At 45.9% G+C, this 115,343-nt stretch carries 106 protein-coding genes, 1 tRNA gene, 1 pseudogene and 2 riboswitches (2 of these 110 running past the window's edge); of the genes and pseudogenes, 37 read left to right on the forward strand and 71 right to left on the reverse strand.

Going from position 1 to position 115,343, the window contains the following annotated elements:
• The 8 genes from EEX84_RS07470 to EEX84_RS07505 all read right to left on the reverse strand — a co-directional run.
• On the reverse strand, window positions 1-385 hold the beginning of the coding sequence (locus EEX84_RS07470; RefSeq protein WP_123164993.1) for an acetate--CoA ligase family protein. 1,754 nt of this gene lie to the left of the window's left edge; only the first 385 of its 2,139 coding nucleotides appear in the window; its start codon is at window positions 383-385; the stop codon falls past the left edge of the window.
• A gap of 506 nt (window positions 386-891) precedes the next feature.
• The gene (locus tag EEX84_RS07475; protein WP_158599085.1) at window positions 892-2,829 is read right to left on the reverse strand and encodes a sigma 54-interacting transcriptional regulator; all 1,938 of its coding nucleotides are present in this window, start codon (window positions 2,827-2,829) and stop codon (window positions 892-894) included.
• A gap of 143 nt (window positions 2,830-2,972) precedes the next feature.
• The gene (locus EEX84_RS07480; RefSeq protein WP_123164995.1) at window positions 2,973-3,917 is read right to left on the reverse strand and encodes a phosphotriesterase family protein; all 945 of its coding nucleotides are present in this window, start codon (window positions 3,915-3,917) and stop codon (window positions 2,973-2,975) included.
• Between the two features lie 131 nt (window positions 3,918-4,048).
• A complete protein-coding gene (locus tag EEX84_RS07485; RefSeq protein ID WP_123164996.1) occupies window positions 4,049-4,798 on the reverse strand; it encodes an SDR family NAD(P)-dependent oxidoreductase in 750 nt (249 codons plus the stop codon).
• Window positions 4,799-4,840: 42 nt separating this feature from the next.
• Window positions 4,841-6,148 carry a TRAP transporter large permease gene (locus tag EEX84_RS07490; RefSeq protein WP_123164997.1) on the reverse strand — a complete coding sequence of 436 codons (1,308 nt, stop codon included), beginning with the start codon at window positions 6,146-6,148 and terminating at the stop codon, window positions 4,841-4,843.
• Window positions 6,149-6,163: 15 nt separating this feature from the next.
• Window positions 6,164-6,640 carry a TRAP transporter small permease subunit gene (locus EEX84_RS07495; protein ID WP_123164998.1) on the reverse strand — a complete coding sequence of 159 codons (477 nt, stop codon included), beginning with the start codon at window positions 6,638-6,640 and terminating at the stop codon, window positions 6,164-6,166.
• A gap of 77 nt (window positions 6,641-6,717) precedes the next feature.
• Entirely contained in the window at window positions 6,718-7,803 is a 1,086-nt protein-coding gene (locus EEX84_RS07500) for a TRAP transporter substrate-binding protein (protein ID WP_123164999.1), read from the reverse strand.
• Between the two features lie 194 nt (window positions 7,804-7,997).
• Window positions 7,998-9,062: an LLM class flavin-dependent oxidoreductase gene (locus EEX84_RS07505; protein ID WP_123165000.1), complete on the reverse strand. Its 1,065-nt coding sequence runs from the start codon at window positions 9,060-9,062 to the stop codon at window positions 7,998-8,000.
• Between the two features lie 541 nt (window positions 9,063-9,603).
• On the opposite strand from EEX84_RS07505, the gene rpoN reads away from it, so the two are divergent.
• Window positions 9,604-10,965, forward strand: a complete 1,362-nt coding sequence (rpoN, locus tag EEX84_RS07510) for an RNA polymerase factor sigma-54 (RefSeq protein ID WP_123165001.1) — start codon at window positions 9,604-9,606, stop codon at window positions 10,963-10,965.
• A gap of 182 nt (window positions 10,966-11,147) precedes the next feature.
• Here the strand turns inward: rpoN and EEX84_RS07515 are convergent, their stop codons facing one another.
• The 4 genes from EEX84_RS07515 to EEX84_RS07530 all read right to left on the reverse strand — a co-directional run bounded on the left by EEX84_RS07515 (window position 11,148) and on the right by EEX84_RS07530 (window position 15,343).
• On the reverse strand, window positions 11,148-11,849 hold the full coding sequence (locus EEX84_RS07515; RefSeq protein ID WP_158599087.1) for a carboxymuconolactone decarboxylase family protein: 702 nt from the start codon (window positions 11,847-11,849) through the stop codon (window positions 11,148-11,150).
• Window positions 11,842-12,549, reverse strand: a complete 708-nt coding sequence (locus EEX84_RS07520; protein ID WP_123165003.1) for a cyclase family protein — start codon at window positions 12,547-12,549, stop codon at window positions 11,842-11,844. The genes EEX84_RS07515 and EEX84_RS07520 overlap by 8 nt, the downstream gene beginning before the upstream one ends.
• 32 nt (window positions 12,550-12,581) lie before the next feature.
• The gene (locus EEX84_RS07525) at window positions 12,582-13,919 is read right to left on the reverse strand and encodes a short-chain fatty acid transporter (protein WP_123165004.1); all 1,338 of its coding nucleotides are present in this window, start codon (window positions 13,917-13,919) and stop codon (window positions 12,582-12,584) included.
• A gap of 353 nt (window positions 13,920-14,272) precedes the next feature.
• Window positions 14,273-15,343 carry a M42 family metallopeptidase gene (locus EEX84_RS07530; RefSeq protein ID WP_123165005.1) on the reverse strand — a complete coding sequence of 357 codons (1,071 nt, stop codon included), beginning with the start codon at window positions 15,341-15,343 and terminating at the stop codon, window positions 14,273-14,275.
• Window positions 15,344-15,599: 256 nt separating this feature from the next.
• On the opposite strand from EEX84_RS07530, the gene EEX84_RS07535 reads away from it, so the two are divergent.
• On the forward strand, window positions 15,600-16,496 hold the full coding sequence (locus EEX84_RS07535) for a cation diffusion facilitator family transporter (RefSeq protein ID WP_123165006.1): 897 nt from the start codon (window positions 15,600-15,602) through the stop codon (window positions 16,494-16,496).
• A gap of 58 nt (window positions 16,497-16,554) precedes the next feature.
• On the opposite strand, the gene EEX84_RS07540 is transcribed toward EEX84_RS07535, so the two are convergent.
• From EEX84_RS07540 to EEX84_RS07610, 15 genes are all read right to left on the reverse strand, one after another.
• On the reverse strand, window positions 16,555-17,769 hold the full coding sequence (locus EEX84_RS07540; RefSeq protein WP_123165007.1) for an amidohydrolase: 1,215 nt from the start codon (window positions 17,767-17,769) through the stop codon (window positions 16,555-16,557).
• Between the two features lie 178 nt (window positions 17,770-17,947).
• Window positions 17,948-18,883, reverse strand: a complete 936-nt coding sequence (locus tag EEX84_RS07545; RefSeq protein ID WP_123165008.1) for a glycine betaine ABC transporter substrate-binding protein — start codon at window positions 18,881-18,883, stop codon at window positions 17,948-17,950.
• A 71-nt stretch (window positions 18,884-18,954) separates the two neighbouring features.
• Complete coding sequence (locus EEX84_RS07550; RefSeq protein WP_123165009.1) at window positions 18,955-19,815, reverse strand: ABC transporter permease; 861 nt, start codon at window positions 19,813-19,815, stop codon at window positions 18,955-18,957.
• On the reverse strand, window positions 19,808-21,007 hold the full coding sequence (locus EEX84_RS07555; protein WP_123165010.1) for a quaternary amine ABC transporter ATP-binding protein: 1,200 nt from the start codon (window positions 21,005-21,007) through the stop codon (window positions 19,808-19,810). The genes EEX84_RS07550 and EEX84_RS07555 overlap by 8 nt, the downstream gene beginning before the upstream one ends.
• Before the next feature lie 674 nt (window positions 21,008-21,681).
• Window positions 21,682-23,187, reverse strand: a complete 1,506-nt coding sequence (locus EEX84_RS07560) for a sodium:solute symporter family protein (RefSeq protein ID WP_123165011.1) — start codon at window positions 23,185-23,187, stop codon at window positions 21,682-21,684.
• 111 nt (window positions 23,188-23,298) lie between these two features.
• The gene (locus tag EEX84_RS07565; RefSeq protein ID WP_123165012.1) at window positions 23,299-24,693 is read right to left on the reverse strand and encodes an LLM class flavin-dependent oxidoreductase; all 1,395 of its coding nucleotides are present in this window, start codon (window positions 24,691-24,693) and stop codon (window positions 23,299-23,301) included.
• A 122-nt stretch (window positions 24,694-24,815) separates the two neighbouring features.
• Window positions 24,816-24,923: riboswitch (SAM riboswitch) on the reverse strand.
• 234 nt (window positions 24,924-25,157) lie between these two features.
• Window positions 25,158-25,856, reverse strand: coding sequence for an aspartate/glutamate racemase family protein (locus tag EEX84_RS07570; RefSeq protein ID WP_123165013.1), 699 nt, complete (start codon window positions 25,854-25,856; stop codon window positions 25,158-25,160).
• A gap of 108 nt (window positions 25,857-25,964) precedes the next feature.
• Window positions 25,965-26,354, reverse strand: a complete 390-nt coding sequence (locus EEX84_RS07575) for a hypothetical protein (protein WP_123165014.1) — start codon at window positions 26,352-26,354, stop codon at window positions 25,965-25,967.
• Window positions 26,355-26,560: 206 nt separating this feature from the next.
• Window positions 26,561-26,758: a hypothetical protein gene (locus EEX84_RS07580; RefSeq protein WP_123165015.1), complete on the reverse strand. Its 198-nt coding sequence runs from the start codon at window positions 26,756-26,758 to the stop codon at window positions 26,561-26,563.
• A gap of 48 nt (window positions 26,759-26,806) precedes the next feature.
• Complete coding sequence (locus EEX84_RS07585) at window positions 26,807-27,067, reverse strand: hypothetical protein (RefSeq protein WP_123165016.1); 261 nt, start codon at window positions 27,065-27,067, stop codon at window positions 26,807-26,809.
• A 141-nt stretch (window positions 27,068-27,208) separates the two neighbouring features.
• Entirely contained in the window at window positions 27,209-28,378 is a 1,170-nt protein-coding gene (locus EEX84_RS07590; RefSeq protein WP_123165017.1) for a DUF2812 domain-containing protein, read from the reverse strand.
• Window positions 28,375-28,704 carry a PadR family transcriptional regulator gene (locus tag EEX84_RS07595; protein ID WP_192892931.1) on the reverse strand — a complete coding sequence of 110 codons (330 nt, stop codon included), beginning with the start codon at window positions 28,702-28,704 and terminating at the stop codon, window positions 28,375-28,377. The genes EEX84_RS07590 and EEX84_RS07595 overlap by 4 nt, the downstream gene beginning before the upstream one ends.
• A gap of 155 nt (window positions 28,705-28,859) precedes the next feature.
• Window positions 28,860-29,216 (reverse strand): GNAT family N-acetyltransferase, encoded by a 357-nt coding sequence (locus EEX84_RS07600; protein ID WP_123165018.1) that lies wholly within the window; start codon window positions 29,214-29,216, stop codon window positions 28,860-28,862.
• Window positions 29,200-29,667 carry a hypothetical protein gene (locus tag EEX84_RS07605; protein WP_123165019.1) on the reverse strand — a complete coding sequence of 156 codons (468 nt, stop codon included), beginning with the start codon at window positions 29,665-29,667 and terminating at the stop codon, window positions 29,200-29,202. Before EEX84_RS07605 ends, EEX84_RS07600 begins: the two co-directional genes overlap by 17 nt.
• A 425-nt stretch (window positions 29,668-30,092) precedes the next feature.
• Window positions 30,093-30,896 carry an IclR family transcriptional regulator gene (locus tag EEX84_RS07610; protein ID WP_123165020.1) on the reverse strand — a complete coding sequence of 268 codons (804 nt, stop codon included), beginning with the start codon at window positions 30,894-30,896 and terminating at the stop codon, window positions 30,093-30,095.
• Window positions 30,897-31,092: 196 nt separating this feature from the next.
• Between EEX84_RS07610 and EEX84_RS07615 the strand changes: the two genes are divergently transcribed.
• The 8 genes from EEX84_RS07615 to EEX84_RS07650 all read left to right on the forward strand — a co-directional run bounded on the left by EEX84_RS07615 (window position 31,093) and on the right by EEX84_RS07650 (window position 39,258).
• Complete coding sequence (locus EEX84_RS07615) at window positions 31,093-31,860, forward strand: dioxygenase family protein (RefSeq protein WP_123165021.1); 768 nt, start codon at window positions 31,093-31,095, stop codon at window positions 31,858-31,860.
• A gap of 87 nt (window positions 31,861-31,947) precedes the next feature.
• Window positions 31,948-32,781, forward strand: coding sequence for an alpha/beta fold hydrolase (locus EEX84_RS07620; protein ID WP_123165022.1), 834 nt, complete (start codon window positions 31,948-31,950; stop codon window positions 32,779-32,781).
• A gap of 366 nt (window positions 32,782-33,147) precedes the next feature.
• Window positions 33,148-34,815: an SLC13 family permease gene (locus EEX84_RS07625; RefSeq protein ID WP_123165023.1), complete on the forward strand. Its 1,668-nt coding sequence runs from the start codon at window positions 33,148-33,150 to the stop codon at window positions 34,813-34,815.
• 22 nt (window positions 34,816-34,837) lie between these two features.
• Window positions 34,838-35,557: a carboxymuconolactone decarboxylase family protein gene (locus EEX84_RS07630; RefSeq protein ID WP_123165024.1), complete on the forward strand. Its 720-nt coding sequence runs from the start codon at window positions 34,838-34,840 to the stop codon at window positions 35,555-35,557.
• Window positions 35,558-35,578: 21 nt separating this feature from the next.
• A complete protein-coding gene (locus EEX84_RS07635) occupies window positions 35,579-36,265 on the forward strand; it encodes a CoA transferase subunit A (RefSeq protein WP_123165025.1) in 687 nt (228 codons plus the stop codon).
• On the forward strand, window positions 36,262-36,903 hold the full coding sequence (locus EEX84_RS07640; RefSeq protein ID WP_123165026.1) for a 3-oxoacid CoA-transferase subunit B: 642 nt from the start codon (window positions 36,262-36,264) through the stop codon (window positions 36,901-36,903). The genes EEX84_RS07635 and EEX84_RS07640 overlap by 4 nt, the downstream gene beginning before the upstream one ends.
• Window positions 36,904-36,927: 24 nt before the next feature.
• Window positions 36,928-38,043 carry a muconate cycloisomerase family protein gene (locus EEX84_RS07645; protein WP_123165027.1) on the forward strand — a complete coding sequence of 372 codons (1,116 nt, stop codon included), beginning with the start codon at window positions 36,928-36,930 and terminating at the stop codon, window positions 38,041-38,043.
• 21 nt (window positions 38,044-38,064) lie between these two features.
• Complete coding sequence (locus EEX84_RS07650) at window positions 38,065-39,258, forward strand: thiolase family protein (protein ID WP_123165028.1); 1,194 nt, start codon at window positions 38,065-38,067, stop codon at window positions 39,256-39,258.
• 295 nt (window positions 39,259-39,553) lie between these two features.
• Here EEX84_RS07650 and EEX84_RS07655 read toward each other — a convergent pair whose 3' ends face one another.
• The 5 genes from EEX84_RS07655 to EEX84_RS07675 form a co-directional block, all read right to left on the reverse strand.
• Window positions 39,554-40,036, reverse strand: coding sequence for a flavodoxin domain-containing protein (locus EEX84_RS07655; RefSeq protein ID WP_123165029.1), 483 nt, complete (start codon window positions 40,034-40,036; stop codon window positions 39,554-39,556).
• On the reverse strand, window positions 40,017-41,066 hold the full coding sequence (locus EEX84_RS07660) for a ribonucleotide-diphosphate reductase subunit beta (protein ID WP_123165030.1): 1,050 nt from the start codon (window positions 41,064-41,066) through the stop codon (window positions 40,017-40,019). The genes EEX84_RS07655 and EEX84_RS07660 overlap by 20 nt, the downstream gene beginning before the upstream one ends.
• Before the next feature lie 13 nt (window positions 41,067-41,079).
• Entirely contained in the window at window positions 41,080-43,362 is a 2,283-nt protein-coding gene (locus EEX84_RS07665; RefSeq protein WP_123165031.1) for a ribonucleoside-diphosphate reductase subunit alpha, read from the reverse strand.
• 1 nt (window position 43,363) lies between these two features.
• Window positions 43,364-43,849 carry an acyl-CoA thioesterase gene (locus EEX84_RS07670; protein WP_123165032.1) on the reverse strand — a complete coding sequence of 162 codons (486 nt, stop codon included), beginning with the start codon at window positions 43,847-43,849 and terminating at the stop codon, window positions 43,364-43,366.
• Between the two features lie 160 nt (window positions 43,850-44,009).
• Window positions 44,010-44,187: riboswitch (cobalamin riboswitch) on the reverse strand.
• Between the two features lie 93 nt (window positions 44,188-44,280).
• A complete protein-coding gene (locus tag EEX84_RS07675) occupies window positions 44,281-45,042 on the reverse strand; it encodes a PAS domain S-box protein (RefSeq protein WP_123165033.1) in 762 nt (253 codons plus the stop codon).
• Window positions 45,043-45,249: 207 nt separating this feature from the next.
• Here EEX84_RS07675 and EEX84_RS07680 point away from each other — a divergent pair, with 207 nt between their 5' ends.
• Window positions 45,250-46,578, forward strand: coding sequence for an MFS transporter (locus EEX84_RS07680; RefSeq protein ID WP_240033939.1), 1,329 nt, complete (start codon window positions 45,250-45,252; stop codon window positions 46,576-46,578).
• Window positions 46,579-46,774: 196 nt separating this feature from the next.
• Window positions 46,775-47,950 (forward strand): M20 metallopeptidase family protein, encoded by a 1,176-nt coding sequence (locus EEX84_RS07685; protein WP_123165035.1) that lies wholly within the window; start codon window positions 46,775-46,777, stop codon window positions 47,948-47,950.
• Between the two features lie 54 nt (window positions 47,951-48,004).
• Here the strand turns inward: EEX84_RS07685 and EEX84_RS07690 are convergent, their stop codons facing one another.
• The 16 genes from EEX84_RS07690 to EEX84_RS07765 form a co-directional block, all read right to left on the reverse strand.
• Window positions 48,005-49,129 carry an aminotransferase gene (locus tag EEX84_RS07690; RefSeq protein WP_123165036.1) on the reverse strand — a complete coding sequence of 375 codons (1,125 nt, stop codon included), beginning with the start codon at window positions 49,127-49,129 and terminating at the stop codon, window positions 48,005-48,007.
• Between the two features lie 14 nt (window positions 49,130-49,143).
• Window positions 49,144-50,247 carry a mandelate racemase/muconate lactonizing enzyme family protein gene (locus EEX84_RS07695; protein ID WP_123165037.1) on the reverse strand — a complete coding sequence of 368 codons (1,104 nt, stop codon included), beginning with the start codon at window positions 50,245-50,247 and terminating at the stop codon, window positions 49,144-49,146.
• Window positions 50,248-50,289: 42 nt separating this feature from the next.
• On the reverse strand, window positions 50,290-51,267 hold the full coding sequence (locus EEX84_RS07700; protein ID WP_240033940.1) for a threonine ammonia-lyase: 978 nt from the start codon (window positions 51,265-51,267) through the stop codon (window positions 50,290-50,292).
• 27 nt (window positions 51,268-51,294) lie between these two features.
• Window positions 51,295-52,455, reverse strand: a complete 1,161-nt coding sequence (locus EEX84_RS07705) for a M20 metallopeptidase family protein (protein ID WP_123165039.1) — start codon at window positions 52,453-52,455, stop codon at window positions 51,295-51,297.
• Window positions 52,456-52,466: 11 nt separating this feature from the next.
• Window positions 52,467-53,876 (reverse strand): YfcC family protein, encoded by a 1,410-nt coding sequence (locus tag EEX84_RS07710; RefSeq protein WP_123165040.1) that lies wholly within the window; start codon window positions 53,874-53,876, stop codon window positions 52,467-52,469.
• Between the two features lie 321 nt (window positions 53,877-54,197).
• Window positions 54,198-55,565, reverse strand: coding sequence for a YjiH family protein (locus EEX84_RS07715; RefSeq protein WP_123165041.1), 1,368 nt, complete (start codon window positions 55,563-55,565; stop codon window positions 54,198-54,200).
• Between the two features lie 12 nt (window positions 55,566-55,577).
• Window positions 55,578-56,888: an aspartate aminotransferase family protein gene (locus EEX84_RS07720; RefSeq protein WP_123165042.1), complete on the reverse strand. Its 1,311-nt coding sequence runs from the start codon at window positions 56,886-56,888 to the stop codon at window positions 55,578-55,580.
• The gene (locus tag EEX84_RS07725) at window positions 56,885-58,225 is read right to left on the reverse strand and encodes a sigma 54-interacting transcriptional regulator (RefSeq protein ID WP_123165043.1); all 1,341 of its coding nucleotides are present in this window, start codon (window positions 58,223-58,225) and stop codon (window positions 56,885-56,887) included. The genes EEX84_RS07720 and EEX84_RS07725 overlap by 4 nt, the downstream gene beginning before the upstream one ends.
• Before the next feature lie 240 nt (window positions 58,226-58,465).
• Entirely contained in the window at window positions 58,466-59,575 is a 1,110-nt protein-coding gene (locus EEX84_RS07730) for an acyltransferase family protein (RefSeq protein ID WP_123165044.1), read from the reverse strand.
• A gap of 28 nt (window positions 59,576-59,603) precedes the next feature.
• Window positions 59,604-60,317, reverse strand: coding sequence for a glycerophosphodiester phosphodiesterase (locus tag EEX84_RS07735; protein WP_123165045.1), 714 nt, complete (start codon window positions 60,315-60,317; stop codon window positions 59,604-59,606).
• A gap of 14 nt (window positions 60,318-60,331) precedes the next feature.
• Window positions 60,332-61,156, reverse strand: coding sequence for a carbohydrate ABC transporter permease (locus EEX84_RS07740; RefSeq protein WP_123165046.1), 825 nt, complete (start codon window positions 61,154-61,156; stop codon window positions 60,332-60,334).
• A gap of 202 nt (window positions 61,157-61,358) precedes the next feature.
• Entirely contained in the window at window positions 61,359-62,288 is a 930-nt protein-coding gene (locus tag EEX84_RS07745) for a carbohydrate ABC transporter permease (RefSeq protein ID WP_240033941.1), read from the reverse strand.
• The gene (locus EEX84_RS07750) at window positions 62,275-63,354 is read right to left on the reverse strand and encodes an ABC transporter ATP-binding protein (RefSeq protein WP_123165047.1); all 1,080 of its coding nucleotides are present in this window, start codon (window positions 63,352-63,354) and stop codon (window positions 62,275-62,277) included. Before EEX84_RS07750 ends, EEX84_RS07745 begins: the two co-directional genes overlap by 14 nt.
• Window positions 63,347-64,195 carry an HAD family hydrolase gene (locus tag EEX84_RS07755; RefSeq protein ID WP_123165048.1) on the reverse strand — a complete coding sequence of 283 codons (849 nt, stop codon included), beginning with the start codon at window positions 64,193-64,195 and terminating at the stop codon, window positions 63,347-63,349. Before EEX84_RS07755 ends, EEX84_RS07750 begins: the two co-directional genes overlap by 8 nt.
• Window positions 64,196-64,260: 65 nt before the next feature.
• Window positions 64,261-65,562: an ABC transporter substrate-binding protein gene (locus EEX84_RS07760; protein ID WP_123165049.1), complete on the reverse strand. Its 1,302-nt coding sequence runs from the start codon at window positions 65,560-65,562 to the stop codon at window positions 64,261-64,263.
• Window positions 65,563-65,749: 187 nt separating this feature from the next.
• On the reverse strand, window positions 65,750-66,364 hold the full coding sequence (locus EEX84_RS07765) for a glycerol-3-phosphate responsive antiterminator (protein ID WP_123165050.1): 615 nt from the start codon (window positions 66,362-66,364) through the stop codon (window positions 65,750-65,752).
• Window positions 66,365-66,506: 142 nt separating this feature from the next.
• Between EEX84_RS07765 and EEX84_RS07770 the strand changes: the two genes are divergently transcribed.
• Window positions 66,507-67,373, forward strand: a complete 867-nt coding sequence (locus tag EEX84_RS07770; RefSeq protein ID WP_123165051.1) for a metallophosphoesterase family protein — start codon at window positions 66,507-66,509, stop codon at window positions 67,371-67,373.
• Between the two features lie 74 nt (window positions 67,374-67,447).
• Here EEX84_RS07770 and selA read toward each other — a convergent pair whose 3' ends face one another.
• From selA to selB, 3 genes and pseudogenes are all read right to left on the reverse strand, one after another.
• Window positions 67,448-68,878 carry an L-seryl-tRNA(Sec) selenium transferase gene (gene selA, locus EEX84_RS07775; RefSeq protein WP_123165052.1) on the reverse strand — a complete coding sequence of 477 codons (1,431 nt, stop codon included), beginning with the start codon at window positions 68,876-68,878 and terminating at the stop codon, window positions 67,448-67,450.
• 36 nt (window positions 68,879-68,914) lie between these two features.
• Window positions 68,915-69,103: pseudogene (locus EEX84_RS16765) on the reverse strand (Rdx family protein); the annotation flags it as partial.
• Between the two features lie 47 nt (window positions 69,104-69,150).
• A complete protein-coding gene (selB, locus tag EEX84_RS07785) occupies window positions 69,151-71,061 on the reverse strand; it encodes a selenocysteine-specific translation elongation factor (protein WP_123165053.1) in 1,911 nt (636 codons plus the stop codon).
• A 168-nt stretch (window positions 71,062-71,229) separates the two neighbouring features.
• Here selB and EEX84_RS16505 point away from each other — a divergent pair.
• From EEX84_RS16505 to EEX84_RS07815, 7 genes are all read left to right on the forward strand, one after another.
• A tRNA-Sec gene (locus EEX84_RS16505) sits at window positions 71,230-71,326 on the forward strand.
• Between the two features lie 228 nt (window positions 71,327-71,554).
• Window positions 71,555-72,547 carry a glycosyltransferase gene (locus tag EEX84_RS07790; RefSeq protein ID WP_192892932.1) on the forward strand — a complete coding sequence of 331 codons (993 nt, stop codon included), beginning with the start codon at window positions 71,555-71,557 and terminating at the stop codon, window positions 72,545-72,547.
• 58 nt (window positions 72,548-72,605) lie between these two features.
• A complete protein-coding gene (selD, locus tag EEX84_RS07795; protein WP_123165054.1) occupies window positions 72,606-73,655 on the forward strand; it encodes a selenide, water dikinase SelD in 1,050 nt (349 codons plus the stop codon).
• Between the two features lie 74 nt (window positions 73,656-73,729).
• On the forward strand, window positions 73,730-74,632 hold the full coding sequence (gene phnD, locus EEX84_RS07800; RefSeq protein WP_123165055.1) for a phosphate/phosphite/phosphonate ABC transporter substrate-binding protein: 903 nt from the start codon (window positions 73,730-73,732) through the stop codon (window positions 74,630-74,632).
• Window positions 74,633-74,643: 11 nt separating this feature from the next.
• Window positions 74,644-75,399 carry a phosphonate ABC transporter, permease protein PhnE gene (phnE, locus tag EEX84_RS07805; protein ID WP_123165155.1) on the forward strand — a complete coding sequence of 252 codons (756 nt, stop codon included), beginning with the start codon at window positions 74,644-74,646 and terminating at the stop codon, window positions 75,397-75,399.
• 12 nt (window positions 75,400-75,411) lie between these two features.
• Window positions 75,412-76,182 (forward strand): phosphonate ABC transporter ATP-binding protein, encoded by a 771-nt coding sequence (gene phnC / locus EEX84_RS07810; RefSeq protein ID WP_123165056.1) that lies wholly within the window; start codon window positions 75,412-75,414, stop codon window positions 76,180-76,182.
• A 60-nt stretch (window positions 76,183-76,242) separates the two neighbouring features.
• Window positions 76,243-76,833, forward strand: coding sequence for a polysaccharide deacetylase family protein (locus tag EEX84_RS07815; RefSeq protein WP_123165057.1), 591 nt, complete (start codon window positions 76,243-76,245; stop codon window positions 76,831-76,833).
• Window positions 76,834-77,056: 223 nt separating this feature from the next.
• Here the strand turns inward: EEX84_RS07815 and EEX84_RS07820 are convergent, their stop codons facing one another.
• The 3 genes from EEX84_RS07820 to EEX84_RS07830 form a co-directional block, all read right to left on the reverse strand.
• On the reverse strand, window positions 77,057-77,260 hold the full coding sequence (locus EEX84_RS07820) for a thioredoxin family protein (RefSeq protein WP_123165058.1): 204 nt from the start codon (window positions 77,258-77,260) through the stop codon (window positions 77,057-77,059).
• Between the two features lie 293 nt (window positions 77,261-77,553).
• Complete coding sequence (locus tag EEX84_RS07825; protein ID WP_123165059.1) at window positions 77,554-77,736, reverse strand: DUF3934 domain-containing protein; 183 nt, start codon at window positions 77,734-77,736, stop codon at window positions 77,554-77,556.
• 76 nt (window positions 77,737-77,812) lie between these two features.
• Entirely contained in the window at window positions 77,813-78,706 is an 894-nt protein-coding gene (locus tag EEX84_RS07830; RefSeq protein ID WP_123165060.1) for a DMT family transporter, read from the reverse strand.
• 163 nt (window positions 78,707-78,869) lie between these two features.
• Between EEX84_RS07830 and EEX84_RS07835 the strand changes: the two genes are divergently transcribed.
• Together EEX84_RS07835 and EEX84_RS07840 are read left to right on the forward strand one after the other, a co-directional pair.
• Window positions 78,870-79,070: a hypothetical protein gene (locus tag EEX84_RS07835; RefSeq protein ID WP_123165061.1), complete on the forward strand. Its 201-nt coding sequence runs from the start codon at window positions 78,870-78,872 to the stop codon at window positions 79,068-79,070.
• Window positions 79,071-79,340, forward strand: coding sequence for an OsmC family protein (locus EEX84_RS07840; RefSeq protein ID WP_123165062.1), 270 nt, complete (start codon window positions 79,071-79,073; stop codon window positions 79,338-79,340).
• A gap of 96 nt (window positions 79,341-79,436) precedes the next feature.
• Here EEX84_RS07840 and panB read toward each other — a convergent pair whose 3' ends face one another.
• Entirely contained in the window at window positions 79,437-80,273 is an 837-nt protein-coding gene (panB, locus tag EEX84_RS07845; protein ID WP_123165063.1) for a 3-methyl-2-oxobutanoate hydroxymethyltransferase, read from the reverse strand.
• Between the two features lie 647 nt (window positions 80,274-80,920).
• On the opposite strand from panB, the gene EEX84_RS07850 reads away from it, so the two are divergent.
• Both EEX84_RS07850 and EEX84_RS07855 read left to right on the forward strand, forming a co-directional pair.
• Entirely contained in the window at window positions 80,921-82,213 is a 1,293-nt protein-coding gene (locus EEX84_RS07850) for a murein hydrolase activator EnvC family protein (protein WP_420812565.1), read from the forward strand.
• Between the two features lie 141 nt (window positions 82,214-82,354).
• Complete coding sequence (locus EEX84_RS07855; protein ID WP_123165065.1) at window positions 82,355-82,810, forward strand: universal stress protein; 456 nt, start codon at window positions 82,355-82,357, stop codon at window positions 82,808-82,810.
• A gap of 63 nt (window positions 82,811-82,873) precedes the next feature.
• On the opposite strand, the gene EEX84_RS07860 is transcribed toward EEX84_RS07855, so the two are convergent.
• A complete protein-coding gene (locus EEX84_RS07860; protein WP_123165066.1) occupies window positions 82,874-83,938 on the reverse strand; it encodes an SDR family oxidoreductase in 1,065 nt (354 codons plus the stop codon).
• 211 nt (window positions 83,939-84,149) lie between these two features.
• Here EEX84_RS07860 and EEX84_RS16580 point away from each other — a divergent pair, with 211 nt between their 5' ends.
• Window positions 84,150-84,827 carry a hypothetical protein gene (locus tag EEX84_RS16580; protein ID WP_192892934.1) on the forward strand — a complete coding sequence of 226 codons (678 nt, stop codon included), beginning with the start codon at window positions 84,150-84,152 and terminating at the stop codon, window positions 84,825-84,827.
• Complete coding sequence (locus EEX84_RS07870; protein WP_123165067.1) at window positions 84,824-85,348, forward strand: peroxiredoxin family protein; 525 nt, start codon at window positions 84,824-84,826, stop codon at window positions 85,346-85,348. The genes EEX84_RS16580 and EEX84_RS07870 overlap by 4 nt, the downstream gene beginning before the upstream one ends.
• Window positions 85,349-85,588: 240 nt before the next feature.
• Here the strand turns inward: EEX84_RS07870 and EEX84_RS07875 are convergent, their stop codons facing one another.
• From EEX84_RS07875 to gnd, 4 genes are all read right to left on the reverse strand, one after another.
• Window positions 85,589-86,110, reverse strand: coding sequence for a GNAT family N-acetyltransferase (locus EEX84_RS07875; protein WP_123165156.1), 522 nt, complete (start codon window positions 86,108-86,110; stop codon window positions 85,589-85,591).
• Between the two features lie 439 nt (window positions 86,111-86,549).
• On the reverse strand, window positions 86,550-88,094 hold the full coding sequence (gene gntK / locus EEX84_RS07880) for a gluconokinase (RefSeq protein WP_123165068.1): 1,545 nt from the start codon (window positions 88,092-88,094) through the stop codon (window positions 86,550-86,552).
• A 65-nt stretch (window positions 88,095-88,159) separates the two neighbouring features.
• Complete coding sequence (locus EEX84_RS07885; RefSeq protein ID WP_123165069.1) at window positions 88,160-89,500, reverse strand: GntT/GntP/DsdX family permease; 1,341 nt, start codon at window positions 89,498-89,500, stop codon at window positions 88,160-88,162.
• Between the two features lie 36 nt (window positions 89,501-89,536).
• Entirely contained in the window at window positions 89,537-90,421 is an 885-nt protein-coding gene (gene gnd / locus EEX84_RS07890; RefSeq protein ID WP_123165070.1) for a phosphogluconate dehydrogenase (NAD(+)-dependent, decarboxylating), read from the reverse strand.
• Between the two features lie 154 nt (window positions 90,422-90,575).
• On the opposite strand from gnd, the gene EEX84_RS07895 reads away from it, so the two are divergent.
• The 5 genes from EEX84_RS07895 (at window position 90,576) to EEX84_RS07915 (ending at window position 95,584) form a co-directional block, all read left to right on the forward strand.
• The gene (locus EEX84_RS07895) at window positions 90,576-91,427 is read left to right on the forward strand and encodes a MurR/RpiR family transcriptional regulator (protein WP_123165071.1); all 852 of its coding nucleotides are present in this window, start codon (window positions 90,576-90,578) and stop codon (window positions 91,425-91,427) included.
• Between the two features lie 136 nt (window positions 91,428-91,563).
• A complete protein-coding gene (locus EEX84_RS07900; protein ID WP_123165072.1) occupies window positions 91,564-92,796 on the forward strand; it encodes a dicarboxylate/amino acid:cation symporter in 1,233 nt (410 codons plus the stop codon).
• 170 nt (window positions 92,797-92,966) lie between these two features.
• The gene (locus EEX84_RS07905) at window positions 92,967-93,809 is read left to right on the forward strand and encodes an aldo/keto reductase (RefSeq protein WP_158599089.1); all 843 of its coding nucleotides are present in this window, start codon (window positions 92,967-92,969) and stop codon (window positions 93,807-93,809) included.
• Window positions 93,810-93,980: 171 nt separating this feature from the next.
• Entirely contained in the window at window positions 93,981-94,379 is a 399-nt protein-coding gene (locus EEX84_RS07910; RefSeq protein WP_192892935.1) for a MarR family winged helix-turn-helix transcriptional regulator, read from the forward strand.
• On the forward strand, window positions 94,376-95,584 hold the full coding sequence (locus EEX84_RS07915; RefSeq protein ID WP_123165074.1) for an MFS transporter: 1,209 nt from the start codon (window positions 94,376-94,378) through the stop codon (window positions 95,582-95,584). The genes EEX84_RS07910 and EEX84_RS07915 overlap by 4 nt, the downstream gene beginning before the upstream one ends.
• A 56-nt stretch (window positions 95,585-95,640) precedes the next feature.
• On the opposite strand, the gene EEX84_RS07920 is transcribed toward EEX84_RS07915, so the two are convergent.
• On the reverse strand, window positions 95,641-96,234 hold the full coding sequence (locus EEX84_RS07920) for a flavin reductase family protein (protein WP_123165075.1): 594 nt from the start codon (window positions 96,232-96,234) through the stop codon (window positions 95,641-95,643).
• Window positions 96,235-96,275: 41 nt separating this feature from the next.
• Window positions 96,276-97,286: an EAL domain-containing protein gene (locus EEX84_RS07925; protein ID WP_123165076.1), complete on the reverse strand. Its 1,011-nt coding sequence runs from the start codon at window positions 97,284-97,286 to the stop codon at window positions 96,276-96,278.
• A gap of 212 nt (window positions 97,287-97,498) precedes the next feature.
• Between EEX84_RS07925 and EEX84_RS07930 the strand changes: the two genes are divergently transcribed.
• Both EEX84_RS07930 and EEX84_RS07935 read left to right on the forward strand, forming a co-directional pair.
• The gene (locus EEX84_RS07930) at window positions 97,499-98,608 is read left to right on the forward strand and encodes an RNA-guided endonuclease TnpB family protein (protein ID WP_123165077.1); all 1,110 of its coding nucleotides are present in this window, start codon (window positions 97,499-97,501) and stop codon (window positions 98,606-98,608) included.
• Between the two features lie 243 nt (window positions 98,609-98,851).
• Window positions 98,852-99,385: a dihydrofolate reductase family protein gene (locus EEX84_RS07935; protein WP_123165078.1), complete on the forward strand. Its 534-nt coding sequence runs from the start codon at window positions 98,852-98,854 to the stop codon at window positions 99,383-99,385.
• 90 nt (window positions 99,386-99,475) lie between these two features.
• Here the strand turns inward: EEX84_RS07935 and EEX84_RS07940 are convergent, their stop codons facing one another.
• The 3 genes from EEX84_RS07940 to EEX84_RS07950 all read right to left on the reverse strand — a co-directional run bounded on the left by EEX84_RS07940 (window position 99,476) and on the right by EEX84_RS07950 (window position 104,310).
• Window positions 99,476-100,747 (reverse strand): glutamate-5-semialdehyde dehydrogenase, encoded by a 1,272-nt coding sequence (locus EEX84_RS07940; RefSeq protein WP_123165079.1) that lies wholly within the window; start codon window positions 100,745-100,747, stop codon window positions 99,476-99,478.
• Complete coding sequence (gene proB, locus EEX84_RS07945; protein WP_123165080.1) at window positions 100,716-101,864, reverse strand: glutamate 5-kinase; 1,149 nt, start codon at window positions 101,862-101,864, stop codon at window positions 100,716-100,718. The genes EEX84_RS07940 and proB overlap by 32 nt, the downstream gene beginning before the upstream one ends.
• A gap of 1,009 nt (window positions 101,865-102,873) precedes the next feature.
• Window positions 102,874-104,310 carry a carbon starvation CstA family protein gene (locus tag EEX84_RS07950; protein ID WP_123165081.1) on the reverse strand — a complete coding sequence of 479 codons (1,437 nt, stop codon included), beginning with the start codon at window positions 104,308-104,310 and terminating at the stop codon, window positions 102,874-102,876.
• Window positions 104,311-105,025: 715 nt separating this feature from the next.
• Here EEX84_RS07950 and EEX84_RS07955 point away from each other — a divergent pair.
• The 3 genes from EEX84_RS07955 (at window position 105,026) to EEX84_RS07965 (ending at window position 108,135) form a co-directional block, all read left to right on the forward strand.
• Window positions 105,026-105,997 (forward strand): Bug family tripartite tricarboxylate transporter substrate binding protein, encoded by a 972-nt coding sequence (locus EEX84_RS07955; protein ID WP_158599091.1) that lies wholly within the window; start codon window positions 105,026-105,028, stop codon window positions 105,995-105,997.
• A 98-nt stretch (window positions 105,998-106,095) separates the two neighbouring features.
• Entirely contained in the window at window positions 106,096-106,578 is a 483-nt protein-coding gene (locus EEX84_RS07960; RefSeq protein ID WP_123165083.1) for a tripartite tricarboxylate transporter TctB family protein, read from the forward strand.
• A 24-nt stretch (window positions 106,579-106,602) separates the two neighbouring features.
• Window positions 106,603-108,135, forward strand: a complete 1,533-nt coding sequence (locus tag EEX84_RS07965; RefSeq protein ID WP_240033943.1) for a tripartite tricarboxylate transporter permease — start codon at window positions 106,603-106,605, stop codon at window positions 108,133-108,135.
• Window positions 108,136-108,288: 153 nt separating this feature from the next.
• Here EEX84_RS07965 and EEX84_RS07970 read toward each other — a convergent pair whose 3' ends face one another.
• The 6 genes from EEX84_RS07970 to EEX84_RS16735 all read right to left on the reverse strand — a co-directional run bounded on the left by EEX84_RS07970 (window position 108,289) and on the right by EEX84_RS16735 (window position 115,000).
• Window positions 108,289-109,368, reverse strand: a complete 1,080-nt coding sequence (locus tag EEX84_RS07970; protein ID WP_123165084.1) for a branched-chain amino acid aminotransferase — start codon at window positions 109,366-109,368, stop codon at window positions 108,289-108,291.
• A 150-nt stretch (window positions 109,369-109,518) separates the two neighbouring features.
• Window positions 109,519-110,133, reverse strand: coding sequence for an NUDIX hydrolase (locus EEX84_RS07975; protein ID WP_123165085.1), 615 nt, complete (start codon window positions 110,131-110,133; stop codon window positions 109,519-109,521).
• 116 nt (window positions 110,134-110,249) lie between these two features.
• Window positions 110,250-110,813 (reverse strand): class I SAM-dependent methyltransferase, encoded by a 564-nt coding sequence (locus tag EEX84_RS07980; RefSeq protein WP_158599092.1) that lies wholly within the window; start codon window positions 110,811-110,813, stop codon window positions 110,250-110,252.
• Between the two features lie 399 nt (window positions 110,814-111,212).
• Window positions 111,213-113,474 (reverse strand): EAL domain-containing protein, encoded by a 2,262-nt coding sequence (locus EEX84_RS07985; protein WP_240033944.1) that lies wholly within the window; start codon window positions 113,472-113,474, stop codon window positions 111,213-111,215.
• A 284-nt stretch (window positions 113,475-113,758) separates the two neighbouring features.
• Window positions 113,759-114,721 carry a bile acid:sodium symporter family protein gene (locus EEX84_RS07990; protein WP_123165087.1) on the reverse strand — a complete coding sequence of 321 codons (963 nt, stop codon included), beginning with the start codon at window positions 114,719-114,721 and terminating at the stop codon, window positions 113,759-113,761.
• 150 nt (window positions 114,722-114,871) lie between these two features.
• Window positions 114,872-115,000 (reverse strand): hypothetical protein, encoded by a 129-nt coding sequence (locus EEX84_RS16735; RefSeq protein WP_275669730.1) that lies wholly within the window; start codon window positions 114,998-115,000, stop codon window positions 114,872-114,874.
• Window positions 115,001-115,057: 57 nt separating this feature from the next.
• Here EEX84_RS16735 and EEX84_RS07995 point away from each other — a divergent pair, with 57 nt between their 5' ends.
• Window positions 115,058-115,343 carry the 5' portion of a DL-endopeptidase inhibitor IseA family protein gene (locus EEX84_RS07995; RefSeq protein WP_123165088.1) on the forward strand. It continues 629 nt past the right edge of the window, so 286 of the gene's 915 nt are visible here — the first part of the coding sequence; its start codon is at window positions 115,058-115,060; its stop codon lies off the right edge, out of view.

Raw genomic sequence — 115,343 nt, forward strand, 5'->3', positions numbered from 1 at the left:
CCCGGATACCATGTTTTTCAGCAAGTGCCGTTATTTCTTCCTGCTCTTTTGCACCTTGTTCGTCGAGTTCTCCAAATCCAGCACTGAAAATGATTACCGATCGAACGTTTTTCTCGATGCATTTTTTGAATGTTTCAACCACTGCTTGACTCGGCAAAGCGATGATTGCCAGGTCGACCTCCCCTTCAGCGGAAAGAATATCGGGGTAACACGTGAGATTATTGATGTCATCATATTTAGGATTTATCGGAAGGATTCTCCCTTCATAACCGTACTTTTGAAGGTAATCCAGCGGCCGTCCCCCAATTTTTTTCTTGTCAGGAGAAGCTCCGATAATAGCGATGCTTTCCGGGTTGAACAGTTTTTGCAAATTATCATTTTTCAAACATAATCAAACTCCTTTCATCTTAATTGCCTGTGTTATAAAAACTTCTCGGATAAATGAAGAGAGCTATGGGTTTAGTACTTATAAAGAAGGATTTTAATTATTCGCTCTTCATATTCATATATAAAGCAATTACCGTGCCACTTAATTATGAAAATTTAAATTTTTAGATTTTTTAATTTTTGTGCGGCAAGCAAAAGCTTTTTTCTTTTCAAACAGGTTGAAAACCTCGTAAAACAAGGGGTGCTGCCATAGAATCAAAAAAAAAGATAATGGATAGGCAACCTCTTTTTTTATTTAGATTTTCTATTAATGAAAAAGTCGAAGAGAATCACCTTTTAGTGTTTCAGCTTGGGATAGTATGTCTTATTTTTGAAACAAACGTGAACGCTTGTCAGATTCGGCCAGACACCAAAAACCGCCTACTCGCAATCGAGAGTTCGATTGCGGGCAGGCGGTTCAGTAAGCTTCGCTTTTCCGATGTTTCGTAGAGTTTGTCTTTTCTCTCAAGCTTCTGCTTCTTCACTCAGTCTTCTCCAAAGGGTGCTTCTGCTGATTCCTAAAATCTTTGCAGCTTCCTTTTTGTTGCCATTGGTTTGTTCCAGCACTTCTTTGATTTTGCTTAATTTCACTTCCTGGACAACTTCATGATAAGACACTTTATCAACATGGCTGTCGTCCAGCAAAAAGTAATTTTCTTCAATCGCTTCTTTTAAATAAGCCACCACTTTGGATTTTGTAGCATTTTGCGGAGATTCTATATATGCAAATAGACGTTCCATTGTATTTTCAAATTCACGGATATTTCCTGTCCACTGATGCTCTTCAAGAAGTGGCAGCATATCACCTAAAAAATGTTCAATCACTTCCTGAAAATGAGGGTATTTTCTTTGAGTGAATGACTCTACCAACAACCCGAGATCGTCGGTTCGATTGCTCAATTTCGGCAAAAATAAATTCAATACACCAATACGATAATACAGGTCCATTCTGAATGTGCGCTTTTTGATTTCCTCGATCAGATTGACGTTCGTTGCTGATATCACTCGTACATTGATGGGAATGCCCGTTGAGCTGCCCACTCTTCTCACGACGTTTTCCTGCAGGACCCTCAATAACTTGGCTTGCATACTCAAAGGGATTTCCCCGATTTCGTCCAAAAAGATGGTGCCGTTATGCGCCAGTTCGAACAGTCCCGGATTCCCGCCTTTTTTCGCTCCTGTAAAAGCGCCTTCGTTATAACCAAAAAATTCGCTTTCCAACAGATTTTCCGGAATGGCCGCACAGTTGATCGCCACAAACGGCTGTTTCGCACGCAAACTCTCATTGTGTATGCTTTGTGCAAAAAGCTCCTTCCCCGTGCCGGATTCACCGAGAATCAGAATATTCGAATCCGAGCGCGCAAATTTTTTCGCTTTGCTGATCGCTTTTTTCGTTTGTTCGCTGCGGCCGACAATGTCGGAGAAGTGGTATTTGGCAATATCCGCTTTGTTGTTCATCTTCCGTCGGATTTTGTTTTCCTGGAGCTCCAATGTTTTTGTATCGGAGAAAAGCGCCAGCATGCCGTCAAAATTATCATTGACCCGAATCGGCAATGTGTTTAAAAAGAAAGTTTTGTTTTTATAAGAAACGACCATGTCTTTTACCACTTCGTTGGATGACAGGATTTCCAAAAACTCACTTTGAGGCAGAATGTCGTTAATAGGCTTAGTCGTAACCTCTTCCTCGCCTTCCAAGTCAAGCAGTTTCAGGGCTTCATGATTAATGTTGATGATCCGGCCAATTACATTTAAGCTGATAACGCCTTCATTGAAGTTTTCCAGAATGTAATTCTGCCTTTTCTGGTTGCTCTGTTCCAGCACTTTCGCTTCGAGAACGTTAAAAGCAATATCCACTAAAAGATTTACACTTTCACTGCCATACCAAAGAACGCCTCTCATTCCCAGATCACGGGCCAATTTAACGACCAACCCCGATCCAACCACCACTTTCTGTCCTTCTTCCTTCAATTTATAGACGAGTTCTTCTGCGTCTTCTGCAGTTATGTACGTATGCTGGTTTATTTTAATCTTGAATATATTTTCCAATTGCTTCTCGTCGAACTTTAAATCATCCTTTGAACTTCGAATGTATTCCTCACGATAATTAATGAGATTCACTTCACAATCCGTCTCGGAAGCCTTGGCTAATGCATTCAGAAAATCCGCAGTTTGGATTCTCAAAGGGATGAGATGACCTCTGACGCCCAGTCTTTTAAACTCTTCGTAGAGCATCGCTCCGCAAAGAAGAATATCGTCATTTTTAATATAGGTTGGATTTTTCAAGATATATTTTGATTCCATGGATTGAAGCGTCAAATTTTTCATAGTGCCTTTTCGTTCGTCGATGGCTTTTTTTACATAATCGTCCAACGGGGCAGAACCCGTCACCAACAGCTTTAACATGCAAACTCCTCCATTCTTTTCACAAAGAATGCAGACTTTCCTGGCTAAACGGAACATCCACATAATAGTAGTTATTCTTCAGTTATTCCATAAGAAAAATATGAAATATTCCGTTAATTATAACATTATATTATGTCTCCTGCTCAATTATTTCGCACCCACTCTTTTACATTCAACCGCATCATTTGATTGATCTGCTTTTCGGTGATGCCATTCTCCTTTAACGTGGGAATCACCTCATCCAGCAGAAACGTCATCGACCAGTCCGGATGTGCAGCTTTCTTCAATGCTTCTGGCTTGTAACGGTCAGTGGTGCAGCAATAATCCTGTGACAAAAACATCCGGTTGGCGTAGCCTTTTTTCGCAAGTTCCAATACGGTTTCATTTCTTTTTTCGGTAGGCAGCGCAGTGGATAATCCATAACGGTCCATGCCTACGAAAGCCCCGCTGTCCAATACTCTTTCGATATAGTCAATATTATCTGTATCCCCGCAATGGCCGATCAAAACATTTTCCATATTCACGCCTTCTTCCTGGAAAATCGCAACTTGTTGGAGCCCTGTCCCTGACGCAGGGTGAGAGTGTGTCATAATGGGTACACCAGTTTTATGATGAGCCCTGGCTACAGCCCGGATAATTTTTTCAACATCTTCAGTCATCCCCGGTAAATCAGTTGCGCATTTTAGAAAACCGGCTTTAATCGAAGTGTTTTGGACGCCCACTTCAATGTCTCTGACAAATTGTTCTGCCATAAATTCAATGTCATTTGATAAAAACCGTGTAGGCAGATAGTGAAAAGAAAAAATCCCTGTAGCTGAAATGATATCCACATCCGTTTCCTCAGCCACCCGTTTGATGAACCGGACATCCCTGTCCAGTCCCATGACAGTCGGATCAAAGATGGTTTGAACCCCCTGCTCTTTCACTGCTTTTACTTGTTTTACAGCCAGTTCAACTTCTTCTTCCAGATCATATAAATGAGGAAATTGGACCGCTACACTTTCAGCCCGCGTTCTCATATGTTCATGCACTAATGTTAATCCCAGGTTTTCAATATCACGTTCGCCTCTTACGGAGTTGATGATCATATGAAACCTCCTTCTGTGTTTTATAAATTTCTGAGCGGTATCGCTCCTTCTCCTTGGCCAGTAAACGCATACAATTCGCGAAAACCTTCCAGGCTCTTCGCGAATTCGCAAGGTTCGGCAGGGAAGCAGCATTACCCTGCGGTATATCCGCCGTCAATCGGCAACGCCACGCCGGTAATATAGGAAGACTCATCAGCAGCCAAAAACAGTACAGCATGTGCCACTTCGTCTGGTGTTCCAGGCCTTTTAAGTGGTGTATTGTCGATCAAGAGCTGACCTCTTCCGCTTTCAATCGAATCTTTCACCATTGGAGTCAAAATAATCCCTGGATGTATAGAGTTCACTCGAATATTATACTTTGAAAACTCAATGGCAGCCGTTTTCGTCAAAAGAGTCACGGCCCCTTTTGCGCCCTGATATCCAGCAGATCGGCCGCTTCCTACTAGTCCCCAAATTGATGAATTGTTGATGATCGAACCGCCGCCCGAATTCCGCTTCATCAGATTAACTGCTGTTTTCATTCCCAAAAAGACGCTTTTCGCATTCACATCGATGATGGTCTGCCATTCATCTTCCAGCAGTGTTTCAATATTTTGGGCTCCTGGTATTCCCGCATTGTTCACAAGAATATCCAGCCTGTTGTAGTTGTCGTCAATGAAGTCGATGATGGACGTCCATTGATCACTTTTTGAAACATCTAATGGGATAAAATGAGCCTTACCCCCATTATTGTTAATTTGATTTGATATTTCTTCTCCTTCTTCCGAAATATCAGAAATAATTACAGTTGCCCCTTCTTTTGCAAAAATCTTTGAAATCGCTTCTCCTTGTCCTTTGGCGCCGCCGGTTACTAATGCCACTTTCCCTTCCAATCTACCCAATATACTTCCCTCCAATTTAAAGACTAACAGTTTTTCGTATGCTCAACCTACTTCGTTTGGTAAAAATAAAGCGATTTCAGGGAAGGCATACAATAACCCGATTAACACTACGATTGGCACACAGAAGATTAATGCACCTTTGAAAATACTTCCTAAATCCAGTTTTTCCACTACGCCTTTTAATACAAAGCAGTTCATACCAATCGGCGGTGTGATTAATGCCATTTCCACCAGCAACACCATGATGACTCCAAACCAGATCAGATCAAACTGGTGCATTTCCAGAATCGGTAAAATAATGGGCAATGTGACTACGATCATAGCCATTGTATCCATAACAGCTCCCAATATGATAAACAGGACGATGATCAATGCAAAAATGGCTAAAGCTGAAAGATTTTGTTCAAATAAGAATTGTGCCAATTGCTGGGGCAGCCGTGTAATCGTCAACACATAATTCAAGATGAACGCTGCGATGATGATCGCAAAAATAAAACCTGTCGTTTTTATGGTGTTCAGAACCGCTTCAGTAAAAGTTTTTACAGTTAATTTTCTGCGTATCAGCCCAATAATACAGGCCCCAAATGCGCCAACTCCAGCTGCTTCAGTAGCTGTGAAATAACCTGCATAAATCCCTCCGATCACAACACTAAAAAGTACAATGATTGAGATACTGGATTTTAATGACAGAAACCGTTCCTTCCATGTAGTCTCGAAGTTTTCAGACACTGGTACCAGGCTTGGCTTTATCCATGCACTGATGTTGATCGCCAGCATAAAGAAAATGGTCAACAAAACCCCGGGGATAATTCCCGCAATCAACAGCTTTCCGATTGATTGTTCTGTTATGACACCGTATAAAATCATCATTGTACTGGGCGGAATCAATATGCCAAGCGTCCCCCCTGCAGCAATGGAGCCCCCGGTCATCACTTTGCTGTAATTCGATGCCAGCATTTCCTTTGACGCAATGACACCAATCGTTCCAGTGGTCGCCAAACTGGAACCCGATGAAGCAGCAAACATTGCGGACGATCCGATTGTCGCCATAGCCAATCCGCCTCTCAACTTGCCCATCCATTTTTGAAACATTGTAAACAAGTCTTCACTGAACCCGCATGTATAAAGAAATTGTCCCATTAAAACGAATAACGGGATGGTGGTCAGTGTATATGAAAAACTATGTTCCCACACGATTGAATTGACAGTCGCCAGCATCGTATCCCAACCTCTTAAATAAATAATTCCCAGAATGGAAGGAATGGCCATGGCGGCTGCAATATGTACCCGTGAAAACATTAATATAAAAGAAAAGACAATGACCAGAATTCCGACAATTGTAACGCTCAAAATGATCACCCCTTATTAGCTATCTGTCTTCGATTGCCCGAATGTGTAGATGAGTTTTCGTATGCCTTCAAGTCCCCAGGTAGAAAAGCCGATAATAATCAGTATTTTGAAAGGATAATATGGGATTCGCAACAAATCGGATGCCTGATTAAAATCCAGGTTGAGAAATGTGCTCCATACAATCACTGCACAAAAAATGAAAAGAAATGCGTAAGCGATCAAATCCAATACTTTTTGGATGAAGGGAGAAAAGTTGTCGACGATGATCCCGATCTTAATATGCGAACCTTCCTTTTCAGTAAATGCCAGTGCGCCAACAATCAAAACCACCATCAGCAATTGGACAATTTCAATGTTTCCGACCATCGGAAACCCAGCTGCCCGTGTTATGGAAAACAATGTAACAGCCAGCATCATGACTACAATTGATACAAAAGCGATAATTTTGTTTGCAGTAATGATTAAATCTACAAATTTAGTGAAAATTTTCATCAGATTCCCACTTCCTTAAAATATTTTCAAAGACACCAGGGAGATTTACTCCCTGGTGACCAATTTTAAAGCTAGTATTATTGAAATGGGCTTTCAACACCAGCATCTTCCAATAAGGTGCTGTAATACTCGAGCATTTCTTCTCCGTCATAGCCTCTGTCATTCGCTTTTTCCACCCACTCTTTTGCTATATCAGCAGTTGGGGCTCTGAATGCTTCCATGGCTTCTTCACTTGGAATAATGACTTCTCCCCCGTCTTCCTTCACCAGCTCTTCAAAATTAGCTATCGATTCTTCCGCTTTTGAAGTATAGGAATCGATGCCTAATCTTACAAATTCATCTGCCAGCTCACCAGTCATCAATTCCTGCAGGTCTTCAGGAAGTGAATTCAGGAAATCTGTGTTGACCAATAACAATTGGGTGGTGCCACCAATATCAAGCTTGGTCATATATGGCGCCACTTCGTGTAAGTTAAATCCTCCAGCACCCACAGAGGTATAAATAGCTGAGTCAATTGTTCCACGTTCCAGCCCCTCATATAACTCGGTGTTGTTTAAACTTACTGGAGAGCCTCCCCATTCCTGGATAAGTTCCAATCGTTCTGCTACAGAATCACTGATATTCTTGCCTTTAACATCTTCTACCGTTTCAATCGGTTCTTTGCTGTAGAGGTTCCACGCATCAGTAGCGTAAATGGTCATGTAGGTTCCGTTTCCGAAAGAACCTTCCTCTTTCATATACTTATCTATATATTGAGTCAAAACCGTATTTGCCACTTGAGGTGTCGTGAGGGCAAAAGGCAGATCCCCGATGGTCAGCGGGAACACTTCGCTGTCCATGTGGCGGCCGGGACTTACCATGCCCAGCTCATAGACGCCATTTTGAATATCTTCAAATCCTGTAGCCAAAGATCCTAAGGCTGCACTTGTAAAGACATTCACTTTCAACCGGCCATCTGACTTTTCTTCCACAATGTCCACCCACGGTTCAACCAGATCTGTTGTAAAAGAACTGGTAGGCGAAGCCGAGATATTAAAATTTATTTCGTGGACTTTATCTCCATCTCCCGAACTGGCTGTTCCACTTGATTCGTCGCCACATGCAGCAAGCATGGCAAGGGTGGTCATTGCAGCAAAAGCTTTTAAGAATGTAGTTTTTTTCATTAAAACTCCCCCTGATTCTCAATTAATATTAACGAGCCTGTCCTCTTGAGTCTTGCAATAAAGCGCTTCCAAATTACCTTGTCCATATTACTTCTTACTTTCATTTCTGCATAGATGCGGGGCAAGTGAAATAAGACCTTTTCGATTCCATTGAAATTTCCCTTTCAAAGGTGCTATTTCGCTTGGTGAGAGATTTAGTTATTAGACGTGACAGACTGTTTAGTGAAATGAGGCATTACCTGCTCAGAGAAAAGTTTCATCGATTTCAGTACTTGTTCCTGCGGCTGCCCACCGATATTCATCCATAAGATGATGTTGTTTAGCCCAGTCTCTTCTTTGTACCTTTCGATGTCTGCAATTACTTTTTCAGGAGAGCCGACTAACGTGTTTTCTGATTTCAGGAAACTGTCGTAATCGATTCCTCGTTCTCTGCTGATGACACCGAAAGTCGGCCGGTTGTCCCTTTCGCTCATATACCATTCCAGACCATGTTTGTATTCTGCCTGGGCCTGTTCTGTTGTTTCAGCAACATGACAGAATAATAGTTTCCCTGATCTTGCAACGGCATCATCGACATATTCCTGTGATAACCCTGACTCTAAAGCTGATGATTTGTACAAAGCAATTTTATGTTTTGTATCATCATTTTTGATTCCGCCCAGCATAAAGGAGTGTCCTTGTTTTGCCGCATTGATGATTGAATTGTCATTTCCGGAAACCATTACGAAAATGGGTGGTCCTGATTCCTGGACCGGACGCGGGTAAACTTTGATATCTTGAATGTCATAGAACTTCCCTGAGTAAGTAACCACATCATTTTGCAAAGCTGTTGTCACAATATCCAACGATTCCAGGTATTTGTCATGCCGCTCATCAAAATCTTCGTTATACGCGTCGTATTCCAGTTTGTCGTAGCCTTTGCCTACTCCCAGGTAAAGCCGTCCGTCACTTATGACGTCAACCAATGCCATATCTTCTGCCAGCTTTAACGGGTGATGAAGAGGCAAGCGGCTAACTGCGGAGCCAAGTTTGATGTTTTTCGTCATAGCTGCAGCTGCTGATAAGTAAACTGCTGTAGAGCTGACTACTCCATAAGCCCGTGCATTATGTTCAGCAATCCAAGCTGCGTGATAACCCAACTCGTCGGCTAATTTAATCTGATCCAATCCGTTGCGAAGTTCTTCCGCATCTGTTTTCCATGGAGCCACTGAATTCAAATAAAACAATCCGAATGTCATATCTTTTCCTAGTTCTGTCATACGATCATCTCCTAATTTTAGTTTGGGTATTTTCTTTTATAGTGAGATGAGGCCTTCGAGCGCTCATTCAACTACTATACGTCGCGGCTTTTATGAATGGGAGCCTCGCCCAGCGGAAAACCGTGCCTTGCACCTCCTTGAAAATAATTGATATATCCTACTAGGAGCAAAACCCATACCAAGCTGAACAAATTCCCGAAAAATATTTTATCTTTTCAAAAAATAATACACTTGTTTGACAAATCTCTATGATATATATGAAGAATCTACAGCTGCAGCAACTGAAAAATTGAGAGTCAATGATATATTTTGTTTTTGTAAATTGTTCTTATTTTTCTTTGCGTTTCTTTTTTTCAACAAACGTTTCAGAAAAGACACGATACTTCCTCATTTTCAGTTTATATGCGCTTATTGACTAATTAACCTGCTCCCACAATTCAGATTATTAAAAAAACGGATTTGACTTAATATATTATTGTAAATATAATTGGGGCAATAAAGAGAGTAGAAGTAATCTTTTCAGCGAAAGGATGTCATCCATATGAATGCAGCCCCCAGTCTTCAACAGAATATGTCATTAAAAATAAATATGACACCTGATTTGCAGCAATCTCTAGTGATTCTGAAGTACTCCACCGATGAACTCATGGAATATGTGGAAAGCCAGCTTCATGAAAATCCTTTATTGGATATTTCGGACAACACTTCTTCTATGGAACAGTTTTACAAAACACATTCAACTTCCATCCTGAAAAATCAAGACAAATATACTTCCTCTTTTTCTTCAAAAGATAAAGAAGAAAACGATCAGCAGGATTATTTGCAGAATTATAATAATAATATAGTTAATATCGAAGAATATTTATGGGAACAAGTTATTTCCCTAAAGCAATTATCCTGCAAAGAAAAATCTGTATTAAAGTACTTAATCCGGAATTTAGATGAAAATGGTTTTCTTACGCTTGGTTCTTCTGACCTTTCCCGTTATTCAGGGGTACCTGTAGAACAAGTCGAGGAAATGATCGGCATATTGCAAAAGCTTGAACCTGCAGGAATTGGCGCTAAAGACTTCCAGGAATGCCTGCTTCTTCAGTTAAAAGAGACGAACAAAGAAAATACTTTGGTATGGAACCTAATTCAAAATAACTTAAAGGACATTGCAGAAAGACGTTATCGAAATCTCGCCAAACAATACAAAGTCTCCCTGGAAGCTATTCAAAAAGCAGTAGATCAGATCAAATTGTTAAATCCACGTCCCATAAATTCTTTCAATACCGAGCTGACGCAGTATGTCGTCCCTGATATTATTGTAGAAAAATTTCATAAAGAGTATGTAGCGGTGGTAAACGATAAGTTCTTTTCTGACGTGTCTCTCAATTCTTATTACGAAAACTTAATTTGCGAAGATCAAGACGAAAGCCAGCGTTACTTAAAAGACAAATACAAAAATGCTGTTTTATTATTGAAGGGGCTCGAGCATCGCCATATTACGCTGTATCGGGTTGCTGTGGCGATCATCGAATTCCAAATCGACTTTTTTGAAAACGGTTACACACATCTGAAACCGATGAAGCTGGAAGATATTGCGACCAAACTGGGGCTTCATGAATCTACAGTCAGCCGTGCAACAAGCAACAAATATATCCAAACGCCTCACGGACTGTTCCGGATGAAAGAATTGTTCACACGTGGCATCGAATCAGAGAACCAAGTCGATTCGAATGCTTCCATTAAAGAGAAACTTAAAAAGCTGATTGCACAAGAAGACAAAAAAAATCCATTCAGCGATCAAAAACTGCTGGAATTACTGGCGGCCGACCAAATAAAAGTCGCCAGAAGGACAATTGCGAAGTACCGGGAAGAGCTGGGCATTTTGTGTTCTTCGAAAAGGGTTCGTTACTAAGAATCTTTACAGCAAATAAAAACTTACTGTCTTATGCTCATTCATTTTTCATAAGACTCCCTTTTTCAAAGAGAACAACCGCTCCTAACCCAATCAGGGTTAGAAGCGGTTGTTATGTTTTCAGGCTTATGAATTGATTAGTAAAGCTTCAATTCATCCTGATCAATTTCATTGTTCCTACTTCAACCCAACTCCCCACTAACCTCAAACCAGGCCGGAATCCCTGCCGTCAGCACACTGATCAGACCGACTTCCGCAATCTCCTGTTCGGTGGCCCCTTCTTTTCTGGCGCCGTTGATATGAAGCTGGACTCCTTTATCATAGCGTTCAGCCAGATTGATTCCGACCAGTACCAGCTCTTTCAGCTTTCTGGAGACGGCAGCGTCCGTCAGTTCGCTTTGGCGAAGCGCGGCGTAACGGGCAAGGCTAACCGGTGAGTAATCGTTCATGATACGTGCCCATTCCGGCAGGAGGCCGTTGTTTTCCTGCTTGAAATAAGCGACGGCTTCCTGCGGCTCAGTTTTTTCCTGAGGAGACGCATTTGTTTCATCACTGTGTTCGATGGCATATTCAATGGCTTTGATGCCTTCCAGCCATGCCGGAATCCCTCTCGATAAGATGCATACGGACAAAACCTCCACGAATTCCTGGACCGTGGCGCCTTCCTTCAACGCATTTTCCGCATGTTGCAGCATACCGCTTTCGTAACGGCGTGCTGCATTGATGCCGACAAGAATCAGTTCTTTGTCTTTTCTCGATAACGCACCTGCTGCCAAAACTTCATCCTGAAGGGCCCTGTAATGTTCCCAAGCTTTTGGACTGTACGCATTCATTTTCTGCGCCCAATCCGACAGGGGATTTTGAGTCGTTTTTTCATCAGCCATTTTGATCACCCGCTGGTTCTTCATCCACCAAAGCGATGGCCCGCACAGGGGAAGCCGTGGAGTTGCTGAGCTTCAGCGGCAAAGCCAGAAACTGAAAACGTTTGTTTCTCGGCAGCTGCTCCAGATTCACCAGATTTTCCACGATGTAGATATTAGCACCCAGCACATCCATATGTACTTCCCTTGTCATATTGTGGTTGATGTCGATGTTCGGCAAATCCAGTCCGATCAGTTTGATGCCTCTGGAGACAAGCCATTCACCGGCACTTTTTTCAAAAGCATATTCTTCAAAAAAACCGTCGTCTCCCCACTGCCCTTTGCGTGTACGGACCAGCACGATATCTCCTGTGGTCACCTGCAAGCCTTGTTCCGCCTCCGCTTTTTCCAGCATGGCCGCCGTTACGGCTTCCTGAGGGCCTTTGAAATCAGAAATGTCCAGCACCAGCGCCGGTCCCATCGTTTTCTCGAGCTCCATTTCAGCTGTGGATTGGCCTCCCCTGATAAAATGAAGCGGCGCGTCGATATGTGTGCCACTGTGATCTGAAAATTTCAGCATGCGGGATTCAAACCCTTCGCTTGGAGCCTGATAGCGATGTTTTGAATTTTCAAAGGTGGATTGCTCCTTGATTTCAATCGGTGGATGAGAAGCGAACGACAACAAACCATCCCGCAAGGTTAATGTTAAATCAATTGTTTTCATGAATGCAGCCTCCTTTTGTGGTTACCAAATGTTTAGCCAAAATATCCCCATAGCAGGAATGCGCTACTGAATACAATTCCGAGCCAGAACATGATCAATACCATATAGCCCATGACGTCTTTCAATTTCAAACCGGATAAAGCAAGCACCGGAAGGATCCAGAAAGGCTGCACCATATTGTTCCACGCATCTCCGACCATCACGGCCATTGATGTTTGCTGGATGGAAGAACCGATCGTTTTGGCGGCTTCCACCATGATTGGTCCCTGAATGGCCCATTGCCCTCCTCCTGAAGGGGCCAGGATGTTAATGAAGTACGCGCTGACCATACTCCAGAAAGGCAGGTTCGCGGCTGATGAGAAACTGACGAACCAGCCGGAGAAAGTGACAACCAGTCCTGACCCGACCAGGATGCCCATGATACCAGCATAGAACGGATACTGCAGAATGATGCCCGAAACCGTCTTGACCCCTTCATGCAAAATCTTCACATAATAGATGGGCGCGCCCAACAGCAGGATGCCCAGGAAAATCAGCGCGAAATTGACGATGTTCAAATCGATCGAGCCACCGTTTACAAAATGCATGATTATGTACAATAATCCCAATACACCGATGACATAGCCGACAATTTTGCTGTGATTCAACTTGGAAGCGAGCGTGCCTTTTTCGTCTTCACCCGGCTCTAAACTGATCGTTTCTTCCACGTGAAGCTCTTTGTTGATTTCGATGATGTCTTCTTTCTTTTTAGGGTGCAATAACGAGTTAAAAAGCGGCAATGTGACGAGCACCGTCAATGTAGTCAGCAGCATTGGCAAGGAAAAAATAGTTTCCGATAAAGGAACAAGACCGATGGATTCTTCAAGGAAATGACCAGATGTCGAAATCAACACCGGCACAGTACCCGATAAGCCCAAGCCGTAAAGTGAAAAGCCGCTGTAGCCTGCTGCGATGATCAATGGATAATGGACGCCCTTGACCTGACGCGCCAATTTCCCTGCGACAATCCCTCCGACAACCAGTCCAAAGCCCCAGTTCAACAAGCTGCCGATTCCGCCCGCCAGTGTTGCCACAATAATGGCGGTTCTCGGACGGTTCACTTTTGCCACCATGCGGTTCAGCGTCCGGTCAACCACCGGCGTCTTCGCCAATACATAGCCCGCTGCCAGAATCACCACCATCTGCATCGTGAAGGCCAAGAGATCCCAGAACCCGGAACCCCAGTATTCCGTCGTTTCCATAAAGCCGGTTCCTTCAATGGTCATCGCCAATAAACCTGCGAGGAATGTCAGCAAAATGGCGATGGTGAACGAATCCGCCAGGTATTTATTCATCAAGTTCGTGAAAAAAGATGTTGTTGCGTTTAACATGTGTACTCCCCCTTTGTGTTGCTTTACGTGATGTGATTGTTTTAAAATTTGCTCCGCCGTCTGTGCAGCGCATAGAATAAGAAACCGTTTTCAATTTATAGAAAACTCACCTTTGAAAACCTTTTTAACTTTAATTTTTACGGGCTGGCCAGCCTAGCATACGGATTGTACGAATTGCGTACAAAACTGTATTATTCGTACAATTTATTATAGAGGAACAAGGGAGGGGCGTGTCAATAGAAAATTCTAATAATTTTGTTTACCGAGAACAGTTTAAAATTAAAACTCTTCAATCTTACATATCAAAAAACCGCCGCTCAATTTTGAGCAGCGGTTTCCTGAAATTACTTTTATTATACAAACTCCATACTCCCCCAATTCCCACTGTCCCGCAGCATCGCTTCAAGCAGCACAAAGCCGTCCTCGAAATCCTGCAGGTTCGCCATTTCAACCGGCGAGTGGGAATAACGGCGCGGGAACGTGATGGCGGCGCCGAGGATGCCTTCTTTCACCAGGTGGATGGCGGAAAGGTCGGTGGTTCCTTTGGACATGACCGACAGCTGGTACGGGACATTTACTTTGTCAGCGTAAGAAATGACCAGGTCTTTCATCTGCACTGACATGATATTGCCTCTTGCTCCTCCTCCGGACAATAGCGGCAGCACTGGCCCTTTCCCGATCTTGATTGGGTAATAATTGCCGTCCGGCGTGTCGGCGCAGGCAATGGTGTCGATGACGATGGCGAAATCCGGGTCGATTTTGTATCCGGCGATTTGTGCGCCACGGAGTCCGATTTCTTCCTGAACAGTGATTGCGCCGACCAGTGTTCCGCTGAAGTTTTTATCCTGCAGCTTTTTGAACAACTCCACAATCAGTACGCAGCAGCTCCGATTGTCGATTGCTTTGCCGCAGATCAAATCAGGGTTGGTGAAACGGTCCAGGTCACTGATATAAGTTACAGCGTCGCCGATATTGACACCCATTTCGAGCACTTCTTGTTTTGAATCCGCTCCGATGTCAACATACAACTCTTCCACCGGCAGCACTTTCGACTTTTCCGATGCCGTCTGCAGATGACCCGCTTTGACACCGATGACGCCGAAATGGCCATTGACTTCCACTTTACGGCCGACCAGCAAAGAATCCATCATACCGCCTGTGCGTTCCATGCGCAGGAACCCTTTATCGTCTATGGCGCTGACCATGCAGCCGATTTCATCGGAGTGGGCGGAAACCATGACGGTGGGTCCGGGTTTTCCACTTTCCAGCACTGCGTAGACATTGCCCATATGATCCACTTCCACGTTATCTGCAATTTCTTTCAGCTGCTCGACGATGTGCTTAACCACTTGGTGTTCCCGGCCGGGGCCTCCGGAAATAGCGGCCAGTTCTTTTAAACTTGAGTAAAATGTTTCTTTAAACATAATTTCCTCCTAATGGATAATTTCTTTCTATTTGAATATTACCATATTATAGAATAGAAAATAAATTTCAGTTTCAGGTTCTCGTCTTCACGTGTTAATTGGGACCGAAGTTTCTTTTGCACATCTTTCTTTCCTTAACATAATTTCATTTCCATAAGGTGATAATACTGCGGTTCCGCAACAAAATTTCTATAGACCCACTGCAGTTCTTCGTGTTAAGGTAGTCTTTGTCTAAAAAACAGGGAGGGAATGGGCTATGAGCAATTTCAGACAAGCGATTCTTGCTACATGGATCGGCATTGCAGTCAATGTGTTTCTGACGCTGCTGAAAGGAACTGTCGGATTTATCACAGACAGCCGCGCATTAATGGCGGACGCGGCCCATTCCGCGTCTGACATCGTCAGTTCCATCGCCGTTCTGGCCGGCCTGAAGATAGCTCAGCGTCCCCCTGACTCAGAACATCCGTATGGACACGGAAAAGCCGAAAACATCGCCACTATCATCGTGGGTTTGCTGCTGATTATCGTAGGAGTTGAAATCGCCATTTCCTCCATCGAAGTTTTCTGGCAGGACCGGCAGCCACCGGGAAGCTTTTTGGCACTTTCAGTTGTCCTGTTTTCGATTGTTTGCAAAGAACTTCTCTATCAATACAAAATTCGTTTAGGGAAAAAGATCAACAGCCCTTCTCTCGTGGCAGAAGCCTGGCATCACCGTTCGGACGCTTTGTCTTCATTGATTGCGCTGATTGGCATCGGACTGGCTTTGCTGGGAACTTATTTCGGCATCAGCCAGCTCACTTACTTTGACCCCATTGCCGGTTTGATCATTTCCATTTTCGTCATTAAAACAGGAATCAGCCTCGGTTATAATGCAGCTCAGATCATGCTCGAGAAAGTGCTCAGTCCCGAAGAAACAAAGCCATACCTGGATTCCGCCCTTGAGGTGCCGGGCATCAAACGCATCGATACATTGCATGCGCGGAATCACGGCTCATATCTTGTGATTGACATCAAAATAAGCGTCGAACCGTCGATTACGGTCGAAGAAGGCCACCGCATCGGCAAAGCCACCAAACACAAGCTGCTTGAGGAATTTAAAGAAGTGAATGCCGTCTTGGTTCACGTCAATCCCTACAGCCCTGAAGAAGAATAACGCAGGAATCAAAAACAGCACCCGAACCGCAATGGTTCAGGTGCTGTTCTTTCGATAATTATTTGTTTTGGCCGTAATCGCAAACAACATGGGCGACCGCTTTTGCCGCAATGAGTAACGCATCTTCATCGATATCAAATTTTGGATGGTGATTTAAGTAGACTTTTCCGTCTGTTTTCGGACGGCAGCCGATATTGAAAAACAAACCGGGTGTTTTTTCCAAGTAGTAGGCAAAGTCCTCGGACCCTGACATTACCGGAAACTCACTGACTTCCGTGATCAGCGGCTCATTGGCAGCTTTCAGGATCTCGACCACTTCCGCCGTCACTTTCTCATCGTTGCGTAGCGGCGGATAGTCAGCGGTGTACGTAAAGTCGCACGTAACGTCGAACTCGAGTTCAACACCACGGACGATGCGATGCATTTCCTTCTCGATCACTTGCTGCGTTTTTTCATTCATGTAACGCACATCGCCTTCGATTTCGATGCTGTCTTTGATGATATTGAAAGAGCCTTTGCCGTCAAACGAACCGACGGTGACAACTCCCATCTCAAATGGGTTCAAGCGGCGGCTGACGATTGTCTGGATCGCGGTGATGAAATGCGCTCCTGCAACAATCGGGTCATTGGCATTCTGCGGAGAAGAACCATGGCCACCTTTCCCCTGGATATGCAATTTGAAATACGTCCGCCCCGCCATTGCATTACCGCTCCGGTAGCCGACAGCACCGGTGGCATATGCAGGAAACAAGTGTATGCCGAATACAGCGTCCAAATCATCGAGTACGCCCGATTCGACGATGCTCTTTGCTCCGCCCGGTGGCGTTTCTTCTGCGTGCTGATGAATGATTTTAACGGTTCCCGACAATTCCGATTTCAACTGAATCAGGCAATCGGCAAGCACAAGCAGATAAGCCGTATGGCCATCGTGGCCACAGGCGTGCATGGCGCCTTCGTTCTGTGACCTGAACGGCACATCCGTCTCTTCATGGATTGGCAGTGCATCAAAATCGGCACGCAAGCCAATCGTTTTTCCGGGCTTGCCTCCTTTGATCGTGACAATGATGCCAAAGCCGTTTCCAACGTTGGTCTGAACCTCCACATCTTTGCCTTTGTAAAAATCAGCAATGTACTGCGCTGTTTTTTCTTCCAGGAAAGAAAGTTCCGGATGCTGGTGAAGGTGGCGCCGGATATCAATCATCTCGTCTTTCCGGCCCTCAAGCATATCGAGCAGCCGCTGTTTTGTGTCATTAGTTGTGGTCTGTTGTACCATTTTTTCATCTCCTTATTTAACTTTCTTCTTCATTTAAAATTTCGATATATTCTGAAACTCATTTTAACTATATACTTTTCCTTTCTTTTCTTCAATCTGCTCCGTATTTTTACCAAAGAAAAAACCGGAACAGCAAGAGCATCAAGCTCTTCCATTCCGGTTCCTTCATTATATACTGTTACTCTGCAGGTGTCAGATCTTCAATTGACTCGATGTCCATATAAGCTGGAACTACAAGTCCGATTTTAGCGCCTTCAAGGTTTGGACCAAGGTCCTCTACATCTTCTCCGTAAGTTTCAAACTGAGAAGCGTGTGTTCCCGGCAACCATGCTGCTACCATTGCGTCAGCCTGGCCTTCAGCCACTGCCTGCCACATTACTGCATTATCAAGCGGTGTGATTGTTACATCAAAGCCTTGTGCTTCCAGCACTTGGCCGATTACGTTTGTTGAAGCAAGTTCTGTATCCCACTCCACGTAAGCCAATTCGATTTCTGTTCCGTCGACTGCTTCTGTTCCGTCTGTCCATTCAGCAACTTTGTCGCTGTTTTCTTCAATCCAAGCTGCCGCGGCTTCTTCTACAGCCGTGCCGTTTGAAACTTCCAGCATGACACTTTCGATGTCAGCTGATTCCCATTGGAACTGATCCAAAATTTTGTATGCTTCCGGTTTTTCATCCTGCAACCCTTGACGGACCATTGTGTTGATCGTTTCTGCTTCTCCGAATACACCTTCTGGATCTTCAAGGTATTTCAAATCATATTTCTGGAATTTCCAGTGCGGGCTCCAGCCTGTCACGATAATCGGTTCTTCGTTATCAATTGCTTCACCCAACGCTGTTGCCATCGCGCCACTTGAAGACGTCACAACTTCCCAGCCTTCCAGGTTTTCATAAGTTTCCGTTGTTTCTTCAGCTGCAGCAACTACGCCTGCACCTGGCTCGATGCCCGTGATTTCATAACCCAGCTCTTCGCCGTAATTCACTTCTTCAGATCCTTCATCGTTTCCTTCTGCTGATGAAGACGAACCTTCTTCTTCCGAACCACATGCTGCGATAAGCAAGGTCAGCATAAGAGCCAAAGCCAGACCTAAGTGTTTCCATTGTAATTTAAACATAAAATGATCATTCTCCTTTTTCTTTTAATTTGTATATGGCACTTTCCTCTAGAGGAAAGATTCCAGCTAAATCAGATACTCGTGCCTTTTTTCAGTGAAAAACTTTGTGTAAAGCGGTCGATGATGATGGCCAAAATGACAATTCCAAGACCTGCCACAAAACCGGTCCCTACATCAGCGCGTTGCAGCGAAGAAAGAACTTCCCTGCCGAGGCCCGGCGCCCCAATCATCGAAGCGATGACGACCATCGACAAGGCCAGCATAACTGTCTGGTTGATGCCTGCCATGATGGTGGTCTTGGCCATCGGCAGTTCCACTTTGAACAGCTTCTGGGCGCCTGTGCTGCCGAATGCTTCAGCCGCTTCCACCAGCTCTTCCGAGACCTGCCGGATGCCCAGATTCGTAAACCGGACAGTTGGCGGTGTCGCGAAGATCAGGGAAGCGAAAATCCCGGGTACCATCCCGATGCTGAAAAATGCAACCGCAGGAATCAAGTAAACGAATGCGGGCATCGTCTGCATGAAATCGAGAACCGGCGTAATGATGCTTTCCGCCGTCTTGCTTTTCGACATCAGAATACCGATCGGCACACCAATAATCACTGACAAGAGACTGGCTACAAGCACAAGGGAGAAGGACAGCATCAGCTCTTCCCAAAGTCCCTGGTTCCAGACCAGCAGTAACCCTACGATTGAAAACGCAGCCAGACCGAAACGTTTACCGCTGAGGAAAAACGCCAGCACAGCAACGATTAGGATAACGATTACGGGCGGCACTGCCGCCAGCATGTCGGCGAAATCTTCCAAACCATCACCAAACTGATTCTTGATCGGGTCAAACAGGAATGCAAAGCTGTCGGAAATCCAACCTGTGAAATCAGATACCCAGGAAGCCAACGGCAATTCTTCGATGTTTTCCATAAAATTAAGCATGTGTCAAATTCACCTCGCTTTGTCCTGCAAGTGCCGAAATAACGGCGCCGCGCACAATGATTCCAAGCAGTTTGCCGTCTTCCACGACCGGAATCGGAACCGGCGAATTATGACTGATTTCAAAGATTGCATTCATTAATGTATCCTGCGTAACCGTCGGTGCATCGGTTTTCATGATGGACATCAGGCTTGTGACATCATTGCGCAGAGCAGTCGATGCATCATCTGCTGTTACATAGCCTTTCAGATTCCGCTTGCTGTCAGTAACATAAATGCTCGAAATGCCTTCTTTTTGCATCCGCTCCAACGCGACACGCGGGCCGTGTTTGTCAATATTGACCGTTTCAGGCCGTTTCATGATATTGTAAGCCGTCAATACTTTTGAACGGTCAACATCTTCAACGAATTTCTCGACATAATCGTTTGCCGGGTTCATCAGAATTTCTTCCGGTGAGCCGACTTGTACAATGGATCCGTCTTTCATCAAGGCAATTTTATCGCCAATCCGCAACGCTTCGTCCAAATCGTGCGTGATGAAAATAATCGTTTTCTTCATCGTTTCCTGCAAATCCAACAATTCATCCTGCATTTCTTTCCGGATCAGCGGATCAAGTGCTGAAAAAGCTTCATCCATCAGCATGACTTCCGGATCATTGGCTAAAGCTCTCGCCAAACCGACTCGCTGCTGCATACCGCCGGACAGTTGCGAAGGGTATTGCTCTAGGTAATTGCCCAGTCCGACAAGTTCCAGAGAAGCTTTTGCTTTTTTGCTTCTTTCCTCTTTGGCGATCCCCTGGATTTCGAGGCCATACTCGGCATTTTCCAGTATGGAGCGGTATGGGAACAGAGCGAACTTCTGGAAAACCATACTCATTTTCGTACGGCGCACCCTGCGTAAATCTTTTTTGTCCATTGTTGCCAAGTCTTCATTGTCTATGTATACATGGCCTTCTGTCGGATCGATCAAACGATTCAACAAGCGGACCAGCGTTGATTTGCCACTGCCGGACAATCCCATAATAACGAAAATTTCGCCTGCTTCCACTTCAAAGGAAGCCCGGTTGACTCCGACAGTGCTGCCTGTCTGTTTCAATACTTCTTCTTTGGTCTTGCCTTCTCCCAGTAGCTTCAAAGCTTGTTTGACATTTTTGCCGAATACTTTCGACAAGCCTTCTACTTTTATGACCGGCATAAATCTTCCACCTCTTTTACCATTTTTTGCTCGTCATGGTCTGAAGAGTTTCTCATATCTCCATTGCTTACTTTTTCAGCCTGATTTCTTTACTCAAAATGTCTCTGCTTTTGAGCGATATTCGGCTGAAAAAATAAGCAAGTCACTTTTTGTAATGTCCATGAACCAAAAGCACATGGTCTTTACTATACGCTTAATTACCTACATTTTCAAACGCACCTCTTAAATTCCTGCTCGAAAAAAGCCTCATTTTTTTTGCTTGGCCTCTTGGCACGCTTCAATTTTCGTCATAAAACATCAGTTAAAAGCCTTTGTGACGGTTACCCAAAAAGTTGATAGAAAAGTCTGATACTAATTAACTACTTAGTATAAAACTTTTTAAAAAACTTTTTATTTTGCTTTATTTTTCAGTTTTATTTCTTGGGAAAACCAAAAAACTCATCACATCATCGTCTTTTTTCTTTCTGTTTTTTTTCGGTAAGAATCGCACGATATTGTCTTTCATTGAACTCTTTATATTTCAATTCAGCGTTCTGTTAATTTCAGAAAATCGCATACTTTACGGTAACGTCATTTTGTTGTACCACTTTTATCAATGACCTGATCAGCTGGTTTATAACTTTACCCCAAAAAGCAGTCTCCCTCAAAGGAAGACCGCTTTTTAAGTCATGCTATTAAGTTGCCTGCTGCGTCACTTTCGCCCGCTTGACAGCCAGCTCCGCCAGCAGACTGCCCGTAATCATGGAAACGAATCCGACCATCGAGCTCAGGAACATCGCCTGAAACAAATTCTCGAACACTTCAAAACTCGTCAGCAGGATGTAGCAGCCAGAACCAAAGACAACGGATGCAATCGCTCCGGTTTTGCGGGCATGTTTCCAGAAATAGCCCAGACTGATTGGTGCGACGATGCCGCTGATGATGGCAGAAGTGCCAAAGTTAGTCAACAGCGCCAGAGATTCCGGCCGATTGAATGACATGTAGAGAGATAGAAGACCGATGAACACCAGCGAGAGTTTCGAGGCTTTCAGCACTTTCCGATCCAGCTGTTCGGCCGATAAGTTTTTATTTTTGTAGAGAAGAGGAACTGCCAGCACTTTGAATAAATCGTTGCCGATGCTGTTGGTAATCCCCAGATACAGCGAATCGGTCGTCGACAGAATGGCTGAAATGATGCCAATCACCATTATTGCGATGATGATCGTCGGAAATGCTTCCATGATATATGCCGGAATGGCACTGTCCGCTGAAGAGAGACCCGGCTTGATGACACGTGCAGCCAGGCCGGCAAATACGGAAAAGGCCGACAAAGTGAACAGGGAAACACCGGCTGATAAAGTAAACGTACGCAAATCTTCTTCTTTTTCGACGGTCAATACCTTGCTTAGAAGGTGTGGCAGCAGTACAAACGAGAACAGCAGCCACTGGATGCTCAGTATGGCAAACCCACTGTAGAACGGGCCGCCATTGGAAGTGGCGGATACCAGATCCGGATTGATGGCGTTCAAATCCGTATGCAGTGTACCGAGCACATTCCAGCCGCCACCGATCGTCCATAGTAGTGAAGCGAACAGCAGGATCGCCACAATGGACATGGAGATGCCCTGGATGCCATCACTAGTAATCTGGGCGAAAGCACCGCCCAGGCTGACATAAAGAATGGTGATGCCGACACCGATGGCGATTCCCCACATATAGGGGATTCCGATGATTGTTTCAAACATTGTGGCAAGGCCGACATTCTGTCCGACAATATAATAGATATTGAATAATACCAGCAGCGCCACCAGGACCTGCAGTGTTTTGCTCTTGTAGCGGTCACCGAGCCATTGCGGCAAAGTCAGGCTGCCGCCGTTTTTTTGCCCATACCGCCAGAACTTACGAGTGAACAGCAGCAGGCCGAACCAGCTGACGCCAAAGCAGCCGAGTGTATACCACAAGGTTGAGATGCCGTATGTATACGCCCACCCCGGCACCCCAAGAAACAAATTGGCGCTCGCATAGGAGGCACCGAAGCTGACACCGACAACCCACGGCTTTACCTTGCCTTTTGCAATGGCAAACCCTTTCATCGTGCCACTGTGGGCAACGCCTTTTTTGCCAAGCCATGTAGTCAAAGCAAAATAGCCAATCAGCATAACAATAATGATCCATACCAGAGAACTCGAACTATCATCCATCGTTAATGTCCCCCTTTTGTTTTGGATAGAGTTTGTTCCATATTGTCAGTCCGACACCCCAGAAAACGGCGATGCCAATCCAGTAAGCAGTGAACATGTCCATTCCTCCTTTTAAATGCCGACGGGTGTCTGCACCTTCTTTTTGTAACCTGCTCCAGGGTGATCCTGTTTCAAATGATTTTGCCCTTTGCCGTATACTTTTTCCCGGTAAGTGCCTTCCCCGTATTCTTTTTGCACACGCCCGCGCTGTTGAAGGACCGGTACGACCAGTTCCACAAAATCTTTAAAGCTTTCCAGTGACTCTGTATATGCCAGGTTGAATCCGTCAACGCCTGTATCTTCCACCCATTCTTCAATCTGGTCTGCGACTTGTTCAGGAGAGCCGACTGCGACAGGTCCTCTTCCGCCGATTCCGACAAAAGCGGCCAGTTCGCGGATGGTCCATTTGCGGTCAGGGTCAGCGCGTGTGAACACTTCAACTGCCGACTGCATCGCATTGCTGTCGATGTATTCAAGCGTCTGCTCCGGATCGTAAGCGGAGAAATCAATGCCCGTCCAGCCACTGAGCAAGGTCAATGCCCCTTCATAGCTGATGGAATCCTTCAGCTTCTGGTATTTTTCCTGTGCTTCTTCCTCCGTTTTTCCGACAATTGCAGTGAAAGTGGTGTAGACCAATACGTCTTCCGGATCGCGTCCGTTTGCTTTGATGCTGTCACGGAGAGCCGACACACTTTTTTTCACAACTTGTTTGGTCGGCCCTGCCAGGAACACTGATTCAGCATGCTGTGCAGCAAAATCTCTGCCGCGAGGCGAAGCTCCCGCCTGGAATAAAACCGGCGTGCGCTGCGGGGACGGTTCAGATAAATGAGCTCCCGGCACTTTGAAATACTCACCTTCATGGTTGATGTCATGGACTTTTGATGGGTCTGTATAAACTTTTGCATTTTTGTCGCGGACGACAGCGCCGTCTTCCCAGCTGCCTTCCCACAGCTTATAGCAGACTTCCAGGTATTCAGCAGCGTAATCATAGCGCTGGTCGTGATTCATCTGGTCTTCTTTTCCGATATTGCGTGCGGCGCTCTTCAAGTAAGAAGTGACGATATTCCAGCCGATCCGTCCTTGCGTCAAATGATCCAGTGTCGACATGCGCCGTGCAAATGTATAAGGATGCTCGTGGCTGACAGAAGAAGTGACGCCGAAACTCAAGTGCTTTGTGACCGAACTCATCAGTGGCACCACCAAAAGCGGATCGTTGACGGGTGTCTGGACTGCATTGCGGAGCGCTGCATCCCGTGAACCGCCGTAAACGTCGTAAGTTCCCAGTACGTCTGCCAAAAACACAGCATCAAATTTCCCTTTCTCCAAAAGCTTGGCCAATCCGATCCAATACTCACTGTCTTTGTATGTAGGCGTTCCCTCGGCTTCGTTCACCCATAACCCCGGTGATTGATGTCCTCCTGCACTTGCCATTTCAAAAGCATTTAAGTAAATTCGTTTTTTTGTCATTTTTTCTTCCTCCTTTGAATTGGCTTATCCAGCTTGTAAAGCAGACTTTATAGGAAAACAAAAAAGCCTCCTTTTCCCGGTGAAAGAGAAAAGAAGGCTCCATTATTTTTATGGATTCAGTCCTCTTATCTCCCAAGATAAAATCTTGCTGGAGTTAGCACCTTTCTGACAAACTGTCAGAGGTTGCTGAAGCGTCAACGGGCCAGTCCCTCGGCTTCTCTGGATAAGATTTATTAAATTAATCCCTATCCTAATAGCAGGGGTTCAATCTGTCAATACCGCTTTTCAATTATTCCGATTTTTTCGGCAACTGAAAATCGTCTTAAATAAAGCTGTAAAAGCAATGAAAACGGTTACTGTTTTTTTGAAATTTTTTTTGAAAACAGTAAGACGGAACAATGAAAAGATCAGCATAAATCGGTCGTCAACTGTCAGGAATACAGTGCAGAGCCGTGTCCTGACAGTCACTCATCGAAGATGGTTTCAACGATTTTGTCGACATGAATTTCCGTCGTATTCAGCTGAGGAATGGATAAATCTTCGGGTTTGAAAATCATCGGAAATTCGGTGCAGCCGAGAATAATCCCCTCTATTCCATGGCGGTCGATCATGCGAGAAACAATAGCCAGATACTCTTTCTTTGTGTCGGGATTGACGATGCCATTTTCCAGCTCTTCGACAATCTTTTCATGGATATAGGCTTGTTCGGAATCCGTTGGCACGAAAACATCCTTTTGCTTCTCGGTAAAAGGTATTTTGAAAAAGTCATTTTCCATCGTGAACTTCGTCCCTAAAAGACCGATTTTTTCCAGTCCGGCTTCGTGCGCTTTACTGACCGTTTCTTCAATGATGCTGATCATGGGAATTTTCACTTTCTGCTGGATTTCTTCAAATACAATATGAGGCGTGTTGGCCGCTATGACAGCGAACTCAGCTCCTGCCCGTTCCAAGCTGTTCACCGCTTCAGCCAGATAATCCACCAGTTCTTCTGTCCGGTCGTTTTCGAGCAGTTCGAAAATCCGGTACATATTGATGCTGTTGATGAGCAGTTCAGGCAACTCTTCTTTCGTTCCTCTTTTTTCCTGATACTTTGCAATGATGGATTGATAGTAATCGATGGTCGATTCCGGTCCTGTGCCACCGACTATCCCAAGCTTTTTCATATATTCCCTCCTCTTCTTTTCCATCTTGATTTCTTTGTTCCTTTACTTTATAACTTGTTAATCACTGTTTCAAGTGCAGAAAAAAAAGACCGCTCGGGCGGCCTTTTTTCATGAATCATCTGAGTCTGTATCAGAATCGGTATCCGTGTCAGAACTTGGCTGTGAGTCTCCGCTTGTTCCAGCATCCGTTTCTGTATCGGTGTCTGTGTCTGTGTCGGTATCAGTTTCTGAATCTGAATCGGAGTCTGAGTCCGAGCTGGAATCAGAATCAGCGTCAGTTTCTGATTCACTGTCGGTATCGACGTTAACATCCGTATCTCCACTGTCGCCATCACTGCCGCCGTCACCCGGCACTACATCGACATCTCCTTCTCCATCTTCTTCATCTTCCACGTTAATATCCTGCTCGACTTCCGGCTCGTCATCTCCGCAGGCAGCGAGCATCCCTACTGACAGAAAAGTAGCTGCTCCTAGTTTTAACCATTTTGATTGGGGCATAATTTTCCTCCTTGGCTGATTGTAAGTGTGTATCGTTATATTCTTTACATACCCAGGCAGGCACTAGGAAAACCGATTTATAAAATTTTACTTATTATTTTTATAAAAGTAATTTTTTTACTTTGCTGAAATCTTTCTTTTCAGTATTTCCCGGGAAATAGTCGTTCCTGGCCATCAAAAAAAGAGCCGCCAAGGCAGCTCTTTCCTTAGTTGTCATTTTCTTCTTCATCCATGTCCATATCCAAATCTGAATCACCGTTTTCTTCACCCGGCACCACATCCCGTTCCAGTTCCGCGTCTTCCTCCTGCTCCATTTGAGGTTCGTTGTCATCGCCGCATCCAGCGAGCATTGCCAGTGAGAGGAAACCCGCCGCTCCGGCTTTCATCCATTTGGACTGCAACATGTCTGTTCCTCCTTAGTTAAGTGCTCGGTGCACTTTTCATTCGGTGGATCAGTCGCTCGAATCATCTTCGGAATCCAGATCTTGTTCTTCCCCGTCCGTTTCAGCATCAATTTCAGCTTCGGTGTCACTTTCTTCGTCACTGGCAGGCTCATTATCTTCTGAATCCTGATTTCGTTCCACATTTTCCTCTTGTTCCGTGTCACCTGGCACTACTTCGTTTTCTTCCGGTTCTTCGTTGCCGCAAGCTGACAGCATGCTGACAGATAAAATAGCCGCAGCTCCGATCTTAAACCACTTTGCTTGAGTCAATGGAAAACCTCCTTATTTGCGCAATTTCTTGCATTCACAATCTTACTTTACCTATACCCGATGTAATTTTGTGAAAACCATTTCCACTCGTTTAACAAAATGCAAGGTTGCTTTTAAGAAATTTCTTTCCCTATTTATTTATCAGGCGCTGAAAGATTTGCGAAGTCTTCCATAATAGCTCCACATCCGGAAAATGAAAGAGCTGAATAGAACAAATGCCACTACAAATAAAATCCTATGCCATGAAAATGTCGTCCCTTCAGCCGTGAGCATCGGAATGATATTGCTTACATAAACCAAAATCAGGGGGAGAAAAAGAATAGTATACGTAATGGAAATACGTCTGGCGTGTTTTAAGTGAGTCGTCGGGTCGCTGTATAACTGCGGACGCTCTTCTCCTTCTTTGTACTCCTGTCTCCATATTACCCACTTCTCAAGGCCTGAAATGGATTGGAAGGCAGTTTCCCAGCCTGCTTCCCGGTGCAGGTCGTAATAGCTTTTATGAACAACATTTTGATAATCAGCGCGGTATGCCATTGTCCGTGGGCGTCCTTTGGTGAAATAGAAAATGGTTCCGATTTTGCTGACACGGTAAAGATTGAAGCCTTGCCTTTCCATTTTTTCGAGCCAGTGTTCAAACTTATCCGGAGCGTACATCCACCCCATCTTCACTTTTACCACCATCCGGCCCGAACGCTTCCACTTTTTTTCTTCCTGTTTGCCTAATGCCTTGTTCGGTACGACCTCTCCTTCAAGACTCCTATTACTGAAGGCTTTCCTCGTTCCGGTGATTTTTACGATGGAATAAACAGCCAGCACAACAGTCAAAACTGCAAGCACCAGCAGCGAGTAGGTCAATGCCCACCAGGGACTCGGTTCCACTTGAATTTCTTCTCCATTCATCCACGATGAAACGAACATGGCCCCCGGAAGCAGCAGTACACCGGCCAAATAACACAGAAGGCCGATAAACCCATACATGACCCACTGGTTATGCCTAAAGATTCCTTCCTGGACAGGTTCAGCTTTTATTTCACTGGCAGGCTTGTTATTTTCCACTACGCTCCAATTTCCGCTTTTGGAAGCGATTCGCCAACCTTCCTCCATTAACACCCCTGGTAAATGACCTTTTTGTGCCTTATCAAAAGAAATTCGATACGTCATTGTCTCAGGAGCACTTTTCTGGAAATAAAAGCAACGCATCCATCTATTAAGTTTGGTAAAGCGGTAGCCTTTTGCTGCATTGTCTTCAAGCCATCGTTCCACCCTTTCTGTGTCGTAACTCCAAAATGGTCTGTACTTTTTGATCATAAAAAATCCTCCTCGTATGTCAACGCATTTTGGTGCAGTTCTTTCAATCGGTCAATTTCACTCAAGATCAGCTTTTTTCCGGTTTCAGTGATTTCGTAAACCGTTTTCCGTTCTTCATCCGCAAAGACAGTGATAATACCATCTTTCTGCATTTTCGTTAATGTTCCATAAACAGTCCCCGAACCAAGACGCAAGCGCGATCCTGAAATTTCTTCTACGTGCTTGACAATGCCATACCCATGGCGGGGCCGCCCCAGTGAGAGGAGAATGTAAAACGCAGTTTCCGTCATAGGAATGTATTTTTTCAGCACTTTGTCATTGTCCAAAGAAATCTCCCTCTTTTAATATGTCATACTACGACTATATCACAACGCGACATATCAACCAAGTTTTTCCGCCTATTTGCACAAGCAAAAAAGACGCTCCGCCTTCTCGGGAACGTCTTTTGCTGAATCGGTTATTTTCTTAATCAGGAGTGCTTTCAAGCCCCCATTTTTTCCCGGCATCTTGCCATGAAGGATTTGGTTTCTTTTGTCGCTCTCATTTTCCGGTGCTGCATAAATCGCTGCAGTTCTTCTGTCATGGCATGGCCGATTCCTTCTCCCCTATGCGATGGAAGAACAGAGATATGATGGACAGTGAAATGATTTTCGTCCACTTTTGCCCCGATGAGCCCTGTGTAATCTTCCTTGTCTTTCCATAGAAACAATTGCCAGTCCTGATTTTCTTCATATAAATGCAGCGTTTGCTGGAGTGTTTTCAGGTTTCGCTCAGTGGGCATAAAAGATAATAAGCCCATGGCGATTTTTCCGTGCGACTTTTTATATCTGACCAACATTCCGAGCCCCTCTTTTCTTTTTGTTTTCCGTTTGATTCAGAAACTTTTCCGTGACTTCTGACTGTTCGACTATTTTCAATGCCGCCGACAAGCGTCGCGCGAAGTTCTCCGGCGCTTCTATCGTTTTGACGGTAAAACAGACCACATGCTGGTCTGAGCTGATCCGCAATTTATGATGTGGCGGTAACGGAAGCTCGTAATTTTTCAGCGTATAGCTGAAAAATGGAAATTCTTCCGGGAGCAGATAAATTTCCGCTTTATTTAACGCAGTTCCATCCGCTTTATAATTTTTGAACGTAATATCAAAAGCCAGAGAATACGTGTAACGTGTACCCGATGCATTGATCGTAATCGCCCTTTTTTTCTGAACGATGCATTTGCCTGCTTTTAATACGGGTTTTGCCATGAGGACGCCGCCAACTCTTTCTGCTACCCTTTCAACTTTTTCCACTTTTCCGCCTCCTAGCGTTACCGTCCATTCAAGCCTGTGTATTGAAAAGCCAGCATTGCAACGGCTGGAACTGCTTGCTTAACCGATATTCTATTTATAGTCAACAGGACAACTCCTTTATACAAAAACGCCGAAAAGAATAAACTCATTCTTTCCGGCGTTGTATACAGCGCAATTGTCTGTCACATTCAACCATTTTATCTTATTGCCATGGAGAGCGAACACTTATTCACCAACCGATTTCAGCTTGGAAAACGCCGTTGTTTTTTGATTAGCTATAGATTACTCGCTCAGCATTTGGATGTAAACCACTTCAGGTGAAATATAATCGATAATTCTAAAAACAGTTACATCTGCTCATCCTGCTCTTTTTAAAGGAACCCTTATCACACTGCCATGTGGAAAGAATTAGATATCTTCACTTATTAGTAAGTGGGACGGTTTCCTGACTCAAGAGCTTCACCCACCTGCTCGGCTGTTGTTCTGAGAAGCGGCAGGAACTCTTCACGAAGCTTCTTTTTGGAGATGCGTCCGGCATGTGCGGAACAATTGATGGCGGCGATCACTTTTCCTGTCCTGTCGCGAATCGGAACAGCGATGGAACGCAACCCTTCCTCAAATTGCTGGTCTACTCCTCCCCAGTCTCTGTCACGGACTTCCTGCAACTTTTCCCTCATTTCCTCTTTGTTGGTAATGGTTTTATCCGTAAAGCGCTGAAAATCCATAGTGTCCAGATAAGTTTCGAGTTCCGGTTCAGGCAAATTGGCCAAGAGGACATGTCCCATCGATGTAGCATAAGCAGGAAGCTTAGATCCCACGTCCAGATTGATCGACATGATCCTTTTTGTAAAAACGCGCGCGACATACAGAATATCCTTGCCGTCTAAAATGGAAATGGAGCAGGATTCTTCCGTCTGCCTTACAAATTCTGTCATGATGGGTTGAGCAATGCTCCATTTGTTATTGGATGACAAATAAGAATAGCCTAACGACAATACCTTCGCCGTCAAACTGTACACTCCATTTTGCGATTCGGCAAAACCAAGATGTTCAAGCGTCAGCAGGATTCTTCTGGCTGCCGGTCTGCTGAGACCACTCAAATTGGCGGCTTCCGTGACAGTCAGCGATTTGTGACGCTGTGAAAAAGCTTGAATCACTTGCAAACCTCTTTCAAGTGATTGGATATAGTCCCCCGACTCTTTAAAATTATCTAAATTTTTCGTTGACAACTTTATTCCTCCTCATATAAGATGGCAATGTACGAATAGCGATGTATTGTACGTATATCGTACAATAATTTCTTCGCTTTTTCAAGTGCTTTAGCCACTTCCATTATTTTTTTCAGCCGTTTGAATGCGTTTACATTCAGTTTTCCCTATACGCTTCTTACGCAAAAATCGCCTATATTTTGAGGAGGAATCGAACATGACAGAAACAACTGTAAAAAATGAACGCGTGCTTCAGGCATATGAAGGATTTAAAAAACATTTAAAAAACTTCCTGGATGAACAGCAATTTAACCACGAGGAATACACGAATTTTGTAGAATGGGCAGACCGCCTCGGCCGCAGCGGCGAAATCCCGTTGTTCCTCGATGTTTTTGTTGAAACTTACGTCCTGGAAGCCAAATACAAAAACTCACCTGGAACTGAACCTTCTCTTCTTGGGCCATATTACGAAGAAGGCTCACCATTGATCGAAGAGTCTCCGGTTGTGATTCCGCAAAGACCTGATGAACCTGGTGACAAGCTGGTGTTCCATGGCAATGTAAGCTCTGTCAACGGACCGCTTGCCCATACGAAAGTAGAGTGGTGGCAGGACGATGCCGACGGTTTGTACTCGAATTATGATTCCACTGCGCCGGATTTCAATTTGCGCGGACAGTTCTATACCGATGAAAACGGCGATTTCGAAGTCCATGCCATCGTGCCGATTCCTTACCAGATCCCGACAAACGGACCGACCGGCGAATTTACTTTTGCAGCTGGCTATCATGCTTACCGCCCGGCTCACATTCATATCAAATTCGAACACGAAGGTCATGAAACCTTAATTACACAAGTCTTCTTCGAAGGTGACAAATGGCTGGAAACAGATGTGGCTGGCGGTGTGCGCTCTTCCTTGATGACGAAACTGGAAGACAAAGGCGATCACAAGGAAGCTTCATTGAACTTCGTAATGCGCACCGAGTAGTAAAAAATTTTCAGCTGCCGAGAAATTCCTGGCAGCTGATTTGTTTTTAAAGCGACAACTTACAAAATAAGACTGAGGTGGATTTAAATGGAGCTTTACAAAGTAAACGTTAATGGAAACGATATTCAAGTAGCAGACTACCCCGGCGAAAAAGGTCCCATTATTGCCATTCACGGATTGACTGGCACTTATAAGAACATGCATTATTACGCGGAAAAGTTCGGCGGTGAGTACCGGGTTATTGCGGTGGATCTCCGCGGTCGTGGCAACAGCGACAGCGCAGATGCGGAGACGTCCATTTTCAAACACACGGAAGATATCCTGGCTTTAATCAAAGAATTAAAGATCGAAAATCCGATTCTTCTCGGCTTTTCAATGGGCGCTTTCATCTCGGCACTTGTAGCGAGCCGGCTGGAGTCGGTACAGAGCGTAATTTTGCTGGACGGTGCCGCAAAATCTTCCGATCATCAGCGCGGAATTGTCAAACCTTCGCTAGGCAGAATCAGCCGTGAGTTTACTTCGAAAGAGCATTATGCGGAAGAAACCCGAAAAATCTATTCGAATCTGGGAATCGAATGGAATGATGTATTGCAGGAAATTGTCGAGTATGAAGTCGGCCCGGTTGATGGCCATTGGGAAAACAAATCGACAGAATCACGCATCCTGTCAGACTTTGAAAGTTTTTATTCGTTCGATCCAAAAGAAACCGGTTCAAAAATCGAATGCCCTGTCCTGCTCGTTTATGCGGAAGGCAGCATCGGTTCAATGGGGCCTTTGTTTTACTTGAAGGATTACGAAGAAACGCAGGCATCCATCAAAAATATTGAGACGGTAATAACAGACGCTAACCATTACCAAATGGTATTTGAAGAGCGCCAAGATATTCAGCAGGCGATTAAAAATTTTTTGGAAAGAATCTAAATAAGTTGAACTTAATAACCTCTACTTGTCGATATTCCGCAAAACAGCTCCGCTTTCCTGCGAACTTGCGCCGAACTAACTCAGGCTTGACGCCAGAGTGGATTTCGGCACTTCGCTATCCCGCGGGAGTCTCCGCTGTTTTGCTCCATATCTTCTGGTTTAACAGCAGAAAAACAGAAGCTTATCTATTATTTAATAGGTTTCTTAGCGCCGGCGCGTCCATGGGCTGGGCGGAACAATAAGACGGGTGCTCTTTCCGGCTTATTGTGGGAGCCTTGCCCTAAGCGACCGAAGCGGTGTATAAAAGGTAGTTTCTTTAGTTCAACTTATATAGTTACATCAAAGGGGTAAACGGGAGGAAAAATTATGAAATTATCATTTAAGAGCTTAAACCAAAGTATGTGGAAATCACACAAACAAACGAAAGACCTGGTGACCATGGCGGAACTTCGCAGCCACAGCAACAGCAGCTCAGGGGCAGCTGCAGTTGAATTGCCGCGTGGGAAATCAACAGCTGCCTACGGAAATGAAGACACGAAAAACAATAATTCATACAGCACATCACAAATTGTCGGCCTCATTTTAGGGCCATTGCTGTTTCTTCTGATGCTCTATGTCCTGCCGCTTCCCGGCCTCAGCTTTGAAGGGCGCGCGGTGCTGGCGACAACTGCATGGATGGCGGTCTGGTGGGTGACGGAAGCAATTCCGCTCGGCATCACTTCTTTGATGCCTTTGATTTTGTTGCCATTGATGGGGGCTGTTGACGGCAACACCGCAGCTTCGAGTTACGGCGCATCACTGATTTTCCTGTTTATCGGAGGATTTGCTCTCGCTTTGGCACTGGAGCGCTGGAACCTTCATGAACGCATCGCGATTACGATCATCAGTGCGGTAGGCGCCAGCACGTCGGGACTTGTTCTCGGATTTATGCTTGCCACCGGCTTCCTGTCAATGTGGGTGTCCAATATGGCGACCGTCATGCTGATGATTCCGATCGGTCTGGCGATCATCGCCAAAGTGGTGACATTGATGAAAGAAGACGATGTCTATACAAAAGAAGAAGAAACGAAATTCACAAAATCAATTATTTTTGCCATCGGCTTCGGTGGTACGATCGGCGGAAGCGCCACTTTGATCGGTACACCGACGAACCTCCTGCTGGCAGGCCTGGCGGGCGAATTGCTGGGCATTGATATCTCCTTCGGACACTTTTTCATATTCGCCTTTCCATTAATCGTCGTATTGATGCTGTTTGCGATTTTCTACATTACAAAAATCGCTTATCCTGTGAACGTTAAAAAAATCACAAACGGCAAACAATTTGTTGTGGACCGGAAAAAACAGCTTGGCAAGATGTCTTATGAAGAAAAGATCGTATTGGCTATTTTCTCCATCACCGCCTTCATGTGGGTGACGAGAACCTTTATCTGGTCGGATATCATCCCGGGATTGAGTGATACAATGATTGCCATGGTTGCAGCGGTTCTGCTGCATGCGATTCCTTCTAAAGGCAAACCGGGCGAACGAATTTTAACCGCTGATTCGCTGAAGCATATGCCTTGGGGCGTCCTGCTGCTGGTCGGCGGCGGCCTGGCACTTGCTTCCGGATTCAACGGCACGGATCTGGCGAGCTGGATCGGCAATCAATTGCTGCTGCTTGAAGGCACTTCTTATATCCTGGTTCTGGTTGTTACGGTACTTTTGGGTATTGCGATGACCCAGGTGACTTCGAATACAGCAACTGTAACCATTCTTATTCCGATTACAGCAGCGCTCGCGATGGCCATTAACGTCCACCCGCTTCCGCTGATGACCGCTGTTGCAATGGGTGCGGGTTTTGCGTTTATCCTGCCGATCGGCACGCCTTCAAATGCCATCATCTTTGCCACAGGCAAAATCACGATGATGGATATGCTGAGAAAAGGCGCATGGCTGACGGTTCTTGCTTTCGCTTTGATTGTGGTGTTCGTTTACTTTATACTGCCGGTTGTTTTCGGCATCAACCAATTTGAATACCCCGAAGCATTGAAATAAATCATCATTCAGGAGTGAAATTATGAGTAAAGCATTGGATTATTTTAAAGAAGTCTATGACGAAGTCCCAGGCTGGGTTCAAAAAATGCACGATTACAGCCCGGAAGTGCTCGATAAATACACAGGCATCCGTGGGGAAATCATGCAGGACGGCTCGCTGTCCCGCAAAGAAAAAGATGCGTTGATCGCCAGCATGAATGCCGCTCGCCTTTACAAGCGCAGCATGCTGTTCCACACGAAAGGCGCCATCGATTTCGGTTATTCCGTCACGGAACTGGTGGAATTTTTCCTTACCGCTTATTTCTACAAAGGCGACAAAGCGCTGATCCTGTCGCTTGAAGCCATTCAATATGCACTTGAATTGAAAGGGACATCCGTCAGCATGCCGGATCAGAAACCCAAGACAGCGGTGGAAGCCATGGAAACCATCATTGCCTGGCTGGACGGGGAAGATACGAAATACCTGAAGGACACTTTGGACGTTATCCAAAACGGAGACGCTGATTCCATACAGGCAAAAGTTCTCGGAGCTGGACAAGTTTCTTCGACGCTAAAGCATTTGAATATGGCCGGCAATTACATTGTTGAGCTGCAGGGCAAGGAAGCCGCACCATGGATGGAAAAAGCACGGACTGAAGGAGCATCGGAAGCCGATTTGGCGGATGTCGGCTATATCTGTATTTTGACTGCCGGCATTCCGGCCTGGTTCGAATTGAGCGATTCACTGCAGACAGCAGAGTAAGCACATATTGGAGGATAAAACATGTCTAAAATACTGAACAATTTAAACGAAGCCTTATCAGCTGTCAAAACAGGAGATACGGTACTGGTCGGCGGTTTCGGTTTGGTTGGAGCCCCTCTTACATTGATTGACGGACTGACTGAAAAAGACGTTAAAGATTTGACCATTGTCAGCAACAACCTGGGCGAATCCGGGAAAGGGCTGGGGATTTTATTGAACCAGAACAAAATCAAAAAAGGCATCGGCTCCTATTTTACGAGTAACCGTGATGTCGGGGACAAATACCAGAAAGGCGAAATCGAGCTTGAGCTGCTGCCACAGGGCACGCTTGCTGAATCGATGCGCGCTGGAGGTGCCGGGCTCGGCGGTTATTACACCACCACAGGCGTCGGCACAGATCTCGCCAAAGGCAAGGAAGAGCGGGAAATTGACGGCGTGAAATACATTTTTGAAAAAGCGATCCGCGCAGATGTTGCATTGATCCGCGCCTATAAAGCGGATACGCTGGGGAACCTCGTCTATTACAAAACAGCACGCAATTTTAATCCACTGATGGCCATGGCGGCAAAAACAGTCATCGTCGAAGTGGATGAAATCGTCGAAGCCGGTGAATTGGATCCGGAAGCCATCGTCACACCGTTCATCTATGTAGACGGCATCATCAAAGCGCAGCAAGTGCTGACGAAGAAAGGAGTCGTAAACGTATGACTGGCACAATGAATAAAACAGATATGCAGCATTTGATCGCTGAGCGGGTTGCCCAGGAATTGAAGGGGCCTTGTGCCGTCAACCTGGGAATCGGCATCCCGACGCTTGTTGCCGAGTATATGAAGGAAGACAATATTTATCTCCATACGGAAAACGGTCTGCTCGGCGTCACCGATGTGGAAGAGGAAGATATCGATCCGAACCTGGTGAATGCGGGGAAACTGCCGGTCGGCGAAGCAGTGGGTGCTTCTTTTTTCAACAGCTCCGACTCGTTCGCCATGATCCGCGGGGGTCACGTCGATGTTGCCATCCTTGGCGCTCTTCAAGTTGATGAAACAGGATTGATCGCCAACTGGGCGGTTCCCGGAAAGAACATTATGGGTGTCGGCGGTGCAATGGATTTATTGGTCGGTGCCAAAAAGGTATTTGTGACGATGAGCCATACCTCCAAAGACGGCAGTCCGAAACTGCTGAAGGAATGCACGTACCCGATTACTTCAACGCGTCAAGTGGATATGATTTTTACTGAACTTGCCGTTTTTGAAGTGGTGGACAGCCAGTTGAAACTGGTTGATCTGATGCCAGGCGCCACCATTGAAGAAGTCCGCGAGAAAACCGAGGCAGCTTTTACGGAGTAATGGAAAGAAAGTGGGAATGACAACATGAAAATTCGCTCGTTTGAAGTTTATATACTGGATTTACCGACGATCCGCCCCCACCAACTGGCTATGCATACCATTGTTGAACAGTCGATTGTCGTGGGTTGCGTGACCGATGAAGAAGGACGGGAAGGCTGGTCGGAAGTGGCAACCATTGGCGGCGCTTCTTACGGGGAATCCACACCCGAAGCGATCAAAGCTAATATTGACACCTATATCACACCGCTCATTCTTGGGCAGGATCCCATTCATTTTGATAAAATTATGAATGACGTATCCAAAATGGTCCGTGGCAATTATTTTGCGAAAACGGTTGTGGAGAATGCGATTATTGACTTGGCAGCCAAAAGCAAAGGAATCCCGGCATTCGAATTATTCGGTGGTCAAATCCACCAATCACTGCCGATTGCCTGGACATTGGCCAGCGGCAATACCGATAAAGACATCGAAGAAGCCCAGCAGCTGCTGGAACAGAAACGCCATAACATTTTCAAGCTGAAGATCGGCAAAGGCGATCCGTATAAAAATGTCGAGCATGTACGCCAGATCAAGCATGCGCTCGGCGATCAGGCCCGTGTGACGGTTGATATCAATCAGGCATGGGACGAAGATACCTCGAATTACTGCATCGCCGCCCTGCAGGATGCAGGGGTTTCCATGGTCGAGCAGCCGTTGCAGGCATGGGATTTCGAAGGAATGTCCCGGTTGACCGCCAAATTCAACGTACCGATTATGGCCGACGAAGCGGCGACCAGCATCCAGGACGTCTTCCGTATCGCCAAATATCGTGCCGGCAACAGCATCGCCTTGAAACCGTGCAAACACGGTGGCATGACGCAGACCAAAAAAGTGGCCGGTATTGCTGAAGCGGCGGGACTCGGCTTATATGGCGGCACCATGATTGAATCGAGCCTGGGAACAGCCGCCTGCGCCCAGTTGTACGCCACACTGCCGGAAATGAAATTCGGCACTGAGATTTTCGGACCGCTTTTGTTTAAAGACAATGTTACCGTCAATGAAATCCGTTTCGAGAATTTTGAAGTGATCGTTCCCGATGGCCCTGGATTCGGTATGGAAATCGATAAGGAAAAAGTGAAGCATTATACACGGAATCTGTAAGCAGAATAAGGAGATGGAGAAATGAAAAACGTAGTTATCGTTGACACGGTCCGCACAGCCATCGGCAAACTCGGTGGCAGCATCGGCAATGAAACAGTGGATTTACTCGGAGCGCACGTTATCGAAGAACTGATCCGCCGGACAGAGCTGGATAAGTCAGCGGTGGAAGAAGTGATTCTGGGACAGGCCAAACAAAGCGCAGACGTTTCGAACGTGGCACGGGTGGCCATGCTGCGCGCCGGCATTCCTGAAGAAGTACCCGGTTACACGTTGCACCGCCAATGCGGCTCAGGGGTTCAGGCACTGAATTCCGCCGCCCAGCAAATCAATGCCGGCTTGAGTGACATCATCATCGCAGGTGGAGCCGAGTCGATGAGCACCGCTCCTTATTACGTCAATAATGTCCGTTTCGGCACCAAATCCGGCGATGTTCTGCTGAAAGACCCGAATACGGCAAGCCAACCCGGCTCTCAGCCAACAGAGAAATACGGCGACTTGAATATGGGCATCACCGCTGAAAACGTGGCTGAGAAATACGGAATCTCCCGTGAGCAGCAGGATGAATTCGCTATGCTCAGCCAGGAAAAAGCGGCAAATGCCATTTCAAAAGGCTATTTCGAATCACAGATTGCCCCTTATCCGGTGAAGACACGGAAAGGTACCGTTGAATTCAAAACGGATGAACATCCACGCCAGACTTCATTGGAAAAACTGGCATCGCTGAAGCCGGTCTTTAAAGAAGGCGGCACCGTGACGGCCGGAAACGCCAGTGGGCGCAACGATGGCGCCGCAGCTCTGCTCGTCATGTCCGAAGACGAAGCATTGAAGCGAGGCTACCAGCCAAAAGTACGTGTGCTGGCGCAGGCATCAGTCGGCTGTTCGCCCGAACTTATGGGCATGGGCCCCGTTCACGCGACGTTCAAGGCGTTGAAGCAGACTGATCTGTCAATTGAAGACATTGATATCGTTGAAATGAATGAAGCCTTTGCTTCCCAGTCGGTGGCCTGCATCAACGAACTCGGTCTCGACATCGACAAAGTCAATCCGAACGGCGGCGCCATTGCGATGGGGCATCCCATCGGTGCAACCGGCGCAATCCTGTTGACTAAATTGGTCCATGAACTGGAGCGGACAGGCAAGAAATACGGTTTGGTCACATTGTGCATCGCCGGCGGCATGGGCATTGCGACAATTGTGGAGAATTTGCAAGTTTAACGAACAGCAGGACCCGCTGAAATTAATCAGCGGGTCCTTTTTGATGGTTTTATAGGGGCTTGTGGCTTTTCGTAAGCGAAAAGCTTGCATATCGGGCTTGAGGGCGTCGATTATTTCCAATTATTTGGATATACTAGCCGAAATCGATAAAATACTTTCCGTTCTGGTCCAAATACTTTCCATTTTGCCCGAAATACTTTCCAAACAAGCCAAAATACTTTCCAAGCGCTATTTTCAGAAAAAAAGCGCAATGGGGACTTTATTTAAGTCCCATTGCACTCGTTCATTTCAAATTTCATTCAACTCGCGCGCCTGTTTTCTGAAGTGCCAGGCGCTTCAGAACCACTTCCATCAGCCTCTCGCATCTGGCATGGTCCTTTTCCTGTGGCGACAGTTCAACCTTTAAGGTCGCCGCCAACTCTGTGTGGACGTACAGCATGTCCCGGAAGCGGTCGACGGCTCCGCAAAAGTCGGCAAAAAAACGGTCGCCGCTGCCGAACACAGCCGTCACCAGCTTTTTGCTTCCCGCGTGTTCAAACGCTTCGTATAAATGCTTCATTTCTTTTGGAATTTCCCCGCTTCCCCATGTGTACGTCCCGACCAGTACTGCATCGTAACGGCAGAGTTCGGCTTCCGGAAATTCTTCTACCTGATAGATGCCAACAGTGCTGAAACGCTTTGCCGCCACTTGGTGCAGCATAGTTGCCAGCTGTTCGGTATTTCCGGTAACGGAAGTATAGACAATAGCGATTTGCGGCTTATAATTCGTCAAATCCATTGGACTGTGACACCTTGGAATAAGTTCTCGATTTCTGTTCGAAAAAATCCGATTTGGTGTCGTTCATCATGTCATCACCGAAGACCTGAATCCACGGCATCGGGTTGCTGCGCTCTTCGTAAAGGTTCTCCAGCCCCAACTGGCGCAGCCGTTTATTGGCCAGGTATTCCACGTAGCCTTCAAATTCCTCCAAATCCAACCCCTCGATCCCAAGCAATATGTAATGAGCCCATTCTTTCTCAAGCTGCACAGCTTTATCGATGGATTGGTGGATATAGGCCATGTTTTCTTCTGTGTTCAGTTCCGGATTCTCGGCCAATAAAATCCGGACAAACTGGCTGATGAAATAAGCATGCTGCATTTCGTCACGTTGGATATAACTGATCATCGTGCTGGTCTTCAGCATTTTCTGCTGGCGCGCCAGATGATAAAAGAACGCAAAGCCTGCATAGAAGTAAATGCCTTCCAGGTTAATCGAATTGATGCTCAGCTGAAACAAGGTCTGCGGCGTCGGATTCTGCCGGAACTCTTCATAGGCTTCCAAAATCAATTCGTTCCGCTTCCGCACCACCGGATCGCTTTTCGCCTGGTTAAAGCGCTCGTTCTGTTCACTGGTGGAAACAAGCGAGCTCAATGTATATGAATATGATTCGTTGTGCACCGCTTCCTGCTGTGAAATGACAGCAAAAATCGCCTTGAAGCTGGAATCCGTCACATAATCCATGACCATGCTCATTGTCGGCGTCTGCAAACTGTCGAGTGATGCAAGTTGTGTGTTCAAGCGCAAAAACACATCTTTTTCAATCTCACTCAAATGGTCCCATTGCTTGATATCGTCCTGCATGTTGATTTCCTGGGCTTTCCAGAAGTTCGACAGCAAGGTTTGATACAAATCGTACATTTGCGGGTAGGCGATGTCATTCCAGTTCAATAACCCGGAGGATTGTCCGTTCAGGATGCCTGTGGATTTATTTGGCTGTCTGGGATTCAGCAGTTTTATTTTCGTCAATGGTGTATCAGCCGTTGTCATAAGAATTCCTCCTTCAGCTTTGGCACGCTTCACATTCTTCGATTTCTGCCTGCGAGGTGCTGCGCACGTAATAAGTCGTCTTCAAACCTTGCTGCCATGCTTCTAAATGCAGGTCCAACAGGTCTTTTGCTTTGATGGTGTGTGGAACATACAGGTTGAAACTCACTGCCTGATCGATATGGCGCTGGCGTGCGGCATTTTGACGGATGCTCCATTTCTGGTCCAGTGTATGCCGTGCACGGCGGTAGTACTCATAAGTCCTGTGGTTCAAGTCCGGCGCTGTCACTTTGAACTTGAAGTTTTTCTTTTCTTCCGCGTATTCCACTGCATACAGCGGGTCAATGCCGTCCGTCGACCCACCGATTTTGGCAGTGGACGAATTCGGCGCGACGGCCATCATCCAGCCGTTGCGAACCCCCGTTGCCGCCACTTTCTTCCGCAATTGCTCCCATCGTTCACTGCTGTAATTCCGACGCTTGAAATACTCACCCGTCTGCCATTCCGAATCACTGAATTCCCGGTAGGCCCCTTTTTCTTTGGCCAATTCCATCGAGGAATGAATGGTATGGTAGGCAATTTCTTCGTACAGTTTATCTGCAAAGTCCACTGCCTCTTTTGTTTCCCAGTGAATGCCTTCAAGTGCCAGCAGGTGTGCCCATCCAAAAGTTCCTAAACCTATCGCTCGGTATTTTTTATTTGTCGCTTCCGCCTGTCCCACGGAAATCGTGTTCAAATCGATGACGTTATCCAGCATGCGTACCTGAATCGGAATCAGCCGCTCCAACACATCCGCTTTCACGGCTCTCGGCAAGTTCACCGATGACAAATTGCAGACGACGAAATCGCCGGGCTTACGGACCATCACCAAGTTGCCTTCTTCATCGGTGTATTCTTTTGTAATGGTAGTAGCTGACATATTTTGAGTGATTTCCGTACACAAATTGCTGCAGTAAATCGATGTGCGTCCTTGCCCACGCAGATGTTTGTTCGGGTTCTGCCGGTTGACTTCATCGCGGTAGAACATATACGGCGTGCCGGTTTCCAATTGCGACACCATGATGCGCGCCATAATGTCCATCGCCCGGTACGTCTTTCTTGGCAATAAAGGATGCTGGACCGCTTCTTCATACTTTTCCGCAAAAAATTTCGTTTCCGTTTCATCGTAAAAATCCTCCAAGCCTAACGCTTCGCCAGTGTCGCTTTTCCAGCCCATCACCTGCTTGACCTGATGAGGACAGAAAGTGTGCCATTCACCGATGCTGCGGCCACTGCTGTCCGTTTCCTGCAGTTTCTGCATAAACAGGTCCGGAATCGCCACGCCGGTGAAGATGTCATGGGCTTTTCGGCGTTCGTCTCCGTTATTGGTCTTCAAGTCCAGAAAGCCGTTCATGATGTCTTTGTGGAACACATCCAGATACACCGCAACAGCCCCTTGCCGCTGGCCGAGCTGATCGACGCTGACAGCCGTATCGTTGACGAGCCGGATCCATGGCACGACACCGGACGAATTGCCTTTGAATTTCTTGATGTCGGATCCAAGAGCCCGGACTTTACCGTAATAAATACCGAGCCCTCCGCCGTCTTTGCTGAGCCGCGCAATGTCCCAATTGTTCAGATAAATGCCGTCGAGCGAGTCTTCCACCGTATCGATAAAGCAGGACGACAACTGACCGAAGCTTTTTCCGGCGTTCGACAAAGTCGGCGTCGCAACGGTCATATACAAATTGCTCATTGCCCAGTAAGCTTCCTTCACCAAATCCATGCGCTGTTTTTTCGGTTCATTCTGCATCAAAGTCATGGCGATGACGAGAAAACGCTCCTGCGGCAACTCGTGTAGATTTCCTTCGTGGTCTTTGGCTAAATAACGGTCGGCCAATAAAAACAAGCCGATGTAATTAAACAACAGATCCCGCTCCGGTTTGATGTGGACACCCAGTTCCTCGATTTCTTCTTTTGAATAGGCCGATATCAGTTCATCTGAATAGATGCCGGTGCGTGAGAGTTTTTCGACGAGTTCGTAAAAACTGCCGTACTGCCTCTCTGGATCATACCCACGGTTCTGTGCCGCTTTCCTGTATAATTCCGCAGTATGGATTTCAGCTGCCAGAAACGTCCACTCCGGTTCATCCATCGAAATGCGGTTCAATGCGTAAAGCATCGATTGCTCCGAGCTTTTTTCTTCGTCCAAAGCCCTGATTTTTTCCTTCAATGTCCGGGTATCCAACCCATGGATTTCTTCCGCCCGCTTGATCGCTTGTTCCACCGTACTCATTTCCGTTGACGTTTTTAGATTCATCTCATACCAGCTCCTTTGCGAATTCGTTGATTTTCATACGGCGGTCTTTTCTCGCCTGTGCGCTTTTGAACAGTTGCTTCTCCGCATCCGTTTCCGGGGATACTCCGGCAACAGGTGTCGGTTTGCCATTTCCATCCACAGCGACCAGGGTCAAAATGGCTGTAGTCGTCAAGGTTTTGGCACCCGTTTCGATGCTTTGGCATTCCGCTTTTACGTACACTTCCATCGACGTCCTGCCGGTCGAAATCACTACACCTTCCAAAATGAGGACATTTCCCACTTTGGCGGAAGACAGGAAGTTCACTGTGTCGATCGAAGCGGTAACGACTGCCCCTTTGCTGTGCTTCATCGCTGCAATTGCCGCAATTTCATCGATATAAGCGAGAACTGTCCCGCCAAAAATGGTTCCAAGGTGGTTGGTGTCCGGCGGCAACACCAAACGGGACTGAACCGTCCGTGAAACGCTCGCTGCTAATTGCTGGTTCATAAATTTCCTCACTCCTCAGATCATTTTTCGGCATTAAAAAAACCCATCCTCTCAGTGGGAGGATGGGTTTCATAAACGCAGAATAATCCAGGCACAAGCAGGACTGGTCCACTGCACGCCAAAGAACACCTTCGTTATACCTCCCAACTCCCGGAGAAGGTCATAAACTATAACAAAGGCAGGTCTCCTGGCTTGTGCGTCATCCTTGCTATGTCCTTCCCGTCTTTTTGACAGTGGATTCCCATAGTTCGTCAGCACTTACAGTTGCGGGGACAGCTCCGGTGTTTCACCGGATTCCCTTTGAAGCCTTTTCAGGCACCTTTGTTATCGGTTTCACTATATATAGTGTTTTATCTAAATTTAAAACTAAATATTGTATTGTTCAACTATAAACTACTTTAAATCTCCTGACAAGGGGTGATTTTTTCCTGTCAGGAAGTCAGCCGCTTAATTGCTTCCTTTACATTGGACATGGTCGTCAACTGAGCGAAATCGATGCGCGACTCCACCGCCTTTTGTGCCAGCTCCGGCCGGATTCCTGTAAAAACCAACTGAATACCCAGCAATTGCATGATGGAAGTGATTTTGTACAGAAATTCGGCTACCACCTCATCGATGTTATAAATACCAGAGACGTCGACAATTAACCATTCAAGCTGATGACCTTGGACTTTTTTTGGAATGATCTCCAACAGCTGGTTGGTCCGGTCGCCGTCAACAGAGCCAACAAGCGGCAATACGGCAATGCCGTCTGCAATTGGCACAATCGGCGTAGCAATTTCATTTTTCAGCTTCGTTAATTTCCGCTCGGTCTCTTTCAAATTTGTGATGTCCCGGACAATCGACTGAATGGCTTCCGTCTCGCCGAATTGCACGGGATGGCAGTACAAATCAACTTCAGCGGTCGTGCCGTCAAAACGGTGGACGGTTGTTTCCATTAATTCGCCGACTTGCCTTTCTTCCGTGCCCAGGCGGATACGCTCAAGTATCATTTCCCGGTAATCCTCCGTAAAGATATCCACCACATTGGCTCCCACTACCGCCTCCTGCTGCGTCTTAAAGAAATCGGCCGCGGCTTTGTTAATGTAGAGAATTTTTTGTTGGGAATGGACAATAGTCGGTTCGAAAGAATATTCGGCAATTTGCCGGTACATTTCCTCTTTGTCCCTGCTGCTTAACTTATTTTGTAACATTCGTATTCCTCCGTCTTCCCTGTCAATGAATACTCTCCATTATACAGGTTTTCGCCAAAACTTTCAGATGCCAGAAGATTATTCAACTATACTAATTCTCTGAAACATTTCATTTTCATTACGTTAGGTCTTTAGAATTTAAAAAAATTTTTATTATGCTATGATAAGAAATTGTGTTTTTAATAATTAACGGAGATGGAATATATCATGAAACAACTTACAGGCTTTTCATTCCATTATGGATGGGTGATTGTAGCTCTTGCCGCTCTGTCCCAGTTTTTTTCAGGACCTGGCCAAACTTATTCCAATTCGATTTTCATCAATTACTATATAGATGATTTTGGCTGGAGCCGCTCCACGGTTTCCGGCATTTACTCAGCCGCCACATTGTTGGCAGGTTTTCTGCTGTTTTTTATCGGCCGCTTGATTGACCGCAATGGGTCACGAAAAATGGCTGTCATCGTTTCAATAGCGTTGGCTGTGGCTTGTCTGTTTAATAGTTTTGTTACCAGCCTGGTGATGCTGTTTATCGGGTTCTTTTTTATCCGCTTACTTGGACAAGGCTCTATGGCGCTCATTTCGAATGCATTAATCCCTCAGTGGTTCATCAAAAAGAGAGGCCGCGCCTTGAGCATCGCGGCAGTCGGCGGATTGATCAGTTCAGCCGCCTTTCCGCTATTGAATGTCTGGTTGATTGAAACCTTCGGCTGGCGCATGTCCTGGCTTCTGCTGGGTATCTTAATCATTGCACTTTTTACGCCGCTCGCCTTTTTTCTGATCAGAAATTCACCCGAAGACATCGGACTCAAGCCGGACAACGGCGATGGGGGCAAGCAGGAAGAAAAGAGCCCGGGCACTGAAGAAGTCAGCTGGACCGTCAAGGAAGCAGCCAAAACACGCTCTTTCTGGTTGCTGCTGCTGTGTGCGGGGATTCCGGGCATCGTTAACACCGGTCTGACTTTTCACCTTGTGTCAATCTTTGCTGAAAAATCCTTGTCCCTTGAAGCTGCAGCCAGTATTTTAAGCCTGACTGCACTGATTGGCCTGCCGGTGACATTTGCAGCCGGTATGCTGCTTGAAAAAGTCAAAGTACAATACATGCTGATTCTGGTCTTCGCAGGCGAACTCCTGTCGTTGTTCCTGCTGCAAAAAGCCGATTTCCTGGCAGCTGCCCTCGTATTTGGCGTTGTCTGGGGCATCAGTATGGGGATGGAACGCATCGTCATGGCCGTGGTCTGGCCGAATTATTTTGGCAGAAAACACATCGGCAGCATCAGTGGCATTTCGATGGCCATGATTGTCACCGGTTCTGCCCTCGGGCCATTGCCCCTCGGCATCGCTTTCGATGTATTCGGTGGCTATCAGGAAATCCTATGGGTGCTGATGAGCTTCCCTGTAGTGGGTATAATCAGCGCGAAACTGGCGCACCCACCCGTCAAGAAGGTGGATGCTGCCAACTCAGAAGAAACGAGCGACAGTGTCTTTCCCGAAGTTCCGACTATTAATACAGACCAGGCTCCTTCAGCCACTTCATGAGTTGTTTTGGCGAAAAAATCACCCGGCAAAGGAACCTGCAAGTACTGCGGCTCCAGGTAAAATCGGTTATTGAAAACCGGGAACATGTTACAATTAAACTGCCGAAGTCACAGCAACTCTCTTTTTGTTAGGTGATTTTTTTCAATACAATAAAGACTGCCGTGATGATACTTTAAATAATGAAGGAGATTTCTGCATGATAAAAGACGCTATCTTTGCGAATATATCAAAAAACAACGAAGAAATGATCAGAGTCAGACGCCACTTGCATATGCATCCGGAACTGTCCCACCAGGAAGTCGAAACACCTGAATTTATCGCGTCCTACCTGGAAGAACTCGGGATTGAAGTCCAGCGCAACGTTGGAGGCAGAGGGGTTGTCGGAAAGATTCACGGAGGAAAGCCCGGGAAGACCATTGCATTCAGGGCGGATTTTGACGCCTTGCCGATTCAAGATGCCAAAGACGTGCCTTATAAATCGACGGTGCCGGGTGTCATGCATGCTTGCGGACACGATGGCCATACGGCGGCGTTGCTTGGTTTTGCGAAAGCGATGAATGAAGTGAAAGAGGAACTTGAAGGGACAATTGTGCTGATCCATCAATTTGGTGAAGAGCTGTCACCCGGAGGGGCAAAAGGAATGATCGCGGACGGTTGCCTGGATGGTGTCGACGCAATTTACGGAGCCCATCTTCAGTCACAAATGACAGCCGGCTATGTCTACGGCCGTGAAGGTTATTTACAGGCTGCAGAAGACGCCATTAAAATCACCGTGAAAGGGTCTGGCACTCATGGTGCAGAACCGCATACCGGCGTAGACCCGATTTTAGGCGCCAGCCATATCATGGTCGCCCTGCAATCCATTGTCAGCCGAAATGCAGATCCATTGAAAGAGCTTGTTGTATCCATCGGCAAATTCCATGCCGGAGATGCCGACAACGTCATTCCTGAAAAGGCGGTCATGGAAGGAACAATCCGTGTGTTTGATGAAAACCTGCGGGAGCTTGCAAACCGGCGGGTGAAAGAACTGGCTGAAGCTGTCGGACAAGGGTTCGGCTGCAAGGTGGAAGTTGCTGTTGACAAAGGATATGACTCTTTATGGAATCATGCCGAGGAAACGGACATCGTGCGGCAAGCTGTAAAAGCCTCGTTTGGAGAAGAAGCATTCGTCGATATGGACCCGGTTATGCCTGTAGAAGATTTTTCTTATTACCTGCAACAAGTACCAGGATCCTTTTTCTTTGTGGGAGCAAAGCAGGAGAATGTGGAGAACACTTATCCTCATCACCATGAAAAGTTCGATTTTGACGAATCAGCCATGGAATTGACAGCTAAGGTATTTGCAGCCACTTATCTCGAAGCACAGAAATAAAAGCAGTATGGGCGATTGTCGCCCATACTGCTTTTTCTTTTTCTATGCAACGCTTTATTCCACAGTCTTCAAATACTCCGAGAATTTCTCCAGCCCGTTTTTAAGCACTTCGGTTGAGCAGGCATAGCCGATTCGCACGGTTCCTTCTAAGTCGAAACAGCTGCCCGGGGCTAAAAAAGCGCCGTTTGTTTTGAACAAGTCGATGCAAAACTGTTCTGAAGGAACGTCCGATTCGTATTTCAGAATGGCTGTTGTTCCACCCTGCGGCTTGAAATACGTGATCTTTTCTTCTTTTTCCACCCAATCATCCAGTATCTGCAGGTTGTCACGGATGATTTTCAAGTTGCGTTTCATAATTTCATCGTAGTTTTCCAAGGCATGAACCGCCAATAGATCGTCAATGCGGCCGTTGCTGATGGTGGTGTAATCGCGGCGGACCAAACATCTCTCAATCAGTTCTTCGGGCCCTGCTATCCAGCCAAGGCGTAACCCCGCCAGCGAAAGGGATTTGGACATGCTGCCTGTGCTGATGCCCTTGTCGTATAAATCAGCCATCGCTGGTATTTCCGCGTCAGGATCCTGCCACAACCCCCGGTATACTTCATCGCATAAAAGATAAGCATCCTGCTTGCGTGCGATGTCCACTATTTTCTTCAAATAATCAGCATCCATCACGGAACCTGAAGGGTTATTCGGATTGTTGATGATGATCAGCTTCGTCTTGGAATTGACCAGTGATTCCAGCTCCTCCAGGTCCGGCAAATAGTCATTTTCCTGCGTGAGACGCAATCGTTTCACCTGCGCTCCGAACGATTCCGGAACCGAATGCAACTGCTGATAAGTAGGATCTACACAAACAACTTCATCTCCCGGCTCGATCAATGTATACAACACCAGAAAGTTTGCGCCGATGGCACCGTTCATGGACAGAATATTTTCAGGTTTCATCGTTTTGTATAGACTCGCTACGTTATTCTTGAATTTCGGCGAACCTGTAATATGACCATACGTCAGTTTTTTATCGCCAATGGAGCGGAAGAATTCGTCATAATCGCTTCCCCCAGTCGTTACCAGTTCTTTTATGCTTAACGAATCTACACACGTTTCTGCCAGATTATAAACGGCGTCATTCTCGTATTCATTCATCCACTCTTCGATTGCAAATGGTTTTATTTTCATCGAAACGCTCCTTTTTAAACTGTGATATGGACTTCCATTAACTCTTTCACAATCTCTTCGTTTACTTCAACACCCAAACCGGGCAGTTCAGGGAACCGCAGGACATCTCCATCGAATGAAACAGATGCGACGTCTTTGGAAAACATGAAAGGACCGACAAGTTCGTTGGATTGGATAATGTCTCTCGCGATGGACAAGTGCGCACCAGCCATGGTCCCTACTGCTGACTCCACCATCGATCCCACCTGGCAAGGCAAGCCGGCTGCTTCTGCCATGCTCGCCATCGCCAATGCAGGATAAATGCCTCCTGTTTTCATCAGTTTGATGTTCACCATATCAGCCGAACGGTTTTGTATGACGTTCAATAAATCCCCCGTACCGTGGATGCCTTCGTCGATCATAACTTTCGCATGGGAAACCCGGCGAATTTCCTGCATGCTCAGGATATCTGCAGCCAATACAGGCTGTTCATACCAATCCACCAGACAGTCCTTCGTTTTTTCAATAACTGTCACTGCGCTGATGCGGTCCCATCCCTGGTTCGCATCCACCCGTAAATTCACTTCTTTCGGAATGGCGTTTCGAACAGCCCGGATCCGCTCAATATCAGTCTCTGCATCCGTCCCTACTTTTATCTTGACGTTACGGAAGCCTTCACCGACAATCCGGCGGGCATCTTCTGCCATTTCACCCGGAGATTTTATGCTGATTACTTGAGGCATAACGAGAAAGTCATGCGCTTTGCCCCCAATAAGCTGGTAAACCGGCTGACCTGTGATCTTCCCCATCAGATCATATAATGCACAATCTATAGCCGCTTTGGCAGTGGGATTTCCAAGTATCTTCTTATTCATTTTTTTATGGATTAATTCAATTTGAAAAGGGCTTAAACCTTTCAGCAGAGGCGCCAGTTCATGCTCCAGAATCTGCATGACAGAATGATGGGTTTCACCGGTCACATGCTGATCCGGCACTGCTTCCCCCCATCCGACTGTGCCATCAGCCAACTCAATTTTTACGAGAATCACGGGCATATCGTCGTATCGATCATAAGAGACAATGAACGGCTCATGCAACGGCAGTCGTATTCCGTATATATCGACTTTGGCGATTTTCATAACGCATCTCCCTCCAATAAAATCCTGAAAGTACTACCTTCGTTATTTCCCAGTTTCTTCAAACTCATTGTAGAATTGTGCCAGTCTTCCGAGATCCACGTTGCTTCCGGTGGCAATCGTAATGATTTTTTTGCCTTTTACATCTGGAACGAGCCCTTTCTGTAATGCCGCAATCCCGACGACTGCAGAACCTTCCAGCATGTAATGATGCTGCTTCGCCATCCAGTACATGGCTCTTGCCACATCTTTTTCTGTAACCAAGACAAAGTCATCCACGATTTCTTTCGCCAGATCAAAGTTGCCGGCTGTAATTCCACCATGCAACCCTTCGGCATAAGACGGACGATATTCAACATCCACCAATTTTCCCGCTTTAAAAGAGTAATACCACGGCGGAGAAGTGTCTGTCTGGATTCCGATCACTTTGATGGCAGGGTTTATCGCTTTTGCCACAAGAGCTGCGCCGCATAATAATCCACCGCCTCCAGCGGGAATCAGCAAGATATCGGCATCAGGCTGTTCGAGAAGCGCCTCCAGGCCAGCTGTCCCTTGTCCTGCCACTACCAGGTCGTCTTCAAATGCATTCACAAAAACCCGTCCGGTCTCTTCTGCAAGCTGAAGTGCATGGTCTTCAGCTTCATCGTACAAATCTCCGTGAATAATCAATTCTCCGCCGTAGCGCTTGATGCCTTCCAACTTTGTCTGAGGTGTTGACGAAGGCACGACAATTTGCGCTGAGATCCCTTTCAGTGTGGAAGCGTAGGCAACTGCCTGGGCATGATTGCCGGCAGAAGCAGTTACGACGCCCCGTTTCTGCTCTTCCTGCGTTAAAGCATCCATCTTATTCAATGCGCCCCGCACTTTAAAAGACCCCGTTTTTTGCAAAGCTTCCATTTTTATATAGACTTCCGCTCCTGTTTCGGTTGAAAGCTGGTCTGAGTACACCAAAGGCGTTTTGTTGATCCTTCCTTCTAATCGTTTGGCTGCGATTAATACGTCTTGGAATGTCGCTTTTAACAAATGACAACCTCCTCTTTTGGACATTGGTTAACTTGAGGGATAATCCTGAACAATCTTGATGAACAGCTGGATAGCCGATTCAAACACATCTTCGTCAAGATCGAACTTGGCATGATGGTGAGGATACCTGCTTTTTTCTCCTTTCATCCCGACAAAGACAAATGCTCCCTGCTTTTTCTGCAGATAAAACGAAAAATCCTCAGCGGCCATGGTACTGTCTAAAAGGGAAAAAACATCTTCTCCCAGATGCTCTTTAATGACAGTTTCTACAAAAGCACTTTCTTTTGGATCATTAACAAGCGGCGGTGTGCCTTCAATAAATTCAATTTTATGGTCCGCTGAAAAAGTGGAACAGATTCCAGCAGTTTGCTGGGCGATCCTCTCTTTCATAAATGCCTGTGTTTCAGGGGTTACCGCACGCATTGTTCCGTACAATTCCACCTTTGAAGGGATAATACTGTAACTAGACCCTCCATCAACTTTCCCAATAGAAATGACGGCAGGCTCAATAGGATTGGTCTGCCTGCTTGTTATCGCTTGGAACGACTGGATTAAGTGTGTAGCGATGTAAATAGGATCTGTCGTTTCATGCGGCATTGAGCCATGTCCCCCGCTCGCGTCAATTGTTACATGAAAATCATCGACCGATGCCATCATCGGTCCAGGCTTCAAACCTATTTTTCCTTTTTCCAGCCCCTGCCACAAGTGGATGCCGAAAATGGCGTCCACGTCATCCAATATTCCCGCCTGAACGAGTCCTTCTGCTCCGCTTGGCGTGATTTCTTCGGCAGACTGGAAGATGAACTTCACATTATGTTCAATCGAATTTCTGTTTTCCGCCATCCATTTCGCAACAGCAAGCAGGATAGCTGTATGTCCGTCATGGCCGCAAGCATGCGATACGCCTGGATTCATCGATTTATACCCTTCTTTGCCCCCTTCTTCCTGAACGGGAAGAGCGTCTATATCTGCACGCAAAGCAATCGTCTTTTTTCCCACCGTTCCCGGAAGATAGGCGATTAAATTGGGGGACGGGTAATCTGCCAGTTGCAGACCAAGCTCTGTAACGATGTCTTTAATGTAATTGTAGGTGTTGAATTCTTTTCCGGATAGCTCCGGGTGTTTATGGAGAAACCGTCTATGGACGATACTCCATTCTGCCAGTGAGCGGAGTTGATCAGTATTCATCTTCTCTCTCCTTAAAATGGTCCGTAATTAATAAAGTGGGCAATGAGCAAAAATACGACAGCAATTCCGACCTGCAGCAAAGCAAAAGGAAAAACCCATTTTATCCACTTGCCCCACGGTATACCTGCCAAAGCTAAGCCGGCCATAAAGAACCCGACTGTCGGGAACAGTATGTTCGATATGCCATCACCCAGCTGATAAGCCAATACGGCTGTTTGTCTTGTCACGCCGATCAAATCTCCTAATGGAGCCATAATCGGCATCGTCAAAGCGGCCTGTCCGCTTCCGGAAGGAATCAGGAAGTTAAAGAACAACTGGAACACAAACATCCCAACAGCGCTCAAGGCTGCCGGCAAATTTTCCAAAACGCCTGAAGCGTAATAGAGGATGGTGTCCATCAGCATTCCACTTTGGAATATAACCAGGATGGCTTGCGCGAACCCGATAACCAAAGCTCCCGGCACCAGAAGTTTGGCCCCGTCAATAAAGCTGTCGGCAATCCCCCCAGGCGTTAATTTCCCGATCAGCCCCATCAAAATTCCAAAAAGCAAAAATAATCCAGCTATCTCCGTTATGTACCAGCCATAATTCAATACACCGAAAATCAAAACAATGAAGTTAATCAGGAAAACAATCAATACCAGTTTATGCCGTCTTTCCATCTTGAAGTTCTGATCAAGCTCGACCGTGGTATTGGGATCCTGGTCACCATAAAAGCCCAGCTTCGGGTTATTTTTGACTTTCTTCGCATGGCGCCATACATACCATACAGCCGCAATATACAAAGTGGCCAAAAGTGCCAGCCGCAAACCGATGCCGGAAAACGTCGGCAATTCGGCCACTCCCTGTGCGACCCCGACTGTAAATGGATTCATGACAGCTGCTGAAAATCCAACCGATGCTCCAAGAGAGACAATTGCGAATCCTGTGATGGCATCAAACCGTAAGGCTATTGCCAGCGGCACTAAAATGCCGATATAAACCAATGTTTCTTCCGCCATCCCCATCAATGTACCGGCAGCAGCGAAAAAGAGCATAAGTACAGGAATCAGGAGAGTACCCCGATCAGCCAGTTTCACTGTCAAAAATGTAACCAGGGCATCCAGCGCCCCGGTCGCTTTCAAAATTCCAAAAGCTCCCCCTACCATAAACACAAAGAAAATGATGGACGCGCCTTCAATCATACCCAGATGAACACTATTGAATACGTCCATAAAACCGACAGGCGACGATTCAGTAAAGCTGAAAGACGTCGGATCCACTACAGTCCGTCCATCGACTTCCGATCTTTCGTAGCTTCCTGCGGGCATGATGTAGGTCAAAATCGCAGATATTACGATGACGATAAAAATAAGAACAAACGCATTAATTCCTTTTGACTCTGTAACTTCTTCTGTATTCGGTGCTGGCTTATTGCTCATGTTTTTCCCTCCAATTTGTGATATTTCTCAAAACAGCTCCGAAATGCTCGTGCTCCTGCATCGACTTTTTCATCCGTTAATGTATACACTATACATTATTGAATAATAAAATGACAAGGCAATTTGAATTTTTTAAAAAAATCACTGTAGCGCCCAGTCAATCAGTTAAAAATTCAATATAAAAATTGAAAAGGCTTACATTAATAAATATGAATATTTATGTATGATGAGTTCTTAAATGATTTTTCGCCGGCTCATAAATACAAAAAACAAGCTCCTGACCGGAAGAGCCGGCTGCGAGCTTGCTTTTTGGCGCCTGTGTTACCCGACAAACAAATGGGCAAACAATACGAGCACAGGCAGTGTAATGATCGTACGCAGAATGAAAATCACGACCAGCTCCCAGAACTTGACCGGGATGTTGGAGCGCAGGATCAGAATGCCGATTTCCGACATGTAAATCAATTGTGTCAGAGAGATACCGGCGATGACGAATCGTGTCATTTCACTGTCAACACCACTGCCCAGTACGGCCGGCAGGAACATATCCGCGAAACCGACGAGGAACGTCGGAGCCGCTTCCGCCGCTTCAGGCAACCCAAGTAAGGTCAACACGGGAATCAATGGGTATGAAATGATGCGGAAAATCGGCGTATATTCCGCTACCATCAACGCCACCGTTCCAAGTGCCATCACCAGTGGAATCAGCCCAAGCCAGATATCCAGTACTGTCTGGACACCGGATTTCACCAGAGTTTTTGGCCCGGCAGCTGTATTCGCTTTCAGACGGGCTTCCTGATAACCCCATTTCAGCAAAGATACGCCTTCCGGTACCGTATCATCAATTTGTTTGCCGACGGGTTCAAAATACGTGTCTTCCTTTCGGGACAAAGGCGGAATCCGCGGCATAATGACAGCAGCCACCAGACAAGCCACAGATACTGCGACATAAAAAGGGACAAACAAGTGGCCGATGCCGATGACGTTTGCCACTACCAGGCTGAAAGCGATGGACGCAATTGAGAAAGTTGTGGCGATGACCGAAGCTTCCCGCTTCGTATAATAACCTTCGTCGTATTGCTTCATCGTCACCAGGACGCCCACTGGTGCTGCTCCCATCCAGGAAGCCATCGTATCAATAGACGAACGGCCCGGCAACGTGAACAGCGGACGCATGACCTTGTTCAACAATGTTCCCACGAACTCCATTAACCCGAACTCCACCAGCAAAGGCAGTAAAATTCCGGCAAACAAAAACCAGGTTAACAAAACAGGAGCCAAATCATACAGCACCACTCCTCCGGTGGCGCGCGAAGCAATCGGTTCAGGACCAATTTCATAAAACGCCATGATCCCAAAAACCAAAGCGCCCGCGCGGACAATCAAACCAATTGGGCCGGTGATAAACAAACCGCGCAGAAACGGGGACTCCCGCACAAATGCCGGCTTCGAAACAGTCGCTCCAAGGCTTCCAAGTGCCGACACACCCAGCAGAAATAAAATGAACGCTGGAATCCACTCGCCAAATGTGGTTTGCAGGTAAGAAGCCAGTATCCCGACTCCAATCGTCACTTCGTCATTGTAAGAAACAGGAACCAAAAATAATAATGCACCAATCAGTGATGGAATCAGGAATTTCCACGTGGCAGTGCGGGAGATTTTCTCTTCCCGTTTTTGAACGATTGTCATAACAAATCCCCCTTATTTATTGCAGGCGTTGAAAGCCTGGTCCAGCACATCAATGCCGATATCAATTTGCTCTTTGGAAACAGTCAGCGGCGGAATCATCCGGATAACTTCCCCTGAGTTGCCGCAGAGATAAAATAGCACGCCTTTTTCCAGGCAGGCATTCAATACATCCATGACGGCTTCCCCGTTCGGTTTCCCGGTTTCCGGCACATGCAATTCGATGCCGATCATCAATCCAACTCCTCGGACATTTTTGATCACGTCATGCTTTTGTTTCAAGTGTTCCAGCTGTTCCAGCGCGTACGCACCCATTTGGTTGGCGTTTTCCATCAGCTTTTCTTCCTTCATCACTTCGATTGAAGCCAGCGCCGCTGAACATGCCATCGGATTGCCTCCGAACGTGGTCCCGTGGGTGCCAAGCGGCCATTGCTCCATCAGCTCTTTCGACGCCACGGTAGCGCTGAGCGGAAGACCCGCTGCGATGCCCTTTGCGACTGCCATGATGTCCGGCGCGACACCGAATGTCTGGGCGGCAAACCAATTGCCGGTGCGGCCGAAGCCGGTCTGTACTTCATCGTAGATCAGCAGAATGCCGTGACGGTCGCAAATTTCACGTACTTTTGCGAGCCACTCTTTCGGCGGAATGATATAGCCGCCTTCTCCCAATACCGGTTCCAGAATGATGCACGCGACTTCTTCCGGTGTCACTTGATGATTGAACAGTTTTTCCACATCACGCTCCAGCTTTTCAGGAAAGAAGACCGCCGGGTCCGCTCCTTCCGGCAATTCATCCGGATGCGCATACGGCAATTGATACGTCAGCCAGGACGGCTGCATAAACTTACGGTATTTGCTCTTCGATGTAGAAACGCTGAGCGCACCCATGGAACGTCCATGGAAGCAGCCTGTGAATGACACGACATATGGACGTTTTGTCACATACTTCGCCAGTTTGATGCCTCCTTCAATCGCTTCTGTTCCACTGTTGGCGAAAAAGAAATTGTCCAATTTCGGCGGCATGATCTGTTGCAGTTCATGAGCCAGTTTTAAAATCGATTCATAGATGATGACTCCCGATGGGCCATGAATCAGATGATCTGCACTGTCTTTGATGGCCTGTACCACTTTTGGATGGCGGTGACCGACATTTTCCACTGCGATGCCGGAAGTGAAGTCCAAATATTCTTTTCCGTCAGCACCGTAATAATAGCAGCCTTCCGCTTTTACGACAGGCAGATTGGGGTGATCTTTTGCCATGCTTGGTGCGAGCAGATTTCCGATTGAGCCGACAAGTTCCTGCCAGTCTGGTTGAGTTGTAGTCATTCCTCTTCATCTCCTATAGAATTATTGGTGTATTTTTGAAGTTTGCGGACAACTGAAGGCTGGCTGATACCCAGTGCTTTCGCCATTTCAGTCGTGGTTTTGTATCGTTCCTGTGCATTCAGCAGCACTTTCTTTTCGACAACATCCATAATGTGCGGCAGGGTCTGTCCATCGATTTCAATGCCGAGGCGTTCCGCTTCATCCGGCCGGTAATTCGCCGGCAAGTCCTGCCAGCTGATTACAGCTGTCTCACTTTCCACAAAACTGCGCTCCAACACATTTTTCAACTCGCGGAAATTTCCGGGCCACCGCTGTTGCATCAGATGAAGATGGACGTCTTCTTCCAACACTTTTTTGTCATTATGCTTTTCGTTCAGCTCTTCAAGGAACTGGACGATTGCCCTGTCCAAATCTTCCGTCCGTTCCCTCAGCGGCTTTAAGTGAATAGCGGCCACATGCAGGAAATAAAACAGATCTTCCCGGAACAAACTTTGTTCAGTCAGCTTTTCGAGCGGTTCTTCGCTGAGGGCAACCACACAAGTATCCGGCCGCTCGGATAACAGCTCATATAATGTAGCCTGAGAGGCCAAAGAAAGCTGATCGACTTCTTTTAATACGAGCGTCCCGTTCTCGGCCAGGGGCAAGTAGCCTTGCATTTTCGGCTCTCCCTGGCCGGTAAAGGCTTGCCGGAACACACCTTCCGGGATTGTGCCGCAGTTCACTTCGATAAAAGGGCCATCGCTGCGCTGGCTCTGTTTATGGATCATCTTGGCGAGCGACGTCTTTCCGACGCCCGGCTCTCCCTGGATAACAGCAGGCACATCAAATTGAGCCATCTTCAAAGCAGTTTTGACGGCGCGAACCGATGACGCACTCTCTGCAATAAAATTACCAGTTTCCATTTGTTGTCCGCGCCAATAAGCGAGCTCTTCTTTAACCAAAGACATCTCGGTTTCCAAATCCCGCAGATAATCTTTGATGACAATCAGCTCGGACAACTCATAAGAATAACTGATAACATATTCCACTTCCCGCTCCTTATTAAAGAGAGGAATGCCAGTGATCAAAACCTTCCTTCCCGAAGGAGTCATTTGTACAGTCACGACTTTCTTTTTCTGCTCCACCACTGCCGGTGTAATCGGCGGCGTAAAGATTCCCTGGGATTCCAGGTCGAAGATGGACTTTCCCAGAAGTTCCTCCGGGTCAACACCGTAATGTTCGCCACTGATTTGTGTAACTTTCAAAATAATGCCTTCACGCGTCGTAATCATAATGTCTTCGTCGTAGCTGTCCATGATTTCTTCCCGGTTATTCGAAAGCATAAAAATAGGATTCATCACCGGCCTCCTGTTATTCATTATTGTATAGACTATACATTATTGAATAATCTAATTACAAGCTTTTTTTGATTTAATTCAAATATACAAGTGAATCCAACGATACCAACTACTAATGGAAAATTCCTTTCTTGAAAAGGCTTACATAAATTTCATGGTATTTTTATGTATTGATCTCTTTAAACCTGCTGAAAACCAACAAAAAAAGACTGCCTGTAACAGACAGTCCTTACTGTTTCTTTAAAAAATATTTTTCTGCCCCGACCAGCTGTGGGAGTGAAACGTTTTTCTGTTCCGCGGGAGTTTCAGTAAAAAAGGGACAGCCGCCTTTCCCTCTATAAGCGGTTTTGTAAAAAAGACAACAAAATTGGAACTTGTGAAGAAGACAATGGCCAACCAGATTACCGGCACAGCAAGTAAAAATCGAGTTTCCGCTTCCTGAGGGAAAATCTCCAATTGATAAAAGATCTTGATAAAGAATAGGTGAAGGATATAGATATAAGCTGTTCTCATGCCGAGAGGAGTGAAAATCAGTTTCTTTTTTGGCACCCACGGCAAGAAGGCAAATATGCCGAGAATCATGATGAAATAGAAGACAAGCCTCAACCAAGTTCCTTCCAGCGCAGAGTCTGCAATTTCAGCATAGGGATGCCTCGCCAAAAGAGCGTTGCGGGCTTCTTCCAAAGAAAAGACGGACAACATCAGCAAACTGCCCACCAGGCTCAAAACACCCAGCATTTTGGCTTTTCCCGTCTTGAACCATTCCAGCTGATCTTTCCTCACATAGTGGCCGACCAAAAACAGCGGGAAAAAGACAAAGGTTCTGGAAATGCTTAGAAATTCTCCTGCCTGATCAACCCACCCGATTCCCAGCGCAATGAGAACAGCAGTAAAAATCGGGTGCTTCAATTTGGCAAAAGGAAAGAGAAGCAGGTTCCAAGTGAATAAGCTCAGCAAAAACCACATGCCAAAAGTTGGCGCAAACAAATTGCCCAAAACTTCCGGCAAGCTTCCGGCGAGCCCTTCCATCCATAGGTAAAAAATTTGAAACATAAGATAAGGTATGAAAATATTTACTGAAATCTGTTTCAAAAACTTGCCTTTGTCCTGATGGAACCGCTTGGTGAAATATCCGGTAATCAGAATCAGCGCCGGCATCCGGAAAGAAGCAAGGAAATTATTGGCGAAAAACAGGATGTCGCTTCCCTCACGAACCGGGCTGACCAAATGGCCCAGAACAACCAACGCCACCAAAATAAACCGTGCGTTATCAAAAAAAGGATCTCTTTTCTTTATTTTTGTACTCCGATGACTGGACGTCAGCAAACCAGCTGGTTTTCGATTTTTCACGAAATATTCCCATCCGTTCTGACGACTATTAAACCCACAGCCGCTCCGGGTGGTTCGTCGTCAAAGCGATGGCTCCATCGAGTTCAAGAACTCTTTCTGCTTCCGCTTTTTGATCGACTGTCCAGACCACAATTCCAATTCCATTGCTGTTCAGGCTGGCCACCATTTCCTGGTCCACAAAATGATGATTCATCGATACCGCAGAAGCTCCGATTTCATTTACCTGATCGATCAGCAGCAGTGGTGAACCCGATATCACCAGCGTCCGTTTTACAATCGGACTGAATTTCATGCAGGCCAGCAGGCTTTTATGGTCAAAAGAAATAAGACTGCATTGTGCTTCCACACCAAATTTTCGGATCAGCTCAATTACTCTTTCCTCCAGCCCCTCATACATACCGGCTGCTTGTTTCAATTCGATTAAGAGCTTTTTCCTGCCACCTGTCAGCGCCAGCACTTCCTCCAGCAGTGGCACCTTTTCGCCCGTAAAAGCCGGCTTGAACCAGCTTCCCGCATCAAGTGCTTTGATGTCGGCTGCTGTCATGTCTTTCACATAGCCTGAACCATCAGTGGTCCGATCCACTTTGTAATCGTGGATGACGACAGGAATTCCATCTCTTGTCAGGTGTACATCGATTTCAATGCAATCGATGTTCGGTTCTTCCAACGCCAGTTTGATGGCGCTCAATGTATTTTCGGGGGCTTTTCCTGACCATCCCCGGTGAGCGATCAGCTCTCTCATAAATTTTCTCCTCCTTATTTCACTCCTGTATAAACAAAAGCCCGAATGATATGTCGCTGGGCGAAAAAGAAAATAATTAAAATCGGCACCACCAGGAGCAGGTTCCCTGCCATGATGGTATTCCACGCAGCTCCTCCTTCAACCTGGCGGAGCATCGCAATGCCGAGCGGCAACGTGCGGGCATTATCCGTGGTCGTCATGACCAACGGCCAGAAATAATCGTTCCAGTGTGCGATGAAACTGAATAACGCAAGTGTGATCAGGACCGGCTTGGCCAGAGGCAGCATGATTTTGCGGATAATCTGCCATTCAGTGGCGTCGTCCAGACGGGCAGCCTCGAGCAACTCTTCCGGAACTTGCATAAATGACTGGCGCAACAGGAAAATCCCGAATGCACTTGTAGCAAAAGGAAGAATCAGTCCCCAAATAGAATCAAGAAGTCCCCACGAACTCAAGTTCAGGTAGACCGGCAAAAAGATCAGCTGGCTCGGGATCATTAAGCAAATCATCGTCAGCGCGAAGAAAAAGTTCTTTAATGGAAATTGATAACGCGCAAATGCATAGGCAGCCGGAATGATTGTGGCAAATTGCAGGATCAGGATAAACAATGTCACAATCACGCTGTTGAAGAAATACTTCAGAAAAGGGCCTGAATTCCATGCTTGGGCAAAATTTGCCCATTGCAGGCTTTCCGGAATCCAGACCGGCGGAAACGTCAAGGTTTCGCCGAGCGTTTTGAAAGCGGTGCTTGCCATCCAAACGAATGGCATTGCGAAAATGATGAACAGCAGGACCAGTCCCAGTCCGTTGATCACTTTTAAAATCAATGGAGTTTTCATTTTTTTCCCCTCACTTCTCTATCCCGCTTTAACGGGCAGTAAGACTCCCACTTGTACAAGTGGGAGATCCACTGACCGTAAAAGTCCGATTGGATCGGGGCGACAGGATGTCGGTCACATAGGCGTTGCCGCAGGATGCGGCGCCCCTAGCCTATGTTCTGCTTTTCCTCAGCGGGGATACCCCACTGAGTGAAGTTTCTCTTTATCTGTAATGCACTTTCTTGCTCAATACTTTGAAGTAGATGACCGTCAGAACACTCAATATCACCAGAAGAATCACGCCGGCAGCGGAAGCATAGCCGATTTTGAAAAACTGGAAACCATATTGATAAATATAGTAAACAAATGTGTTCGTGGAATTGATCGGACCACCCTCTGTCATCAAATTGATGGTTTCAAATACCTGAAACGAATTGATGATGCCGATGATGGTCAGGAAAAACAGTGTCGGTGACAGCATCGGAACGGTGATTCGCAAAAACCTTCTCCATGGCGGTGTATGATCGAGCTCCGCAGCTTCATACAAGTCTTTCGGGATGCTTTGCAGTCCTGCGATAAAAACCAGCGTATTAAAGCCGATTCCTTTCCAAACCGCCACCATGATCAAAGAAGTCAACGCATAGTCCGGACTTGTCAGCCATGGAATAGATTCAATGCCGATCAGGTTCAGCGCCCAGTTCAACAAGCCATAATCCGCATCCATGATCCACATCCAGAGCATGGAAACAGAAACCAGAGAAGTGATGTGCGGGCTGAAAATCGACGCCTGCAAAAATGAATAGATGGCGCCTCCCCGGTTCAGCCAAAGCGCCAACAGCAGGGAAATGCCAATCGTCAGGAAAACAGTAAAAAATGTATAAATGAATGAATTGACGATGACTTCCCTGAATTCCAGGTTGCTCAAGAGGTAAGTGAAATTCGCTGTCCCGATAAATTCTTTTGTCGGGCTGACAAAATTCCAGTCATGGAAACTCAAATAGACCATATAGCCGATCGGATAGATGAAGAACAGGCAGAAAACGAGTATGGCGGGGGAAATCATGGCGTAAGGCCGCAGCCTGGTCCAGGAAACCAGGCTTTGCGAGGTTGATCTTCTTTCTCCCATGCCCATCGAATCTTTAACCAATGCCATTTAATACTGCCTCCTTTTTCATCGATAAATCCAATTCCGGCTTGGCTATTTTATCGGCACCAAAAGGATAGAACTTTTCCAAAGGAATCGAAACGAAACAACAGCCGTCCTTGGCTACTGGAGCGGAAAAACTTCTGATATTCATGACACCGATGCGGTTCTTTACTTTGTAAATTGTTTCTGCCCCTAAAGTTTCAAGCGTCAAAATCTCGCTTTCCAACTCGATGGTATGCGGTATAGAAGCAGCCGTTCTGGAAACGCTGGCATGTTCCGGACGGAATCCTATATAACGCACGCCTTCCGGTACCGGCTCCACGATTCCTTCATAGGCCGTCCGGTCAAAGACGTTCATCGGCGGCTGCCCGATAAATTCCGCAGCGAACAAATTTCTCGGATTCTGATAGACGTCGATCGGTGCTGCTTTCTGCTGCACCATACCTTTGTTCAGAATAATGATTTCATCACCCATCGACATGGCTTCGACCTGATCATGCGTGACATAGACAAATGTGGTTCCCAATTTTTTATGCAACTGAATCAGTTCTGTGCGCATCTGTGTACGCAGTTTCGCATCAAGGTTGGACAAAGGTTCATCCAGGATAAAAACTTTCGGCTTCTTGACCATGGCCCGCGCCAAGGCGACCCGTTGCCGCTGACCTCCCGACAGCTTATCCGGTTTTTTGTTCAAATGATCACTTAACCCGACGATTTCGGCGATTTCCTCCACCAGTTGCCGTCTTTCTTTTTTCGGTATTTTACGGTTCGCTAAACCAAACTCGATATTGCCTTTCACGGTCATGGTGGGATACAGTGCGTAGTTCTGGAATACCATCGCAATATCCCGTTTGCTCGGAGCCAAGTCGTTGACGAGTTTGTCATCAATCCAGATGTCCCCTTCCGTCTGTTTCTCAAAGCCGGCAAGCATCCGCAAAATCGTCGATTTCCCGCAACCTGAAGGTCCGACCAGCACGGTGAACGAACCATCCTTGATGGTCAATGAAATATTTTTAACAACACGGTCTTCATTGAAAGTTTTTGAGATATTGTCAAGTCTGATTTCAGCCATATGATTCTTCCTTTCCGTTTGCAATCACCGCTTTACCGTTCAGTTGCTCAACTAAACCGACCAATTCGTCAACAGTCTCGACTGAAACCGACCAATTTGTCGTGTCCTGATGTTCGTACTGGCTGATCAGACAAGTATGTCCGCCCGACTTATGGATGGGGTACAAATCATTCCACGGATTATCGCCGATGGACAATATTTCGTACGGCTGATAGCCTTCCGCCAGGAATTTATCCATCAAATTCTGAATGCCTCCCGGCTTTTTTCCATCTATATATATTTCGTCAAAGACATCTCCGAGTTCGAGAAAATCCACAAACTCCTGTCCAGTAGGCAGTGGTGAGTTGGTCATCAAAATGGTCCGGTGTCCGGTGAGTTTTTTGATCTCCTCAAACAAATCGGTCCGTTTGGCGATGCAATATGCTTCCGTCAGCATTTCCTTCCGGACGTTAGTGAAGGCCCTTCTCACTGTTCCCGCCGCTATGTTCTTTTTGACAGCCATCAATTCAACAATCCCCCACGGATCCCCGATATAAGACAGTGGATTTTCTTCACTGTGGACCATCTCCGTTTCAATTCCGTCCCAGTCATAGGAAACGGACGGCTTCAGGTTTTGATGGCTGTAAAAAGCCAGCTGCTCCCGATCATACAGAAACCCCAGTCTGATTTGTTTCTTGCCTTCGAGAATATCGTATGCCTTATCCACCGTTTCCTGGATTTCAGTTTCCGGAAATCCGCCTTCCATCATCTTTTGGATGTAACGCTCCATAAATGTGTAGTCCTGATACAGTGTTCCGTCCATATCAAAAATCACGATGCTGATATCTTTTAACCAATGCATCCAAATTCCTCCTCATTCATTTAAAAGGAAGCACTGTTTCAGCACTTCCTCTTTTGTTTAAATCCTTATTTAAGCAGTGCGTCGGCTTTTTCAGCCGCTGCATTCAAGACATCTTCGGTCGGAATACTTTCGTCCAAGGCGCCGCGTGTCATTTCATCGACCAGGATTTTTGCGATTTCCGGATATTCCTCAGCCATTGGGCGTGCATTTCCGTTTTGAAGCTGATCAACCGCTACTTTGAATTGCGGTTTTTCTTCATATAGCGCCTGCATTTCCTCAGATTCCGCGGCAGATACACGGCTGGGCAGGTAGCCTGTAAATTCAGAAGCATAAACTGTTTGTTCGGTAGCTGTCATGAATTTGATGAATTCCCATGCCGCCTGCTGTTTTTCTTCTTCCAAACCGCTGGTCATTACCAGATTGGCTCCACCGGTCGGAACTTTTGCTTCTTTTCCACTTGGCATGAAGTATGTGTTCAATTCAAACCCCTGTTCTTCAGCAAGCTGCAGCAGGTAAGACAAATCAGCAGTGGAAGCAAAATGCATGCCTGCATGGCCATTGACAAAGTCCTGTCTCGCTTTTTCTCCCGCTTCAGTGCCGGAATTCAATTTCAGTGTTCCTTCTTTCGACATGTTTCTCCATAAATCGTAAGCCGCCGCGCCTTCTTCGCTGTTGAACGTCACTTCCGTGCTGTCTTCGTTCATCGTAGAGCCACCTGCCTGAGCGATGAATGCTTCATAGAACCAGATATCAATCGCCATCGACATGCCCACTCGCCCTTCCTCATTTGTGAAAGCTTCTGCGTATTCCTGGAATTCCTCCCAGTTCTGTGGCCCTGCCAAATCAAGCCCCACTTCTTCCGCCATCGTCGTATTCATGTAAAGGATCGGTGTACTTCTTAAATAAGGCAATCCATATAATTTATCGTCAACGTATGAATTTCCCATCAATCCTGGGTTAAAGTCATCCATGTTGATTTCCTGATCGCCTTCAACGAAAGAAGTCAAATCCTGTGTCATGCCGGATTTTGCGAAAGTGCCGATCGAAGCAATTTCGTTCTGTGTCACTTCCGGTGCATTGCCGGCAGCGAATGCCGCTTGTGTCTTGGCATGAAGTTCATCGTATGATCCTTGGAATTCTGCTGTCACGTGAATCTTGTCCTGCGATTCGTTGAACTGCTTGACGAGATTTTCGTTGTTTTCTCCGATTTTATCGCCCCAGGCGTACCAGTAAGTCAATTCAATTTTTTCGTCTGACGCTTCCACGGAATTTGCTGCTGCACTTCCTTCTTCTTCTCCTGAACCGCTGCATGCCGCCAATACGAAAAGTGCTACTGTCATCATCAATAAAAAGCTGAGTTTTTTCATTTCCCTGCCTCCGTTTTCTTTTTTAAAGTTGGTAAATGACTGAAAGACAAAACAAAAAGACCTCAAATAAACTCTCCACAACTGCGGAGTTATTTGAGGTCTCTCTTAATGCACCCGGTCATCTATCTACTTTTCACTGTTGATTGTACCACTCACTTGTTAATACTGTGTGTACGGGATGTAAAAATCATCTTAATAATTCAGCATTCGAAAAATCCCTTGCCCACAGTGACTCGTTGGATGTACTGACAGCCAGCGCTCCCGCTTCAAGTGAAGCTTCTACATGGTCTGAAGTCGATAGCAGCCCTCCTGTAATAATCGGGATATCCAACAGTACCGAATAGGAACGGATGACTTCGTGCAGTGTAGAAGGCATGATTTCGATCATATCCGGCTCGTTTTTTTGTTTATTGTCCAAGACATTGTGGTAAACCTCCGAATCAATCATGAATACCCGCTGAACAACAAACAAATTACGTTCCCTTGCTTTTTTGATAAGCGCCGGCTTTGTCGTGACTATGCCGAACGGCTTGACGTAATTGGCGATGAAATCCAAACCTTCATTGTTCAACAGCAGCCCGCCGATTTTCTCTGCGTGAATCAGTACAGGAATGTCTTCATTCTGAAACACGTCGACAAAGCGTTTGACGTTCATAATGGAACCCGCAAGTAAAAACACTGCCGCAATCCTGTCTTTATTGGCCAATGCCTTTTCGATTCCTTTCGGGCTTTTTACCGCCGCGATTTTTTTGTGCTGCTGCAGGCGGCGGAACACCTCTTCTTTATTCCAACGATTTCTCATTTGCATGCCTCCTCTTTACTGTTTCTGCTTCTATTATAAATTTTCTGGCGCGCCGGAACGGGAGATTTACAAACCTTAACAAGTTCTTAAAAGCAGCTTAGCAATATTCTGCAATACTGAGGTTGTTAAATGGAGAAAGGGGATGGAGAGAATCATGAAAATTGCAGTAATCGGCGACTTGCACTATCCGGCATTAGAAGAGGAATATGGATTTATCGAAGAGAATCGAAAAGCGTTCTATGAAACTTTCCTGGAGCGTTTTTTCTCAGTTCCGGCGGATTTGTACGTATCTATAGGTGATTTGACGAACTTCGGTTGGAAAGAGGAATTGGAAGAAGTTTATGCGCTGATCAACCAGCACCAAAAACCATTTCTCCACGTACTCGGCAACCATGACGTTTACGGGCAGACGCGTGAGGAAGTTCTCAACATCACGGGACAGCAGCGTTTTCATTCCATTACAACAGAATCGGCAGTGCTGGCGTTTATCAACACCGCCAAAGAACAGGATTTCGAAGATTGGGGTGGGACACTTGATCCACAGCAGCTTGATTGGCTCGAAGGTGCCATCGAACAAAGCGGGGATTTGCCGCTCATCATGTTTGCCCATCACCCCGTTTATGACACAACGGCCAATTCCGAAAAAGAAAAATTGAGTATCCATCCCGATGTCCCGGTGTGGGAAATTTTAAGCAAAAAAGAAGGCGCCGGCTTGTATGTAAATGGCCATAACCACACCAATTCCATTGCAGCAAGAGACCAGTGGAACTTCCTGCAGCTCGCAGCCGTACTTGATGAACAGGCTGTACGCACGATTGAAGTATCCGAATCACATATTTCCGTTGATTCCATCGAGCTGGACGATCCTGAACTGCGTAAACACGCACAGGTGATCGGCAATGCCATCAACCATTTTCAATTGAAATCGCAGCCTCTCGGAACTGACGGTGACACGAAACTTCTTATTCCCCTTCCCAAACGAGCCGTGTCTTCTGCCGAGAACGTTTAAAGATAGTCAAAGATGACTGAAACCCCCGTACTTGGTAAAATACGGGGGTTTCGTTTACTGTCAGCGCTATTCAGTTATTGAAATTGATTTCCTTCTTCATGCTGGTCGATTGCTGCAAATCCCTGTATCAGCAGCTCGAGTTCTTCCTTTTCTATTGTCCGAAAATCAATGTACACACACTCGTCTTGAATTCTTGTGATAATGGCTGGTTTCCCACTTCGCAGTTCTGCCGCAAGTTCCTGTGCGGACAGCCTGTTATGAGTAACGGCAACGATGTAAGTCACCAATTCCACTCCCGGCATCGTCCCTCCGCCAATCTGTGACGTGCTTTCCTGTAATTTCGTCTGGTAAGAAGACGTTTGATCCTGCAGAAGGGAGATGAAGTGCTGCGCCTGTTGCTTGATCTCTTCCGGCGGACGTGTGACATCCCTGATTGTTGGCAGCTCTTTTGTCTCTTCTTCACCAGCTACATACACTTTCAGCGTTTCTTCCAAAGCGGCAAGTGTCATTTTATCAATCCTCAACACCCTCGCCAATTGGTGCTTCTTCAGCCGGCTGATCAGTTCTTTTTTGCCGGCAATAATTCCTGCCTGGGGGCCGCCCAATAATTTATCTCCGCTGAAAGAGACCAGATCCACACCTGACTCGATCACTTCTTTGACGACCGGCTCATCACCGATGCCATGCTGTTTAAAATCGTAAAACGCGCCGCTTCCCAAGTCCTCATAAAACACTAACTGTTCATGCTTGTTTTTCAATTCTGCAAGGATTGCAGTTTCCACAGTTTCTGTGAAACCATACATGGCGAAATTGCTCGTATGAACTTTCATGATCATCGCTGTTTCATCGTTTATCGCGTTTTCGTAATCAAACAGATGGGTTTTATTTGTCGTGCCCACTTCAATCAGGCGGGCTCCGCTTTCTTCCATGATGGAAGAGATGCGGAATGATCCGCCGATTTCCACCAGCTGGCCTCTTGAGACGATGACTCCCCGGTTTCGGGCCAAAGCACTTAATACAAGAAAAACTGCCGCAGCGTTATTGTTGACGACCATCGCCGCTTCTGCGCCCGTTGCCTCTTTCAGCAAATCTTCGATGATGTCATGACGTGAGCCACGCGTCCCTTCGGAAATCCGGTACTCCAAATTGGAATAATTACGAGCCACTCTTGTAACATGTTCAACAGCCTTGTCACTCAGCCGGGAACGGCCCAGGTTGGTATGCAGTACGGTTCCTGTGCCGTTGATCACACGCACAAGGCGATCCCCTTGCCAATCCGCCGCTCTTTTTTCAGCATTGGCGAAAATCAGCTCCGCCATGTCGGGAACAGCTTGCCCCTCAAACGGTTCGCCTTTCAGCAGCTGCTCGCGCAATGCCTGAATTTCCTGTTGGACAAATTTCGTCAATTGGGCGTTGGACAGCTGATGAGCCTGTATAAGCTGGTCGAATCGCTGGTCTTTCTGCAATTCATGAACGGGCGGCAGCTGGCGCAAATAGTTTTTCATCCTCTGAATCCTCCATGTCCTGGTCTGTCGGTGACTCTAACTCAGTTTGTCCATTGCCGAAACGATTTGCCCGACTGATGGGTAACGGCCTGTTTCGAGCTTGGAATAGACCTTATTATCGTTTACCGTGATTTCAAACGCTCCTCCTGAACTTGGAACCAGTTCCAGTGAAGAAATGTCTGAACGGAAATGATTGAATAGCTGTTCCGCAAAACTTGCGGCTTTGGGTGCATAGTTTCATTGCATACAAAATTCGATTGTCAGTCGATAACTCATGATGGTTGGCCCTCCTTTGTCCATTGCCGTTTCTCTTCCTGCCGGATGGTGATGTTCTGCTGATCCAGCAATTCCAAAAACGGAATCAGGTATTTTCTTGATATATTCAGCGCTTCTTTTGCTTCTTTCAAGTCAAAACTTTCCCCGGTATTCTGTCGCAGCTGGGCAACTGCCGCTTGAAATGCCTGGCGATGGATGAGCATGTCGTCCGTCAATCGCTCTGCCTGTTTGGTCTCCAGCAGATAAACAGGCAGTTCAGAGATATACGCTTTCGGTACAGGAGTGCCGGCGACGTATTCGTCCCATTTCTTTACTGCCAGCCCGTCTTCTTTCAAAGCTGTCACCATCTCTTCCATCCGGGCACGCCATTTTTTCGGCAGGTGCGGCTCAAAAACAGCCAGCGCCACATATTGCCGGTCTTTCTTCAACTCCCCTTTTCCGGTCAACCGGTTCAAGGTGTATTCAATGAAAGGTTTTGGATAAGCGGTGCTGAGTGATTGAACAAGTTCGGCTTTGCCCATGCCGGCCCTTAACGAAAACTCTTCATGATAAGCTGAGAGCATTTGGAGCATTTCATTTTCCAATTTCGCTATGGTCTTAGCTGCACTATAGCCTTGCCCTGGAATTTCAAGAATGGTGCCTGCAGCTGTTCCTTCTTCTATGACATTCTGCAATGCCTCTTCTATCAGAGAGGTATCCTGCAGTAGTTGCTGAAAACTCAGCACGGGTTGTTTCGATAATGCGTCTGCCACCAAATCTTCCGGTGTTCCTTCCATTTTGCTGCGCAGCATGCTGATGGTTTCTTCACCAAACCGGTATTTCCCTGCTTTCGGCTCAATGACCCAGCCACCACCCAGTGTTTCTACAGGTGTCGGGCGCCTTAAGATGAAACGGTCGCCCCGCCGGACCACAATTTCTTCGTCCAGTCGGATTTGGCACAGCACTTCGTCGTTTGTTTGGGCCAATTCATTGCGGTCAAAAAAGACGATTTTTCCCATCACTTCAGAAGTGCCGACATGGATTTTCACCGGTGACCGCTGTTTTAGCGGTGTGAACGTTTCATTTACCACTTTTAAAACGATATCCACCGTATCCGTTACCAGGAAATGGTCAGAAGCCACCAGCACATCGCCCCGGCTTATTTGTTCCTTATTTACTCCCCCCAAATTGATCGCAGCTCTTTGGCCTGCCCGTGCCTGCTGTTGTTCTTCATGATGGACCTGGATTTGACGGACTTTGGCTTTCAGTCCTTTTGGCAGCACTGTCAGCTGGCTCCCTTTTTCAGCTTTGCCTTCGTAAACCGTCCCTCTGACGATGGTTCCCTGACCTTGCACAGTAAAGACCTGATCAATCGGCAAGCGGAACGAACCAAAAGAATCACGAAACGTCACTTTTTCCAGTTCGGCGAAAATAGTCTCTTTCAACTTCTCGATACCCGTTCCGGATAAACTGTCAACATAGACATAAGGAGCGTCTTGAAAACGGGTCTTTTCCAGGCGTTCCCGGACATCTTCTGTGACGATTTCCAGTATTTCCTCATCAGCCCGGTCAATCTTGGTGATGGCAACAATGCAATGCTCTATGCCCAGAAAGCGCAGGATTTCAATATGCTCTTCTGTCTGCGGCATGACGCCTTCGTCTGCTGCGATAACCAGCACCACTAAATCGATGCCGGCTACTCCTGCGATCATTTGCCGGATAAACCGTTCGTGCCCGGGGACATCAACGATGGAAACATGCGTACCGTTTGCTGCCTGCAGCGGCGCATAGCCGGCTTCGATTGAAATATTCCGTTCTTTTTCTTCCTTTAACCGGTCGGTATCCACATTTGTCAGTGCTTTGGTCAATGCTGTTTTGCCATGGTCAATATGACCGGCCATGCCAATTGTGTAATATTTGTCGCCCATTTTTTTCACACACTTTCCATGTTGATAGGATACTTTAACTTTAAGCTTACGGTGCCGGTGTTTCAAGCTTGATGATTGCTTGGAGTTCGGCAGTGGGATTATTCGATTTTCAAGCACCTTTGTTGCGCTTCTTTTTTTTTCGTTATAAACTAATACAGGCTTGAATATGGGGTTGGATGGGTGACTGGTGTCCTCCTGGGTCTTCAAAACCCTGAGGGGCCTGCGTGCCAGGCTCGGTGGGTTCGATTCCCACACAATCCCGCCAATAAAGAAAAGCGGAAGTGCCTGTCCAGCTCTGAAAGGCATAAGGGAGACCAGCGAAGTGGCGCTCTTTGCCACACAGCTGGGTTGACTTATGTCCCGAAGAGCTAGGCACTGGAGACTAGACATAGAAAAGTAGACAAGGCCGTTCAATTGGAACGGCCTTGTTTATTGCTTATACTACTAAAATCAGCAAAACACTTCTGGAAAATGACAAAAAAGGAGTGACAACATGAAGATTTTATTGGCTTCGCCCAATTTCCCACAACCGCGCGGCAATACGGTGACTGTCAAAAGGATCGCGGCAGGCCTGGAAAAGCTGGGCGTCGAAACGGAGATTATTTCTACGACCGGGGATATTGCGCAGCCGCTTCCCCCAGCAGATGTGGTGCATGGTTTCCACGCTTATCATTTTTATAAATTTCTACAGAAGCTGGAACAAAAACCGCCGCTTTATACCTTGTCTTTGACGGGGACCGACTTGAATCAGGATTTGTTCAAGCCGGAAAGACGCAGCGATGTTCTCACTTGTCTGAAAGACGCGCAAGCGGTTCACGTGTTTGATGAAAAAGCAAAAGACACACTGACCGAAGAAGCTCCGGAACTTGGAGGAAAAGTCCATGTCATTCCCCAAGGAAACAGCTGGTTCCCACCATCTGAAGCTCCGGTTGACAAAGAACCTCACACCTTTTTGTTTTTACTGCCCGCGGGAATCCGCAAAGTGAAGAATATACCGGCGGCCATTTCCATGCTGGAAGAACTTCGTGCCAGCCATCCCGAACTCCGCCTATGGCTTGTGGGCCCGGTGCTGGAGGAAGAAGAAGGAAAAGCTGTGCTCGAAATGGTGGAAGACCGCCGTGAATGGATCTCTTATCTTGGACAATTACCCCACGAAAAGATGGGGTCCTTATATAAAAAAGCGGATGTGGTGTTGAACACTTCCCAATCCGAAGGGCAGCCTGCAGCCATTTTAGAAGCCATGGGATACGGCGTCGCTGTACTCGCTTCTAACATCCAGGGCAACAGAAGCATCATTTCCAATGAGAAAACTGGGTTTTTGTATAAAAATCGAAACGAATTCCTTGATTATGCCGGGAAGCTCATGAATAATAACTTAGTAAAGCAAACTATTGGGCGAAGTGCCAAACAGTACATCGATGAATTTCATTCAAGCGATGACGAAGCAAAAGCTTTCCTTCGTATGTACCAAAGTGTGTTGGATTAAGCACGTCGCCCATAAGGGTTTTTATAATGATGAATTTCATTTTAAAGGAGTGAGTTAAATGGCTGAAAAAGAAAACGTTCGCTTAACAACTTTATCAACCAAAGGTGGTTGAGGATGCAAAATTGGTCCTGATGACCTGGCGCAGGTTCTGCGTCATTTACCGAAAAATGTAGAAGATCCCAATCTGCTTGTTGGCCTGGAAACAGCCGATGATGCAGGAGTTTACAAAATCAATGAAGAAACGGCATTGGTCCAGACATTGGACTTCTTTACACCGATTGTCGATGATCCGTATATGTTTGGACAAATCGGTGCTGCCAACGCGCTAAGCGACGTTTATGCGATGGGCGGCAAGCCGCTGACTGTCATGAATATCGTTGCTTTCCCGATTAATACATTGGACAAAAGCATTTTGGCTGATATTTTGGCGGGCGCTGCCGATAAAGTGAAGGAATCGGGGGCTACACTCGTTGGAGGACATTCCATCGACGATCAGGAGCCTAAATTTGGTCTTTCCGTAACAGGAACCATCCATCCTGACCGCATTCGTTCCAACGCGGGGGCAAAACCCGGAGACCGGCTCATTTTAACGAAACCGATTGGTGTCGGTATTTTAACGACAGCCATTAAGCAAGGGATTTTGGACAAGGAAGACTTGGACGAAGTCATGAATGTCATGGCGACACTGAACAAAACAGCTGCCGAAGTGATGGAGAACTACCCAGTCAACGCCTGCACCGATGTGACCGGCTTTGGACTTCTCGGTCATGCGATGGAAATTGCAAAAGGCGGCGATGTCGGTATTACGGTATCGAGCAAGGACGTTCCTGTCCTGTCGAAAGCAAAAGAACTGGCGGAACAGAACGTCATTCCTGGCGGTACACGGAAAAATCACCAGTGGCTTGCTGAAGATATTGATTATGCCGGAAGCGTCAATGAAATCGATCAGTTGATCCTTTGCGACGCAGTAACTTCCGGCGGACTGCTCATTTCGGTGCCGGAAGCAGAAGCTGATGCTTTGCAGCGTGAACTGACAGAGAATCATGTACAGTCTGCTGTCATTGGGGAAGTCACCGGCGACAATGCCGGACGAATTACAGTCATTTAACAACAAGGACTCTTCTGGAGTCCTTGTTTTACAGTTTGAATAAAACTAAGCGAAACGAAAAAGAGGTGCTTACATTGAAGAAGTGGAATATTTTGGCTTTCTTGATTTTCCTGACAGCAATTCTGTCAGCATGCGGAAACTCTGAAGATGACAGTTCAAGTCCTGAAACCGGTGAACAACAGGACGCCTTTACGATCGGAGTCATCCCCGCTCAAACAGAAGGTGAAATGGAAGGCGCAATGGAAAAGCTTCAGTCTATTTTAAGTGAAGAGTTGAATCGCGAGGTAGAGATTGAAGTTTATCCCGATTATAACGGTGTAGTGGAATCGATGAACTATAATCAGATCGATATGGCTTATCTTGGTCCGTTGACTTTTGTGATTGCTGAACAAAACAGCAATGCACAAGCGATTGTGACACAGCTCGTGGACGGAGAACCTTTCTATCATTCCTATATCATTACGCACCAGGACAATCCTTGGACGTCTATTGAAGAGTTGCTCAGCAATGCGGAAGAAGTCGATTTTGCCTTTGGCGACCCCAATTCAACTTCCGGCTCGCTGATTCCTTCCATTGAATTGCAGGATCGGGGAGTTTATGAATCAGAGCAGGAGCATCAATTCAATTCCGTGCGTTTTACCGGTTCCCATGATGCCACGGCTTTATCGGTCCAAAACAAGCAAGTGGATGCAGGAGCGATTGACAGCGCGATTTACAACCAATTGGTCGAATCTGGTAAAATAGATGAAGAACAATTGAAAATCATTTGGCAATCAGAGCCTTTGTTCCAATATCCTTGGGCGGTTCTTGAAAGCACCGATCCGGAAACCGTCGAGACGTTACGTGAAGCGTTCCTGGCAATAGATGACCCGGAAATTCTGAATGCGTTTGGAGCCAGTGGTTTTACAGAAGCGACAAACGAAGATTATGAAAGCATCAAACAAGCGGCGATAAAGCAAGGAATTATTGAAGAATAGAGTTGATCAGCTTGTGGTTTAAAAAAAGCAATATCATAACAGTGTTGATACTCTTTGTGCTGGTGTATTTCAGCATGCGGCTGACCGAATTCGATTTGGCGAAATTCAGGGATTTCCGTAATATGATCGATTTTTTGTCGCAATGGTGGCCGATGGACTTTTCAAAACTGCCGGGTATGATGGAAGATACCTTTGAAACATTGGCGATGGCTTTTCTGGGCAGCGTTTTCGGTCTGCTGATTGCACTGCCTATCAGTTTTATTGCGGCGCGCAATACAGCGCCGTCGAAAATCCTGTTCCATGTTTCCAGAGTGGTGCTGAGTTTTGTCCGTTCGGTTCCTGAAATCGTCTTCGGACTGATTTTGTTGACGACGCTCGGCCTTGGCCCGTTTCCCGCTGTCATCGCCATCATGTTCCACAATGTCGGTGTCTTTGGCAAACTGGTATCGGAATTAATCGAAGCTGCAGATCCAGGCCCTCAGGAAGCCATGCGGGCGGTAGGAGCGAAAAAGTGGCTGGCCAACCTTTTCAGTATCCTTCCTCAAATCTGGCCAAATGTTCTGTCCCAGTTTTTCTACCGTTTTGAAGTCGCCATCCGGACTTCTCTGATTTTAGGGTTTATTGGCGGCGGCGGCATTGGCCAGCGTTTGTTCAACGATTTCAAGACGTTTCAATACTCAGCTGTTTCGCTGGACGTCCTGATTATTATGATAATGGTTATTGTCATCGACTTTTTGGCCAGCTTTATACGCAATCGAGTTATTTAAAGGAGTGGCTGTATGATACAAGTGGAAAACCTGACTGTGCATTACCCCGACACCAAGGTCGAAGCACTTACGAATATAAGCCTGTCTTTGAATAAAGGCGATTTCGTATGTGTGCTGGGAAAAAGCGGTGCTGGAAAATCGACGTTTATCCGCACCATCAACGGACTGCAGAAGCCAACGGGTGGAGAAATTTACTTTGACGGCCAGCCGATCTCTCTGTTGAAGGAAGAGCAATTGAGGAAAGTCAGACGCCAAACCGGCATGATTTTTCAGCATTTCAGCCTGGTACCGCGACTGACGGTCATGCAAAACGTGCTGACCGGCATGTTCGGCTACCGGTCGTCATTCAAAAACCTGATTGGCTGGTTCACGAAAGAAGAATTGGATCTTGCGAAACGTGTCATTTCCGAAGTCGGCCTCTCTGATATGGCCACGCGCAAAGTTGAAAGATTGAGCGGTGGCCAAAAGCAGCGCGTCGGAATTGCGCGGGCATTGGCACAGCAGCCGAAAGTTCTGCTCGGTGATGAACCTGTCGCAAGCCTGGATCCCGGAACTTCCAACCGGATTTTTACGCTGTTGACAGAAATGCACAATCGCCTGGACTTGCTGACGATCATCAATGTCCATGACATTGAACTGGCTAAACGCTATGCCACACGGATTGTCGCGTTGAAAGACGGCAAACTGATTTTTGACGGAGCTCCTGAAGACTTCAAAGACGCGGAATATGAGGAGACGTATGAATCCATTCGTCAAGATTCTTTCTTCGGAGCTGGAATCTGAAATGACAAGGAGATGCTTTCGATGATCAAAAGTCCATGAGTAGTTGACCAAACAAGGGTCGTGTACGACTCTACAAACCCTGACATTGTAACCTCCATCGGACCATCGGAAGAAAAATCAGTCGTTCTTACTTTTGACGATGGTCCAAGCAAGTTGCTGCCCCGTTTTCTGGATGTGCTGCAGCAACACGGAGTGCCTGCGGTATTTTTTTGGGAAACGCGTCTGCTGCATCCGGACCGGCCCTGGAAAAGAGTGCTGGAAGAAGGGCATCAGCTTGGCACACATGCGACAAAACACGTCAATCTGACAAAATTGACGCATGAGCAACAGTACAACGAGTTGAAAAACAGCCAGCAGCGGATTGAAACCATCACCGGAGCGACCGTTAAATTATTCCGTCCCCCATTCGGCCAGTTCAATGATGATACACTTCAAGCTGCAAAGCGCTTGGGAATGACAACAGTCATGTGGAAAGTGGCACCGATTGATTGGGAATTGAAAGAAAGTCCGGAGCAAATTGTGGCTAATACAGTGAGTCATCTGGAAGATGGCGCCATCATTCTGCTCCACGAGATCCGGCCTACCTTGGGTATACTGCCGCAGCTAATTGAAGCCATCCGGGAAAAAGGCTATACATTCAAGCTTTTGTAGTCCATGGCTTGGATGTTGCCGGTCCAGGACAAGACTTATGCGCGTTCATTTGGATTTTTGCTCGTTCGTGTGGACTTATTTGCGTTCAAAATTTTTTATGCGCGCTTAAAGAATTTTATGCACGGTTAAGGGCTCTCTATGCGCGTTCCCCAATTTATGAAAAATGAAGCAATAAAAAAGGTGTTCCCGAAGCGAATAGACGCTTTCGGGAACACCTTTTTACTTAGGATCGGGCAAACTCTTCCACTTGCTCTTCGGGAATAAAGCCGACCGAACGATTGGCTTCCTGCCCATCTTTCAACAGCACCATCGTCGGGATGCTTTGCACACCGAACTGCTTCACCAGGTCAGGTGCCTGGTCAACATCGACATAATAAAAATCGACTGAATCAAGTTGTTCAGCTACGTTTGAGACCACCGGCCCCAAGAAACGGCAGCTTGGTCACCAATCCGCTCCGAATTCAAGAACAAACGGTTTTTCCGTATTTTCCAAACGCTTGGCATACTGTTGTGCATTCATGTTTTCCGCCATTTTTACCCCTCCTTGTCTTTTTGCTGACTCTTTCAGTTTACAGCTTCCGCCTTTTCGCATCAATTTCCCTGTTTTTATTTCCCGGGAAATAGTGTATTAACGTTCGTTGTTTTTCTTTCTCTTCTTTACGTCCATAAAAAATCCCCGTCCTTTAAAAGGACCGGGGAGATTTTTGTAAAACTTATGTTTTATCCGTCAACCCATTCGGATTGCGTGTTTTTGTTGTCTTTTGGTGTTTCTGCTTTCTTTGTGCGTTTGCTGGTGTATGGTTTGGCACTTTTTGCTTTGTTGGCACCGGCTTTCCAGCGGTTCCAGCCTTTTTTGCCGGTTCCTCTTCCCACACCGCTTTTTGCTTTCGCTTTTTTCGTCATGTCTTCACTCCATTACTGCTGCTTATTACAAGCTAGATGAAGTACAGCTTATCACAGACCCCTACTGAAAGAAAGTTTAACGGACAGCGCGTTCAGCCACCGTTTGGTGCACATCTTTTTCCGGCCAGTTCACCAGAAAAATGCCTGTGAAAATCAGCGCCCCTCCCAGTAACAGGGACCAGCCGAGTTGTTCATCCAGCAACAGCCAACCCGAGATGACACCAAAGAAAGGCGCTAAAAACAGAAAGGCACTGACTTTGCCCGGGTTTCCTTTCTGCAGAAGGAAAAACCAAATGGCAAACTGAACGATGGAAGCGGGAATGGCCAGCCATAAAATGACGAATATCGACGTTGGATTCATAACCAGCTCCGTGTTTTCCAGGAAAACACTTCCGATCAGCAACAGTATTCCCCCGCACAGCATCTGGTAAGCAGTAAGGACCCATGTATCAAATCGCTGCCCCCATTGCTTGATCAGCAGTGTGCCGACTGCCCAGCAAATGGCGCTGGCAAATCCAAAAAAAGTGCCAATTTCCATTTGCAGCTGGCCTCCCATCGTGATGAACACTCCTGTAAATCCGGCAATCACTCCACCCCATTGAACTGTGCGGTATCGAATACCGATGAGCAGAGTACCAAAGATGACAACGAGAAGTGGGTTTGTAAACGTTAAGATCGCTGACTCTCCCGCTGTGATTGTCCGCAAACTGAGAAAGATCGCACCCATGACGCCAGCCGTTTGAATGGTTCCTATTACAGCTATCCGCAGCCAGTCAGTCGCCCTTTCAGGATGCGGCCGTTTGAACAACAGCACAAAAACGACCATGATCAGGCCAGCGCATGTAAAACGGATGCCCACAAGCAGTAATGGAGATATATATTCCAAGCCAATTTTTCCAACAGCAAAAGAAGAACCCATTAAACTGGTTGTCAGGATAACCAGTAGCGCAAATACAAATTTATTGTTCAAGATGGCATTCTCCTTTGCATTTATCTCCTTCTTCATACTTCATTGTACAATAAATTCTGACTTTTTCACCTCTGTATTCCATCTGCTTGTTCGCTGTATGCCTTCTGAATCGTTTGCAGTTGAAACAATTTCCCTTTATTCTTAGGAAAAGGTGGTGATAAAAGTGAGCGAACCCATTGAGTTAACCGAAATTACCATTATTCAAAAGGATACGGCCAACAAAATCCGTGAAGCTTACATCAACGGATTTGAAGACCCTGTGATGTATGGTGTCCATGGCGGAGTCCGGGAGTTTTATGGCACCGATACGGAAATTCAGTACCCTTCGACACTTGACCACATTGTTGCAGCTGCTGGCGGTTGACTGGTCGGCACATTATCAGGCGCGCTGGAAGCGCGTAAAATTCCGACTTCACCAGATAAAGTGCAAGCTAAAGTGCAGGGTACCATTGAAGCACCTGAAGGCGTGTTAAAAGTTACAAAAATCAGCTGCCATTACCAATTGAAAGTGCCTGACGGCAAGCAAGCTGCTGCAGAACGCGCCCTGGCTGTATTTGAGCAGGGATGTCCAGTGGCCCAAACGCTTAAAGGAGCCATCGAATTCGACCATACGTGGGAAATCAAAACATACTAACACAATGCTTTGCCTTATTTTTCATCACAAAAGACCCGCCTCAAAACGAAGAGGCGGGTCTTTTGTGGACATGAACATTGTATATTTATTTTCTGGTTATCCTTTGCCGCCGTACAGCTGCTGCAGCTCGTCTTCTTTCATGGTAAAACGGTGTTCTTCTGCCGGGAACTCCCCCGACTTCACTTCCGTTACGTAAGCGTTCAAACCATTCTTCATAATTTCACCAGCTTCAGCGTAAGAGCGGACAAATTTCGGCAAATGGTGTGATCCGTATTTTAAAATGTCGTGATACACCAACACTTGTCCATCCGTCTCACTGCCGGCGCCAATGCCGATGACCGGAACCGATACAGCAGCTGTCACTTCACGCGCCAGCTGATACGGAATGCATTCAAGCACAATCAGACAAGCACCTGCCGCTTCGCACGCTTTTGCATCATCAATCAATTTTTTGGCAGCATCCGCTGTCTTTCCTTGTACACGGTAACCGCCAATGACACCTGCCGTTTGTGGAAGCAGACCGAGATGTGCGACTACCGGAATGCCGGTGCGTGTCAGTAAACGTGTAACCTCCACCACTTCATCCGCACCTTCCAGCTTCAATGCTTCGGCACCGGTCTCCTGGAAAATCCTCATGGCATTATCCAGTGTGCGGTCTACGCTTCCCTGGAACGACCCAAACGGCATGTCGACCACGAGAAAAGTGTCCTGTGCGCCCCGGCGTGCCGCTTTTCCGTGATGAATCATATCATCGACTGTCACTTTCACTGTGGACTCGTAACCGAGCACGACCATGCCGAGCGAATCTCCTACCAGGATCACGTCGACGCCTGCTTCTTCCGCCTGCTTTGCCGATGGATAATCATAGGCGGTCAGCATTGCGATTTTTTCGTTTTGTTGCTTCATTTTGATGAACGTTCCGGTATTCTTCATCATTTTTCTCTCCTTTCGGGGAGAAAACCGTTTAAAAAGCCCTTCTGTTCCAATATGGACAGAAGGGCAGTAAATTCCGTAATTGGTTTCCTCCGTCCCTGTCATTCATAAGATCAAGGCAGACTTATTCAGTTGCATTACCCATTTTACTGCCGGTGCAGTTCGCAAGCGATACTGCCCTCGTTTCCACTATATCAGAAATGACAATAGTCTGACAATACAGAGTGTCGACAGAAGGATACATCAGCCACCCATTAAAAAACGCACAATGAAATTCTTCAGACATTTCGGGTTTCCCTATTGAGGAACTGCGATTCTATCCTTCTTCACATCAATCCTGCTTCCTATTAAGACAGACTGCTGTATTTTTGGCTCTCTAAAATCCTGTGCAAAGATGAAAGATATATAACTATATCATTTTATTAACCTTTTAATTCCATATTATTATTAGACTTTAGTTAATTTTTCCTTTATTACACGCTGTTGCGAGTTTGAATTGAGATTGATATAAAACTGTAATAAAAAAATATGTTTGAAGTGATACAATAATCACTGCCTGTAATTTTCGGGGAATAATATAACCTACATATAAAATCGCAAGAAGACAGTGGAAGGAGAAAGAGAACGTGAATTTAAAATTCAAATGGATGACAGCATTGATAGCGACTTTATTAATCTTTACGACGCTGCTCCCAACGGCATATGCCGATACTTTAAGTGACTTAGAGAAAAAAAAGCAGCAAGCTGAACAAAAGCAAAGTGAATTGAATTCCGGTATTCAGCAGAAAGCCCACGAGTTATCGGAAAACCAAACAGAGCTGGAAAAGATCATCAGCAAAATCGAAGAGCTGGATGGCAAAATCCAGGAAACAGAAGACAAAATTGATTATGTACAAGCGGAAATCGATCAAACAAAAGCAGAAATCGAAGAACTGAAAGCTTCGATTGAAGAACTTGAGAGAAAAATCGCGGAGCGGGAAGAGTTATTGAAAGAACGTGCCCGTGCTATTCAACTCAGCGGCGGTTCTGTGGATTACATAGATGTATTGCTGGGAGCCAACAGCTTTGTTGATTTTATCGACCGTTTTTCTGCTGTAAATACATTGATCGAAGCAGACCGCGAAATCATGCGGGAACAAGCGGAAGATAAAAAACTGCTGTCCGAGCAAAAAGCGGAAGTGGAAACAAAGCTGGCGGAACAAGAGGAAAGAAAAGCCGAACTGGTGGAACTCAAAGACTCCCTTGATGACCAAAAAGAGCAACAAGCGCAACTTGAAAAAGAGTTGAAAGCGGAACAAAACCGCTTGGCAAAAGAAAAAGCCGACCTGGAAAAAGAGCATAACAAAGTCGCTGGCATCAGCGCCGATCTGGAAAAACAAATTTCCAAAGAGCAAGCAAGATTAGCAGAATTGGCAAGAAAAGCCGAAGCAGAACGGAAACGCAAACAGGCTGCCGAGAGAAAAGCACAAGCGGCAGCTGCTGCTAAATCCAATGTCTCGTATGCAGCGTCTACAGCTTCAGTAGCTTCTGGAAGCTCCAACTTTATCCGCCCTGCACAAGGCCGGCGCACTTCCGGATTTGGTGGACGCGATATCGGAGCAGGCGCAGAATCTCACCTGGGGCTTGATATTGCAAATGTAACAGGAACACCAATTGTAGCAGCAGCCAGCGGATACGTTTCCCACGCTGGATACATGGGCGGTTATGGAAATGTGGTCATTATCACCCATTCAATCAACGGCCGTTCGTATGCAACCGTATATGGCCATATGAATTCCATCAATGCCCGAGTTGGACAATCCGTATCACAAGGACAAAATATTGGAGCAATGGGCAGCACAGGACGCTCGACCGGTCCTCACCTTCATTTTGAAATCCATGTTGGTTCATGGAATGGTGCACGCTCCAACGCAATCAATCCAGCTCCTTATATTTACTGACCCGAACAGCCTGTATCTTTGATGCAGGTTGTTTTTTTGCTTCGGTCTCCCTTCATAGTTTTTCATCAACAAACTTCCTTGAAAGCAGGAACTGGCTTCCCTGGTAGCGAATGTTCTATTTAAAACAAGGAGGCGTAGAAAATGACTTTACGATATTCACGGGTATTAGTGGCAGCTGACGGGTCAAAAGAAGCGGCTTGGGCAGTAAAAAAAGCGATTGATATCGCAGTTCGGAACCGGGCAGCTTTGTACTTAACGTATATCATTCATGACAATGCATTCGGCATGATTGAAGCATACGACCGGACGAGCGGAGCGCGCGAAAAAAGCTATGCCAAGGAATTGTTGGCCGGTTATCAGGAAAAGGCAGTTGAAGCCGGAGTGGAACAGGTGGATATAATCATTGAGCGGGGCTCTCCTAAAATTCTGATCCCGCAGGAATTGGCGCCCAGAATCGGAGCAGACCTCATTGTCTGTGGAGCCACCGGGTTAAATGCGGGAGAACGGCTGATTTTAGGCAGTGTCTCCGAACGGATAGTCCGCTATGCAAAATGTGACGTCCTGGTGGTCCGGACTGATGATTTGGTAACGGGATGACACGTAGTGGAAAACCGCTTTGCTTTCTTAGAGCAAAGCGGTTTTCCGTTTACACCGGATGCATCAGTTGTTCTGATTGACAGCAGCTTTCCAGATCATCGATCCGATTCCCGCGATGATGACAGCGGAAAGGACAGGATGCTTTTGAGCTTTTACGTAAAAGCTGTCTGAACGCACCCATCCTTTGTTCGTTCCCCTTTCATGCATTCCGTAGCCTGGTCGATATAACGCATTGTCTTCAACCGACCGAGAAGGCCTGTTGGATTGCTGGGTACGATACATGGTGGTTTCCATGAACTTATCGGTGAATCGCGGAGCCAGTAAACCGAGCATCGCACCAAATTTCGCCTGCGATCCGACGTACAAATCCCGTTTTGGATGCTGAGCTGCGTACAGTACAGCTTCTGCTACCACTTCCGGCGCATACATCATGCCGATATGGGCAGGTTGCTTGATCAAATAGCTTCTGGCATGCTCATTGTATGGTGTATCGATTCTTCCTGGATGAATCAGCGTGACAGAAACAGGGGCACTTTCTTTTTCAAGTTCCATCCGAAGGTTTTCCGTCCATCCATGCACGGCAAATTTGGCGGCGGAATAAGTCGATTGAAGGACTACTCCTCTATCTCCGTAAACCGTTCCCACATTGATCAACGCACCTGGAACTCCTCTTTCTTTAAAATGCTTGACCGCCGCTCTTGAACCATATACGACGCTCCAGAAATTGGTGTCGAAAGCCCGCTTCATGTCTTCAATGCCGACTTCCATCGCTTCTCCGAAGATGGACAACCCCGCATTATTGACCCACGTATCAAATGTTCCAAATTCGCGTATCGCCGCTTCGGCAATCCGGTTAACATCCTCTTGCCTTCCCACGTCTGCCGTTACCCATACAGCATCATGGCCTTTGCTTCTCAGTTCATCAACCAGTTGTTTCAATGCTTCTTCGTTTCTCGCAGCCACCACCACTTTCGCCCCTTTTGAAGCGGCCATTCTGGCAGTCACTAAACCAATTCCGCTTGAGGCACCGGTAATGACAATCACTTGGTCTTTCATCTTTTTCAAGGAAAGCTTTTTGAAGTTCTTTTTCCGGTAGTTCGCACGGTGGTCCAGTTGTTTACTGTCCATTACTGTTCTTCCTCCTCAACTGCAGTTTACCTCCTTTTTACCCGTTAGTTTGCCGGTTCAATCTTATTATTGATATTGCAAACAAATGTGTAATCTGAAAAACTGCCATAAGACCGTCACTTTTGCGAATGAAACCAATACGCTCAGCACCTCTCTACTAAGTGAATTCGTTATACTGGGGATAGACTTGCAGGAAAACAGGGGTGTTTCTATGATTGTGGCAAGTAAATTCCTATCCATCTTCGTTATTGTCATTAGCGTGGCAGCTGGGATCGCATCTTTTTATCTATTGGATGCCGCTTCAAAAGAACAGAAGAAAAAACGAATAGAAACTATTATTTCCCAGCTGGTTAATTTTGTCCTTTTTTTGTGGTTGGCGAAAATATTATTGAATCTTTCATTGTTTATACAGGATCCTCTTGCAGTACTTGCATACCCTGCTGATTCCAGTGCTTTTTATTTGGCGGTGCTGTTCAGTTTCGGACTTATTTTCTACCAGTCCAGAAAAGGGACAATACAGGCTTTTCTTTTTGTCCAGTCTATTATCTATGTGCTTGTGACAGCTGCATTTGTCTATGAGTTTATCCAGCTGATATGGTTCGACAACTCCCTCTCTGTCGGGAACCTGGTGCTAATGGCTTTGCTGCTGTTGTTGTTCTTCTTTTTTAAAGAGCGGATATCACCGTCTTCGCTCTTTATCGTTGTACTTGCAGCTTTCGGCATCGGAATGGGTGCGCTTCATTTACTGCAACCCTATATGGCAATTTTCGGGTTCCTGATGGCACCATGGTTTATTGGTGTATTTGTATTGACCGGCTTTGTCTTAATCGGTTTCAGTCGAAGAAAAGGCCAATCTGAGGAAGACCGTATGGGAGGTATCCAACAATGAAAAAAACAGTATTTATTTTGCTGATTGCAGCCATGCTTTTCTGGGCTGTCTTTGATTTTGTCACTGCTCCGGAAGAAGCGGCAGATACAGACAGCGACACAGGGTTAGCAATCGGCCAAACAGCGCCTGATTTCGAATTGACAACAGCGCAAGGCGAGACGATGCGTTTGTCAGATTATCGGGGACAAAAAGTGTTCATCAATTTTTGGGCGACCTGGTGTCCGCCTTGCCGTGCGGAAATGCCGGATATGCAAAAATTATATGAACAAACCGATATTGAAATTTTGGCAGTCAATTTAACCGATACGGAAAGCAGCGCGTCAAAAGCGGCGGAGTTTGTGGAAGAGTTAGGACTCACCTTTCCCATTCCGATGGATGAAGAATCGACCGTTTCTGATCTGTATCAGGTGCGGGCCTATCCCACTTCTTACATGATTGATACACAAGGCCGCATTTCTTATGTAGCCCCTGGAGCTTTGAATTACGACAAAATGCTGCAGGAAGTCGAAAAAATGGACTGATAGGAATTGTGGATAAAGAAGGCGTCAAGTTTTATCCACATGTGGGTAAAAGACTTCATCTTTGATTTTCAGTTATCCACAATAATTTTCCTGTAAAAGAAAGACACTACGCTGCAGTTCTCGAAAGCAGCGTGCTGTTTTTCTTTTTTAGACTTTAAGAAGGACTGGAATACAGAAGTGGTATTCGGGAATATTACTCTTTTTTGTACTGGTGAAATAGAACGAGAGAAAAGACTGACCTTACATTTCCTCTTTCTTTTTCTCTAAAACATACACACAAACAAGCTGGCCCGATATCCAGCTTTCCTTTTCCAATTCCATCCCTATTTTTTCGGCAACTTTTCTGGAAGCCTCATTCCCTCGCTGGATCAACGATACCAATCTATGTTTTCGGAGTGTAGTAAAGCCATACTCCGCGAGCGCTTTGGCCGCTTCCGTGGCATATCCCTGTCCCCAAAAATCCGGAAATATCCAATAACCAATTTCGGTTTCCTCTACTCCTTCCACTATTTGAGGAACAATTCCGGCATGACCGAGGCGCTTGCCATCACTTTTCCGAACCAGCAGCCGCAGGCCCAACTCCGGATTTTCTTCATAACCCCGGTAAATCCAATACAAAAATCGAAGCGCCCCCTCCCTGTTACGGGTTTTACCGTCTCCAATAAAGCGCATCATTTTCGGATCAGCTGTCATCGACGCCAAAAAGTTAAAATCTTCATCGGTATAGAACCGAAACTGCAGCCTTTCTGATTGAATATTCATAATTCCGTTTTCCTTTCTTTGGCGTGATTCATTTTCCAATCAAGAGACCGAGAAACCTCTTCCATCAATAAGTTTCCCTAATTGAATATTCATCTGTTCCTGCTTGCCGATGTTCCACGTGAAACAAAAATAAATACCAATCGCTCTTTCTTCAATCAAATTCAGGAGGCTTAATTCGCGCTTCTTTCTTTAAGTAAGCCGTTTCATCTGGTTTATTGTAGCATCCTTCAATCACGTTTATAATCTTTCATTCTATTTTCTGACAAATTCCCATTCAATCAAAGCAGCTGAAAGGCCCGGCTTCGATGAATTCCATTCAAAGAAGTTTTGGGATTTCTCAACATAAAAAACCCGCGACCAGTTGCAAATGGCCACGGGCATTTCTTATTCAATCGTTGTTTTCCCAGCTCGGCGAATTCCAACTGCCGCCTTTACGTTCCTATCCCAAATGCTTTCTTTGGAAATCTGAAATACTTTCGTACTCCTCGGTCAAAAGGCGCGACAGCCGGATATAAATTGGCAGCAGTTCTTTATAGATTTCGCTTGTTGCTGCGTTTGGATGGTGCGTATGCGTTTCACCAATCATATCGGAAACAATGCTGAAGTCGTCGATTTCCCCCACTGCGTACATGCCAAGAACGACCGCCCCCAGGCAGGAACTTTCAAAGCTTTCAGGAACAATTACCGGTTTGTCAAAAACGTCTGCCATAAGCTGGCGCCACATTTCAGAACGGGCAAAACCACCGGAAGCCTGGATGCGTGTCGGTTCTCCTGCCAATTCTTCAAGAGCCAGCAGGACCGTGTATAAGTTAAAAACGATGCCTTCCAGCACAGCGCGGATCATGTGCTGTTTCTGATGGTGGATGCTGAGCCCGAAAAACGAACCGCGTGCATTGGCATCCCAAAGCGGCGCCCTTTCCCCAGTCATATAAGGATGAAACAGCAGACCATCCGACCCTGGATTGACGGTGGAAGCAATTTTCGTCAGCACATCGTATGGATCCATACCGAGGCGCTTTGCCGTCTCCACTTCCGATGATGCAAGTTCATCACGAAGCCACCGTAAAATGATACCGCCGTTATTGACCGGTCCACCGATGATCCAATGGTTTTCCGTCAAAGCGTAACAGAAAGTCCGTTCTTTTGGATCGGTTTTCGGCACAGGTGAAACTGTACGGATAGCACCGCTCGTTCCAATCGTCACTGCGATAACGCCGGGTTCGATGGCATTCACCCCCAGGTTTGCCAGGACTCCGTCGCTTGCCCCCACAATGAATGGTACATTTTCCGGAATGCCCATAAAAGCGGCAAATTCCGGTGCTAAACCCTTCATCTGATGTGTGGTCGGAACCGGTATCGCCAAGTGGTCCGCCGTAACGCCGGCAACATGCAAAGCTTCCTTGTCCCAATCGAGCTGCTCTAAGTTGAACAAACCGGTTGCTGAAGCAATGGAATGGTCGACGACATATTCACCGAATAATTTATGAAAAATAAAACTTTTGATACCGATGAACTTAGCTGCGCGCTCACATACGTCCGGCTTTTCCGCTTTCAGCCAGACCAATTTGGAAAGTGGTGACATGGCATGAATGGGTGTTCCGGTGCGCAAATATATTTCATGTCCATTCATTTCTTGTTTAATGCGTTTTGCATGTTTTGCGCTTCTGGTGTCTGCCCATGTAATGCTATTCGTTAGAAGATTTCCTTTTTTATCGACTGCAATTAGGCTGTGCATCGCCGAACTGAATGATACCAGCTTCAATGTTTCCGGGCGAATAGCACTTCTCCGTACCGTTTCACGGACGGCAGCGAGCACGGCTCGGAAGATTTCTTCGGGATCCTGCTCCGCTGTCACCGGATTCGGTGTATGCAACGGATACAGAACCGTCTCACATTCCATCACTTTTCCTTGTTTGTTGTACAGAACGGCTTTTGTCGAAGTCGTTCCGATGTCCACTCCTAAATAATAGGATTGTTCAGGCATGTTAGCCCTCCTTTATACGCATAGAAAAAGAAAAAGGAATGATTCCTTTTTCTTTTCCGGGATTACTAGATGAAAAAGCTTATGATTAATACTACCACGAAACCGGTAAGTCCGATGATGGTTTCCATAATCGTCCATGACTTTAATGTATCTTTGACACTCATGCCGAAGAAACGGTTGACGAGCCAGAACCCAGAATCATTGACATGGGACAGGACAGTCGCACCCGCAGCAATGGCAATGACAATCAGTCCGAGAGCGGGCCCTTCCATACCAGTGATTTCCAGAAGAGGTGTGATCAAACCGGCAGCTGTGACCATGGCAACCGTTGCAGATCCCTGCGCGACACGGACGGCCGTTGCAATCAGAAAAGCCAGGACAATCGGCGGAAGTGCAGAGCCACCCATCATTTCACCGAGTACCTCACCGACACCCGAATCGATCAGAACTTGTTTGAAGACGCCACCCGCTCCAGTGACAAGGATAATAATCCCTGCAGGTTCCAGCGCTTTTGTCGCAATCTCCTGCACTTCCTGACGTGAATAACCACGACGTGTTCCAAGAAAGTAAAATGTCATCATTGTAGCAATTGTCAAGGCGACGAATGGATGTCCAAGGAACGTCAAAATTTCACGGACCGTATTCCCTTCATCCAATAACACAGCAGACAAAGTATTAAATAAGATCAACACGAGCGGAATCAGAATCAGTGAAATAATCATGCCGAAACTTGGCAATTCCTTATCGTATTCACGCTCTTCAATTTCCATATAATCCGGTATTGCGACTTGAATCCGTTTGCCGATAAAACGGCCGAACATCGGACCCGCTAAAATCATTGATGGGATCCCGGCGAGGACACCAAATAAAATGACCCAGCCCAGTTCCGCTCCTACGAGCTCTGCAACTGCAATCGGTCCCGGTGTAGGCGGGATAAAACTATGTGTAACAGCAAGACCTGCCAGCAGCGGGATGCCGTAATGCAAAAGCGACTTGCCGGTCTTTTTCGCCAAACTATAGACGATCGGTACAAGGATAATGAAGCCAACGTCAAAAAATACAGGAATCGCTACAATAAAACCGGTGATTCCAAGCGCCCATTGTGCTTTGTCTTCCCCGAATTTTCCGATCATCGTCGCAGCCAGACGTTCTGCTCCGCCTGATACTTCCAACATCTTGCCAAACATGGCACCAAGTCCGACAACAACTGCCACAAAACCGAGCGTACCGCCCATCCCGTTCTGGATGGACTCAATAACTTGGCCAAGCGGCATGCCGGCTGCAATACCGAGCAGCAAACTAACAAGTAAAAGTGCGACAAACGCATGCAACTTCGTGCGGATCACCAAAAACAGCAGCACAAAGATGCTGGCAACCGCCACCAAAATTAATGTTGAACCTGACAATGTATTTCCTCCTCAGTAAGTGAAGCATTTTGTGTATTATTTTTTCTCGACTGCATGCCCGCCAAATTCATTGCGCAGCGCGGCAACCACTTTTCCTGTGAACGTATCGTCCTCAAGCGAACGGTAACGCATCATAAGCGACAGCGTGATGACAGGTGCCGGCACATTCAAGTCGAGCGCCGTTTCCACCGTCCATTTTCCTTCTCCAGAAGAGTTCATGACGCCTCTGATGCCTTCCAGTTTCTCGTCTTTTGAAAAGGCGTTCTGCGTCAGTCCCATCAGATACGAGCGAATAATGGAACCGTTGTTCCAGACGCCGGCAACGTTTTCATAGTCAAAATCAAATTCGCTTTTGTTCAGAATCTCAAAACCTTCCGCGATGGACTGCATCATTCCGTATTCAATGCCATTATGGACCATTTTCAAAAAATGACCGCTGCCCGATTTTCCGGTGTAAAGGTAGCCTCCTTCAACTGAAATGTCCTGGAATAACGGTTCAATGTCCTTGAATTTTTCCGCGTCTCCGCCGATCATCGAACAAATGCCATGTCGTGCACCTTCTGTTCCCCCACTTGTACCGCAGTCGAAAAAGAAAAGCCCTTGTTCCTGAAGTTCAGCCGCGCGACGGACCGTGTCTTTGTAATTCGAGTTTCCGCCATCAATGATTGAATCCCCTTCTTCAAGAAGCGTTTTTAACTCCTCGATCACGCTTTCTGTCACTTGTCCTGCAGGTACCATGAGCCAGATGGTCCGCGGTGCTTCAAGCGCTTCTACTAGTTCTTTTATGGAAGCAGCCCGATTGAAACCGCTTTCTTCTATTTCTGCCTGTTTATCATAGCCGATGACTTGGTGATTATGATCCGTTAAATTGAGTGCCAAATTCAGACCCATTTTCCCTAAACCGATAACTCCGATTTGCATAGTTGTTCCTCCTAGAAGTAAAAGAATATTTTTCCGTATTGAGTTTATTATATCAAATATTTTTCCGCGCACAAGCATGGTATTGTATAATTAGACAAAGTAAACACAAATTTTCTATAGATAGAATAACCATATAGAAACGAGGCTTTAATTTATGAAAGAACAACGATTCGCGCTGGCTGCGGTACGGGGCAGTTACCGCCATTTCAGCGACAAAGAAAAAAAGATTGCCGATTTTATACTTGAAGATCCGCGCAATATCATTCATCTGACCATCAACCAAATAGCCGATGAACTGGGATTGGCGGAATCTACGGTCTTCCGCTTTTGCCAACGCATTGGCTTTAAAGGTTTTCAGGCATTCAAAATTTCACTGGCTGCAGAAGTGGTCGCTCCTTTAAAGGATATTCACGAAAAAATCGAACAAGGCGACAGCGTTCAAAGCGTAACGGAAAAAGTATTCCGGTCAAATATCAAAACCTTGGAAGATACATTGCAGATTGTTGATGGCGAAGCACTGGAAAAAGCGGTGGCGGTTATTTTGAAGGCCCGGAAAGTGGAGTTTTTCGGAAATGGCGGTTCCGCTATCGTCGCCATGGACGGTTATCACAAATTTATCCGCCTCGGCGTGCATGTGACGATGGCTCTGGACTCCCATATGCAGCTTATGGCGGCTTCCCAAATGACACCAGATGATGTGGCAATTGTCGTTTCCCATTCCGGTTCCACCACTGATGTACTGGATGTCCTGCGCATTTTAAAGGAAAAGAATGCAACCGTCATTTGTGTCACCAATTTCGCAAAATCACCGCTGTCAAAAGATGCGGATATCGCTTTGTACACCATTTCCGAAGAAACAGATTTCCGTTCGGAAGCTTTAGCGTCCCGTATCGCCCAGCTCAGTCTGATTGATGCCCTGTATACGAATCTGATGATAGCCCGTGGTGATGAAGGCAAAAAAGCGCTCCATGACATGCGCGAAGCAATATCGCAAAAGCGGCTGTAAAACCAGAAACCGAATTGTGCCGGAATTGCGCGCAATTCCTTTGACACCCTGCCTCTTCTCCTATATCTTAGAAAGATGAATTCCGACTAAAACTATAAACTTTCTAAATAGATTCGGAGTTACAAGGAGGCTGGTTATGAAAACCATTTGGAAAGCATATATAAATGCATCGTTAATTTTTAAAATCACCATCGCATTACTGCTCGGCATCGGAGTGGGGCTTGTTTTTGGCGAAGAAGCGGTGGTGCTGGCTCCGCTTGGTGATTTGCTGTTGAGCCTGCTGACGTTCCTGATCATCCCGCTTATTTTGTTTACGCTGATTGTTGGCGTCAACCAGACGGGAATCAGTGATCTTGGGCGCATGGGCGGAAAAGTGTTCCTTTACTATGCATTGAGTTCTGCATTTGCCATCATCGTCGGGCTGACTGTCGCCACTTTGCTGCAACCCGGAACCGGCATGCAATTGGACGGCAGCGAGACATTCGACGTGCCGGAAAACCCCGGCATTATCAGCGTTCTCTTGAGCATCGTCCCATCCAACATCTTCACTGCTTTCAGCGAATTGAATTTGCTGGGCATCATCTTTACAGCTCTTGCGTTCGGAATCGCTATCTCCTATATGCGCAGCTCGACTGAACTTGGGGACCTTGGCGGACATATCTACAAAACCGTCAATGCGTTGAATGAAGCGACGCTGCTCGTCTTGAAAGTGATCCTTCAGTATGTGCCGATCGGTGTGTTTGCCATAATGGCTGAAACCGTCGGCAACCAGGGCTTGGACACGCTGTTCTCGTTAGGGGAAATGGTGGTTGTTTTGTATGTGGCATTGATCGCTCAAGTGGTTATCTACACGATTCTGCTGCTGCTTTTCAAAGTGAAGCCGGGCGCATTTTTCAAATATGCAAGGACGCCGATGATTACGGCATTTGTTACACAAAGCAGCTCCGGCACATTGCCTTTGACGCTGGATGCGGCGAAAAATATGGGCTTGCCGAAAAGCTTGTACGGCTTTAGCCTGCCACTTGGTGCGACCATCAATATGGACGGCGCCGCTATCCGCATCGCAGTTTCAGCAGTGTTTGCGGCCAATGTCGTCGGAGACCCCCTGACAATCTCTGAGATGCTGATGGTGGTCTTAGTTGGGACACTCGCTTCGATCGGAACCGCAGGCGTTCCTGGAGCCGGCATCGTCATGATTGCCACCGTCTTTGTCCAGCTTGGTTTGCCGATGGAAGCCGTCGCTTTGCTGACAGCCATTGATGCCCTCGTCGGTATGGGCTGTACCGCCTTAAACGTCACCGGCGACTTGGCTGGAACAACTTTGATCAATCAAACCGAAGAAAAGAAGCAAAAGACCGCTGCTCAATAAAAAAGTGACTGCTTTTCTAAGCAGTTGCTTTTTACCATCAGTTTACCCTTCGTCATGGACAGACTTGTTTCTTTTGTTTTCCATCAGGGTATACAGAACTATTCTTGTTTTTTGCTCAAAGAGCAGCTGCAAGTTTTCCAAAACAACAAACAGTTCGGAGGTTCGGCATTATGACAAGAACTCTGCAAGACGTAGTAAAATTACAAAGCGGCGCCGAAATGCCTTGGTTCGGCTTGGGTGTATTCCGCGTCAAAGAAGGCCCTGAGCTGGTAAACGCCGTTAAAACGGCGATTAAGCTGGGCTACCGAAGCATTGACACTGCCGCCATATATGGCAACGAAGAAGGTGTCGGCCGGGGAATTCGTGAAGGCATCAAAGAAGCAGGAATCAGCAGAGAAGACTTATTCGTCACTTCAAAAGTATGGAACACCGATTTGGGCTATGATTCGACACTCGCAGCCTATGATACAAGCCTGAATCGTCTCGGGCTCGATTACCTCGATCTGTATCTGATCCACTGGCCGGTCGAAGGGAAGTACAAAGAAGCGTGGAAAGCGCTGGAAAAGCTTTACAAAGACGGACGCGTCAAAGCGATTGGCGTCAGTAACTTTCACGTCCATCATTTGGAAGATTTACTGCAGGACGCGGAAATCAAACCAATGGTCAATCAAATTGAATACCACCCTTATTTGACACAAAAAGAACTTCAATCTTATTGTGTAGAGCAAGGCATACAGCTGGAAGCATGGTCGCCGTTGATGGCTGGTGAATTACTGGAACAGCCGGTCCTTCAGGAGCTGGCGGATAAATACAATAAGACAGTCGCTCAAATCATTCTTCGTTGGGATTTGCAGACAGGTGTCGTGACCATCCCTAAATCGACGAATGAGCAACGGCTGGCGGAAAACGCGGATATTTTTGATTTTGAACTGAGCATAGAAGATATGGAACAGATTGAAGCGTTGAACCGCAACACACGCGTCGGTCCAGATCCCGACAACTTTGATTTCTAAATTATTGGAAGCCCCTTTAAAAGGCGGCTTCTTTTTTTGGTTTAAAAAGCTGGACAACAGGTGGATTTATTGATAATTTATTATAGTTACCTTAGATAACAATTACCCAAGGAAACTATAAAAGGAGGAAATTTCATCACTGCTTATAGAGATTTTTTTCATCAACTTCTTATGCTGTACCGGCCTTTTGAAAGCCAGCTCAATGTTCAGCTGGCCAAGCATGATTTGTATAGAGCCCAGTGGTCGGTTCTTCATTACTTAGCAACTAACGGGTCGGCGACACTAGTGGAGCTCGCCCATTACCAACGAGTGGAAAAGCCGACCGTTACACGCACAGTGACACGCCTCGAAGAACTTAACTACCTGGAGCATATTCCGGGTAAGGACCGCCGCGAAAAACGGGTGCGATTGAGTCCCCTCGGAGAAAGCCTTTACAAAGAGGTCCGGCTTACAGTCGATCAATTCGAACAGGAGATTCTCAAAGGCATTTCAGAAAAAGACCAACTTGCTGCTATTCAGATTATGAAAGAAATACGCAGTAATTTAATCAGCAAGGAGACTGTAAAGTGACACAAATTAAGCCTAAATTATGGACCAAAGATTTTATCGTTGCTTCTACCATAAATTTTTTCTTAGTCCTCATCTTTTATCTGTTGGCCGTGACCATTGCTGTCTATGCCGTCGAAGAATACGGTGCCTCGACCAGCGAAGCCGGTCTTGTGACAGGAATTTTTATCATCGGCGCTTTGGTGGGCCGGCTGTTTATCGGACGTATTATCGATTCAATCGGACGCAAAAAAACAATAGTCATCGGTCTCATTTTATTCACGTTGACAACATTGCTTTATTTCCTGAGTTTAGGCCTGTCATTCTTACTGCTTACCCGTTTTTTACACGGCATGACGCTGGGAATGGCCAGTACAGGAGCGGGAACGATTGCAGCGCAGATTATCCCGATGGCACGAAAAGGCGAAGGCATAGGTTATTTCAGCATGAGTGCCACTATGGGCACAGCACTAGGACCTTTCATCGGTCTCTACATGAGTCAGCGTGCCAGTTTTGAAATGATTTTTGGAGTCTGTCTGCTGCTGGGCGTCATCAGCCTGATTATCTCTTTATTTATTTATGTACCGCCAGTCGAATCTCCTTCTGAGAAAGGTATGCCGAAAGGGTTTCAATTATCCAATTACATTGAACCGAAAGCTTTACCGATTGCCGTTATCACGCTGGTTTCAGGACTTTGTTATTCCGGTGTTTTATCATTTATCAATTTTTATGCAATTGAAGTCGATTTGGTGGAAACGGCCAGCTTTTTCTTTGTGGTTTATGCGATTGCCGTACTTCTTTCCCGTCCTTTTACAGGTCGTTTAATGGACCGCAAAGGAGCAAATTTCATCATGTATCCGGCATTCTTGTCTTTAGGAGCCGGATTAGTGCTGCTCAGCACAGCGAACACCAGCGCCATGTTATTGTTGGCGGGTGTACTGATCGGACTGGGATTCGGCAACATCCAGTCCACTACACAAGCGGTCGCCGTCAAATTGACACCGCCTCATCGTATGGGTCTTGCCACTTCCACGTTCTTCATCTTCATGGACGCAGGACTCGGATTCGGACCTTACGTCCTCGGTTTTCTTATTGCAATGACGGGTTATAGCACACTTTATGTTATCCTTGGCGGTGTAGCATTGGCCACTTCCTTTTTGTATTACTTGTTGCACGGCAAGAAAGAACGAGCCAGCAAAGCGGAAAATCCCGCTTTCGATACAGTATAACTTCATAAAACCAGGAACCCCTTTGAGAATTTTTTCTCAAAGGGGTTCTTCAATTTCTATTGAGGTCTTTTCAACGAAAAAATCTCACCTAGCTTAGCGTAATTCGTGCCTGCCAGCCGGCTCACCGGCTTTAATGCTTCTGCACTAATCCGTCCCTCCTGATAGATGGCTTCATCAATATGGAAACGAACGATTCTGCCGATGATCAAATCGGTTTCCCCCAGCTCCACCAGTTGCTCCAGCACACATTCAAAACGGACTTTCGATTGTTTGACAGCTGGAATGGAAACCGCCTCGCTGTCAATCAACGTAAAATCGGTCAAGTCGATTTCACTTTGGTCAGCAGGCAGCGAAGCAGCGGTTTTATTAACTTCAACCACGTTTTCCTCATCCACGATGTGCACAACGAATTCCTTTTTTTCCCGGATATTGCGGGCTGTGTCTTTCGATTTCCTGCTTTTCCGCTGTACTGAAACTGTCAGCAGAGGCGGTTTGGAAGAAATGGCGTTGAAATAACTGAATGGTGCCGCATTGACCGTGCCATCCTCTGCTACGCTGGTGATAAAAGCGATGGGTCGCGGAATGACAGAACCAATCAACAATTTATAATTTTCCCGATCTGATTGTTCGTTTGGATCAAAAGATAACATAGCGCTCTCCCCTTTCTCGTGAATCATTTACTCCCTTAATGCTAAACGCGCTTTGTCCATTGCCCTTCTTCTATCGGAGAGGCTGCTGGTTTGCCGAAATAATAGCCTTGAAATAATTGATAGCCCTGCTGTTTTAACCATTCGAAATCCTGCCGTGTCTCGATTCCTTCAGCCAGAGGGATTGATCCGACTTCCAACGCTTTTCGCAAGAATTTCAATGCGGTCTGTTGTTTGGCAGTGTCTCCTGCCACCCCGTGGACGAATTGCATGTCCAGCTTCATATATTGCGGCTTCAAATCGGCCAGCATTTCAATCGTACTGTACCCTTCTCCGACATCATCCAACGCATATTGGAACCCTTTTTTCTTGTAAAAAGCGAGGATTTTCCTCAAGTGCTCCAAATCATCCACTTTTTCTGTTTCAACCACTTCAAAAACCAGCTGTTCCGGATCCATTCCTAATTGCTGTGCAAGATCTGTAGTGGAGCGCAGGCAAAATTCGGGGGAATAAATCGAAGTAGGAATAAAGTTTATAAAAGCTTTGGCTCCTTTTAACACCGCTGCATGTTTGACAGCTGTCATTCGGCAAATCCGGTCAAGGGCATACAGACGTCCCCGGCTTTTTGCTGCTGAAAAAATCTCGTTCGGATAAATTGTCGAGCCATCTTCCCGGTGAAAGCGTGACAGCAATTCATAGGCAAAAATCTCTTCAGATGCATTGACGATCGGCTGATAATGACATGTCAGCAGCTCTTTTGCCATTACTTCGTCAATCCAGCCCATCGTAAAAACACCCTCAATACTGGATAACGGCTTCCAGTCCTGCTGACTAAGCCGGAAAGAAATCCGTTCTTCTTTCAAGTGATGGAGACAAAAATCCCACAGTTCTTTTGCCCCGTCCTCTCCTACCAACAGATGGCCGGCTTTCTCCTCCACCGGCAGCCCTCTTCTTTTCAAATGATTGAATACTTCTGGAGAGAACGAACTGCCTGCCACCCCTTCCATTTTGAATTCAAATCTCAATTGCGTTACTGAACAATTGTTGCAGTCCATCTTTTCATCCCCCCTCTTTTCGTTTCTTTAGCTTACCGCAAGTAACGAACAGTTTTCCAACTTTAACGTTTCCCGCAAGAAGTCTCCCTCTTCAAGCGCGCAACGGGCGAAGCCCAGCGGTAAGGGGGAGATGAATTTCGGTTGGCGCAGCCAAAATGGTTTTTTGTTCTCTTTCTGGATATAATCAAAGGAAGAAAGCGAGGTGATTTGATATGGCAAACAAAGCGTATAAGTTCCGTCTGTACCCGACGAAAGAACAGGAACAGCTGCTGCTAAAAACGTTCGGCTGTGTTCGTTTTGTCTATAACAAAATGCTCGCGGAACGCAAGGAAATCTATGAGCAATTCAAAGACGACAAGGGATTGCTGAAACAACAGAAACTTCCGACACCCGCCAAATACAAACAAGAATTCGCGTGGCTGAAAGAAGTGGATAGTTTAGCGCTGGCAAATGCACAGCTGAACCTGCAAAAAGCATACACCAACTTCTTCGCAGGACGGGCAAAGTTTCCAAAGTTCAAGAGCCGAAAAGCGAAGCAATCCTATACGACGAATCGGGTGAACGGCAATATACAGCTTTTGGAGAGCCACATCAAATTGCCGAAACTCGGGCTCGTCAGACTGAAACAGCATCGGGAAGTTCCTTCACATCACATGATTAAGTCTTGTACCATTTCTCGTTCTGCCACAGGGAAATACTATATCTCTATCCTGACTGAATATGAGCATGAACCGAAACTGAAAGAAATCAATGAGATTATCGGACTTGACTTTGCGATGGATGGTCTGTATGTCGAAAGTGAACAGGGTGAGAAAGCCAATCATCCCCGTTTCTATCGGCAGACACAGCAGAAGCTGGCAAAGGAGCAAAACATTCTTTCACGCAAAACGAAAGGTTCTGCCCGCTACGAGAAACAGCGGATCAAAGTCGCCCGCCTGCACGAACACGTGGCGAACCAGCGGAAGGACTTTCTGCACAAAACAGCCAGACGATTGGTGACACGCTATGATTGTGTCGTCATCGAAGATTTGAATATGAAAAGCATGTCCCAGGCGCTCCAGTTTGGCAAAAGTGTGGCCGATAATGGATGGGGGATGTTTACGGCTTTCCTCCAATACAAATTGTTCGAGCAGGGGAAGAAACTGATCAAAATCAGCAAGTGGTTCCCTTCGACAAAGACCTGTTCGAGTTGTGGTCATAGAAGAGACATGCCCTTGTCGGAACGCACCTTCTCTTGTGCGTGTGGATTTGTTTCCGACAGGGACTGGAACGCCGCCATCAACATCAAGAACGAAGGCCGCTTGCTGTTGGGGTTATCCTGAAAACAAGAACTCGTGGAACACGAGGGATAGCTCGGTCCGTTTTCGTCAGCTGGTAAAAGTGGCGAGAAGTCGAGAAGCCCCCACTTCAAAATCTGAAAGATTTAAGTGGTGGGTAGTTCACTATATAATGCCTGTATAAATTTCAGAATTTACCCGAAACCAAAGATAATTCTCTGCAAAAAGGGAATATATAATATAACTGAGCTGCACCATTACTTGATGCCACAGCAAAGGAGAATGAGCATGGGAAAAATTCGTGTAGCGATGTATGTCACGCTCGATGGAGTCATGGAAGACCCGTCCTGGACTGCCCCGTATTGGAACGATGAAATTGCGAAATTCCAGCTTGACCTTCTGTTCGCAAGCGATGCCCTCCTGCTTGGCCGGATCACCTACGAAGAATTTGCAGCCGCCTGGCCTTCTGCCACCGATGAGGAGGGATTTGCCGACAAAATGAACAGCATCCCGAAATACGTAGTCACGGCAACTTTGAAAGAGGCAGAGTGGAATGCACAATTCATCAAAGGCAATATCACAGAAGAAATTGAAAAACTGAAAGCGACTGACCAGAATCTTTTGGTCTATGGCAGTGGAGAATTGATTGAGGCATTGATGGAAGAAAAATTGATTGACGAGTTTCATCTGATGGTCTTTCCAATCGTGGTGGGCAGCGGAAAACAGCTGTTCAAAGAAGGCATCGAACAGACAGAGCTGGAACTGGCAGAAAGCAGTACGACAGAGACTGGCGTCGTGATTTCGAGTTATGTGCCTGAATAGTTCTGCCGACACTTTCAAAAGGCGCCGTTTAGCAAGGAAAGTCAAAAAAACCAGAAGCAGTCTACCGCTTCTGGTTTTTTCATCTGGCTGTTATTTTGTTTGGCCATTGCCTTTAATGATGTATTTCGTTGAAGTCAAAGCTGGCAAGCCCATCGGTCCCCGAGCATGCAATTTTTGCGTGCTGATGCCGATTTCAGCGCCGAAGCCGAACTCGAATCCATCTGTAAAGCGTGTAGACGCATTATGGTACACGGCCGCTGCATCGATTTCCATAATGAATTTCTCGACGTTTTCATTTGTCGCAGAAATAATGGCTTCTGAATGCTTGGTGCCGTATTGGTTAATGTGCGCAATAGCTTCATCCACGGACTCCACTACTTTCACAGCGATTTCCAGACCCAGGTATTCTTTCGCCCAGTCTTCTTCACCGGCAGGGAATACATTGTCGTGGAATTTTTGAGTTTCTTCGTCTCCATGAAGCTGCACGCCTTTTTCCTGCAATGCATTAAGCAATTCAGGCATATGGGCAGCTGCCCACTCTTTATGGACAAGAACAGACTCACACGAATTGCAGACAGATGGGCGCTGTGTCTTGGCATTAATGACAATGCTGACCGCCATTTCCACATCAGCTGTTTCGTCAATGTATACATGGCAATTCCCTGCGCCTGTTTCCAGCACAGGTACCGTAGCGTTCGCTACAACCGTCTGAATCAGTTTCGCACCGCCGCGTGGAATCAATACATCCAGGTAATCATTCAGTTTAAACATTTCTGAAGCCGTTTCACGGCTGGTATCTTCAATCAACTGCACAGCTTCGATCGGCAAATCACTTTTTTTCAAGGCATTGTGGATGACTTGAACAAGCGCTTTGTTCGAGTGAATGGCTGTTGAACTGCCGCGCAATACGACCGCATTTCCTGTTTTCAGGCACAGACTTGACGCATCAACCGTAACGTTTGGTCTTGCTTCATAAATCATTCCGACGACTCCAAGAGGGACACGGATTTTGGTCATACCCAATTCATTCGGCTGTTGCCATTTCTCCAGTACCTCGCCTACCGGGTCCTCAAGTTCAGTTACTTGGATTAAGGCATTTGCCATGTCTTTCAAACGGTTTTCATCCAAAGAAAGGCGATCAAGCAGCGAATCGTTCATGCCGTTGCTTTTGCCGCTCGTTAAGTCTTTGGCGTTTTCAGACAGGATAAACTCCTGTTCCTCGATTAACTGGGCTGATATCAGTCGCAAAGCCTCGTTTTTCTGTGCTGTCGTCATTTTGGCCATGACCGAAGCTGCTGATTTTGCCTGTTCTGCTTTATTGATCAGTTCATTATACGGTGCTGCTTGTACTGATTGGCTCATTTAAATGGCTCCTCTCGCTTTGGCTTATCCATTGGTCACGATGAATGACCACCTGATGGCAACTATTCGCTCTTGACATTGCCTCTTTGCTTGGTAAGCCTTTGATTTTCAATAATTCTTCAGAAGAAAAATTCACTTGCCCTTTGCCGATGATTTTTCCAGCTGTGTTAAGGACTTCGACTACGTCATTGTCTTTGAAATGACCGATGATTTTTGTTACTCCCACCGGCAGCAAACTTCTGCCATGCTTCAATATCGCATCTTCAGCACCTTGGTCCACTTCGATTTTCCCTTTTGGAATCGAGTGCAGAGCCAGCCATTGCTTGGAATTTTTCACAGAAGCTTGTGTTGACATGCCGATATAGGTTCCATCGCCTTTTCCTTCAAGAATGTCGACCAGTTTTTCATCACCTGTTCCGGATCCGATGAATACCTGGACACCGAGATCGAGCGCTGTTCGTGCCGCTTCCACCTTGGACTTCATGCCGCCTGTTCCGACTTTGGAACCTGCACCGGAAGTGGCGTCCACCAGTTCATCGTGAATTTCAGGAAGGAAATTGTATTTTTTTGCATCGGGGTTTGTCATTGGGTTTTGGCCGTAAATGCCGTTGATGTCTGTCAAAATCATCAGGAAATCCGCATGCACGAGTCCGCTGATCAAAGCAGATAACATATCATTGTCACCGAAAGTCATGCCTTTTACCGAAATGGAATCATTTTCATTGATGATTGGAAGTACATTTCTTCTCAGCAGCTCTGTTATCGTCGCTTTTGCATTGTTGTACATGTCCTGTTCTAAAATATTCTGTCTCGTCAGCAACAATTGGGCTGCGACAAGATCGTGCCGTTTGCATTCATCGGTGTAGGCCTGCATCAATAATCCCTGACCCACTGCCGCAGAGGCCTGTTTACCTACCATGGTGACTGGACGTGTTGGATAACCAAGGTCGGTAAAGCCGGCTGCAACTGCTCCAGAGGAAATTAAAATAACTTCATGCCCAAGATTTTTCAAACGCGCAATGGCATCCACATGCTCCCGCAATTTTTCAATATCAAGCCCACCATTTACATTCGTCAAAGAGCTGCTTCCTATTTTAACGACGATTCTTTTCTTCACGTACGATTCACCACCTGTTTAATGTCAGCACACCACCGCTTTTTGCAAAACGTCGGTTGCTGCGTGTAACTGCAAGCTTCGAATAAGTATTATTATGCACTCATACGAATTTTTAGTCAATATGATTAATGACTGATTTCACTATTTTTTCATACTAAAACCGCCTATTTCGAAAACAAATAAGCTTATGCACAATACTATTCAACTGACTTTTCGTATATTTATGCAATTCGTTGCTAAAATTTTAAACTTCCTCCCTTGGTCGCTTACTGAACTTTCATTCTTTGCCCGCTACTATACTGGTCATCATTCATTGAATTTATACTGGGTTTCCGGAAAGATCATCTTCGTTACTAGCAAAAGTCATTGGCGAGTAGATGGGAAACTCTGGATGGTATGATGCCGGAGATAGTAGAACCAGATAAGGGGAAGTGAAAAACCCTCTTGATCTGCTGAGCAGAAATGAAGACGAACAATCACTGATAATAAGGATTTTCTCAAAAAAATATTATCCAGTGACTTCCTTCTCCATTATTCAACCAATGTATTGTTGAGTCGGTCGGTTGATGTTTCACGGGTGAATGATCACTACAAGAATGAAACATGCGATGGGTCCAGTATGAAAGAAAACGGGAAGGAAAGCAAATTGATACAGCGGAAAACGGCCATTTTCAGCTGAATTAAAGCGCTTTCAAAAAAGTTTTTTCTGTTTGCCAGAAACGGCCAGGAAGCCTATAACGATGGGACCGAGAGCCGGTGAAAAGCCTCACTAAAGGAGAGGGATATAAAAAAATAAAAAATTTTTTAGGAAAACGCTTTAAAGCTGAATAATTTTATGCGATTTTACTATAGGCTTATAATAATTTAAGATTTTTCTGAACCTTCGCAAGACGGAAAGGCTCTTATGTTTCTTTTCGCTCGAATTCCGTTTTTTACATTTTCTCCACCTTTATTCCTTATATTCAAAAATCCCCGGCAAAGATGCCGGGGATTTTATGTTCATTATTTCTTAAACAGCAGTAAAATCAGACGCTGCCTGTTTTTGGTGGCGATATTTCAAGATTTGAGTTGCATACCATACAACCACTGCCACCGTAATGCAGGAGCCGATAATGGCAGAAATCTGATAGTCCATATTCAAACCTTCCGGTGCATAGAAGATATACATCGAAACGACGCCTGTCATGAAGGTGGCAGGTACTCCACTGATCCAGTGAAACTTATAGTTTTTCAGCAGATACATCGTTGCCGTCCATAACATGACAGTAGCTACCACCTGATTGGTCCAACCCACATATCTCCATAGAAAGGTATAATCGATTGTCGCCATGTAGAAAGTCGGAATGGCCAGCGGAACCGTGATGAGCAAAATCTTCACTTTGCCGTCCATGTTGAAAAACTTTGAAAATAAGTCGGTGACAATCATCCGGGAAGAGCGCAGTGCCGTGTCTCCTGTTGTAATCGGTAAAATGATTACACCAAATATCGCCAGAACCCCTCCCATTGTACCTAACAACGATGTGGAGATTTCATTGACCACGCCGGAAGGTCCTCCTGCGGCCAATGCTTCCTGCAAACCGTATGTGCCATTGAAAAAGGTCATCCCGGCAGCCGCCCAGATCAACGCGATGACACCTTCGATGACCATTGCTCCGTAAAAAATTCTGCGTCCATCCGTTTCCTTTTTCATCGTGCGGGCAATAATCGGGCTTTGCGTGCAATGGAATCCTGAGATTGCTCCGCATGAAATGGTGACCATCAACAACGGCCAAATCGGAAGCTCGCCCGGATGCAGATTACTGAAGGTCAGATTGGGCATCGGCTTTCCTGAAAGTATCAATGCGGCCGCAACAGCCACCGCCATGAACAATAATATGCCACCAAGGAAAGGATAGATGCGGCCGATGACACGGTTGACCGGCAGCACTGTTGCCAGGATATAATAAGCGAATATGATTACTAAGGCCGTTATGAAGCTGACCGGTGAAATTTGGGAAATCAATTGAGCGGGTCCTGCTGTAAAAGCGGCAGCCACCAATAACATCAAAACAAGTGACAGGCCGTTGATAAAGACTTTAATATGTTTTCCTAAATAACGGCCGACAAGCGAGGGAAATTGAGCACCTCCATGGCGCATCGACATCATGCCGGAAAAGTAATCGTGAACACCTCCCGCAAAAATACAGCCAATGACAATCCAGATAAACGCGACAGGGCCATATAACGCCCCTGCCACCGCTCCATAAATTGGACCGAGCCCGGCAATGTTCAGCAATTGAATCAGATTTCCTTTCCACCAGCTCATCGGTACGAAATCAATATCATCCTTCTGAGCATATGCCGGAGTCGGTGTTTGATCATCGACTGCAAATACACGTTCAATGAATTTCGAATAAAAGATATAACCTAAAATCAGCAAAACCAACGCCGCGAAAAATGTTACCATCTGCTTCTTCCTCCTGATGTCTTTGTTGTAAAGTATTCAAATGATAACATTATTTCACTGAAAAGAAAGAAATTTTTAAAAAACAGCAGCTTTTTTCTGCATTTTCCCCGTCGAAACCAGAAAACAAAAATCCCTTGCGAGAGTAAGAAGAAATGTAAGCGCCTCCATGATGTTTCTGCAAAAAAACCATCTCTTGGTGAAGGAAGAAGACAAGCTTCTTATTATTATTTTATTATCATGTCTTTTCTCCTTGATTTTTGCTTTTGAAAAGCCATCAAGACGACAGCTCCATTTTTCCTGATAGAGCTGTATTCTGCTTTCATGCTCTTCTTCTTGTCAACCATGCTTTTCCTCAGCTGATTTCTTCACTTAATAAAAACACTGATTTAAAATCGATTTTTTTGGCTTTTCACACGGTTGACAAACGGTTGTCCACTGTTCTAACCCTTCTTTTTTCTAAGTTTTGTAATTTCGACTCGATTTTCAGACAAAAAGGAAACGAATTTTCTAAAAACTTCATCTATTAGTAATGAATTTTGACTTTTTAGTTATTGACTGAAAGAATTATTGAGTTTATAATTACAAAATGATTTAGATAATTATATTTATTTCAATAATTTCAGGTGTATCCATGGCCGCGTTTTGGATAAGTTGTCGAGTATTCCGGAATTCCGTTACGGCGGGGCGGTAATTACAACAGGAAAGGAAGATGAAAATGAAGAAAAAATCATTTAAAACGGCACTGATGATGGGCGCCTTGTCTCTATCTGCACTGGGACTGGCTGCATGTGGCGGCGAGGAAGAAACAGCAGAGGATTACCCAACCAGAGAGATTGAGATGGTCATTCCTTGGTCTCCAGGCGGGGGAAGCGATATTGAAGGGCGAATTGTCACTGAGCACACACAGGAAAATCTGGATGAGAATTTTGTCGTGATTAACCTTCCGGGAGTCGGCGGCACAGTCGGGCTGGAAGAATTGGCGGAAGATGAGCCGAACGGTTACCGTTTAGGCCAAATCCATGAAGGTCTTCTTGTAGCACACCACACAGATATAACAGAGATTAACTACGACTCCTTCGAGCCGATTGCTTCAATGTCTTCATCTGATCAGATACTGGCGGTTTCCAGCAATCTTGGGGTCGATACACTGGAAGAATTCGTTGAATATGGACAAAACGAAGAAATCCGTTTCGGCGGAACAGTGTCAGGGATTCCACGCGTATGGGTGGAACAGCTGGGACAGGAATTGGACATCAACTACAATCTCGTTGGATATGAAGGATTATCCGAAGCGATACAGGCACTGGCAGGCGGACACATTGATGCAGCCATCGTTGACTACTCTTCTGCCGGGGACTTTGTTGAAGCCGGCCATATGAAGTTCATCGCAGTGGGTACACAGGAGCGAGTTGATGCCATGCCGGATGTACCGACTTTCACGGAAAATGGTTACGACATTTCCATGAGTATCAATAGAGGGTATGTAGCACCTGCTGGCACCGATCCTGCGATCATTGAGACACTGGCAGCTGCTTTTGAAGAAACCGCCAACGACCAAGCTTACATTGATGCCATCAACAACGTCGGTTCTTCAGTTAACTTTATGGGGCCTGAGGAATACAGAGAATATCTCGATTCTCAAAACGAAATTATTGCAGAAATTGCTGCAGGTCTCGAAGAGGAATAACTTTCAGTATTATCTCTGGTGCAAAGAGGTCGGCGACGGCCTCTTTTTCGTGTTAAACCTGGTTCCGGCAGCATAAAAAGCAAATTAGGAGGAGAACAATGGCAGAATTGCTTATCGGACTCGCGCTGATTTTATTGAGCGCAGTTATATACTTTCAATCTGGAACTTTCCCCGTGGGAGACGCCACCCAGCTGAACCCAGGCTCTTTTCCAAAAGTGATCGCTTTAGCATTGGCCATTTTGTCCATCATTTTGGTCATAGTAAAGATCAAAGAATTAGTAAGCAAAAGAGCAGAAGCAACTGAAATAAACAGAAAAGAATATATGAAAGAATTGATGATTGAGTATCGTTTGGTATTTATCACCTTTTTCAGCTTACTGCTTTATGTCTTCCTCATGCAATTTATCGGATTTATCATTACGACTATCTGTTTCATTATTGGAATAGGTTTACTGGTCGGACCGAAAAAGAAAAAAGATGTACTCATCATTTCAATCACTTCTGTAGTGGTTACGCTCAGTACGTACCTTTTCTTCGAAAACGTGCTGCATGTCAGATTCCCATCAGGGCTATTCTTTTAGCAGCTCAGAAAGGAGGTCATCAAGTTGTTTGATCTGTTTACATTAGGTATTGCCGAAATTTTTCAGCTTAATATATTGCTTATTATTTTCGTGGGAGTCGTTGTCGGCATTTTAGCGGGGCTGATCCCCGGTTTTACAGTGACCATGGCCATCGTTCTTACGTTGCCTTTGACTTTTGGCATGGACCCTGTGGCTGGTGTGGCCGGCATGATCGGTGTATTAGTAGGCGGGATGTCAGGCGGACTGATCAGTGCCGCACTACTCGGTATTCCCGGTACACCGTCATCGGTTGCCACTACCTTCGATGCTTTTCCGATGTCTAAAAAAGGGGAATCCGGAAAAGCACTTTCCTTGGGGGTTTGGGCTTCGTTTCTGAGTTCAATTATCAGCTTCTTCCTATTGGTGTCGATTGCCCCTCAAATTTCCAGGTTCGCTTTGATGCTCGGGCCCTGGGAAATGTTTTCGTTGATCGTCGTGTCGCTGACCATTATTGCCAGTGTCACGGGTGACTCTATCCTTAAAGGGCTGATCGCCGGATTGTTCGGTATTTTAATCGCTACGGTCGGTGCTGACCCCATCACCGGCCTTGCCCGTTTTACGATGGACCTCCAGGCTTTACGGGCCGGAATTCCTTTCCTGGTTGTTTTGATCGGTATGTTCGCTATTTCGCGGCTGTTTGTGTCATTGGAACGGAAAGAAATGATACAAGACGATAAAAGGCGTCAGGAAGACAAACTGAAAGATATCGAATTTAAACTTCGTCCGATGAAAACCTTGAAAAATGTGCTGTCCAAGCCGGGCACGTTGATCGGCTCTTCCGTGATTGGCTCCATTATCGGTGCCATTCCTGGAGCCGGCGGCAGTATCGCCAATATTGTCGCTTATGACCAAGCCAAAAGATGGTCGAAACACTCCGAGAAATTCGGAACGGGCGTGGACGAAGGCGTCATCGCTTCTGAAGCCGGCAACAACTCTACCGTTGGCGGCGACTTGATTCCTACAGTAGCGTTAGGGATACCCGGTTCAGCTGTAACAGCCGTGTTGCTTTCTGCATTGATGGTTCACGGAATCACTCCTGGCCCTTTATTGATCGTCAACGAACCGAATTTGGTCGGAGGCATCTTTTTCGCCTTTTTAGTCGCTTCTTTCTGGATGTTGATCACTCAATTCCTGGGTATGCGTATTTTCATGAAAGTCACGCATGTTCCTGCCCACTTATTGGTTCCAGTTATCCTGGTTCTTTGTGTGGTTGGCACATTTGTCCTCAATAATCGGTTGACTGATTTGTATATCCTGCTCGTCATGGGAGTGATCGGTTACTTGTTCGCCAAGTATGGTTTCTCTTTGGCTCCTGCCATCATCGGTGTCATTCTTGGACCGCTGGCAGAAGTCAACTTACGCAGAGCCATTATGGCAGATCCCGAATGGACTTTGTTTTTCACAAGACCAATTTCGTTGGCATTTTTAGTCCTGGCTGTGCTATCCATTCTGCTTACGGTGTGGCAAAACTACAGAGCCAATTACAGAAAAAAGAAAATTACCCATAGACCTCAGTAGCAACAAAGTAAATCCCCCAAGAGAACAGCAACTGTTCTCTTGGGGGATTTTTTGCATGATCCGCTGATTCATTTGTTCCGTTTGATAGTATGTGTCAATATGCAAAAAGCGCCCGGTTCGTTTCTGCGGACGCTTGCATTTTTCTTACAAATTTCAGTTTACTTCTACTGTCCAGCCAAAAGAATCTTCCACTCTGCCATATTGAACACCGGTAATCGTGTCATAGATTTTCTGGGACAGTTCGCCGATTTCATGGTTATTGACAATCATTTTTTGGCCTTTCCAGTTCAGCTCACCCACTGGTGAAATAACAGCAGCTGTTCCGGTGCCGAATATTTCTTCAACTAATCCGTCCTCATATGCCTGGTATATTTCATCGATGGAGATTTTCCGTTCACTGACCGGCACGTCCCAGGACTTCAATAATTCAATAACGGACATGCGCGTAATGCCTTTCAAAATACTGCCATTCAATGCCGGCGTCACTACTTCGCCGTTGATCTTGAAGAAAATGTTCATGCTGCCGACTTCTTCGATGTATTTCTTTTCGACTCCATCAAGCCATAATACATCCGCATTTCCTGCTTTTTTCGCATTGGCCTGCGCCTGGTAACCAGCAGAATAGTTACCGGCTGTTTTCGCCATTCCGGTTCCCCCTTTTACTGCGCGGGTAAACTGGTCTTCCACGTGAATGATGACAGGCTGGAGGCCACCTGGGAAGTATGAGCCGACCGGCGACAGCAAAATCATGAGTTTATATGTCTGGGAAGGTCCAACTGCCAGATTCGGTTCAGTTGAAATGATGAACGGCCGTATATACAGCGACGTTCCCGGAGTTTGAGGCACCCAATCTTTTTCCAACTCGACCAATTTCGTCAAATATTCCAGCATTTGTTCTTCATCGATTGGCGGGATGCTCAATCGGTCACTCGACAAGTTCAGGCGTTTGAAATTTTCTTCCGGACGGAACAACAATACCCTTCCGTCTTCTGTATGGTATGCTTTCAACCCTTCAAACACCGTCTGGCCATAATGAAAAATCATGGCTGCCGGATCCAGAGAAATCGGTCCATACGGTACAATTTTCGGGCTGTGCCATCCTTTTCCTGTTTCATAATCCATGGTGAAAATATGATCAGTGAAGACCGTTCCGAAAGGTACTTGGTCTCCCACCGGTTTTGGCTTCAAGTCCGAACTTTTTACAACTTCCAATTCATTAGTGGGTGTCTCCATGTTAAAACTCCTTCCAATTTCCTCAAAGAAGAGGGGGATTCATTTTACTAATAATACATGAAAATTCAAAAATTTTAAAGGCGCGGCGCGGAAAAGATGAAGCGAAAAGTTTTTGCTCCGTTCCATTTGATGAAAAAAATAAAAGATCATTCAGCGAATGACCTCAATAAAATGGGACAGTATTTTGGCAGTGAGTCCCCATATGACTTTGTCTTCATAAATATAAAAATACTCATCAACTTTCCGGGTACGCCAATTGTAATTTTCGCCACCGACAATCAAATCGTATGGAAAGCTTTCTTCCGGCTGGACTTCGAAGTTGATGCGGTACACCCGGGGCTCTTCTTCCAGAAAAAAATTGAGCGGGACAGTAAAAATGCTGTCCACTTCCGGAGGGTTGGGCACAAATTCCACATCAGAATCTATAAACCCCGCAAAGGAATAAACCATCATACCAAAAGGCGATACGATGTAATCCAATGGAAACACAGATGAGATATTTTCTCTGCGGATTCCCAGTTCTTCAATCGTCTCCCGCAAGGCGGTGTCTTCTTCCGTCTTGTCTTCCGGGTCGATTCTGCCACCGGGAAAACAAATTTCTCCTGGTTGTTTTCGCAATTCGTAAGAACGAACTTCAAAAAGCACGTGAACTCCGTCCTCTTTTTCAATCAACGGCAAAAGAACAGCGTACTTTGAAAAATTTTCGTTTCCCAGTATTTCAGGCGTTCTTTTTTTTCCTTTGTCTATTATCGATTTGGAATCCATCTGTTTGCAGCGCACCTCCTTTTTATCCTCTTGTTCTTCACAAAATAGCTGTTGTTTATATTATAACCTTTTCCGGCTTTTTTTCCTGTGTCAGCTTTCTAACAGTGCGTGATTCATCACTTAATCGCTTCGTATACACGCATAGGGGGGAAATTCCGTAGAAAATAATTGTCTTTTACGACTGAAAAATATTTTTCCAAGTACAGTTTCAAATGCTCGTCTTTTTGAAAAAAGGTTTGATAAGGAAGGAATTTCCCCCAAGGTTTTAATACTTCACTTGTCTTTCTGATAATATCATCCCGATCTGAAGCATCCAATAAGGAAAATGGAATCCCTGAGATGACATAATCGGCAGGTCCTGCTTGATGAAAGTCCAGAATTTGCTCCACATTTCCCGCGTGATCATGATGAACAAGCAAGCGTTCATCTTTCGTATTCTTTTTCAGATAATCAGCAAAATTTTTATTTAATTCGATGGCGATGATTTTAGAATCCACAGTAATCCGTTCAAGCAGGTAATTTGTAAAAACACCGGTAGCCGGACCGTATTCAATAATGGTCACCGGATTGCTCAAATCCATTCTGCTGCATATTTCCTCCACCCCTTTTTTTGAAGTGGGCGTGATGGAAGCAATGTTTCGGTCTTTGATAAGGTTTTTGACATATTCTCTTGTGCTCATATGCATTTCTCCTATTCTCTAGTGAACTGATTTTTTGCCCGTAAATTCGAACTGCTTGTCTGCTCTTGCAGAGATATCAGAACAGCATTAACTTAAAAGAAAGCCGTCAGCCAGTAACTCTTTGACGGCGTAGTTCCCAAGGTGGATATATTGAGAAAGGATATTTTCTTTGATCACGTTATGTAGGTAAACAGGTACTCCGAGGAGCTCCGCAGCAATGAAATGGAATGGAATGTATAGAATCTTTTTTCTCCTCATAAATCAGTGGTGTGTAATCTATACCCTTCAGTGGGGTGTTTTAATCAAAAAAACCGCCTGAACCTAAGTGTACCTTAAGTCCAGCCGGCTGTCGTTTATGAGTTTCGGAGTTTTACTGTTGTGTATTTGTCTGCGGAATCTTTATACTTTTTCCAGCTTCATATTGTTCACCTTCAATATATTTTCAAAGTCTTCTGGAGCCACGGCCCGCGAAAACAGAAACCCTTGTCCAATATTGCAATTGCTGTGAATCAATGCTTCCATTTGCTGCTCACTCTCGATTCCCTCAGCTACAACCGTAAGATTCAAATTGACTCCTAAATCGATTATTGTTTTCACCATGGCCTGCTGATTTGTGCTTCCGATGCCATCAATAAAGGATTTATCAATTTTTATCGTATCGATCGGCAGTTCCTGAAGAATGTTCAGCGAAGAATAACCAGTGCCGAAATCATCGATGGATGTCTTAATGCCCATCGCCCTCAGGCTTTCCAGTATCTTTACGCTTTCCCGTATATTTTGCATAATACTTTCCGTAATTTCCAGCTCCAGAAATTGTGGCTCGAGTCCTGATTCTTCCAGCGCTTCTTTGACGGTCAACAAAAAGTCATCTTGCTGAAACTGCAGAACAGAGACGTTCACTGACACACATAAAGGAGAAAATCCATTTTCCTGCCAGGCTTTGTTTTGCTTGCACGCTTCTTTTAACACCCATTCCCCTATCGAAACAATTTGGCCTGTTTCTTCAGCAATCGGAATGAATTCTCCGGGAGTTATCCACCCCAATTCAGGATGCTCCCAACGCAGCAATGCTTCCATGCCGATAAACCGTTTGGTTGGCAAATCCACTTTCGGCTGGTAATGGAGAATAAATTGTTCACTTTCAATCGCTTTTCTCAATTCATTTTCGATTTTCAATTTTCTCGTCATGATGCTATTCAGCTCACTGTTGTAGAAGCTGAAATTATTCTTGCCATTTTCTTTTGCGGTATACATGGCAGCGTCTGCGTTTTTCAGTAAGTCTTCGCTGTTTACGCCGTGATCCGGATAAATGCTTATGCCAATACTTGGTGTTACGTTAATTTCGTAATCACCCACTGAGAAAGGTTCCTGAAAGTTTTTTAACAAATGTTCAGCTGTAACTGAACACTCCCTTTCTGTCGTGTCAGAGATAATGATGACAAATTCATCTCCCCCCAAGCGGAACAAAGAAGCTTCTTCTCCTAAAGCTTGCCGTAACCGGTCTGCGGTTTTGATTAGGATCTGGTCTCCCACAAGATGGCCGAGAGTATCATTCACCACTTTAAAGCGGTCTAAATCTATTAATAACAATGCCATTTTATCAGTTTTGTGCTTTTTCAAACTGTTTTCCACTGTTTCAGTAAAGCTGGCCCGGTTATTCAATCCTGTAAGAGGATCATGATATGCCAGATGCCGGTACTCCTTTACCAACTTGTTGTTTCGATTGATCACCAGAAGCTGACGTCCCAGAACCATAAAAAAAATGATCAACAAGGCCGAACTCAGCCAATTGAAATTCCATCTGTAACTGTAAATCACCAAAGCGAGAAGAACCATTATACTCGAGTAAGGGAAGATAAATTCCCTTTCTTCAAAAGGATTTTTCACTACAAGAGTTATTTCTTTTTTTGTTTTCTGTGCATGATATCCCGCGAATCCAATGAACAACAAAGCCACCAGCCAAATTAAATCGACAAAGCCACCGAGCTGGTAACTTCCATAAACCGATAAATACGTATAAAGCGAATCACCAATGATTTGAAGGAAGAAACCAAAAATCACAAACAGCAACAATTCTTTTTCTTCATTGTAAACAACGAGATAATATAAAATCGTAGAAACAAAGATGATACTTAAATCAGCTATTGGAAAGGCTGCCGTAATCAAGCTGACAAGCCATGAACCTTCCGAATGTTCCAGGATGGGCCGGATCAGGTAATGGATGCTGATGGCTACAGCAGTAACCATGAAGACGATAATATTGAACAGGTAAGTGTAATGTGAAAAAGAAGTGCTCAATTGTTTGGTTATGTAGAACAAAGCCACCAAAAAGAATAAGAAAGCCGCCAACCAGGTTACATATGAAGAATCAGGAGTTACAGTGGTTTGGTCAAAAAATAAAGAATACAGCCAGATTACATTTGAACTGAGGTGGAACAATACGCCTATGCTCAGCAACAGCCAAAATTTCCGCTCGCTGTCTTTGATTTTCCGATAGGCTTGATACAGCCAAAAAAAACAAAGTGCCCCTGCAATTACCTGCAGAGCATTGACTCCGATCAAATGCAGCCACTCATTGTTTCTGAACGCTATGCCCCATCCAACAAAAGCGACTATACTCATGATCAAAACAGTTGTAGGAATACGCCCTATTCTCGACATTTTTTCTCTCCTTTTCAAACAGCGATTTTTCAAACTATGAATGCAAAAACTCTTAAATAGAGTTTCTTTGGTTTCTCACAAGTATTCCAAGCATGTATTTAGTCTTTTCTCCTATTGTTAACTTTTTACAGTTAATTTATTATATCTTTTATACTCTATTTTGAATAGCTCTTTTTACTCACAAAAATAAAACAGGAAGTGAAAATCCCACTCCCTGCTTAGAAACGTTATTCACTTCTCTTGTTCACTAAACAACTTTTCTTTACAGCAATTGCCTCCGAACGTCAAACAGTGTTTTTTAACCATCCTGCCTTAACTGGTTGAATTGCTGATTTGCTGAAATGATTGGCAATTAATGCACCCAGCGATAAATTGAAGATCATATTGAAAATCGGTGCAACCGTCCCGAGTTCCCCGATAAAACGAAAAGCCAATATTGCCGCAAGAGCCGTGTTGCATAAACCAACCTGGAACAAAGCGGCACGGGCATCTTCTTCTCCCAGATTCAATGCTCGAGCTATGAGGTAAGCGGCCGCCATCGGGAAAACGACTTGTACGAGTGTTGCCGCTGCAATCAGCGGAATGGAATTCATTTCCGAAGCAATGGCGGCTTTTCCGCTTCCCACAAGCGTATGGACAATCAGCAGCAACGCCAACGAAGATCCAAGCTTTGTCACCGATTTTGAGTAAATTTTCAGTTTTGGAAGGCTCCGCTGAATCCACAAACCGATACCCATCGGCACTACCACAATCAGGACAAATGATAACAGCAGATCGAAAAAGGAAATTGCCACTTGTTCATTCGACAGACCCAGCATGGCCAGCGGTGTGACGATCGGACTGATCGCCACGTCCAGTAAAGAGGCTGCCACCACCAAAGAGGCGTTGCCTCCCGCAAGGAACGTATAGACAGTGGCAGCCGTCGCGCTCGGCACAGTTCCCGCCAATATGAGGCCAGCCGCAATTTCCGGTTTTGATGAAAAGAACAGATGGGCCAAACCGATGGATACAAATACCGTAAGCGTCCATTTCAAGGCCGTTACCAGCACCAATTCCCGTTTCTTGTTCCGTATTTCTTTAAAAGCTTCGATGTTCATCGACAGCCCCGCAAAAAAGATGACAACTCCCAATAGCATACTTGGAACCCAGGAAGATACCTGCCAATACACCGGCGAAAAGTATGTACCTACAGCTACCAATAAAATTAAAATCGGCAATTTTTCAGAAACGAATTTGATCAAAGACATTCTGCTTTATTTCCTCCCAGCTTCGTGCGTTACTTCATCAATATTTGGCACACATGAGTTTTCATCTATTATACAGGGGTTGTTTGAAAAATTCTGTTTTTTTAATAAATTCGTTTACAGCGTGAAACATTTTCACTGTTGGTCCGTTTATTATGGTGTAGTCATTTCCACTGCAAAAGAGGTGATGAAGAAGACATCAAAAGCGCCTTCACTGCTTTTCCAGTCATTTTTGTCCACTGCTGAAATCTGTGTCACTTCGCTTTTTTTTGCTTGTATCATGACGAAATCAGTCCAAGGCCGGCAGCTTCTATACTAAAATGTGGAGGAATCAACGTGATGAAGAACAAAATGATGATTACAGCTATGTCAGCCATTTTACTTGCAAGCGGGTCTATGCAAAGCGGAGCAGCTTTTGCCCATGAAGCTCCAGTCATTACGCAAACGGCAGCCGCTCACCATTTCATCTCAAAAGACCAGGTCATAGCGGCGAGCAGTAAGTGGGTCCAAAAAATGTCTTATGTTCAAATGGGTGGTTTTTATGAAGAAGGCGAATACAAAACCTTCACTCATAAAGGCCAAACGTATCGCTATCTGTCGAAAGATATCGATACCCGAAGAGAAT

The sequence above is a fragment of the Planococcus salinus genome, assembly GCF_003719725.1.
GTDB lineage: Bacteria > Bacillota > Bacilli > Bacillales_A > Planococcaceae > Planococcus > Planococcus salinus.

Coding starts and splice junctions, on each gene's coding strand:
- EEX84_RS07475 (WP_158599085.1), bottom strand. CDS start 2,829: ATGTTAAAGCTGTTGGTGACGGGTTCTGCCCCGTTGGACGATTATGTA.
- EEX84_RS07480 (WP_123164995.1), bottom strand. CDS start 3,917: ATGATCATCAACTCCGTAAGAGGCGAACGTGATATTGAAAACCTGGGA.
- EEX84_RS07495 (WP_123164998.1), bottom strand. CDS start 6,640: ATGAAAATTTTCACTAAATTTGTAGATTTAATCATTACTGCAAACAAA.
- EEX84_RS07500 (WP_123164999.1), bottom strand. CDS start 7,803: ATGAAAAAAACTACATTCTTAAAAGCTTTTGCTGCAATGACCACCCTT.
- EEX84_RS07505 (WP_123165000.1), bottom strand. CDS start 9,062: ATGACAGAACTAGGAAAAGATATGACATTCGGATTGTTTTATTTGAAT.
- rpoN (WP_123165001.1), top strand. CDS start 9,604: ATGAATGCAGCCCCCAGTCTTCAACAGAATATGTCATTAAAAATAAAT.
- EEX84_RS07515 (WP_158599087.1), bottom strand. CDS start 11,849: ATGGCTGATGAAAAAACGACTCAAAATCCCCTGTCGGATTGGGCGCAG.
- EEX84_RS07520 (WP_123165003.1), bottom strand. CDS start 12,549: ATGAAAACAATTGATTTAACATTAACCTTGCGGGATGGTTTGTTGTCG.
- EEX84_RS07525 (WP_123165004.1), bottom strand. CDS start 13,919: ATGTTAAACGCAACAACATCTTTTTTCACGAACTTGATGAATAAATAC.
- EEX84_RS07530 (WP_123165005.1), bottom strand. CDS start 15,343: ATGTTTAAAGAAACATTTTACTCAAGTTTAAAAGAACTGGCCGCTATT.
- EEX84_RS07535 (WP_123165006.1), top strand. CDS start 15,600: ATGAGCAATTTCAGACAAGCGATTCTTGCTACATGGATCGGCATTGCA.
- EEX84_RS07540 (WP_123165007.1), bottom strand. CDS start 17,769: ATGGTACAACAGACCACAACTAATGACACAAAACAGCGGCTGCTCGAT.
- EEX84_RS07545 (WP_123165008.1), bottom strand. CDS start 18,883: ATGTTTAAATTACAATGGAAACACTTAGGTCTGGCTTTGGCTCTTATG.
- EEX84_RS07550 (WP_123165009.1), bottom strand. CDS start 19,815: ATGCTTAATTTTATGGAAAACATCGAAGAATTGCCGTTGGCTTCCTGG.
- EEX84_RS07555 (WP_123165010.1), bottom strand. CDS start 21,007: ATGCCGGTCATAAAAGTAGAAGGCTTGTCGAAAGTATTCGGCAAAAAT.
- EEX84_RS07560 (WP_123165011.1), bottom strand. CDS start 23,187: ATGGATGATAGTTCGAGTTCTCTGGTATGGATCATTATTGTTATGCTG.
- EEX84_RS07565 (WP_123165012.1), bottom strand. CDS start 24,693: ATGACAAAAAAACGAATTTACTTAAATGCTTTTGAAATGGCAAGTGCA.
- EEX84_RS07570 (WP_123165013.1), bottom strand. CDS start 25,856: ATGAAAAAGCTTGGGATAGTCGGTGGCACAGGACCGGAATCGACCATC.
- EEX84_RS07575 (WP_123165014.1), bottom strand. CDS start 26,354: ATGCCCCAATCAAAATGGTTAAAACTAGGAGCAGCTACTTTTCTGTCA.
- EEX84_RS07580 (WP_123165015.1), bottom strand. CDS start 26,758: ATGTTGCAGTCCAAATGGATGAAAGCCGGAGCGGCGGGTTTCCTCTCA.
- EEX84_RS07590 (WP_123165017.1), bottom strand. CDS start 28,378: ATGATCAAAAAGTACAGACCATTTTGGAGTTACGACACAGAAAGGGTG.
- EEX84_RS07600 (WP_123165018.1), bottom strand. CDS start 29,216: ATGTTGGTCAGATATAAAAAGTCGCACGGAAAAATCGCCATGGGCTTA.
- EEX84_RS07615 (WP_123165021.1), top strand. CDS start 31,093: ATGACAGAAACAACTGTAAAAAATGAACGCGTGCTTCAGGCATATGAA.
- EEX84_RS07620 (WP_123165022.1), top strand. CDS start 31,948: ATGGAGCTTTACAAAGTAAACGTTAATGGAAACGATATTCAAGTAGCA.
- EEX84_RS07625 (WP_123165023.1), top strand. CDS start 33,148: ATGAAATTATCATTTAAGAGCTTAAACCAAAGTATGTGGAAATCACAC.
- EEX84_RS07630 (WP_123165024.1), top strand. CDS start 34,838: ATGAGTAAAGCATTGGATTATTTTAAAGAAGTCTATGACGAAGTCCCA.
- EEX84_RS07635 (WP_123165025.1), top strand. CDS start 35,579: ATGTCTAAAATACTGAACAATTTAAACGAAGCCTTATCAGCTGTCAAA.
- EEX84_RS07640 (WP_123165026.1), top strand. CDS start 36,262: ATGACTGGCACAATGAATAAAACAGATATGCAGCATTTGATCGCTGAG.
- EEX84_RS07645 (WP_123165027.1), top strand. CDS start 36,928: ATGAAAATTCGCTCGTTTGAAGTTTATATACTGGATTTACCGACGATC.
- EEX84_RS07650 (WP_123165028.1), top strand. CDS start 38,065: ATGAAAAACGTAGTTATCGTTGACACGGTCCGCACAGCCATCGGCAAA.
- EEX84_RS07655 (WP_123165029.1), bottom strand. CDS start 40,036: ATGGATTTGACGAATTATAAGCCGCAAATCGCTATTGTCTATACTTCC.
- EEX84_RS07660 (WP_123165030.1), bottom strand. CDS start 41,066: ATGACAACGGCTGATACACCATTGACGAAAATAAAACTGCTGAATCCC.
- EEX84_RS07665 (WP_123165031.1), bottom strand. CDS start 43,362: ATGAATCTAAAAACGTCAACGGAAATGAGTACGGTGGAACAAGCGATC.
- EEX84_RS07670 (WP_123165032.1), bottom strand. CDS start 43,849: ATGAACCAGCAATTAGCAGCGAGCGTTTCACGGACGGTTCAGTCCCGT.
- EEX84_RS07675 (WP_123165033.1), bottom strand. CDS start 45,042: ATGTTACAAAATAAGTTAAGCAGCAGGGACAAAGAGGAAATGTACCGG.
- EEX84_RS07680 (WP_240033939.1), top strand. CDS start 45,250: ATGAAACAACTTACAGGCTTTTCATTCCATTATGGATGGGTGATTGTA.
- EEX84_RS07685 (WP_123165035.1), top strand. CDS start 46,775: ATGATAAAAGACGCTATCTTTGCGAATATATCAAAAAACAACGAAGAA.
- EEX84_RS07690 (WP_123165036.1), bottom strand. CDS start 49,129: ATGAAAATAAAACCATTTGCAATCGAAGAGTGGATGAATGAATACGAG.
- EEX84_RS07695 (WP_123165037.1), bottom strand. CDS start 50,247: ATGAAAATCGCCAAAGTCGATATATACGGAATACGACTGCCGTTGCAT.
- EEX84_RS07705 (WP_123165039.1), bottom strand. CDS start 52,455: ATGAATACTGATCAACTCCGCTCACTGGCAGAATGGAGTATCGTCCAT.
- EEX84_RS07710 (WP_123165040.1), bottom strand. CDS start 53,876: ATGAGCAATAAGCCAGCACCGAATACAGAAGAAGTTACAGAGTCAAAA.
- EEX84_RS07715 (WP_123165041.1), bottom strand. CDS start 55,565: ATGACAATCGTTCAAAAACGGGAAGAGAAAATCTCCCGCACTGCCACG.
- EEX84_RS07720 (WP_123165042.1), bottom strand. CDS start 56,888: ATGACTACAACTCAACCAGACTGGCAGGAACTTGTCGGCTCAATCGGA.
- EEX84_RS07725 (WP_123165043.1), bottom strand. CDS start 58,225: ATGAATCCTATTTTTATGCTTTCGAATAACCGGGAAGAAATCATGGAC.
- EEX84_RS07735 (WP_123165045.1), bottom strand. CDS start 60,317: ATGAGAGAGCTGATCGCTCACCGGGGATGGTCAGGAAAAGCCCCCGAA.
- EEX84_RS07740 (WP_123165046.1), bottom strand. CDS start 61,156: ATGAAAACTCCATTGATTTTAAAAGTGATCAACGGACTGGGACTGGTC.
- EEX84_RS07745 (WP_240033941.1), bottom strand. CDS start 62,288: ATGGCATTGGTTAAAGATTCGATGGGCATGGGAGAAAGAAGATCAACC.
- EEX84_RS07750 (WP_123165047.1), bottom strand. CDS start 63,354: ATGGCTGAAATCAGACTTGACAATATCTCAAAAACTTTCAATGAAGAC.
- EEX84_RS07755 (WP_123165048.1), bottom strand. CDS start 64,195: ATGCATTGGTTAAAAGATATCAGCATCGTGATTTTTGATATGGACGGA.
- EEX84_RS07760 (WP_123165049.1), bottom strand. CDS start 65,562: ATGAAAAAACTCAGCTTTTTATTGATGATGACAGTAGCACTTTTCGTA.
- EEX84_RS07765 (WP_123165050.1), bottom strand. CDS start 66,364: ATGAGAAATCGTTGGAATAAAGAAGAGGTGTTCCGCCGCCTGCAGCAG.
- EEX84_RS07770 (WP_123165051.1), top strand. CDS start 66,507: ATGGAGAGAATCATGAAAATTGCAGTAATCGGCGACTTGCACTATCCG.
- selA (WP_123165052.1), bottom strand. CDS start 68,878: ATGAAAAACTATTTGCGCCAGCTGCCGCCCGTTCATGAATTGCAGAAA.
- selB (WP_123165053.1), bottom strand. CDS start 71,061: ATGGGCGACAAATATTACACAATTGGCATGGCCGGTCATATTGACCAT.
- EEX84_RS07790 (WP_192892932.1), top strand. CDS start 71,555: ATGAAGATTTTATTGGCTTCGCCCAATTTCCCACAACCGCGCGGCAAT.
- phnC (WP_123165056.1), top strand. CDS start 75,412: ATGATACAAGTGGAAAACCTGACTGTGCATTACCCCGACACCAAGGTC.
- EEX84_RS07825 (WP_123165059.1), bottom strand. CDS start 77,736: ATGACGAAAAAAGCGAAAGCAAAAAGCGGTGTGGGAAGAGGAACCGGC.
- panB (WP_123165063.1), bottom strand. CDS start 80,273: ATGAAGAATACCGGAACGTTCATCAAAATGAAGCAACAAAACGAAAAA.
- EEX84_RS07850 (WP_420812565.1), top strand. CDS start 80,921: ATGACAGCATTGATAGCGACTTTATTAATCTTTACGACGCTGCTCCCA.
- EEX84_RS07855 (WP_123165065.1), top strand. CDS start 82,355: ATGACTTTACGATATTCACGGGTATTAGTGGCAGCTGACGGGTCAAAA.
- EEX84_RS07860 (WP_123165066.1), bottom strand. CDS start 83,938: ATGGACAGTAAACAACTGGACCACCGTGCGAACTACCGGAAAAAGAAC.
- EEX84_RS16580 (WP_192892934.1), top strand. CDS start 84,150: ATGATTGTGGCAAGTAAATTCCTATCCATCTTCGTTATTGTCATTAGC.
- EEX84_RS07870 (WP_123165067.1), top strand. CDS start 84,824: ATGAAAAAAACAGTATTTATTTTGCTGATTGCAGCCATGCTTTTCTGG.
- EEX84_RS07875 (WP_123165156.1), bottom strand. CDS start 86,110: ATGAATATTCAATCAGAAAGGCTGCAGTTTCGGTTCTATACCGATGAA.
- gntK (WP_123165068.1), bottom strand. CDS start 88,094: ATGCCTGAACAATCCTATTATTTAGGAGTGGACATCGGAACGACTTCG.
- gnd (WP_123165070.1), bottom strand. CDS start 90,421: ATGCAAATCGGAGTTATCGGTTTAGGGAAAATGGGTCTGAATTTGGCA.
- EEX84_RS07895 (WP_123165071.1), top strand. CDS start 90,576: ATGAAAGAACAACGATTCGCGCTGGCTGCGGTACGGGGCAGTTACCGC.
- EEX84_RS07900 (WP_123165072.1), top strand. CDS start 91,564: ATGAAAACCATTTGGAAAGCATATATAAATGCATCGTTAATTTTTAAA.
- EEX84_RS07905 (WP_158599089.1), top strand. CDS start 92,967: ATGACAAGAACTCTGCAAGACGTAGTAAAATTACAAAGCGGCGCCGAA.
- EEX84_RS07910 (WP_192892935.1), top strand. CDS start 93,981: ATGCTGTACCGGCCTTTTGAAAGCCAGCTCAATGTTCAGCTGGCCAAG.
- EEX84_RS07920 (WP_123165075.1), bottom strand. CDS start 96,234: ATGTTATCTTTTGATCCAAACGAACAATCAGATCGGGAAAATTATAAA.
- EEX84_RS07925 (WP_123165076.1), bottom strand. CDS start 97,286: ATGGACTGCAACAATTGTTCAGTAACGCAATTGAGATTTGAATTCAAA.
- EEX84_RS07930 (WP_123165077.1), top strand. CDS start 97,499: ATGGCAAACAAAGCGTATAAGTTCCGTCTGTACCCGACGAAAGAACAG.
- EEX84_RS07935 (WP_123165078.1), top strand. CDS start 98,852: ATGGGAAAAATTCGTGTAGCGATGTATGTCACGCTCGATGGAGTCATG.
- EEX84_RS07940 (WP_123165079.1), bottom strand. CDS start 100,747: ATGAGCCAATCAGTACAAGCAGCACCGTATAATGAACTGATCAATAAA.
- EEX84_RS07950 (WP_123165081.1), bottom strand. CDS start 104,310: ATGGTAACATTTTTCGCGGCGTTGGTTTTGCTGATTTTAGGTTATATC.
- EEX84_RS07955 (WP_158599091.1), top strand. CDS start 105,026: ATGAAGAAAAAATCATTTAAAACGGCACTGATGATGGGCGCCTTGTCT.
- EEX84_RS07960 (WP_123165083.1), top strand. CDS start 106,096: ATGGCAGAATTGCTTATCGGACTCGCGCTGATTTTATTGAGCGCAGTT.
- EEX84_RS07970 (WP_123165084.1), bottom strand. CDS start 109,368: ATGGAGACACCCACTAATGAATTGGAAGTTGTAAAAAGTTCGGACTTG.
- EEX84_RS07975 (WP_123165085.1), bottom strand. CDS start 110,133: ATGGATTCCAAATCGATAATAGACAAAGGAAAAAAAAGAACGCCTGAA.
- EEX84_RS07980 (WP_158599092.1), bottom strand. CDS start 110,813: ATGAGCACAAGAGAATATGTCAAAAACCTTATCAAAGACCGAAACATT.
- EEX84_RS07985 (WP_240033944.1), bottom strand. CDS start 113,474: ATGTCGAGAATAGGGCGTATTCCTACAACTGTTTTGATCATGAGTATA.
- EEX84_RS07990 (WP_123165087.1), bottom strand. CDS start 114,721: ATGTCTTTGATCAAATTCGTTTCTGAAAAATTGCCGATTTTAATTTTA.
- EEX84_RS16735 (WP_275669730.1), bottom strand. CDS start 115,000: ATGATACAAGCAAAAAAAAGCGAAGTGACACAGATTTCAGCAGTGGAC.